This window comes from Paraburkholderia polaris (assembly GCF_012927345.1).
Taxonomy (GTDB): Bacteria; Pseudomonadota; Gammaproteobacteria; order Burkholderiales; family Burkholderiaceae; genus Paraburkholderia; species Paraburkholderia polaris.
The window spans coordinates 1-115343 of record NZ_JABBGJ010000028.1; the positions used below are offsets into that span (position 1 = coordinate 1).

General features: G+C 61.8%; 89 protein-coding genes and 3 pseudogenes (1 of these 92 running past the window's edge). 35 read left to right on the forward strand and 57 right to left on the reverse strand.

Annotation, left to right across the window (positions count from 1 at the left end; all coding sequences use genetic code 11):
• The 4 genes from HHL24_RS24685 to acnA all read left to right on the forward strand — a co-directional run.
• Positions 1–684, forward strand: a 684-nt coding sequence (locus HHL24_RS24685; protein ID WP_329606731.1) for a citrate/2-methylcitrate synthase, incomplete at its 5' end; no start/stop codon positions are given.
• Positions 685–788: 104 nt separating this feature from the next.
• Complete coding sequence (locus HHL24_RS24690) at positions 789–1301, forward strand: hypothetical protein (RefSeq protein ID WP_169487980.1); 513 nt, start codon at positions 789–791, stop codon at positions 1299–1301.
• A gap of 26 nt (positions 1302–1327) precedes the next feature.
• Positions 1328–2779 (forward strand): bifunctional 2-methylcitrate dehydratase/aconitate hydratase, encoded by a 1452-nt coding sequence (locus tag HHL24_RS24695; protein ID WP_169487981.1) that lies wholly within the window; start codon positions 1328–1330, stop codon positions 2777–2779.
• A 40-nt stretch (positions 2780–2819) separates the two neighbouring features.
• On the forward strand, positions 2820–5537 hold the full coding sequence (gene acnA / locus HHL24_RS24700) for an aconitate hydratase AcnA (RefSeq protein WP_169487982.1): 2718 nt from the start codon (positions 2820–2822) through the stop codon (positions 5535–5537).
• A gap of 114 nt (positions 5538–5651) precedes the next feature.
• Here the strand turns inward: acnA and HHL24_RS24705 are convergent, their stop codons facing one another.
• The 4 genes from HHL24_RS24705 to HHL24_RS24720 form a co-directional block, all read right to left on the reverse strand.
• A complete protein-coding gene (locus HHL24_RS24705) occupies positions 5652–6902 on the reverse strand; it encodes a hypothetical protein (RefSeq protein ID WP_169487983.1) in 1251 nt (416 codons plus the stop codon).
• Positions 6899–8470 (reverse strand): sensor histidine kinase, encoded by a 1572-nt coding sequence (locus tag HHL24_RS24710; protein WP_230417555.1) that lies wholly within the window; start codon positions 8468–8470, stop codon positions 6899–6901. The genes HHL24_RS24705 and HHL24_RS24710 overlap by 4 nt, the downstream gene beginning before the upstream one ends.
• Positions 8471–8641: 171 nt before the next feature.
• Positions 8642–9277, reverse strand: a complete 636-nt coding sequence (locus tag HHL24_RS24715) for a response regulator transcription factor (RefSeq protein WP_169487984.1) — start codon at positions 9275–9277, stop codon at positions 8642–8644.
• Positions 9278–9519: 242 nt separating this feature from the next.
• Positions 9520–10581 carry an OmpA family protein gene (locus HHL24_RS24720; RefSeq protein WP_169487985.1) on the reverse strand — a complete coding sequence of 354 codons (1062 nt, stop codon included), beginning with the start codon at positions 10579–10581 and terminating at the stop codon, positions 9520–9522.
• A gap of 479 nt (positions 10582–11060) precedes the next feature.
• Here HHL24_RS24720 and HHL24_RS24725 point away from each other — a divergent pair, with 479 nt between their 5' ends.
• Complete coding sequence (locus HHL24_RS24725) at positions 11061–12608, forward strand: tetratricopeptide repeat protein (RefSeq protein WP_169487986.1); 1548 nt, start codon at positions 11061–11063, stop codon at positions 12606–12608.
• A gap of 148 nt (positions 12609–12756) precedes the next feature.
• Here HHL24_RS24725 and HHL24_RS24730 read toward each other — a convergent pair whose 3' ends face one another.
• From HHL24_RS24730 to HHL24_RS24745, 4 genes are all read right to left on the reverse strand, one after another.
• Positions 12757–13596, reverse strand: a complete 840-nt coding sequence (locus HHL24_RS24730) for an ABC transporter permease (protein WP_169487987.1) — start codon at positions 13594–13596, stop codon at positions 12757–12759.
• A gap of 24 nt (positions 13597–13620) precedes the next feature.
• Positions 13621–14889, reverse strand: a complete 1269-nt coding sequence (locus HHL24_RS24735) for an ABC transporter permease (RefSeq protein WP_206003005.1) — start codon at positions 14887–14889, stop codon at positions 13621–13623.
• Positions 14890–15157: 268 nt separating this feature from the next.
• Positions 15158–16207, reverse strand: a complete 1050-nt coding sequence (locus HHL24_RS24740) for an ABC transporter substrate-binding protein (protein WP_169487989.1) — start codon at positions 16205–16207, stop codon at positions 15158–15160.
• Between the two features lie 177 nt (positions 16208–16384).
• Positions 16385–17482: an ABC transporter ATP-binding protein gene (locus tag HHL24_RS24745; RefSeq protein WP_169487990.1), complete on the reverse strand. Its 1098-nt coding sequence runs from the start codon at positions 17480–17482 to the stop codon at positions 16385–16387.
• A 129-nt stretch (positions 17483–17611) separates the two neighbouring features.
• Here HHL24_RS24745 and pdxR point away from each other — a divergent pair, with 129 nt between their 5' ends.
• Positions 17612–19165 (forward strand): MocR-like pyridoxine biosynthesis transcription factor PdxR, encoded by a 1554-nt coding sequence (gene pdxR, locus HHL24_RS24750; RefSeq protein ID WP_169487991.1) that lies wholly within the window; start codon positions 17612–17614, stop codon positions 19163–19165.
• 122 nt (positions 19166–19287) lie between these two features.
• Here pdxR and HHL24_RS24755 read toward each other — a convergent pair whose 3' ends face one another.
• A complete protein-coding gene (locus tag HHL24_RS24755; RefSeq protein ID WP_169487992.1) occupies positions 19288–23109 on the reverse strand; it encodes a DUF748 domain-containing protein in 3822 nt (1273 codons plus the stop codon).
• 329 nt (positions 23110–23438) lie between these two features.
• Positions 23439–24860, reverse strand: a complete 1422-nt coding sequence (locus HHL24_RS24760; RefSeq protein ID WP_169487993.1) for a DUF1254 domain-containing protein — start codon at positions 24858–24860, stop codon at positions 23439–23441.
• A gap of 295 nt (positions 24861–25155) precedes the next feature.
• Here HHL24_RS24760 and HHL24_RS24765 point away from each other — a divergent pair, with 295 nt between their 5' ends.
• The 3 genes from HHL24_RS24765 (at position 25156) to HHL24_RS24775 (ending at position 30884) form a co-directional block, all read left to right on the forward strand.
• Entirely contained in the window at positions 25156–25851 is a 696-nt protein-coding gene (locus HHL24_RS24765) for an FMN-binding negative transcriptional regulator (RefSeq protein WP_169487994.1), read from the forward strand.
• Between the two features lie 131 nt (positions 25852–25982).
• Complete coding sequence (locus tag HHL24_RS24770) at positions 25983–28697, forward strand: heavy metal translocating P-type ATPase (RefSeq protein WP_169487995.1); 2715 nt, start codon at positions 25983–25985, stop codon at positions 28695–28697.
• 213 nt (positions 28698–28910) lie between these two features.
• Positions 28911–30884 (forward strand): methyl-accepting chemotaxis protein, encoded by a 1974-nt coding sequence (locus HHL24_RS24775; RefSeq protein ID WP_169487996.1) that lies wholly within the window; start codon positions 28911–28913, stop codon positions 30882–30884.
• A gap of 5 nt (positions 30885–30889) precedes the next feature.
• Here the strand turns inward: HHL24_RS24775 and HHL24_RS24780 are convergent, their stop codons facing one another.
• The gene (locus HHL24_RS24780; RefSeq protein WP_169487997.1) at positions 30890–31543 is read right to left on the reverse strand and encodes a glutathione S-transferase family protein; all 654 of its coding nucleotides are present in this window, start codon (positions 31541–31543) and stop codon (positions 30890–30892) included.
• 219 nt (positions 31544–31762) lie between these two features.
• Between HHL24_RS24780 and HHL24_RS24785 the strand changes: the two genes are divergently transcribed.
• Positions 31763–33208, forward strand: coding sequence for a polyhydroxyalkanoate depolymerase (locus HHL24_RS24785; protein ID WP_169487998.1), 1446 nt, complete (start codon positions 31763–31765; stop codon positions 33206–33208).
• Between the two features lie 175 nt (positions 33209–33383).
• On the opposite strand, the gene HHL24_RS24790 is transcribed toward HHL24_RS24785, so the two are convergent.
• Both HHL24_RS24790 and HHL24_RS24795 read right to left on the reverse strand, forming a co-directional pair.
• Positions 33384–33818, reverse strand: coding sequence for a cupin domain-containing protein (locus HHL24_RS24790; protein ID WP_169487999.1), 435 nt, complete (start codon positions 33816–33818; stop codon positions 33384–33386).
• A 105-nt stretch (positions 33819–33923) separates the two neighbouring features.
• The gene (locus HHL24_RS24795) at positions 33924–34535 is read right to left on the reverse strand and encodes a flavin reductase family protein (RefSeq protein ID WP_169488000.1); all 612 of its coding nucleotides are present in this window, start codon (positions 34533–34535) and stop codon (positions 33924–33926) included.
• Positions 34536–34797: 262 nt separating this feature from the next.
• On the opposite strand from HHL24_RS24795, the gene HHL24_RS24800 reads away from it, so the two are divergent.
• Both HHL24_RS24800 and HHL24_RS24805 read left to right on the forward strand, forming a co-directional pair.
• Positions 34798–35193, forward strand: a complete 396-nt coding sequence (locus HHL24_RS24800) for a helix-turn-helix transcriptional regulator (protein WP_169488001.1) — start codon at positions 34798–34800, stop codon at positions 35191–35193.
• 2 nt (positions 35194–35195) lie between these two features.
• Positions 35196–36548, forward strand: a complete 1353-nt coding sequence (locus HHL24_RS24805) for a type II toxin-antitoxin system HipA family toxin (RefSeq protein ID WP_169488002.1) — start codon at positions 35196–35198, stop codon at positions 36546–36548.
• A 29-nt stretch (positions 36549–36577) separates the two neighbouring features.
• On the opposite strand, the pseudogene HHL24_RS24810 reads toward HHL24_RS24805, so the two are convergent.
• The 5 genes and pseudogenes from HHL24_RS24810 to HHL24_RS24830 all read right to left on the reverse strand — a co-directional run.
• A pseudogene (locus tag HHL24_RS24810) lies at positions 36578–36688 on the reverse strand (3-hydroxyacyl-CoA dehydrogenase family protein); the annotation flags it as partial.
• A gap of 191 nt (positions 36689–36879) precedes the next feature.
• Complete coding sequence (locus tag HHL24_RS24815; RefSeq protein WP_169488003.1) at positions 36880–37185, reverse strand: hypothetical protein; 306 nt, start codon at positions 37183–37185, stop codon at positions 36880–36882.
• A gap of 436 nt (positions 37186–37621) precedes the next feature.
• Positions 37622–37780 (reverse strand): hypothetical protein, encoded by a 159-nt coding sequence (locus HHL24_RS24820; RefSeq protein WP_169488004.1) that lies wholly within the window; start codon positions 37778–37780, stop codon positions 37622–37624.
• Between the two features lie 236 nt (positions 37781–38016).
• The gene (locus tag HHL24_RS24825) at positions 38017–39390 is read right to left on the reverse strand and encodes a hypothetical protein (protein WP_169488005.1); all 1374 of its coding nucleotides are present in this window, start codon (positions 39388–39390) and stop codon (positions 38017–38019) included.
• A 132-nt stretch (positions 39391–39522) separates the two neighbouring features.
• Positions 39523–40209 (reverse strand): MgtC/SapB family protein, encoded by a 687-nt coding sequence (locus HHL24_RS24830; protein WP_169488006.1) that lies wholly within the window; start codon positions 40207–40209, stop codon positions 39523–39525.
• 265 nt (positions 40210–40474) lie between these two features.
• On the opposite strand from HHL24_RS24830, the gene HHL24_RS24835 reads away from it, so the two are divergent.
• Positions 40475–41584: an AGE family epimerase/isomerase gene (locus tag HHL24_RS24835; protein ID WP_169488083.1), complete on the forward strand. Its 1110-nt coding sequence runs from the start codon at positions 40475–40477 to the stop codon at positions 41582–41584.
• 53 nt (positions 41585–41637) lie between these two features.
• Here the strand turns inward: HHL24_RS24835 and HHL24_RS24840 are convergent, their stop codons facing one another.
• On the reverse strand, positions 41638–41913 hold the full coding sequence (locus HHL24_RS24840; protein ID WP_169488007.1) for a hypothetical protein: 276 nt from the start codon (positions 41911–41913) through the stop codon (positions 41638–41640).
• A gap of 217 nt (positions 41914–42130) precedes the next feature.
• On the opposite strand from HHL24_RS24840, the gene HHL24_RS24845 reads away from it, so the two are divergent.
• The gene (locus HHL24_RS24845; protein ID WP_007178724.1) at positions 42131–42334 is read left to right on the forward strand and encodes a cold-shock protein; all 204 of its coding nucleotides are present in this window, start codon (positions 42131–42133) and stop codon (positions 42332–42334) included.
• A 123-nt stretch (positions 42335–42457) separates the two neighbouring features.
• On the opposite strand, the gene HHL24_RS24850 is transcribed toward HHL24_RS24845, so the two are convergent.
• Complete coding sequence (locus tag HHL24_RS24850; protein WP_169488008.1) at positions 42458–44080, reverse strand: methyl-accepting chemotaxis protein; 1623 nt, start codon at positions 44078–44080, stop codon at positions 42458–42460.
• 270 nt (positions 44081–44350) lie between these two features.
• On the opposite strand from HHL24_RS24850, the gene HHL24_RS24855 reads away from it, so the two are divergent.
• Together HHL24_RS24855 and HHL24_RS44125 are read left to right on the forward strand one after the other, a co-directional pair.
• Positions 44351–44785 (forward strand): PaaI family thioesterase, encoded by a 435-nt coding sequence (locus HHL24_RS24855; protein WP_169488009.1) that lies wholly within the window; start codon positions 44351–44353, stop codon positions 44783–44785.
• A gap of 41 nt (positions 44786–44826) precedes the next feature.
• Positions 44827–44947: pseudogene (locus tag HHL24_RS44125) on the forward strand (ArsR/SmtB family transcription factor); the annotation flags it as partial.
• A gap of 104 nt (positions 44948–45051) precedes the next feature.
• On the opposite strand, the gene HHL24_RS24865 reads toward HHL24_RS44125, so the two are convergent.
• The 9 genes from HHL24_RS24865 to HHL24_RS24905 all read right to left on the reverse strand — a co-directional run bounded on the left by HHL24_RS24865 (position 45052) and on the right by HHL24_RS24905 (position 54093).
• Positions 45052–45900 carry an ureidoglycolate lyase gene (locus HHL24_RS24865; protein WP_169488010.1) on the reverse strand — a complete coding sequence of 283 codons (849 nt, stop codon included), beginning with the start codon at positions 45898–45900 and terminating at the stop codon, positions 45052–45054.
• Between the two features lie 59 nt (positions 45901–45959).
• Positions 45960–46703: an SDR family oxidoreductase gene (locus tag HHL24_RS24870; RefSeq protein ID WP_169488011.1), complete on the reverse strand. Its 744-nt coding sequence runs from the start codon at positions 46701–46703 to the stop codon at positions 45960–45962.
• Positions 46704–46745: 42 nt separating this feature from the next.
• Entirely contained in the window at positions 46746–47576 is an 831-nt protein-coding gene (locus HHL24_RS24875; protein WP_169488012.1) for an amidohydrolase family protein, read from the reverse strand.
• A gap of 7 nt (positions 47577–47583) precedes the next feature.
• Entirely contained in the window at positions 47584–48624 is a 1041-nt protein-coding gene (locus tag HHL24_RS24880; RefSeq protein ID WP_169488013.1) for an aldo/keto reductase, read from the reverse strand.
• A 128-nt stretch (positions 48625–48752) separates the two neighbouring features.
• Positions 48753–50066 (reverse strand): UxaA family hydrolase, encoded by a 1314-nt coding sequence (locus HHL24_RS24885; RefSeq protein WP_169488014.1) that lies wholly within the window; start codon positions 50064–50066, stop codon positions 48753–48755.
• Positions 50067–50108: 42 nt separating this feature from the next.
• Complete coding sequence (locus HHL24_RS24890) at positions 50109–50432, reverse strand: UxaA family hydrolase (protein ID WP_169488084.1); 324 nt, start codon at positions 50430–50432, stop codon at positions 50109–50111.
• A gap of 46 nt (positions 50433–50478) precedes the next feature.
• Positions 50479–51537, reverse strand: coding sequence for an ABC transporter permease (locus tag HHL24_RS24895; protein ID WP_169488015.1), 1059 nt, complete (start codon positions 51535–51537; stop codon positions 50479–50481).
• On the reverse strand, positions 51527–53047 hold the full coding sequence (locus HHL24_RS24900; protein WP_169488016.1) for a sugar ABC transporter ATP-binding protein: 1521 nt from the start codon (positions 53045–53047) through the stop codon (positions 51527–51529). Before HHL24_RS24900 ends, HHL24_RS24895 begins: the two co-directional genes overlap by 11 nt.
• Complete coding sequence (locus HHL24_RS24905) at positions 53044–54093, reverse strand: sugar ABC transporter substrate-binding protein (protein WP_169488017.1); 1050 nt, start codon at positions 54091–54093, stop codon at positions 53044–53046. Before HHL24_RS24905 ends, HHL24_RS24900 begins: the two co-directional genes overlap by 4 nt.
• A gap of 373 nt (positions 54094–54466) precedes the next feature.
• Between HHL24_RS24905 and HHL24_RS24910 the strand changes: the two genes are divergently transcribed.
• The 3 genes from HHL24_RS24910 (at position 54467) to HHL24_RS24920 (ending at position 57119) form a co-directional block, all read left to right on the forward strand.
• The gene (locus HHL24_RS24910) at positions 54467–55258 is read left to right on the forward strand and encodes an IclR family transcriptional regulator (protein ID WP_169488018.1); all 792 of its coding nucleotides are present in this window, start codon (positions 54467–54469) and stop codon (positions 55256–55258) included.
• Between the two features lie 133 nt (positions 55259–55391).
• Positions 55392–56429, forward strand: a complete 1038-nt coding sequence (locus HHL24_RS24915; RefSeq protein ID WP_169488019.1) for an STAS-like domain-containing protein — start codon at positions 55392–55394, stop codon at positions 56427–56429.
• Positions 56430–56573: 144 nt separating this feature from the next.
• Positions 56574–57119, forward strand: coding sequence for a hypothetical protein (locus HHL24_RS24920; RefSeq protein ID WP_169488020.1), 546 nt, complete (start codon positions 56574–56576; stop codon positions 57117–57119).
• Between the two features lie 2 nt (positions 57120–57121).
• Here HHL24_RS24920 and HHL24_RS24925 read toward each other — a convergent pair whose 3' ends face one another.
• The gene (locus tag HHL24_RS24925) at positions 57122–59473 is read right to left on the reverse strand and encodes a bifunctional acetate--CoA ligase family protein/GNAT family N-acetyltransferase (RefSeq protein ID WP_169488021.1); all 2352 of its coding nucleotides are present in this window, start codon (positions 59471–59473) and stop codon (positions 57122–57124) included.
• A gap of 353 nt (positions 59474–59826) precedes the next feature.
• Here HHL24_RS24925 and HHL24_RS24930 point away from each other — a divergent pair, with 353 nt between their 5' ends.
• The 3 genes from HHL24_RS24930 (at position 59827) to HHL24_RS24940 (ending at position 63092) form a co-directional block, all read left to right on the forward strand.
• Positions 59827–60696: a LysR family transcriptional regulator gene (locus HHL24_RS24930; RefSeq protein WP_169488022.1), complete on the forward strand. Its 870-nt coding sequence runs from the start codon at positions 59827–59829 to the stop codon at positions 60694–60696.
• A gap of 428 nt (positions 60697–61124) precedes the next feature.
• Positions 61125–61601, forward strand: coding sequence for a hypothetical protein (locus HHL24_RS24935; protein WP_230417556.1), 477 nt, complete (start codon positions 61125–61127; stop codon positions 61599–61601).
• Positions 61602–62018: 417 nt separating this feature from the next.
• On the forward strand, positions 62019–63092 hold the full coding sequence (locus HHL24_RS24940) for a fimbrial protein (protein WP_169488023.1): 1074 nt from the start codon (positions 62019–62021) through the stop codon (positions 63090–63092).
• Positions 63093–63288: 196 nt separating this feature from the next.
• Here HHL24_RS24940 and HHL24_RS24945 read toward each other — a convergent pair whose 3' ends face one another.
• From HHL24_RS24945 to HHL24_RS25005, 13 genes are all read right to left on the reverse strand, one after another.
• A complete protein-coding gene (locus HHL24_RS24945; protein WP_169488024.1) occupies positions 63289–64890 on the reverse strand; it encodes a peptide chain release factor 3 in 1602 nt (533 codons plus the stop codon).
• A gap of 321 nt (positions 64891–65211) precedes the next feature.
• On the reverse strand, positions 65212–66267 hold the full coding sequence (locus HHL24_RS45110) for a fimbrial protein (protein ID WP_407947523.1): 1056 nt from the start codon (positions 66265–66267) through the stop codon (positions 65212–65214).
• Positions 66268–66296: 29 nt separating this feature from the next.
• Positions 66297–69077, reverse strand: coding sequence for a fimbria/pilus outer membrane usher protein (locus HHL24_RS24955; RefSeq protein ID WP_169488026.1), 2781 nt, complete (start codon positions 69075–69077; stop codon positions 66297–66299).
• A gap of 133 nt (positions 69078–69210) precedes the next feature.
• Positions 69211–69954 (reverse strand): fimbria/pilus periplasmic chaperone, encoded by a 744-nt coding sequence (locus tag HHL24_RS24960; RefSeq protein ID WP_169488027.1) that lies wholly within the window; start codon positions 69952–69954, stop codon positions 69211–69213.
• Positions 69955–70030: 76 nt separating this feature from the next.
• Positions 70031–70597, reverse strand: coding sequence for a fimbrial protein (locus HHL24_RS24965; RefSeq protein WP_169488028.1), 567 nt, complete (start codon positions 70595–70597; stop codon positions 70031–70033).
• A 372-nt stretch (positions 70598–70969) separates the two neighbouring features.
• A complete protein-coding gene (locus tag HHL24_RS24970; RefSeq protein ID WP_169488029.1) occupies positions 70970–72358 on the reverse strand; it encodes an MFS transporter in 1389 nt (462 codons plus the stop codon).
• A gap of 138 nt (positions 72359–72496) precedes the next feature.
• Complete coding sequence (locus HHL24_RS24975) at positions 72497–73936, reverse strand: NAD-dependent succinate-semialdehyde dehydrogenase (RefSeq protein ID WP_169488030.1); 1440 nt, start codon at positions 73934–73936, stop codon at positions 72497–72499.
• Positions 73933–74970, reverse strand: coding sequence for an aldo/keto reductase (locus HHL24_RS24980; RefSeq protein WP_169488031.1), 1038 nt, complete (start codon positions 74968–74970; stop codon positions 73933–73935). The genes HHL24_RS24975 and HHL24_RS24980 overlap by 4 nt, the downstream gene beginning before the upstream one ends.
• An 82-nt stretch (positions 74971–75052) precedes the next feature.
• On the reverse strand, positions 75053–75577 hold the full coding sequence (gene fae / locus HHL24_RS24985; RefSeq protein ID WP_169488032.1) for a formaldehyde-activating enzyme: 525 nt from the start codon (positions 75575–75577) through the stop codon (positions 75053–75055).
• A 690-nt stretch (positions 75578–76267) separates the two neighbouring features.
• Positions 76268–76558 (reverse strand): H-NS histone family protein, encoded by a 291-nt coding sequence (locus HHL24_RS24990; RefSeq protein ID WP_169488033.1) that lies wholly within the window; start codon positions 76556–76558, stop codon positions 76268–76270.
• A gap of 432 nt (positions 76559–76990) precedes the next feature.
• Positions 76991–77194, reverse strand: a complete 204-nt coding sequence (locus HHL24_RS24995; protein ID WP_169488034.1) for a hypothetical protein — start codon at positions 77192–77194, stop codon at positions 76991–76993.
• A 505-nt stretch (positions 77195–77699) separates the two neighbouring features.
• Complete coding sequence (locus HHL24_RS25000; RefSeq protein WP_169488035.1) at positions 77700–77960, reverse strand: hypothetical protein; 261 nt, start codon at positions 77958–77960, stop codon at positions 77700–77702.
• An 87-nt stretch (positions 77961–78047) separates the two neighbouring features.
• Positions 78048–79550, reverse strand: coding sequence for a sigma-54 interaction domain-containing protein (locus HHL24_RS25005; RefSeq protein WP_169488036.1), 1503 nt, complete (start codon positions 79548–79550; stop codon positions 78048–78050).
• Between the two features lie 313 nt (positions 79551–79863).
• On the opposite strand from HHL24_RS25005, the gene HHL24_RS25010 reads away from it, so the two are divergent.
• Positions 79864–81264, forward strand: coding sequence for a GntP family permease (locus tag HHL24_RS25010; protein WP_169488037.1), 1401 nt, complete (start codon positions 79864–79866; stop codon positions 81262–81264).
• A 228-nt stretch (positions 81265–81492) separates the two neighbouring features.
• Positions 81493–82443 (forward strand): alpha/beta hydrolase family protein, encoded by a 951-nt coding sequence (locus tag HHL24_RS25015; RefSeq protein ID WP_169488038.1) that lies wholly within the window; start codon positions 81493–81495, stop codon positions 82441–82443.
• A gap of 33 nt (positions 82444–82476) precedes the next feature.
• Here the strand turns inward: HHL24_RS25015 and HHL24_RS25020 are convergent, their stop codons facing one another.
• On the reverse strand, positions 82477–86034 hold the full coding sequence (locus HHL24_RS25020; protein ID WP_169488039.1) for an ATP-binding protein: 3558 nt from the start codon (positions 86032–86034) through the stop codon (positions 82477–82479).
• Positions 86035–86331: 297 nt separating this feature from the next.
• On the opposite strand from HHL24_RS25020, the pseudogene HHL24_RS45115 reads away from it, so the two are divergent.
• From HHL24_RS45115 to HHL24_RS25045, 5 genes and pseudogenes are all read left to right on the forward strand, one after another.
• Positions 86332–86508, forward strand: a pseudogene (locus tag HHL24_RS45115) (PAS domain S-box protein); the annotation flags it as partial.
• Positions 86509–87089: 581 nt separating this feature from the next.
• Entirely contained in the window at positions 87090–87341 is a 252-nt protein-coding gene (locus tag HHL24_RS25030; protein WP_007178686.1) for a hypothetical protein, read from the forward strand.
• A gap of 340 nt (positions 87342–87681) precedes the next feature.
• The gene (locus HHL24_RS25035) at positions 87682–88674 is read left to right on the forward strand and encodes a DedA family protein/thiosulfate sulfurtransferase GlpE (protein WP_169488040.1); all 993 of its coding nucleotides are present in this window, start codon (positions 87682–87684) and stop codon (positions 88672–88674) included.
• Between the two features lie 93 nt (positions 88675–88767).
• Entirely contained in the window at positions 88768–90480 is a 1713-nt protein-coding gene (locus tag HHL24_RS25040) for an FAD-dependent oxidoreductase (protein WP_169488041.1), read from the forward strand.
• Between the two features lie 346 nt (positions 90481–90826).
• A complete protein-coding gene (locus HHL24_RS25045) occupies positions 90827–92050 on the forward strand; it encodes a winged helix-turn-helix domain-containing protein (RefSeq protein ID WP_169488042.1) in 1224 nt (407 codons plus the stop codon).
• Positions 92051–92072: 22 nt separating this feature from the next.
• Here the strand turns inward: HHL24_RS25045 and HHL24_RS25050 are convergent, their stop codons facing one another.
• The 3 genes from HHL24_RS25050 to HHL24_RS25060 all read right to left on the reverse strand — a co-directional run bounded on the left by HHL24_RS25050 (position 92073) and on the right by HHL24_RS25060 (position 94007).
• Positions 92073–92672: a LysE family translocator gene (locus HHL24_RS25050; protein WP_169488043.1), complete on the reverse strand. Its 600-nt coding sequence runs from the start codon at positions 92670–92672 to the stop codon at positions 92073–92075.
• Between the two features lie 116 nt (positions 92673–92788).
• Complete coding sequence (locus HHL24_RS25055) at positions 92789–93046, reverse strand: hypothetical protein (protein ID WP_169488044.1); 258 nt, start codon at positions 93044–93046, stop codon at positions 92789–92791.
• Between the two features lie 274 nt (positions 93047–93320).
• The gene (locus tag HHL24_RS25060) at positions 93321–94007 is read right to left on the reverse strand and encodes a helix-turn-helix transcriptional regulator (RefSeq protein WP_206003003.1); all 687 of its coding nucleotides are present in this window, start codon (positions 94005–94007) and stop codon (positions 93321–93323) included.
• Positions 94008–94072: 65 nt separating this feature from the next.
• Here HHL24_RS25060 and HHL24_RS25065 point away from each other — a divergent pair, with 65 nt between their 5' ends.
• Entirely contained in the window at positions 94073–95500 is a 1428-nt protein-coding gene (locus HHL24_RS25065) for an MFS transporter (RefSeq protein WP_230417558.1), read from the forward strand.
• Entirely contained in the window at positions 95497–96489 is a 993-nt protein-coding gene (locus HHL24_RS25070) for a LysR family transcriptional regulator (protein ID WP_169488046.1), read from the forward strand. Before HHL24_RS25065 ends, HHL24_RS25070 begins: the two co-directional genes overlap by 4 nt.
• 468 nt (positions 96490–96957) lie before the next feature.
• Here HHL24_RS25070 and scpB read toward each other — a convergent pair whose 3' ends face one another.
• The 3 genes from scpB to HHL24_RS25085 form a co-directional block, all read right to left on the reverse strand.
• A complete protein-coding gene (gene scpB / locus HHL24_RS25075; RefSeq protein ID WP_169488047.1) occupies positions 96958–97758 on the reverse strand; it encodes a methylmalonyl-CoA decarboxylase in 801 nt (266 codons plus the stop codon).
• 130 nt (positions 97759–97888) lie between these two features.
• Positions 97889–99148, reverse strand: a complete 1260-nt coding sequence (locus HHL24_RS25080) for a CaiB/BaiF CoA transferase family protein (RefSeq protein WP_169488048.1) — start codon at positions 99146–99148, stop codon at positions 97889–97891.
• Positions 99149–99317: 169 nt separating this feature from the next.
• Positions 99318–100646, reverse strand: coding sequence for an MFS transporter (locus HHL24_RS25085; protein ID WP_169488049.1), 1329 nt, complete (start codon positions 100644–100646; stop codon positions 99318–99320).
• Between the two features lie 284 nt (positions 100647–100930).
• Between HHL24_RS25085 and HHL24_RS25090 the strand changes: the two genes are divergently transcribed.
• Positions 100931–101848, forward strand: a complete 918-nt coding sequence (locus HHL24_RS25090) for a LysR substrate-binding domain-containing protein (RefSeq protein ID WP_169488050.1) — start codon at positions 100931–100933, stop codon at positions 101846–101848.
• On the opposite strand, the gene HHL24_RS25095 is transcribed toward HHL24_RS25090, so the two are convergent.
• Entirely contained in the window at positions 101845–102744 is a 900-nt protein-coding gene (locus HHL24_RS25095) for a DMT family transporter (RefSeq protein WP_169488051.1), read from the reverse strand. The genes HHL24_RS25090 and HHL24_RS25095 overlap by 4 nt on opposite strands.
• Before the next feature lie 160 nt (positions 102745–102904).
• Here HHL24_RS25095 and HHL24_RS25100 point away from each other — a divergent pair, with 160 nt between their 5' ends.
• Positions 102905–103828 (forward strand): AraC family transcriptional regulator, encoded by a 924-nt coding sequence (locus tag HHL24_RS25100; RefSeq protein ID WP_169488052.1) that lies wholly within the window; start codon positions 102905–102907, stop codon positions 103826–103828.
• 102 nt (positions 103829–103930) lie between these two features.
• Here the strand turns inward: HHL24_RS25100 and HHL24_RS25105 are convergent, their stop codons facing one another.
• The 4 genes from HHL24_RS25105 to HHL24_RS25120 form a co-directional block, all read right to left on the reverse strand.
• The gene (locus HHL24_RS25105) at positions 103931–106951 is read right to left on the reverse strand and encodes an FAD-binding and (Fe-S)-binding domain-containing protein (protein WP_169488053.1); all 3021 of its coding nucleotides are present in this window, start codon (positions 106949–106951) and stop codon (positions 103931–103933) included.
• 24 nt (positions 106952–106975) lie between these two features.
• Positions 106976–107725 (reverse strand): 2-keto-4-pentenoate hydratase, encoded by a 750-nt coding sequence (locus HHL24_RS25110; protein WP_169488054.1) that lies wholly within the window; start codon positions 107723–107725, stop codon positions 106976–106978.
• A gap of 37 nt (positions 107726–107762) precedes the next feature.
• Positions 107763–109049, reverse strand: a complete 1287-nt coding sequence (locus tag HHL24_RS25115; RefSeq protein WP_169488055.1) for an MFS transporter — start codon at positions 109047–109049, stop codon at positions 107763–107765.
• A gap of 183 nt (positions 109050–109232) precedes the next feature.
• A complete protein-coding gene (locus HHL24_RS25120; protein ID WP_169488056.1) occupies positions 109233–110453 on the reverse strand; it encodes a pyridoxal-phosphate-dependent aminotransferase family protein in 1221 nt (406 codons plus the stop codon).
• Between the two features lie 162 nt (positions 110454–110615).
• On the opposite strand from HHL24_RS25120, the gene HHL24_RS25125 reads away from it, so the two are divergent.
• Positions 110616–111341, forward strand: a complete 726-nt coding sequence (locus tag HHL24_RS25125) for a GntR family transcriptional regulator (protein WP_169488057.1) — start codon at positions 110616–110618, stop codon at positions 111339–111341.
• A gap of 465 nt (positions 111342–111806) precedes the next feature.
• Here the strand turns inward: HHL24_RS25125 and HHL24_RS25130 are convergent, their stop codons facing one another.
• Complete coding sequence (locus HHL24_RS25130) at positions 111807–112526, reverse strand: glycosyltransferase family 2 protein (protein ID WP_169488058.1); 720 nt, start codon at positions 112524–112526, stop codon at positions 111807–111809.
• Between the two features lie 331 nt (positions 112527–112857).
• Positions 112858–113133: a hypothetical protein gene (locus tag HHL24_RS25135; protein ID WP_169488059.1), complete on the reverse strand. Its 276-nt coding sequence runs from the start codon at positions 113131–113133 to the stop codon at positions 112858–112860.
• 646 nt (positions 113134–113779) lie between these two features.
• On the opposite strand from HHL24_RS25135, the gene HHL24_RS25140 reads away from it, so the two are divergent.
• Positions 113780–115343: the 5' portion of a Na+/H+ antiporter gene (locus HHL24_RS25140; RefSeq protein ID WP_169488060.1), read on the forward strand. 23 nt of this gene lie beyond the right edge of the window; only the first 1564 of its 1587 coding nucleotides appear in the window; it begins with the start codon at positions 113780–113782; its stop codon lies off the right edge, out of view.

Sequence of the window (115343 nt, forward strand, 5' to 3'; positions counted from 1 at the left end):
GAAACCGACGACGATTCGATCGGCGGCCACTTCCTGCACCTGCTGCACGGCGTGGAGCCGTCGAAAGCATGGGTCGACGCGATGCACGTGTCGCTCAACCTGTACGCCGAGCATGAATTCAACGCCTCGACGTTCACCGGCCGCGTGATCGCGGGCACGGGCTCGGACATCTACTCGGCGATTACCGGCGCGATCGGCGCGCTGCGCGGCCCGAAGCACGGCGGTGCGAACGAAGTCGCGTTCGAAATCCAGTCGCGCTATCAGACGCCTGACGAAGCCGAAGCCGATATCCGCAAGCGCGTCGAAAACAAGGAAGTGGTGATCGGATTCGGTCACCCGGTGTACACGATCTCCGACCCGCGCAACAAGGTCATCAAGGAAATCGCAAAGAAGCTCTCGAAGGAAGCGGGCAACCTGAAGCTGTTCAACATCGCCGAGCGACTTGAAACAGTGATGGCAGATGTGAAAAAGATGTTTCCAAATCTCGACTGGTTCAGCGCGGTGTCGTATCACATGATGGGCGTGCCGACGGCAATGTTCACGCCGCTGTTCGTGATCGCCCGCACGGCAGGCTGGAGTGCGCACATTATCGAGCAGCGGATCGACAACAAGATCATCCGCCCGAGCGCGAATTACACCGGACCCGAGAATTTGAAGTACGTGCCGCTAAATAGGAGAAAATAGCGGTCGCTGTGCGCTTTCGAAGCGCGTGCGGTTCAACCCTCGCGGTTGCCAGGACCGGTAGCCCGCGGACTGTTTAACTGAAACTAGATAGAAAGGTTTTCTCCATGAAAAAGCTGATGATCGCCGCCGTGATTGGCGCCCTGTCCACGACGATGCTGACCGTCGCGACTGACGCCGCCGCGCAAACGGCGACCACCACGACCACCACGAAGCCGGCCGCCAAGGCTGTGCCGAAGCGCCCGCAACCGAAACGCCTGATCAAGCGCAAGGCCAATCCGGCCAAGGAAGCGAAGGTTGATCCGGTGCCGGACGGCGCGGAAAAGTGGTCGTGCAACGAAGGCCTCTCGTTTGACCTGAAGGGCGACATGAAGCGTGACCAGATCGTCACGGTTCACTGGGCGAACAAAAACTACAATCTGCCGCGCGAATCGACCACCACGGGCGCAGACCGTTTCCACGACGCAGCATCGGGTATGGACCTGGTCGTGATCCCGACGAAGGCGATGTTGTTCTCGGATAAGGACAGCTCGCGTCTGGCCGACGAGTGCAAGACGGCAGCCATGGTGCAAGGCGCACCGGCTCCGACGCAATCGAACGCAATCAACAAGACCAACTAATCAGTTACATCAGGAAAAGCTCCCCGATGTCCGCTCCGATTTCCAACGTGCGACCCGATCCGGACTCAGTTCTGGTCGATATCGTCGATTACGTACTGGATTTCCCGATCGACAGCACGCTCGCGCTGGATACCGCGCGTAACTGCCTGATCGATACGCTCGGTTGCGGACTCGAGGCGCTGACCTACCCGGCCTGCACCAAGCTGATGGGACCGATCGTGCCCGGCACGATCGTCCCCAACGGCGCGAAGGTGCCGGGCACGTCGTTCCAGTTGGACCCGGTTCAGGCCGCCTTCAACATCGGCGCGATGATCCGCTGGCTGGACTTCAACGACACCTGGCTTGCCGCTGAGTGGGGTCATCCGTCGGATAACCTCGGCGGGATTCTGGCGACGGCCGACTGGCTCTCGCGCAGCGCCATTGCAGCAGGCAAAGCGCCGCTGACGATGAAAGACGTTTTGATCGGCATGATCAAGGCGCACGAAATTCAAGGCTGTATCGCGCTTGAGAACTCGTTCAACAAAGTCGGGCTCGATCATGTGTTACTGGTGAAGCTGGCTTCCACCGCTGTGGTCGGCCAGTTGATCGGTTTGACGCGCGATGAGTTGATCAACGCGGTATCGCAGGCGTTTGTCGATGGGCATGCGCTGCGCACCTACCGTCATGCACCGAATACCGGCTCGCGCAAGTCGTGGGCGGCTGGCGATGCAACGTCGCGCGCCGTGCGTCTCGCGCTGATCGCGAAGACCGGCGAGATGGGCTATCCGTCGGTGCTGACCGCGAAGACGTGGGGCTTTTACGATGTGCTGTTCAAGGGCAACGCGTTCAGATTCCAGCGTCCGTACGGCTCGTATGTGATGGAAAACGTGCTGTTCAAGATTTCGTTTCCGGCCGAATTCCACGCGCAGACGGCAGTGGAAGCAGCGATGACGCTGCACGCGCAACTTAAAAGCACAGGCAAGCGCGTCGAGGACATCCGGAAGATCACGATCCGCACCCACGAAGCCGCGATCCGCATCATCGACAAGAAAGGCCCCCTGAACAACCCGGCCGACCGCGATCACTGTATCCAGTACATGATCGCCGTGCCGCTGATCCACGGCCGCCTGACGGCTGCGGATTATGAAGATTCGATCGCGCAGGACGCGCGTATCGATGCGCTGCGCGCCAGGATGGAATGTGTCGAAGATGCGCAGTTCACGAAGGATTACCACGATCCGGAGAAGCGTTCGATCGCCAATGCACTGACGATCGAATTCAACGACGGGGCGACGTTCGACGAAGTCGTAGTCGAATACCCGATCGGTCATAAGCGTCGTCGCGAAGACGGAATTCCGTTGCTGGTCGAGAAGTTCAAGACCAACCTCGCCCGCCGCTTTCCGGTCAAGCAACAACTGGCGATTCTCGACGTGTCGCTGGATCAGACAAGGCTCGAAGCCATGCCGGTCAATGAATACGTCGATTTGTACGTCATCTAGTTAAGTACAGTAGTTCCGCGATCAAACCAAGGAAAACACCATGGCCCACAACCTCCGCAAAACGCTCAAGGAATTCGACAGCGGTTCCGGCAAAGGCAAGTTCTACTCCCTGCCGCAACTCGGCAAGGCACTGAACATCAAGATCGACCGCCTGCCGGTTTCGATCCGTATCGTGCTGGAATCGGTGCTGCGTAACTACGACGGCAAGAAGATCGCCGAAGAACACATCACGCAACTCGCGAACTGGAAGCCGACTGCAGCACGCGTCGACGAAATCCCGTTCGTGGTGTCGCGCGTCGTGCTGCAAGACTTTACCGGCGTGCCGCTGCTCGCCGACATTGCTGCCATGCGCGGTGTTGCGAAACACATGGGCAAGGATCCGAAGTCGATCGAACCGCTGGTCCCGGTCGATCTGGTGGTCGATCACTCGGTGCAGATCGATCACTTCCGCGAAAAGAACGCGCTCGATCTGAACATGAAACTGGAATTCCAGCGCAACAACGAGCGCTACCAGTTCATGAAGTGGGGCATGCAGGCATTCGACACGTTCAAGGTCGTGCCGCCGGGCGTCGGTATCGTTCACCAGGTGAACCTGGAATACCTCGCACGTGGCGTGCACAAGAAGGCCGAAGGCGCGGACACCGTGTACTACCCGGATTCGCTGGTCGGCACCGACAGCCACACCACGATGATCAACGGTATCGGCGTGGTGGGCTGGGGCGTGGGCGGTATCGAAGCTGAAGCCGGCATGCTCGGCCAGCCGGTGTACTTCCTGACGCCGGACGTGGTTGGCGTCGAACTGAAGGGCAAGCTGCGCGAAGGCCTGACGGCGACCGACCTGGTCCTGACCGTGACCGAACTGCTGCGTAAGGAAAAGGTTGTCGGCAAGTTCGTCGAGTTCTTCGGCGAAGGCACGAAGTCGCTGTCGCTGCCGGATCGCGCGACGATCGGCAACATGGCGCCGGAATACGGCGCAACGATGGGCTTCTTCCCGGTCGACGAAAAAACCATCGACTACTTCAAGGGCACGGGCCGCACCGACGCAGAAATCTCCGCCTTCGAAAACTACTTCAAGGCGCAGGGTCTGTTCGGTATTCCGAAGGCTGGCCAGATCGACTACACCAAGGTCGTTACGCTGGACCTTGGCACGGTGACGCCGTCGCTGGCAGGTCCGAAGCGCCCGCAAGACCGTATCGAAATCGGTCACGTGAAGTCGACCTTCAGCGACCTGTTCTCGAAGCCGGTGGCAGAAAACGGCTTTGCGAAGAAGGCCGAAGATCTCGAAGCGCAATACACGACGACCAACGGCGTCGACGTGAAGAACGGCGACATCCTGATCGCTGCGATCACGTCGTGCACGAACACGTCGAACCCGAGCGTGCTGCTGGCTGCTGGCTTGCTGGCGAAGAAGGCTGTGGAAGCTGGCCTGACGGTCGCGCCGCACATCAAGACCTCGCTGGCGCCGGGATCGCGCATCGTCACGGAATACCTGACGAAGACCGACTTGATGAAGTACCTCGACAAGCTCGGTTTCACGCTGGCCGCTTACGGTTGCACGACCTGTATCGGTAACGCGGGCGATCTGACGCCGGAACTGAACGAAGCGATCACGAAGAACGACATCGTCGCGGCAGCGGTGTTGTCGGGCAACCGTAACTTCGAAGCGCGTATTCACCCGAACATCCGCGCCAACTTCCTGGCCTCGCCGCCGCTGGTTGTCGCTTACGCGATCGCCGGCAACATCACGCGCGACCTGATGACCGAACCGGTCGGCAAGGGCAACGGCGGCAAGGACATCTACCTGGGCGACATTTGGCCGACCAGCGAAGAAGTCAACGAACTGCTCAAGTTCGCGCTGGACGCAGACGCGTTCCGCAAGAACTACGCGCACCTGACCAAGAAGGGCGACCTGTGGAGCAAGATCGAGGGCGAAGAAGGTCAAGTCTACGACTGGCCGAAGTCGACCTACATCGCAGAGCCGCCGTTCTTCGGCAAGGACTTCTCGATGACGCCGGCGGACAGCATCCCGGCTGTCAAGAACGCGCGCGCACTGGGCATCTTCGGTGACTCGGTCACGACCGACCACATCAGCCCGGCTGGCTCGATCAAGGAAGACTCGCCGGCAGGCAAGTGGCTGAAGGCAAACGGCGTGCAGAAGGCCGACTTCAACAGCTACGGCTCGCGCCGCGGCAACCACGACGTGATGATGCGCGGCACGTTCGCGAACGTCCGGATCAAGAACCTGATGATCCCGGCGAAGGCAGACGGCTCGCGCGTTGAAGGCGGCCTGACGATTCATCAGCCGAGCGGCGAACAAGAGTCGATCTATGACGCAGCGATGAAGTACATCGACGCGGGTACGCCGACTGTCGTGTTTGCAGGTGAAGAGTACGGCACGGGCTCATCGCGTGACTGGGCTGCGAAGGGTACGCAACTGCTGGGCGTGAAGGCTGTGGTCGCACGCAGCTTCGAGCGGATTCACCGTTCGAACCTGGTCGGCATGGGCGTGTTGCCGCTGCAGTTCAAGGGCTCGGATAGCGTGCAATCGCTCGGTATTACCGGCGAAGAAACGTTTGACGTCGAAGGCCTCGGCAACGACTTCAAGCCGCAACAGGAAGTGACGCTGGTGATTCGCGGCAAGGACGGTAAAGAGAAGCGCGTGCAGGTTCTGCTGCGTATCGATACGCCGATCGAAGTCGATTACTACAAGCACGGCGGGATTCTGCCGTTCGTGTTGCGTTCGCTGCTGGCTGCTTAAGGTATTCGCTTACGCATGCAGTAACTGCGAGCTGTTTTGCAGGGGCTGCGTCCTGTGGAGGACGCAGCCGACTTTGGAAGCCCGGCTTTTGGCCGGGCTTTTTTTTATGGCTTTTTACTTCTGACCACGGCCTGCCTGGAAGGCGTCCGGGTTGTCGGTGATCCGGCGTTGGGTCATGCGGGCATTCCAGTCGGTGTCACCTGGCACCGGCACGGTGGCGCGCGTCGTGACGTGCGCGCGCTGCTGGGCGGCCCAGTTGAGCAACGCTGCCTGGTCGATCGCGTCGTTTTCGGCCGACGGACGTGCGGTCCATTCAGGCTGCTTCGACACGGAAGGCTGCGTGGCCGGGCGAACCGTGCGGCTCAATGCGAGCCGCTCGTCGACGTGCGCCTCGGTCATACGTGCGACGGCGACTTTGCGGTCCGCCTTTGCTGGGCGGCTCGTCGTGCCTTCGCGGGTAGACGCTCGCGCGGTCGGCTGCTGCATGGTGTGTTGCGACAGTTGCGTGCGCTCGCTTTGACGCCCGACCTTCGGAGTGGTGTCGTCGTTCTTTGATTGGCTCGCCGACGCCACTGTGGGCACTGCATAGCTTGGCTTGGAAGGCGCAAGCGCGACAACTGCCGCTGTATGGCTTGCCTCCGAACGCGCAGGCGCGACCTCTGCCGCTGCCTCCGAACGCGCGGGCGCGACCTCTGCCGCGGCGTAACTCGTCGCAGAGCTTGCAGGCGCCGTCACTGCCGCAACGGAGCTCGGCGCGGATGCCGTCGACACCGCGCTCGCGACCGACGGCGCGTTCTGCGCAACCGTCTGCGCGTCCTCAACCGCCAACTGCGCCACCTTGGCCGGCTCTTGCGGATGATCGACGGGTGCGCTGCTCACCGCTGGCACAACCTGCCGCGTCACGGCCAGCGTTGTCGCCTTCTCTGCGTCCCGTGTCGTACACGTTGCCAGCAACCAGGCCAGCGCAATGCTGCAACCCAGGAAGATTGTCGCCCCGATTACGTAATCCGAGCGCGACGAGCGCGGACGGGCCTTACCCATCTCAAGGTAGCGCTTCGCTTCAGCCATCTCCGCATCGAAACGATGGGCATCCGAGCGTTGCGGCGGCGCCTTGTAGAACAGGACGTGCCTCACGCCCGGAGGAAACGGGCTCTGACGCGCCGGCTGCTCCTTGCGTTGCACCGCGTCCTGGATCGCCTGTTGCGCTACGGTTTGTGCTGCGGGTTGGGGTTCAGGTTGCGCTGCATTTTGTGCTGCAACCCGGGCAGCACGTCGTCGCGAGCCAAAAGGCGGCGGCAAGCCGTCAAATGGCCGCGGCTTCGGGAACGCCAGATCGCCTTCGATCAAGGCCTGCGGTCGGTTCATCGTATGGTGCTCCGGTGTGGGTCGACCGCTGTATCGAGTTGCGCGACCAAGGTCTTGGCGCGCTCCATGAGCGCGTCGATTGCGCCCGCCTCGTGTTCCAGCGGGGTCGTGCTGGCGCGCTGCAGCGCTTCCATTAGACTGCGCGCACCGACAAGACCTACGGCTCCGCTCAATCTGTGCAGCACGCTGCTCAATCCTTCGCTGTCGCGCTCGTGACTTAATCCGCTCAGGCGCTTCAGGTCGTCGTCCATCGAATGGCGCCAGCCGCCCAGAAACGTGTGGAGATCGATACCCTCTTCAGACAGCGCGTCGAGATAGCGGCGCTCGAAGGGTTCAGATGGGGTACTCGCGGCAGCTTCCTGCGACTGCGCGACAAGGGCAAATAAGGGTGCCTGCGCATGACGAGCCTGTTCTGCGGACGGCCGCCATTGATCAACAGTAAACGGCGCACTGAAGCTCGCGCGGGTGCCGGAGTCTGAACTGCTTGCGATGGAAAGCTCACCTTGCATACGCTGCGCGAGAATCTGGCAGAGCGGCAAGCAAGCATCGGCATCGCCAAGCCGCTCTCCCGCGGACGCTTCATCAGCGCTCGGCCCGAAAAGTCGCAGTTGTTCGGCATGCGCGGCTTTTTCGCCGGCATCCGTCACGCTGATAACAATCCGCTGTGAGCCGGAATTCGATGGCTCCGCCCGCACGACGAGGGCAATCTCTCCATGCGTGCTGGACTGGACCGTGCGGTTTAGCAGATGGAAGAAGATCTGACCGAGCCGGGCACTGTCGGCGAGAATCCGCTCGGCGACCGTTTGATCGATGCTCGAGCTCAGGCGCAAGCCTCGCTGAGTCGCGGACGGAGACAATAGCGCAATGACACCATCGACGAGTTCGCGCAGATTCGTCGCGCTTTCGTCGAGAACGAAGGCGCGCGAGGCCAGTGGCGAAACATCCAGCAGGTCGTGGAGCGTTTGACCCCATGTGTGCACCGCGGATTGGATCACCGGAATCTGCGCGCGTTGAGCCGACGGCGTGGCCGCCGTTTCGACCGATTCAAGCAGACCCGCCACGGCGGTCAACGGAGCTTCCGCATAGAGGCGCATCGCACCGAGTAACCAGAGCCGTTCCTGCTTCGCGGCAGCGCTCGCCTCAGCGGATGCTGCGACGCGTGCGGCCTGCTCCCGCGCTTCGGCGGCATCGCACCGGCGCGTCCATTCATTCTCAGCGTGGTGCAGTTTCTCAGCCGCGCGCCTCAGCGCAGCGCGAGATAGGCACGCGCCGGCCAGCGCAACGACTGCCGGGGCTGCCAGCGCCAACAGCCACGTTTGCCGCTCAATCGCGGCATCACGTGCGCCTGTCGCCGGTTGGCCTAGTGCATTGCGGCTATCACCGGAAGCAAGTGCGAAAGACGCACTAGCAGCGGCGTTCTCGCGCGAATGAAGACCGCGGGCCGCCTGCCCGAGTTGTCCCACTGCGTCGCGTGCGGCCAGCACTGCGGCCGCACGCGAATCGTCAACGTGCAGCGCGCGCGGTGCGCCGTCGACTAACGGCGCCGCGTTGGCGCGTATCGAGAGCATGCACAACAGTGCAAACGCAAAGAGGCAACCCAACACCGTCGCGAAACGGATCGAAGTCAACCCAGCGTTGTAAGAGAAACTGTGAGAAAAATTGTAAGTGGAGCGCGGCGCTCGACGACGCGCGCCCGCTGAAGAACCAAGCAGGCTCATTTTATTCATAGCCCGCACCACTCAGTCGATCAGCCTGTGCAACGTTGCAAACTCAATCAGCGCGGCCAACGACGACAGCCCAAGCTTTTCCTGGATGCGGCTCTTGTACGTGCTCACCGTCTTGTCGCTGATGAACAGCGCGTCGCCGATCGCCTTGTTCGACATGCCTTTCGAGAGCATCTGCAAAATCACGAGTTCCTTGTCGGACAAGAGCGTGAGTCTGTCTTCTTCATTTGCCGCGTCGCCGGAAGGCGCGATACCGGCTCCGCTAGCTGTCACGGGAAACACCGTATAGCCGGCCAGTACCGCCTCGACACCGCGCATGATTTCCTTCATCTCCTGCGACTTGGCGACAAAGCCGTGCACACCCGAGCGCATCGCCCGCGGCGCGAAGGTAGCCGGATCTTGGCCCGACAGCACCAGCACGCGCATCGACGGATGTGCCAGCTTGAGACGCGGAATGACATCGAGCCCGCTGATGCGCGGAATGTCGAGATCGAGGATTGCAAGTTTCGGTGTGTGTTGCCGGGCCATTTCGACAGCGGTTTGTCCGTTGTCGGCCTCGATGACTTCTTCAACACCTAGCAGTTGCATAAGCTGCATTTTGATGACCAGCCGAAATGCGGGGTGATCGTCGATAACCAGAATGGTAGACATTTATAGTATTCTCATGAAAATATTCCCTTGCCACGCTGACGCTCACCACTGGTAAGCCATAAAAGCCGCATCTGACGAGAAGAATGCGCGCAACGTCCCGCCTCACGGCGTAAGACTGCAGGGGATTAGGTTTAGGGGCTCGTTACAGAGCCGTGGCGCGACGCGAGCTAGTCGAGATGTCGACCGGCTGCACGACGTCGGCGTTCGTTCATGCCGATGGTCATTCTTGATACGCCCGTAAGCTAAGAAGCCCCGACCACGAATTCGATCTCGACGCGCCGGTTCGGCGCAAGGCATCGCACCAGTTCATCGCGCTTCGTTTGCTGACAGGTAACCAGCTGATTCGCGCTGCCTTGACCCTGTGCGGTTATTGGCAAGGTTACGCCGTGATTGCTTAGATACTGCCGGACCGTCTGCGCGCGCTGCAAAGAAAGACCCTGGTTATAAGCATCGCTGCCGAGGCGGTCGGCGTAGCCGGTGATCTTCAACTCGCGTATCGCGGGGACGTTCTTAAGACCCGTCACCACGTCGTCGAGATGTTGCTTGCCAGCCGGCAGAATCGCCGCCTCGTTGCCGCCGTTGAAACGGAACAGGGAGTCGGCCCTCAGCGTTATCTTTTTCGGTGCCTGCGCCGCAGGTTCCGGTGCAGATGTGGGCTTCGCTTGCGAGCATTGCAACGCCGTTTCCGCTGATTTCCGAAGGTTGTTTTGGACCTCCGGCAAGCGCTTTTCGGCGTTGGAGAAACTCCGCGTCCATGCGTCATGTCCAGCTTGCATGAGTTCGACTTCGGCACATGCCAAGGGCTGTTGCGCGGGCGGGCATTGAGCGGTGGCGGGATCAGATTTGATGGTATTGACGATCTTCCACAGATCAGGGCGCACCGTCGATACAGTTCGCAAGGCCGGATTGGCCGCGGATAACGGCGTGCCATTTTCGAGGGCCATCGTAATCATTGCAGTCTGACCGATTGCTTCTTCGACGAAGCCCCAGTGGTCGTTAGCCTGCCAAGCCTGTTGGCCAGCGTCTAACCAGCATTGCGCTTTCGCGTGGAAATAGCTGTCTTTGTCGCCGGGCAATTGGTCGAGCCGCTGTTGCAACGATGCCAGCGCGGTGCGGCTGCTGACGATCGGCGCGTAGGTGTCGATCCATTGCCCGTTGACCGCGCCTGCGGCCTCGTCCTGTGAGGCGCCGACGCCGGTTTTCAGCACGGTGGCATCTTCGATGCCGAGCCGCTCACGTGCGGTGTGATCCGCGCAACCTGACAAGGCCAACGCGAATGCGAGGATCGTTAGCTGGAGTTTCATTGAATTTTCTGCGTCGAACGCATCTTCTTTAAGATGGTTCTGAGTATGAAGAGACGCAGATAGGGGGGGAATGGGAAGATTCTTAGAATGACGTCAGAAAGTTGAGACTTTTGGGAAAGTCGCGTCAAACGCGGGAAGTGCTCAGTATTGGAAAAGAATTGGGACATTTGCGTGAGCCGCGATGTCGCCACAATGCAAGGCTCGGCGCTATAGATCAATACGGTGCCGGCGTGCTGCTCGGCTTATGAGCTCAGTGAAATTTCCCCGAAATGTCCGTCTTCACGCGTCACGCGTTTCAGAACGGTCCTACAGACCAGCCTCTCCACGGCACGCACAATCAACGTCTGATAGAACTTGCATGCCCTGGCGTGCTCGGCACCCAGTAGAGCGTCTATCTCCATACAAGTCCAAAGTGCCGGTTCGATTTCACCGTTCACGGCCGCCGGACCGACCGCTCAACGGACACCTGCTCCTCATCCATGTCAATCCTTTCCCCCGTGCCATCTGACGAAATTGCGACCTGGTACGACGAGGCCTTCGAAGCCCGTCGCGCGGGCAATCTCGACACGGCGCAGTCACTCCTTGATCGAATCCTTACCCAAGCCCCAAAACACGCCGGGGCTCTGTACTCGCACGGAGTGTTGGCCCTTGAGTCGAATCAGCTCGAATCAGCACAACGCTGGATCGAGCGCGCAATCGAGGTTCAACCCAGTCCGGTTTTCTATAACACCCTCTACATCGTTCAAATCAGACTGGGGGCGTTCGCCAGCGCCGAACAAACTGTCCAGCGGGGCCTCACACTCCGGCCCGACTCGCCTATGCTCCACTTCAACTTGGGGGTAACACTGGAACGACAGGGACGTCTCGAAGACGCAGCCATCTGCTATCGCAGGGTTCTTGAATTCGAGCCGGATAACCCGAGAGCGCACGCTAGCCTAGGCGACCTCGCCATGGCTCTTGATGTATTGGACGACGCGGAGCGGCACCTCAAGCGCGCCGTGGCCCTCACGCCCACCGATCTCCCGACTCGCGCTGCTCTTGCTGGTACCTTGCTCACTGCGGGCCGCTATGAGGAAGCTTGGCCTTATTACGAAGACCGCTGGGTCACGGGCGTGACTGCCGACGGGCGCCCTCACGCGGTGCGCCCGCAAGTGCCGCTGCCGCAGTGGAATGGCGAAACTTCGGACACGACAAAACGTACGCACAAGGGGCGCGTCCAGACAGCGCGGCTGCTGGTCATTCCCGAGCAAGGCTACGGGGACAGCCTGCAGTTTGTGCGCTACCTCCCAATGGCACTCACGCGCTTTTCAAAGGTAGGCTACGTCTGCCCGCCGCCCTTGCGGCGCCTGTACGGACAGTCATTGTGCTCGCGCTGGCCTGGCCTCGTGCTGCTCTACCGGGAACAGGTCCGCGAACGTGACTGGGACTGCCACAGCCCTTTGATGTCGTTGCCACGGGCATTCGGCACCCGACTGGATAGCATTCCGGCTACCGTCCCCTACCTTTATGCCGATGCCGGGCGCGCCGCCAGATGGCACACGAGACTGGCCGCATTGCCGGGCTCCGATCTGCCGCGGGTAGGCATTGTGTGGGCGGGCGGCCATTCAGGCTTGGCAGTGGATCGCGAGCGCAGCCTGACGTCCACGCAAATTGCACCGCTGCTCGCCTTGACACACGTACGCTGGATCAGCCTGCAAAAGACTGATGACCCGGCAAAGCTCGCCGACCCAGCAAGCAAAGCACGTCTAAAAGACTGGACGGATGAAATCACGGACTTTGCGGATACCGCCGCGCTGATCGAGAACCTCGACCTAGTGATCTCTGTCGACACGTCGGTTGCGCACCTCGCCGCAGCGATGGGCAAGCCGGTCTGGCTGCTCAACCGTTTCGCAGGTTGCTGGCGCTGGTTGCGCGATCGGGATGACAGTCCCTGGTATCCCAGCGTGCGTCTCTTCACCCAGTCGCAGCGAGGCAACTGGGATGATGTGCTGGCACGGGTAGCCGCAGAGCTAAAGCAGCGCTTCTAGACCCACGAAAGGCATCGCGGCGGACAAATCGTGCGCTGGCCGCCGCCGCGAAGCGCCCCACGCACCGTCTCATCACATCCCTGTGTCGTTCATCCAGCGCGACCGTCAGACGCTAAATCACGACAACCACAACGCATCCGCCTGACACTCAGGCCTTTACCGCCCGCGCCGCATTCCTTCCCCGCAACCACTCAAGCGCCAGCAACAAGCAAGTCGAAAACACAATCAAAATTGTCGCCAGCGCCGCAATCGTCGGGCTGATGTTCTCGCGGATGCCCGTAAACATTTGCCGCGGCAGCGTCGTCTGATCCGCGCCTGCGAGAAACAGCGTCACCACCACCTCATCGAACGAAGTCGCAAACGCGAATAGCGCACCCGAAATCACACCCGGTGCAATCACCGGCAACGTGATACGGAAAAACGTCGTCACCGGATTCGCGCCCAGCGACAAACTGGCGCGCACAAGGTTGTAATTGAAGCCCTGCAGCGTCGCCGCCACCGTCGTCACGACAAATGGCACACCAAGCGACGCATGCGCCAGAATCAGCCCGATATAAGTATTCGCCAGCCCCAGCGGCGCAAAGAACAGATACATGCCGACGCCGACCACCACCACCGGCACGATCATCGGCGAAATCAGGATCGCCATCAGCAGCGCCTTGCCGCGAAAGTTCGCTTTGGTCAGCCCGATTGCAGCAAGCGTGCCGAGAACAGTTGCAACCACAGTCGCCGACGGCGCCACGATAAAGCTATTCTTCGCCGCCATGCGCCATTCATCGGATGCAATCAGATTTTGGTACCAGCGCAGCGACCAGCCCGGAATCGGATACACGAGAAACGTGCTCGACGAAAACGACAGCGGCACAATCGCCAGCACCGGCAAAATCAGATATAGCAGCGTCAGCACGGCAAGCGCGCGCAGCGCGAAATACCACACGCGTTCGACCAAAGACGTGTGCGGCGCAAACAAGGGCTTGGCAAGTTTCATCGTGAGTAAGCTCCGTTTAGCTAATCAGCCAAGGCTCAGTGACGAACGCGTAAAGCGCCCGTAGATGACATACAGCACGAGCGTCGCGGCGAGCAGCAAACCGCCGAGCGCACACGCCATGCCCCAGTTGATCGTCACGTTGGTGAAGTACGCGACGTAGTAGCTGACCATCTGGTCGCCCGGTCCTCCGAGCAATGCCGGCGTGATGTAGTAGCCGATCGCCAGAATGAACACGAGCAACGCACCCGCGCCGATGCCCGGATAAGTTTGCGGCACATACACGCGCCAGAATGCGGCGAATGGATGGCTGCCCAGCGAAATCGCGGCACGCTGGTAAGTCGGCGGGATCGACTTCATCACGCTATACAGCGGCAGGATCATGAACGGCAGCAAAATGTGCGTCATCGAGATGTACACGCCGGTGCGGTTGAATAGCAGCGACAGCGGGTCATGCAGCAGCCCGCTTGCAATCAGCGCTTTGTTCACCAGCCCTTCGCTTTGCAGAATCACGATCCACGCGGCGACGCGCACGAGGATCGACGTCCAGAACGGAATCAACACAAGAATCATCACCAGATTCGCGCGACGGTCGGACAGCGTCGAGATCCAGTATGCGAGCGGGTAGCCGAGCAGCAGCGCGAAAAACGTCACGGCTGCGCCGATCACGAACGTGCGCTTGAACACGGCGAGATAAATCTGTTGATCAGGATCCGTCGGGATAACTTGGCCGAACGCGTCCTGCTTGTGGTCCAACGAAGCCAGTAGATAGAACGGCGAATACGCCCCTGAATTCTTTGCAATCGCTTGCCAGTAGGCGATGTCGTTCCAGCGCTCGTCGAGTTCGACGAATTTCGCGTGAACCTGGGCAGGCGTGAGATTCAACGGCTTGCTGTTGTCGTCGACGAACGGCATCGCGTGTGCCGATTTCGCTACCAGAGAGCGATAGCCGGGAATTTCGACATTCAAGCGGCGCGCCAGCGCACCCATGCCATCGCTATCGGCGACCGCGGCGAGGTCAACAGCCAATGCGGTATACGCTGCGTCAGGAGGCAGCGTCTTGCGATCCCAACCGCTCAACGCGTTCAGCGTATGCGGCAAAGCGTTGACCACTTCCGGATTCTGCGCGGCGCGCGTCAACAGCGCACCGATCGGTACAACGAAAATCAGCAACAGAAAAATGGCGAGCGGCGCAATCAGCAGCAGCGCCATCGCGCGCTTCTTCGCTTCCGCGGCCTTCAGTTCGCGTTTGAGCCGAACACTCGACTCAGGCGTCGAATCGTCGGCGATCGTCATCGTAGTCACACCTGTCTCCTGTGTCGACGGGAGTTAGCGCTTTAGCGCTTACTCCCGTCCCATGCAAAGCGAGTCGACGGGAGTTAGCGCTTTAGCGCTTACTCCTGTCCCATGCAAGGCGAGTCGACGGGAGTTAGCGCTTTAGCGCTTACTCCTGTCCCATGCATCCAGACGAGCCCGCACATCATTCAGATATGCGCGCGTTGTATCGCATCAGTCCGGCACGGCTTCACTAACAAAGAAGCCGCACCGCCTCATACAAGCTTGATTACTTCGAAGCCCACGACGAAAAACGCTGCTCCAATTCATCGCCATGATCGGTCCAGAACGCAAGGTTCTGCAGCACTGCGTTCTTGCCATTAGCCGGCGAGTTCGGCAGATTGGCGAGCGTCTTTGGATCGAGCGCCTTGATGGCCGCCACGTTCACCGGACCGTAAGCGATGTTGTGCGCGTAGTCCTGTTGCGGCTTCGACGAAAGCGAATACGCGATGTACTTCTCGGCCAGCGCCTTGTTCGGCGTGCCCTTCGGAATCGCCCAATAGTCGAGGTCGTAAATGCTGCCGTTCCACACCACCTTGAGGTTCTTGCCTTCCTTCTGCGCGGCGTCGATGCGGCCGTTGTACGCAGTCGACATCACCACGTCACCCGCGACGAGGAATTGCGGCGGCTGTGCGCCCGCTTCCCACCACTGGATATTCGGCTTCAGTTCGTCGAGCTTCTTGAATGCGCGGTCCTGGCCCTCCTTGGTGGCGAGCACCTTGTAGACATCCTTCGGCGGCACGCCATCGGCCATCAGCGCGAATTCGAGGTTGTAGCGCGCGCCCTTGCGCATCGCACGCTTGCCCGGGAATTTCTTCACGTCCCAGAAATCGGCCCAACCCGTCGGGGCGGTTTTCAGCTTGTCGGCGTTATAAGCGAGCGCCGTCGACCACACGAAGAAGCCCACGCCACAGGTTTGCGGCGCTTCCGGAATGAGATCCGACTTCTTGCCGATCTTCGACCAGTCGAGCTTCTCGTACAGCCCTTCATCACAGCCACGGCCGATGTCGCCGGATTCGACTTCCACCACGTCCCAGTTCACATGCTTCGCTTCGACCATCGCCTTCACTTTGGCCTGCTCACCGTTGTATTCGACGGCGGTTACCTTGTTGCTGGTTTGCGTTTCGAACGGCTGGTTGAATGCGACCTTTTGCGCGTCGCCATTCGCGCCGCCGAAGTTGACGACCGTCAGTTCAGCTGCATTGACTTGCGCGGCGCCCAGCGCGAGCGCCACAGCACCGACAGCGATGGCGCAGCGCGATTTCCCGATCTTGCTCATGGTGTGTTGCTCTCCTTTGGTGGTGTGTTTTTCAGCTCAGTACGACGTGGTTTTTTTGTGCTGCTTGATGGCCCTGCTTGATGCTTTCTACATGCGTCGATCAGCTTGCTTCGATAGACCCGGCTCCGATCTGACTGCGCCAGGTGAAGGCCCCATGAACGCGCGACGCAGACGTGTTCAAGCTCCTGCAAATACCCGCAGATGCTCAGGCGCGAACTCCAGCGCAACCGGCGCACCAGGCGCGAAGGTTTCGAGTGCATCGGTGCCGAGCGGCACTTTCACGAAGCACTCGTCCTGTTCTGGCAGACCACAGCGCATCCGCACGTGGTCACCGAAATAGATCAGCCCGCGCGCTTCGCCGCTTAGCGCGTTGGCGCCAGGCCGTGATACGCCGTTCGCAAGCTTCATGCGTTCGGGCCGGATACACGCAACCGCCGGCGTGCCCGCCCGCGCGCCACCGATATTGCGTCCCGTGAGCCGCGTACCGTCAATCAAATGAAACTCGCAGTACTCGCCGTCGACGTTTGCGATCGTGCCGCGCAGCTTGTTGCTGTCGCCGATGAAGTTCGCGACGAACTCGTTGCAAGGCGATTCGTAAAGACGGTCGACGGTATCGAGTTGCTGCACGATGCCTTTGTCGAACACGGCGACGCGGTCGGACATAGTCAGCGCTTCGCCCTGATCGTGCGTGACGTACACGAACGTCACACCGAGCTTCTCGTGCAATGATTTAAGTTCGTACTGCATGTGTTCGCGCAACTGCTTGTCGAGTGCGCCGAGCGGCTCGTCCATCAGCACGAGCTTCGGCTCGAACACCAGCGCCCGCGCCAGCGCAATACGTTGCTGCTGGCCGCCGGAAAGCTGCGCCGGATAACGCTTCGCGAAGCTTTCCATGCGCACCATCTTCAGCGCGTTATGGGTGCGATGCGCGCGTTCCTCGGCCGAGAGTTTGCGCACCGTAAGCGGATACGCGACGTTCTGCTCGACCGTCAAATGCGGAAACAGCGCGTAGTTCTGAAACACCATGCCGATGTTGCGCTTATGCGGCGGCACGGTATTAAGCAACGTGCCGTCGAGCCAGATCTCGCCGCCGGTGGGAAATTCGAAGCCCGCCAGCATCATCAGACACGTGGTTTTCCCTGATCCGGACGGTCCAAGCAGCGTCAGGAATTCGCCCTGATAGATATCCAGATCGAGTTGTTTGACGACCAGCGTTTCGCCGTCGTACGTCTTGCGCACACCTCGAAAGCTGACGATCACGTCATCGGTTTTCATACCTTCGTCTCCTCTGCGGTCCGGCTGGCTCCCTCTGCAAAACAGCGGGATTGTGTCAATTGCGTGGCTCACTATAGTCCCTTACGGTTCTACAATATGGAACCATTTCATTATTCCGGATAGAACCACTTGGACACCGTGATCTTGTCGGATTGGCTCGCCGCGCGGCTTGACCGCACGGCCGCCGAACCGGTCTACAGGCAGACGTTGCGGCTGATGCAGCAGGCCATCCTGACCGGCCAGTTGCCGCCCGGCACCAAGCTGCCCAGTTCGCGCACGCTCGCCGAAGACCTCGGCATCGCGCGCAATACGGTGCTGCACGTCTACGATCAGTTGACCGCCGAAGGCTATGTGATCTCGACCACCGGTAGCGGCACCTATGTCGCCGACACGCGGCCGGATACTGCGGCGGTGAATACGCGCGAGAAGCCGGCGGTGGCGAGCGTCGATGCGGACAGTGCTAATCAAGCCGCCGCGACCGCAAAGCCGCCAAAACGCGATCTAGGCGACCTCTCCACGCGCGGACGCAGGCTCATCGATCAGGCCGGCGTCTCCGCCAAACAGTGGGGTGCGTTCATGCCGGGCGTACCCGACGTCGCCGAATTTCCGGCGCGCACGTGGAGCCGTTTGCAGGCAAGGTTGTGGAAGGAAGCCAATCCGGATCTGCTGACCTATGCGCCGGGCGGCGGCTATAGGCCGTTAAGGCGCGCGTTGTCCGATTACCTGCGCGTCGCGCGCTCGGTGAATTGCACGCCCGATCAGATCATCATCACGACGGGCATTCATCAATCGATTGATCTGGCGGTGCGTCTATTGACCGACGTCGGCGATCGCGCGTGGGTGGAAGAGCCGTGCTATTGGGGCGCGCGCAGCGTGCTGCAATCGTCGGGGATCACGCTGGTGCCGGTGCCGGTTGATGCCGAAGGTCTCAACCCACGCGAACAAGATTTGCAACAACCGCCGCGCCTCGCGCTCGTTACTCCGTCGCATCAATATCCGCTCGGCATGGTGATGAGTCTTGCGCGCCGCCGCACGCTGCTCGAGTATGCGCGCCAGCACAACGTCTGGATCATCGAGGACGACTACGACAGCGAGTTCCGCTACGGCAGCCGTCCGCTAGCATCGCTGCAAGGGCTCGACGACGCCGGCCAGGTGATCTACGTCGGCAGCTTGGGGAAGATGCTGTTTCCAGGTTTGCGGATCGGCTACATGATCGCGCCGGAGCATCTGGTGGATACGTTCCGCACGGGCGTGGCCGAGCTGTATCGCGAGGGGCAGCTAATGCAGCAGGCGGTGATGACCGACTTCATCATGGACGGCCATCTCACGTCGCATGTTCGCCGTATGCGTGCGCTATACGGCGAACGCAGGCAGATTCTGATCGACGCGATTACCGCGCGTTTCGGCAACGAACTCCCGGTGATGGGCGACGAGGCCGGTTTGCATCTGGTGCTCGGCCTGCCCGATCATGCGAACGATCGCGCGGTCACGGCAGCCGCTTACGATGCCGGCGTGATCGTGCGGCCGCTCGCTGCCTACTACAGCAGCGAGACGCCCGCGCGACGCGGGCTGCTGCTGGGCTACGCGTGCGTGGCAAACGAGAAGATCGGCCCGGCGTTCGACACCCTCGCGCGAGTGATCGAGCAGACGGCGTTGAAGAAAAAGCCTACGCGCGCCGCTTAACTGCACGCCGCCGCGCTGCGACACGCGCAGCGGTGTACGTCCACAACGCGATACGTCACATCGCGTCACGAAGGCGAGACGGCGATTACGAACCGGCTCGCGTTGCAACACAACACAACGCATCACTTCAAGCCGAAGTCCACCCGCGTCGTCGCACCTTTGTCCTTGATGCCGTCTGCGTTCAGCTTCGGCGCGACGATAAACACGCGGCTGCTGTCGATCTTGCCTTCGAAATACTGCTGCACGGCTTGCGCCCGTTGCTGCGCGAGATCACGCAAGCTGGCGTCGTTGATCGGAGCGTTGGCGGCCATCGCGCTCTTCATCTCGTCGTCCGGGAGGCTCTTGGTCAAGCCGACAAAATTGCGCGGCTTCTTGAAGTCGGCGGACTTATAGGCCTTGGCCAAGTACTTGTCGTACTCCTTGGGATCCACGGTGACGGTCGACAAATCGACGCTCTCGCCATTGCCCACCACGTCCTTGATCTTCTGCTGCTTCACCTGGCGTTCAACGTACTGCGTGCGCAAACCGGGTTCGTCGACAGCCGGATCGACGCGGCCGATCAGGTCGATACGGATCGAACTCTTGTCGGCCAGCGCTTTCACGATGGTGTCGAGCTTCTTGTCCGCAGCGTCGGAAAGTTTCGCCGACCCTGGCTCGAATTCGACATAGCCCAACTCCTCACCATTGCCGCCGAACGCATTGGCGATCAGCGAGAACGGCGCGGTCACGGCCTTCTGCAACAGATTGAGCACCGCATGCCAGATCAGGCCGCCGACGCTGAATTCCGGATTCGACAATGAACCAGACACCGGCAGATTCACGTCGATTTCACCACGCGAATTTTTCAGCAATGAGATCGCGAGACGCACCGGCAGCTTGGTCGCCGTATCGTTCTCGACGTGATCGCCGAACGTGAGTTGATCGATGAAAATATGATTGTTCGCGTTCAACTGATCGTTATCGAGCTTGTAGTGCAGATCGACGTTCAGCTTGCCCTTAGTGATCGGATAGCCGGCGTATTTGGCCGAATACGGCGTGAGATTGGTGAGCTCGATATCGTGTGCGCTCGCCGTCAAATCGAGTGCCGGCTTTGCGATCAGCGGATTGACCGTGCCGCGAATCGACAGCGGACCGTTGGCTGCCAGTTTTGCAGCGATGTCCACGGGCGCGGGCGTAGTCGATTGCGTGCCGAACGCGCCAACCGTGCCTTGAATGGCGACAAGGTTCGCTGTGAAGTTTGGCTTGATGAAGTTGTCGGTATACGTCACACGGCCCTGTTGCAGCACCAATTGGCCGAAGTGCAGTTTGACGGGGCTCTGCGGCGGCGTTGCGGCGGTGACCGTGGCCGGGGTTGCCGACGACGCCGGTACCGGCGCGGAAGCCACCTCGGGTGCCGACGCCGCTTGCGGCGTCAGCGGCACGGGTTCGTGGCCGCTCTTGTCGCGTGTCAGCGATTGCGCGGCGCCGCTTTCATGCGCAACCACGTCCTTGAGATTCAGCTTGCCTTGCGCGTCGAGCAGCACGCGCCCATAGAACTTCGTGAACGTGACGCGGCCCGCGTCGACCACCGTGCCGTGTTCGTCGTAGTCCGCCTTCAGGTTGGTCAGCGCGAGCGAACCCCAACCCGCGAACGGGTCAGACGTCGCCTTGTCGAGCATCCGTACGTCGACCAGCGCCACGTCGCCGCGATACGTCGCTTTGAGCGCCTTTGCCTGACTCAGCGCGAGATCGCCGTTCGCGTTGAGCAACGCGCTCGCGATCAGCGCATTCAGCTTGTTGCCGAAGTACGGTTCGAAGGCCGCCGCATCCAGGCGGTTCGCGTTCACCTTGACGGCCACCTTGAGTGGTGTCGCCGTGACATCGCCTTTTATGCCGAGCGTGCCTTTTTTATTGAGCGTTGCTTGCAGATCGATCGGCAGCGGTTTACTCAGATCATCGCTGATCTGCTGCACCTTCAGTTGCAGCGGCGTCACGCTCAGCTTCACCGGACGCGGCGTGGTGTTGTCAGTGAAATTGGCGGTCGCGTCTTTCAGATTGAGCTCGCCGATCTTGTAGTGCCATGCGGGCCCTTCCGCCTCCGCCTTCTTCGCCGCGTGAATAACCGTGCGCTTCTGCTCGGCCTGATGCGGACCGGCGAGCGCGGCAAGGTCGATGCTGCCGTCTTTCAGTCGCTGCGCATTCACCACCAGACCTGTCGTGTCGACGCCGGTGATATCGGCGGTGCGTCCAGCTACGTCCACCTGCTTGACCGTCACCGTGCCTTGCGCGAGCGAAACCACCGGCGCGTTGCTGCCGCGCGCCGCGAGTTTGAGCGATTGCAGATCGAGTTGCGTGTCGGTGACCATCACTGCGGCCGGCGACTTCGACCAATTCGCGCCGACGTTCGCGTTGGCGGACAGCGCGCCGTCCACCACTTGCGCGGCCGTCGCGGTGTCGAGATAAGGTTGCAGCAACGGCAACTTCAACGACTTTAGATCGAGCTTCGCACTGGCCGTCTTCGCGACGAGGCCGAACGCACCCGCCGCGCCGAGTGAACCTCCCGCATCCTTGAAGTCGGTGTTCAGCGTGTAGTGTGCAGGCGCGGTGGCCAGCGTCGAGAAATCGGTCAGCGTGACGGCCAGTTTTTGCAGGCCGAGGTCGACCGGTCGCGAGGCGGCTTCATCGTGAACGTTCACGGTGCCGTCGTTGAGCACGAAACGCTTGATCGACAGGTCCAGAGGCTGTGCGGTCTTGTCGGCGGCGGCTGCGCCGGATGCTTCGACTGGCGCGCTCGCAGCGTTCTTAGCCGTCGTGGAAGCAGACGCGGCCGCCGCGGATGCCGGCGCAGATGCAGACGCACCCGCCGGTGCAGAAGTTGCAGCAGCCTCCGCAGCAGGCGCAGGCGCGAACATCCGCTCGACACTCAACACGCCTTCTTTATCACGTGCAAGATTGGCGCTTGGTGCGTCGATGCGGATATCGTCGAAGTGATACAGGCTCTTCAACGGCTCGAGCGTCGCGGCAGCCACATGCACCGCGCGCGCGGCGAAGAACGGCGCCTTGCTCTGATCGCGCACGTCTACATCGTTCAAATCGACCGTGCCCGCCACGCGCAACGAAGGCGCGTCGTTGGACATCACGAAGTTGAGCTTGAGATCGGTGGACAGCTTGCCGCTCTGCACAATCACCGGCAGCTTGGTCGGCACGTAGGACATCAAACGCGGCACATCGAGCCCGTCGAAGCGCAGCGACACTTCCGATTCGCGCGACGCTGCAAACGGCTTGGTTTTGCCGTCGATAGCGAGCGGACTGCCGTCGATACGCGCACGCAGCAACGGCTCAACGAAGATATCCGTTTTCGAAGGCAGCGTGGCGATGAACGGAATGCCGAGCTTCCATTGGTCGATCACGTGCGTTGCGCCGAGTAGCTTGTCGTCGAATGTGATCTGGCCGTTTTCGAGGCGAATGTTCGACACCGAGAATAGCGTCGGCTTGCTATTGGGCGTGGCCGGCCGCTTTGAGAACTTCTCGATCAGGTCGGTGAAATTGAAGCGCTGCGCATCATAGCGAACGATATGAAACTGCGGCGAATCGAGTTGCACTTCGTCGATGATCGGCGCGGCACGAAACAGCGAACTCCATGACGGCTGCACGATGAGCCGCGCAATATCGACGAAGTCGCCCGCGCCGCCACGCTCGCCGATATGCACGCGATCGGCTTCGAGTTTCAGCGTGTATGGATTGAGCGCAATGCGGCCGATCGTGGCAGGCCGGTCGAGTTGCTTGCTCAGTTGCTGCTCGGCAATGTGGCGAATCAACGGCGGCGCCGCGAAAAAGCCCAGCAGACCGAACAATACGAGGAAGATCAGCAGACCCGTGATGACACGCCGGGTGCGGCGTGACTGCGCGACATCGCGCACGGTCTGCATGGAAGAGGCGATTGATGCTTTATTGAGGCTTGCCATGCTCGATCTTGGGTAATGCGGCGGCAAGCCCGCCGCGAAACGAAAATCCCGCAAGCGGCAGTATAAGTGGTGAATCTTACGCGGCATAGAAATGTAAGCCGAGGCTTACACATTGTTGCACGCTACAGCGCCGCATGTCCGCCGGCACGAAGCGGCGGACATGCGCGGATTTATGCGTCACTCATGCATTGCTGTCACAGCAGTGACGCATATCGCCCATGCATTTCATTGAAGCATTTCACTGTCGCACTTCAACGAAGCATTTCATCGGCGAACTTCATCACCGCACTTCACTGAAGCATTTCATCGGCGAACTTCATTGCCGCAATTCACTGACGCACGACGGCCGGCGGTTGCCAACTGCCGTCAGTAGCTTGCGGCTTCGGCGCGTACAGACGCAGCACCAGTTGCAGATCGGCGCGCGGCGCCGGCAGCCAGTTGCCGCCCTTGCTGCGCGCCGACGACACCGTCACGTCGAGCGAACCGTCGCGATTGCGGCGTGCGCCATTGCGATCGCCAACCGCCAGACGCGCCGGCGCACTTTCCCCTAACGCACCGTCCTTCGTGTAGGCGGTGATCGACCAGAAGCCGCGCACCGGCGGCAACTGGTTCGGCGCGAAGTGGATCACGTAGCGGTTCGCGCCGTTGAGCGCATGACCGTCACTGTCCTGAGTGATGACCGCGCGCACTTCATCGTCCTTCGTGCCGATGCCCGGCTGGGTCGCTGCGGCGTAAGCGCGCATCGCGTAGTCGGGACCGTAGTTGCCCACGCCGTCGCCGAACCAGCTCCAGCCATTGCCGCTCAGCAGATTGGACGGCGGCGTGACGACGCGGTCGTGGCCGTCGGCAAGACCCGCGGCAATCGCCTCGGGCGCGCTCGGCAGCTTCACCGGATCGCCAGGCGTCACGCCGAAGTCGGAAAGGATTTTCAGCGCATGCGGATCGGCCGGTGTCGGCGGGTTGTCCGGCAACGCCTGCGCGAGCCGGCTGAAGAAGCCGTTCGCGTCGAGCGCGGCAACCTGCGCGGCGGGCGTACCGGAAGCGGTCGCGGCGGCGGCATCGGCGGCATTGCTGCGCGGCGGCGTAATCGACGCCGAGCGCGTATCGCCCGCGTAGACGCTCAGCGGCGCGACACGGATGGCGCGCTGCAGCTTGCGCACCGCCGTCAGGTCGCGCGTGCCGTTCGACTGGATGCGCACACTCACCCATGCGTTGCGGGTCGGCACGTCGACGCGCGTCACGCCCTTGGGCAGATTGCCCTGCCAGCCCGAGCCGACGAAGGCAATCGTTTGCGCTTTGATGCCTGCGGCGCGGGTGCCGAACTGTGAGCTGGTCGACCACACCACGTTGGTCCACATGTCGAGTACGCGGGCGTCGACATAGCGGCCGTGCGAGTCGGGCAGTGACACGATCACCGGCTCGCTGCCGACGTCCAGCCAGCCGGTCGAATCGAGCGTGTCGAGACTTGGCTGCAGCGGATTGGCGGCGCCGATTGGCGGCAGGGCCTGCGCGTGGCGCAGCGTATTGACTGGCGCCTGGCCCGGATTAGTGCCGACCGCCGCGTCGCGCGCGACGCCCATCAGCACCAGCGGATAGCCGAATACATACGAATCGGCGACTTCATCCTTGACCCAGCCAGTAGTTTTTTGCGTCGTGGGCGGAGTCGACGCGCAACCGGCCAGAAATGCGAGGCCTGCGAGCGATGCGCAGGTCCAGTGAAACGAAAACAGTTCTTGGCGATTTTTTATCATTCGTTCAGGTGGCAGAACGTGCGGTCCTAAGGGAGACGTCGGTGCGCAGCGAACCCTGTTTGCGTGGCCTCCCTAAGCCGAGCGCAGCCAGTCCGCAGCTTGCGATGCCGACAACATCGGGTTGTATCGTATCCTTGCTCACCAGGCAAGCGCAAAGGCAGCAATAGCGCTTTGTAATGAGCGCGCGGACACCATTTGCAGTACGGTTAACGATTTTTGTCACTCGCACGCCAGTTCCTGTCTTGCTGGCCGCACTTCCCGACCACTCGCCGCCCTTTTGTATCCGGAGCGTTTTATGTATATGCCCGCCCATTTTGAAGAGAACCGTCCAGAGGTTCTCCATCGCCTGATCGCCGAGCAGCCGTTTGGCGCGCTGATTACTAATGGCCCGAATGGACTCGATGCGAATCATTTGCCATTTGAATTCGACGCGCAGTTAGCCCCCGGAGGAGGTGACGCGAAGCTCACTTCCACAGGAAGCGACACGGCTGCCGAAACCCACGGCATCCTCCGCGCCCACGTCGCTCGGGCCAACCCTGTCTGGCAGGAAGTCGCCGCCAACCCGGAAGCCCTTGTCATTTTCCAGGGTCCGGCCGCCTATATCTCGCCGACCTGGTATCCGAGCAAGCACGAGACGCATCGTCAGGTGCCGACTTACAACTATATGGTGGTGCACGCGCACGGCCGGATCGTCGTGCGCGACGACGAGGCGTTCGTGCGTGGCCTCGTCGCGCGACTCACCCGCAAGATGGAAGCGGGTGAAGCGGTGCCCTGGAAGATGGGCGACGCGCCGGCCGACTATATCGCCCAGATGCTGGGGGCGATCGTCGGTCTCGAGATCGAGGTCACGCGACTGGTCGGCAAATGGAAGCTCGGCCAGAACAAGGAAGCCGCCGACCGGCGCGGTGCGGCCGACACCCTGCTGGCGCGCACCAGCGACGAACAGAAGGCCGTTGGCCAGGCGATGCTGGACGCGCCGCCGGCATTCTGAGCTGTTCTGCTTATCAACCGTAGCGCGACGCAGCTGCAGCGCGCCACAAAAACATCCTTGACCTTCCCATCATGGGAAGGTCAATACTCGGTTCATGATGCGGCCCAATGCCGCGAAGAGCCTTGCCTGCCATGACCGAACTTGCTCCACCGCTGCGTCCCGCGGACGCTACGCCCTCCAGAACCACCGAACTCGACATCGGCGGGATGACCTGCGCCTCGTGCGCCATGCGCGTCGAGAAAGCCCTGGCCAAAGTGCCGGGGGTCACGCGCGCGTCGGTGAATCTCGCCACTGAAAAAGCCAGCATCGACAGCAACGCTGCCGTCGACCCCGAAACGCTCGCCAGCGCCGTGCGCAAAGCGGGCTACGAAGCCACGCCGTCGGCGCGCCCGGACGTCGCGCCAGCGCGCACTTCGCACGCCACTGAACTGGCGATCGGCGGAATGACCTGCGCCTCGTGCGCAATGCGCGTGGAGAAGGCACTCGCGAAGGTGCCGGGCGTCGCGGGCGTGTCGGTGAATCTGGCGACCGAAACGGCGTCCGTCAATTTAGGCAACGCGGCCTCAGACTCGAGTACCGACGCCGATGCGCTGATCGCAGCGGTCAAGAAAGCGGGTTACGAGGCGACGCTGATAGCACCGCCAGACTCACCGACGACTGCAGCCGATACCGCCGCCCTCGCCGCCGCCGCCGACAGCAAACGCAACCAGACCCGCCGCGAGCTGGCGGCCGTGCTCGCCTCCGCCGTGCTGACGCTGCCGCTCGTCCTGCCGATGGTCGGCGAATGGTTCGGCGTGCACGCGATGCTTTCCCCTTGGCTGCAATTCGCCCTCGCCTCGATCGTGCAGTTCGTGTTCGGCGCGCGCTTCTATCGCGCGGCCTACCGTGCGGTGCGGGCCGGCGCCGGGAACATGGACTTGCTGGTTGCGCTCGGCACGTCGGCGGCTTATGGGATCAGCGTCTATGAACTGGCGACCCATCCGGGCGACATGACGCATCTGTACTTCGAAGCGTCGGCGGTAGTGATTACGCTGGTGCGCTTCGGCAAATGGCTCGAAGCGCGCGCCAAGCGCCAGACCACGGATGCGATCCGCGCGCTCAACGCGCTGCGCCCCGACCGTGCGCGAATCCGCGTCGGAGCGGACGAGCGCGAAGTTCCGCTCGCGCAAGTGCGGGTCGGCACGGTAGTGATCGTGCGTCCCGGCGAACGCGTGCCAGTCGACGGCGCGGTGCTCGAAGGCCGCACCCACATCGACGAATCGCTGATTACCGGCGAAAGCTTGCCGGTGCCGAAGCAGGCAGCCGATCCGGTTACCGCCGGTTCGATCAACGGCGAAGGCGCGATTGCGGTGACGACCACCGCGATCGGCGCGGAAACGACGCTCGCGCGAATCATCCGCCTCGTGGAAAGCGCGCAGGCTGAGAAGGCACCGATCCAGCGTTTGGTCGATCGGGTCAGCGAGATCTTCGTGCCGGCGATTCTGGCGATTGCGGCGCTGACGCTGGTGGGCTGGCTGATTGCTGGCGCGGGAGGTGAAGCCGCGATTCTGAATGCGGTCGCCGTGCTGGTGATCGCCTGCCCATGCGCGCTCGGACTGGCGACGCCCGCAGCCATCATGGCCGGCACCGGCGTCGCCGCGCGGCGTGGCGTGCTGATCAAGGACGCCGAGGCGTTGGAAACCGCGCATCGCGTGAATGTTGTTGCGTTCGATAAAACCGGCACGCTGACCGTCGGGCAACCTTCGGTGACGGCGTTCGAGGCGATCGGCGGTATTGGGCGCGACGAGGCATTGGCGCTGGCTGCGGCCGTGCAACGGCATAGCGATCATCCGTTGGCGCGGGCAGTGGTGAAGGCGTATGAAGCGGCACAGGCGGGCAATTTGCGAGACGACACCGCGGTTGAGGGCTCGTCGGCGACCGGCGGGGTTGGGGCGGTGGTCGATAGCGCGTTGGGCGGTACCGCGCTGGCTGAAAGCACGTTGGGTGGTAGCGCGCTGGCTGGTAGCACGCTGAGCGCTTCAGCGCCCGTTGCGATAACGAAGGGCGCAACGGAGCCACCAGTTGCGACACTCACGGCAAGCGCCGCACGCGCAGTGCCCGGCCGCGGCGTGGAGGCCGACATCGATGGCCACACCTTGGCGCTGGGCAGCACGCGCTGGCTCAACGAACTTGGCATCCAGCTGTCGCCGCAACTCACCGAGCGCGCAAAACAACTCGAAGCTGCCGGCAACACTGTCTCCTGGCTGATACAACGCGCGCCGCAAGCGCCCACCGCGCTCGCACTGATCGCTTTCGGCGACACCGTCAAACCGACTGCCCGCGCGGCCATCGAACGGCTCGCACAAATGGGCATCAAAAGCGTGCTCGTCACCGGCGACAACCACGGCAGCGCGGCGAGCGTCGCCCTGGCGCTCGGCATCGAGGAATTCCACGCTGAAGTGCTGCCGGACGACAAAGCCCGCGTGATCCGCGATCTGAAGATCCGCAGCGCCGGCATCGTCGCGATGGTGGGCGACGGCATCAACGACGCCCCCGCCCTCGCGGCCGCCGACATCGGCATCGCGATGGCGACCGGCACCGACGTCGCGATGCAGGCGGCCGGCATCACGCTGATGCGCGGCGACCCGGCGCTGGTGGCCGACGCCATCGACATTTCGCGCAGGACCTGGCGCAAGATCCAGCAGAACCTGTTCTGGGCCTTCGTCTACAACCTGATCGGCATTCCGCTTGCCGCCTTCGGCTTGCTGAACCCGATGCTGGCCGGTGCGGCGATGGCGTTTTCAAGCGTGAGCGTCGTCACCAATGCGCTTCTGCTGCGGACCTGGCGCGGCGCGTCGGCGCGGTGAGGCGTTCACACATTAATTCGTTGATGCGTTGACGCCTTGACGCCTTGACGCCTTGACGCCTTGATGCCTTGACGGGCTATATACGCCCATATATTACGAAAAGCTTTCGAACAGACTAAAGAAATGGGCAAATCGGCCGTAATCCTGACATAGGTGTAAACCATGCATCCGCATGGCTTGCGCGCCACATGTCTTTCCTTACTCCGAACGCCCATGGAATTTCTCTCTTTGCGCCGCGCCAGCGTTGGCGCCCGGCTTGCCGCGCTGTCGTGCGTACTGGTGGCGTTGATTTTCGCCGCCTTCACGTGGGCGCTCACGCGTACCGCCGGCAAGCAGGTCAGTGATCAGGTGCTCGAGCGCATCGCCGATAAGGACCGCTCGATTGCCGCCATGATCACGCTGTTCGACAAGGCGCTGTCGGCCGAGGTCGATCGCTCGATGTCGCTGTTCGCGAGCTTCCTGCCCACGGGCTACACACTCGACGAGACCCAGAAAGTCGACATCAACGGCGTCGCCACCCCCACCATCAAAGCCGGCGACAAAGTCCTGAACATGGACTTCACGATTCCCGACCAGTTTCTCGAGCGCAGCGGCGCGGTGGCTACCGTGTTCGCGCGCAGCGGCGACGATTTCGTCCGCGTGACGACTTCGCTGAAAAAACAGGACGGCTCGCGCGCGATCGGCACGCTGCTCGACCGCAAGGCGCCCGCGTACGCATCGATCCTCGCCAACAAATCCTATACGGGACTTGCCGCGCTCTTCGGCAAACGCTTGATTACCCAATATCGGCCGATCACCGACGCGAGCGGCCGCGTGATTGGCGCGCTGTTCGTGGGCGTGAACGTGGACCAGGAGATCCAGTCGGTCGAAGACGGCATCAGCAAACTGAAAATCGGCGACAGCGGCTACTACTTCGTGGTCAACGCCTCGAAAGGCGCGGATCGCGGCAAGCTGATCGTGCATCCGGCCGCCGCCGGCCAGAACGCGGACAACGCGAACGCGCCGTATCAGCAAATGCTCGATATGAAAGAGGGCCAGCTCGAATTCAGTTCCGCCGACGCGACGCTCGGCGAGCGCAACGCGCGCGACAAATTCGTCTCGTTCGTCACCGTGCCGGAATGGCAATGGTTGGTGGGCGGCGTCGCGCCGCGCGACGAGGTGATGGCGGACGTCATCACAACGCGTGATGAATTCCTGCTGATCGGTTTCGCACTGGTCGGCGCATTCGCTATCGTGTTCCTGATCGCTGTGCGCCGTCTCGTGAGCCGTCCGCTCGATGAAGCCGCGAAGGCGTCCGAGCGCTTCGCCTCGGGCGATCTAAGCGTGCGCGTGGCGAACGGCGCGAATGCGCGCGGCGACGAAATCGGCCGCCTGATGCAATCGATCGACGGCATCGGCGAAGGCCTCGCGCGCATCGTGTCGCAAGTGCGCAATGCATCGACGGATATGTCGGAAGGCACTGAAAAGATCGCCACCGGCAGCGGCAACATCGCTGCACGCATTGCCACGCAGGCGAGCAGCCTCGAAGAAACGGCGGCCAGCATGGAACAGATCACGTCAACGGTGCAGCAGAACGCCGACCATGCCGCACAGGCCAACACGCTCGTGACGAATGCCGCGGATGCCGCGCTCGAAGGCGGCCGTGCGGTCGAACGCGTGGTCTCGACGATGGGCGAGATCAGCCGCTCGTCGCAGAAGATTGCTGAGATCACCAGCGTGATCGAAGGCATCGCGTTCCAGACCAATATCCTCGCGCTGAACGCTGCCGTCGAAGCAGCGCGCGCCGGTGAACACGGCAAGGGCTTTGCGGTGGTGGCATCGGAAGTGCGTGCGCTCGCGCAGCGCAGCGCGGCTTCGGTGAAGGAAATCGAAGGTCTGATCGCCGCCTCCACGGCGACCGTTCAGAGCGGTTTCCGGATCGCTGAAGAGGCCAGCTCGACAATGCAGGGCATCGTTCTCAAGGTCGGCCAGGTACGCGCGATCATGGCGGAGATCAGCGTTGCGTCACGCGAGCAATCCGGCGGCATCGAGCAGGTCAATCTTGCTGTCACGCAGATTGGTGAGGCGACCCAGCAGAATGCGACGATCGTCGGCGAGGCAGAACTCGCGGCGGCCGAGTTGCGCGATCAGGCTGCGCGGCTTGCGCAGGTGGTGAGTGTGTTCAAGCTGGGAGCTGGGCGGGATTAAGGCGTTCAAAACTCCACGTCCAGTTCGTCGATTTCCTCCACTTCCTGCTGCGCGTCCGCGATCCACTGCTGCATTTCAGGCAGTGCCATGATGCGCTGCCCGTAGTCGACAATCTCCGGATCCAGCTTCACATCGTAGGTAACGAAACGCGTCACCACCGGCGCGTACATCGCATCCGCCGCACTGCGTTCGCCAAACAGAAACGGCCCGCCGTACTGCTGCAAGCACTCGCTCCAGATCGTCACGATACGATCGATATCCGATTGCGCCCGGGCCCACACCTTGAAGCCCGGAAAATGCGCTTTGAGGTTCATCGGCAATGCCGAGCGTAGCGAACCAAAACCCGAATGCATCTCACCGCAAATCGAGCGGCAATGCGCTCGCGCGCGGGTATCTTTCGGCAGCAGCGCTGCTTCCGGTTTCACCTCGTTCAGATATTCGGCAATCGCCAGGGTGTCCCAGATCTTGATGTCGTCGTGAAAGAGACACGGCACCAGAATTGACGGCGACAGTAGCAGCAATTCGGCGCGCGCGGCGGGATCGTCGATCGACATCACGATCTCTTCGAAAGGCAGGCCACTGAACTTCGTCAGCAGCCAGCCGCGCAACGACCACGAAGAATAGTTCTTGCTGCTGATGGTGAGCGTAGTATTGGCCATACGTTTCTCCTCCGGATGGGGCGTTCCGCCGACGCCTGACGATGCGCATGCACGTTGCCGTGCGCGGGCGCACCAAAGCGCGGCAATTTCGGCCCGCTGGCATGACTCGCGCAAATGCTATGCCAACGTGCAGGGACGGCCGCGTCAGTGCGACTGCATGATTGGCACATGACTTGCCTCTATTCGGGCTCCTTCCTTTATTGCATTCGTGCGAAGGTTATGAACCTGTTCGCATATCCCACATACCAGGCTTTCGCCGACTTGATGCTGCCAATGCGGCACGGCGCAGCGCTGGTGAATCATTCGCTCGACGCGTGGCCCGCGTTTGGCGACACGTCGCATGGACGCTCGGTACGCGCGGCCTGCGAGTTGTTGACGCTCGCGGGACTCACACCCGTCAGACCACCATTCGACATCGATAGCGTGGTGACGGAAGGCAAATCCGTACGGATCGTCGAGGAAGTGACAGCCCACACGCCGTTCTGTTCGCTGTTGCATTTCCGTAAGGATGCCGCCCTTTCGCATCCGCAGCCGCGCGTGCTGGTGATCGCGCCCATGTCCGGCCACTTCGCGACGCTGCTGCGCGGCACCGTGTTGACGATGCTGGCCGAGCACGACGTCTACATCACCGATTGGCACAACCCGCGCGACGTGCCGCTGAGCCAAGGCCGTTTCGGCTTCAACGAATTCGTGCAGCACGTGATCGACTTCACCGAAACCATCGGACCGGGTGCGCATCTGCTGGCGGTGTGTCAGCCGACGGTCGCCGCATTGGCCGCGGTGGCGCTAATGGCCGCCGATGACAACCCCGCGCAACCCGCCAGCATGACGCTGATGGCGGGCCCGCTCGACACGCGCATCAACCCGACGCGCGTCAACGAACTGGCCAAGAGCAAGCCGATCGAGTGGTTCGAGCAGAACCTGATCAGCGCGGTGCCGTTCGGTTTTGCGGGCGCGCAGCGTCGCGTGTATCCGGGCTTCGTGCAGCTGACCGCGTTTATGTCGATGAACCTCGGCCGCCATCTCGACTCGTTCGAGACCATGTATTACGAACGTGCCAAAGGCGATCCGGCGAAGGCCGACACGATCCACACTTTCTATGAAGAATACTTCGCGACGATGGATCTGACAGCCGATTTCTATCTGGAGACCGTCGATACGGTTTTTCAGCGGCATGCGCTGCCGTTGCATGAGCTCGAAGTGGAGGGGCGGCTTGTGGAACCTTCGAAGATCCGCCGCACTGCGCTGCTGACCGTGGAGGGCGAAAAGGACGATATCTGCGCGGTTGGTCAGACGCTCGCCGCGCAGGACATGTGCGACAAATTGCGGCCGTATCTGAAGACGCATCATGTGCAAACCGGTGTGGGGCACTATGGCGTGTTCAATGGACATCGGTGGGAGCGGCAGATTTATCCGCGCGTGCGGGCCGTGATCTACGACAACGAACCGCGGGCGGTGCTGGTGAGTTCGCGGGCGCGCACGATTCAGCCGATGTCGGTGGCCGCGGCTTCTGAGGTGATTGCAGCAGCGCCGGCCGCGTCGGCGGTGGGTGATGTCGAAATCGATACCGGCGTGATTACTGCTGCGGCGGATGGAGCCAGCGCCGCCGCCAAGCCGCAGCAGGGGTCACCGGCGCCACGCCGACGGCCACCGGCGACGCAGTGATCTGTTCGTTCAGATGACCGCATCGTGCAAACGATGCGGTCGTTTCTTCAGGTAGCCAAATGTGCGGAAGTCGTGGCGGCTTCTTCGGGCGATCACTGCATCAACGACTCGGCCGCTCTCGGTGCAAGCCGTCACCGGCCTCGTTATGCGAGCGCAGCGGCCCAGCTTCAGCTACTCAAGCCGCGACGCTTTTCCACGGCTGCACGGCAGGCACTTCGCACGGACCTTCGACTTCAATCGACTTGAAATCGGCCGGCGACACGATTTCGATGTACTCCATATCTTCTGAGTAATCGAATAGATAATGGACGATGCCGGGCGCCTGATGCACGCAATCGCCGGCGGCGACGAGCGTCTCCCTGTCGCCGTACATGAAGCGTGCCCAGCCCTTCAGCATGATCACAATGTGGAAATCGGCCTCATGGCGGTGCCAACCGGTGCCTTGCTCTGGTGCGTGATTCGCCTTGACGAGTTGCGCCAGCACCTTGCCGCCGGTTGCCTGCGCGATGCCTAAATCGCGGTAGAGAAAAAAGTCGCGTAGGCCCTGATCCACGTAGGACGTGTCTTGCGGACGGACATGGCTGAACTGCGTGGCGAATTCGGTGGACATGATCGCGCTCCTCTTGAGTGAGCCGGCAGTTGAAAACGACGCGTTGGAGCGTCGTTTGCAAGCATCAAGCGGGCCAGTTTGCGCGGGGTTTTGCGATGCGAACTATTACGCGGTCGGGCGGAACATCTGGAACATCTCGCCGATTTCCGCGTAGTCGGCACGATAGCCGGCGCGCATGATCGGCTGCGCTGCATGGGTGTCGAACAGGCCGTCTTTCAGATAGGCCTCGTTGATATGGACGCCGACCACTTGCCCAAGCGACAGGTAGTTGTCCATCGGCTTGCCGTCGAGGGTGTGCAAACGCACCACTTGCAGCAGCTTGCATTCGAGCGCGGCCGGCGATTCGGCGACGTGCGGCACGGCGACGTTGCGGCCGGCCGCGGGCGTAAGGCCGGCGAGTTCGAATTCGTCGACGTGCGGCGGGACGGGTGCGGAGGAACGGTTCATCTGCTCGGCGAGCGGCTTGCCGGCAAGATTCCAGACGAACTCGCCAGTCGCTTCGATGTTGGCGATGCTGTCTTTACGGCCTTCGCTGCAGAAGCCGATGATCGGCGGGAAGCTGGCGAAGGCGCCGAAGAAGCTGTAGGGCGCGAGGTTCAGCGTGCCGTCGGTGGCGCGTGAGGAAATCCAGCCGATCAGGCGCGGGGCGACGATGGCCTTGAACGGGTCATGCGGGAGGCCGTGACCGGCAGCGGGGTCGTAGAAGTAGTGGGACATGGGTTCGCGTTGGGGGTTTGCGGGTGAGGCGGGAGAGTATTTATACCGCAGACTTGCTGGGGCTGCTGGGGGGGGGTTGAAGAGGTGCGGCTATTGGCCCTTCCGAGGGTTGCAGCTGATCGATTGGCTGCGCGATTCACACTTAACAGGTTTTGGACTGTTAATTAAAATTACAGCCTAAAACTTGTATATTCAATTTACAGCTTAATACCTGTATTTTTGTGCTACAGTCCAGAGACTGTACGGGCCTGAAGAAAATCCAATGGATTACGCTATCAAGACGCTAAGTCAGCTCCGCCCCATACTGCTGGGCTTCCGCAAGTCCGCAGGGCTCACACAAGCTGCGGTGGCCGAACTGTTAGGAATCACCCAGCAAAGCTACGCGCAACTGGAAGCCAATCCGGCATCGGCGAGCGTAGAGCGGCTCTTTAAGGTCATGCGTTTGCTGAACGTGGAGCTGCGCATGAGTCAGACGTCATCCGCGCCTGGCAGTGAACCGGCGCAGACCGACGCGCCAAGGCGTCAACGGCCAGTCCCCGCCGCGAAGAAAGCAAAACCTTCGTCTGCGGCCAACCGCACAGGCCCGCCCCAGAAGGCGCCGAGTTCGAAGCAGCCCGTTGGTGGGATCACGACCAAAAAGAAAAGGGAAAACTGGTAATCATGGCGCGCCGCTCTCAGACGCAACGACTCGACATCTGGATGAACGGCCTGCCCGTCGGCTACTGGGAAAAAGCACGGGAAGGGGACCGCCTGAGTTATCGCGACGAGTGGATCGAAGATGAACAGGGGCGCCCGCTTTCCCTGTCGATGCCGTTCACACCCGGCAATCTGCCGTACCGCGGCGACGTGGTCAGCGCTTTCTTCGACAATCTACTTCCCGATAGCGACGCCATTCGCCGGCGGTTGGCTCAACGGCATCGCACAGGCAGCACGCATGCTTTTGACCTGCTGGTAGCGCTTGGTCGTGACTGCGTTGGTGCGATCCAACTCCTCCCGCCTGACGAGCAACCCACCGATCTTTACGACATCTCTGGGACGCCGTTATCCGATCCGCAGGTTGCTCAGTTGCTGCGTAACGCAACCGCAGCAGCGCCGCTCGGCCAATACGATAGCGGTGCGGATCTGAGATTATCGATTGCTGGCGCCCAGGAGAAAACTGCGCTGCTGCGTCTTGATGAACAGTGGATCTATCCGGCCGGCAGCACGCCGACCACGCATATCTTCAAGCTCCCGCTCGGCCTCGTGGGGAACATGCAAGCGGACATGAGGACATCGATTGAAAACGAATGGCTGTGCTCGAAAATCGTATCGGCGTATGGACTGCCCGCGGCGAATTGCGAGGTTGCAACGTTCGAGGACCAGAAAGCGCTCGTGGTCGAGCGTTTCGATCGTAGGCTGTCGAGTGACGCGAGCTGGATCGTGCGCCTTCCGCAGGAAGACATGTGCCAGGCCACTGGAAGGCCCTCACATCTGAAGTACCAAGCCGACGGTGGGCCGGGCATCGCCGAGATCATGGACGTATTGCTCGGCTCGGAAAAAGCGGATCACGATCGGCGGCAGTTCTTCAAGACCCAACTCGTGTTCTGGCTACTGGCAGCAACGGATGGGCATGCGAAAAACTTCAGCATTTTTCATTTACCTGGCGGGTTGTACCGGTCGACGCCACTTTACGACGTGCTCTCCGCACATCCGATCATTGGCCCGGGACGGAATCAGATTGCGCGTCAGAAAGCGAAGATGGCGATGGCCGTTCGCGGCAGTGCGAATCACTATCTGATCGACAAGATTCAACGTCGGCACTGGATTGAGCAGGCTCGGCGGGTTGGGTTGGGAAGCGAGACGGCGCAGGGCATCATTGCCGAAGTAGTTGACGCGACGGATCAAGTGATCAACGAGGTGAGCGGTCTGGTGCCTTCAGGATTTCCAAAGGGACTGGCGGAATCGATCCTGGGTGGAGTTGGGAGGCAGCGGAATAAGCTAGCAGCGACGCCGAGTCGGTCGTCAGCCGCGTAGCAAGGAAAAGTGCCTCCCGCATAGCTCCATTAACCGCGACCCATTACCTGCTTGCGGCCTTCCTTGATTCGCGCCAGATAGGCGTCGTCCCATTCATAGAAACCAGCGCCGCTGCGCAAGCCGACGCGTCCCGCGTTGACGCCCATCAACCCCTTGCCCACTACGCCTATGACTGCCCTGTCCACGCCGCTCGCCTGCTGCCGTCGATGAAAGCTTTCGGGCATAGCGCAGCGCGCCGTTTCCGAGCCCCAACATGACAAAGCCGGTCTTCCGTGAGGAAGGACCGGCTTTTGGACTTCACGCCGCGGCATGCGGTGCCGTCATGCGCGCATTAATAGTGCGGCGGCGGCGGGCGATGGTCGTCGCCGTGATGGTGCGGATCATAGTCGTGCGGGTGATGACGCATCCAGTCGTCATGGGCCCAGTAGCGATGGCCGTCGTAGTAACGATCGCCATGCCAGCCGATGTTGATCGACACGCCCACCGGCATCATGTGCGGCTGACCGTAAGCCGCCGGTCCCGGACCATTCTCCACAACCACCCGTTCCTGGGCGAAAGCACTGCCGGCTGCGAGCAACGCGCCGCCCGCCAGCAAGGTTGCAATAATCGAACGCGGTGTTTTGTTAAAGGTTTTCATAGTGACCTCCCATACAAAGTTTTTGTATCAAGCCAGCGCCCGTGTTCGGTCAACATCGAACCGCGATTTTGAGTTCGGACCAGACGCCGTACGCTTGAAACCAACTTTAGCGGTGGAAACTGCATGAAGACGTGAGCACTTGTAAGCACACGTTTCATAGAAAGGGACGGATGGAGAGCAGCCTTTTGGGTGTCCGCCGCCCGTCTACAGCGCATGCGCGGCGAATCAACGCGATGGCACGACGGCACCTTGTCAGGCGTCGTTACATTCATTTCGGCCAGGAAATATTCGGAAAGACTGGGAATTGGGCGGTAACCGCCCAAAAAACAAAAGCCACGGCACGCGTTTCGCGGGCGGTGGCTTCAATGACGCGAGGCGCACTCGACGTGCGCGCCCACGCGCGGTGGTCCGCGCTCAGGCCGTACAACTTTGCTTTTTAGTCGCTCAGCTTGACGCCGAACAACGTTGATTGCGCTTTGCGCATGCGCTCTGCTTCGCGGCTACGCGCTGCATACGAGTAGTCCGAATCCAGCGGCAGATGGGGCGACGCAAAGAGGTCGCTGACCTTTTGGAACAGTGCAAAAATGAAGCTCATGGCGACTCCCGGTTAGTTACTGCATTTGCTAGGGTTTTCCCTTAAGAAGCATTATAGGGTTTTCCCTAGTCAAAAGCTAGTGCAATGCAGCAATTTCTCGGGTGGTGTGTTGCCACAGGGTTTTTATCCATGATGCGTTGCACCATGACAACGTCCCCGTTTTTTTATATTTCAGGACGACACGCCTGCGAAGCAAACCGCCGCGCCAGCTTTCGCCAGCGCGGCGGCACCGACACTCAGTGCGAGTTGGCTGCTTTCGGCTTGTGCGCGTGCTGTGCGCGCGCGCCGCGTTTGCCATGAGCGGGCGTGGCCGCGGCCGGCTGGGGCGCCGCGGTTGCGGCTGCGTCAGAAGCGGCAGTGGCCGCCGCCGCGTTGGCCATCGCTATGTGGGTGTCGAGCAAGCTGGCCATGGCAGCCTGCTGGTTCTGCATCATCTGTTCGATGCGGTGCTGCTGGGCGGTGGTTTCACGCGTCAAGCGCATTAGAAGCACCGTCTGCGTGATACCGATCGCAACCGTCATCAGCAACGCGCCAACGACGATCGACAGCATCCATTTCATGCGGCGCGAATGGTCGGTGGCGGCGAGGCGTTGATCGGCGATCACGCCATATAGGGCGTCGACGGTATCGGCGAAGGCCGTCGCACGCGCGCGGTCGAGTTCAGGCGCGGCACGCAGCGCTGCCGCGGCAGCTTCGGCGCGCTGAGCTTCCCGAAAGGAGGGCGCCGCGAAAGAGGCGCTCGCATGCGCGGATGTGGGCGCAGATGCGGATGCTGGCGCGGATGCGGCCGCAGTTGCAGACGCATTGGCGGCCGGCTTCGGCTCGGCAACCGCCGCGCCGGAATCGGACCCGGACCCGGACGAAAACGACGCGCGCTCCGCTCCCACATTCGCGGCTTCGGCGCCGGCTGCTTCTCGCGAAGCCGTCGTCGCCTTGGCAAAGGTCGCCGCGAAGCGCTGCGGCGGCATAGGCGGCCTGGCACCGCCCGAAGTCGGTGCCGCCGCTGTATCTGTCGTCGCGGCACCCGGCTCGGCCGCCTGGCGCAGCGCGGTCACGCTGCGCGCCACGGTCGCCGCCGCCATCGCCGGCGTGAGCGGCGCGACCGCGTCGCGTGCCGAAGCCGCCGGCTTCTCTTCGGCCGGCACCTCTGCTGGCGCCTTCGCATCCCCGAAAGCCAGCTCGCCAACAGGCGATGCCGTCGCCTCCACGGCCTCCGTCTCCAGCCCGCTCAATTGCGCATTCACCGGCGCGGGATCATCGGACTTCGTGGCGCGAGGCGCGCGACGCGCCGCCCTTGCCTCCAGCGACACGCCGTCGGCATCGATCGCGCCAACCGCTGCCAGCACGACATCGGGTAATTCGAAGCCATGCAGCGTGCCTTGCCGGACGTCGATGTTCATCGCTTCCAGCGTGGCGCGGGTGGGATCGTCAGGGAACAGATCGAGCGTGCTGTCGTCGCGTGAGGCATCGCTCAGTTGCGCGAGACGTTGTGCCGAGCGCGCGGCGCGCGCCAGCTTGTTTTCGGTTTCGGTCGAGACGGTGGCCTGACGCCGCTTCTTCGAAGCGGCGCGCTGAGGCCGGGACTGCGTGGATGCTGCGGAATCTGCCATAGAGAAAAAAGCGGTCGTCGCCGGAAAGCGGGCGCCGAGCACCGCTCGTCAATGCCATTGGAATTTTTCGAGACCGCATTGTCGCATGGCCGCCCGCCCCTGCCGAAGCCATTCGCCGACGATTTTCCGCTTTTAAGAAGACGTCGGGTCCTGCCGGAACTGCTTGACGCCGTGCAGTTGACGCAAGCGCGCGCAAATCGCCTCATATTCAGTATTCGACACGCGGTGCAGCGTGATCACCACTTCATCGCACTCCGGCGCGTCGTCGCTTTGCTGCATCACGAACTGCTTGACGCGCGGGCTCGCGGCGCCGAGTTCGTCGTGCAGCGAATGAAATGTCATGGTGCCGCGCTCGACGATCATCGTCAGCTGGCGCCGTTGCTTCACCGTGATGAAGCGGCGCTCGAGCGGCTTGATCCCGGCGAGGATGATCAGAATGATGATGGTCGCCGCGATCGACGCCGTATACAGCCCGCCGCCGACCGCCAGCCCGATAGCGGCGACCGACCAGAGGCTCGCCGCCGTCGTCAGCCCGCGCACGATCTCGCCGCGCAGCAGGATCGAGCCCGCGCCGAGAAAGCCGATGCCCGAGACCACCTGAGCGGCCATCCGCGAGGGATCGAGCACGACGTGTTCGCCACCCAGCACTTCGGCGAAACCATACGCCGACACGATCATGATGAGCGTCGAACCGACGCAGACCAGCATGTGCGTGCGCAACCCTGCGGCCCATGAAAGCCGTTCGCGCTCGAAGCCGATCACGCTGCCGAGCGCAGCGGCCAGCACCAGACGGGAAATGAGTTCGAGGTTCCCCAACATTGTTTTCCTCCTTATCTGAAATTATTTGAAGCGTATTCCGCACCTGTGGCGGAGTGCCAGCGGCCGCCGTTTGCTTTATGCTTGGCCGCACGCCGCCGCGCGGGTTGCTGGGACGGTCGAAATGCTGCTGTCGAACCGTCCTATTGGAGGCCGATCAGCATCCACGATCCACGATCGCCAGCACCGCACAATCGCCGCCGGCCGCGCTGCGGCGAGAGCCAAAATCCGCAGGCGCTTCGAATGACCGCGTTTGACCAACCGAACTATGCAGAGCATGACCCCTTCCGCCGCTTCGACGATCACTCTCGCCACCACCCTGCGTGATCACTTCACGCGTGTGGTGTTGCCGCTGTGGCGCGGGCCCGGTTTCAACACCGCGCTGAAACTGCCGTACGAAGCGGTCAGCGCCGAGGGTCCCGAGCCGTTGCCGGCAGAACGCTACCGGGCGATGGCGTGCGCGCGACAATTGTTCGTGTTCTCGCAAGCCGGCGATGCGGCCCATGCCCAGGTGCTGTTCGATTCGCTGATGCACACCTTTCAGGACACGCGCCACGGCGGATGGTTCTATAGCGTGGATGCGCAGGGCGCTCCGCTCGACACCACCAAAGACCTGTACACGCATGCATTCGTGGTGTTCGCCTGTGCGGAATACGGCGGCCGTTCCGGCAACCGCGACGCGCTGGAAGTCGTGCATCGCACGTCGGCATTGATTCAGTCGCACTTCGCGGCGGAAGATGATCTGTTCAACGCCGCGCTCACCGCGGACTTCGCCCGCGTGACCGGCACGCCGATCCAGAATCCCCTGATGCACCTGACCGAAGCCTGGCTGGCCGCCCGCAACGCGACGCGCGACAACGCCTTCGACGCCGCGTTGCGCCGTCTTGCCGGCGCCGTCGCACATCACTTCGTGCATGCACCGACCGGCTGCATCGCCGAATTGCCGATTTGCGCGGACGACAACCGTCTGGAACCGGGGCACCAGTTCGAATGGTTCTGGCTGGTCAAGCAGGCGGGCGCGTTGTTCGAAGCCTCTGGTCTCGACGAATCGCTGATGCGCGCGTTCAGCTTCGCGCAGCAATATGGCGTGGACCCGCAAACGGGCGGCGTGTGCGCCTCGCTCGACGCAACCGGTCGAATCAAGGACGCCACCCAGCGGATCTGGGCCCAGACGGAGTATCTGCGCGCACTGGCGAGGCATGACGACGCCGCTGCGCTCGCCGCGCTGCCGCGGCAAATCGAGCTTTTCCGGCAACGCTTCCTGCGTCCACAAGGCTGGTTTGAATGCAAAACGGCCGCCGGTGACGTGGCGCGCGCCGACATGCCGTCGACCACTCCCTATCACCTCGCGACCGCCTATGACGCGTTGCCGGGCTAAGCGCCGGCCGTCGTCTCCGGGACGTCGGCGTTAATAGCCGACTGACCGGTCAATCAATATTCTTCGCGTTGCCAAGGTCCCCAATCGGCGTCGGCAGTTTTAAATCGCGTGTAGGTCGCGCTTTGTCCGGTGGGGGTATCCGACGTGTCGCCGTGCGGCTTTTTATCGGTGGTGTGAAGGGCGAAAGCCTGGTGGTCTTCGGTATCGACCGTGATACGGCCGACCGGGTCCGGGGCGCTTTCTTGAGGTGCTTTCGACTCCAATATCGCGAGATAGGGGGTCAAACGACTCCAAAACGAGGTGAGTTCTTCCTGCAGATAATGTGTCAATGTTTTTCCTGGAAGAGTAATACAAGCAGTTTACCCTACCGGCTGGAGACCCCTGAAAAATGCTTTCCGGCCGCAAAAGGGTCCAATCACGGGAATACCCGAATACTTGTTGATTGGCGTCCATCATAAAGACGTGATACAACTCGTACTTCGCGCTCGATCTCGTGTTGAGAAATAGCGGTCGCGAATGCAACACACAACATTTACTGGATTAAAAATGGCAACAGGTACTGTGAAGTGGTTTAACGATGCAAAGGGCTTTGGCTTCATCACCCCGGACGACGGCGGCGAAGACCTGTTTGCACACTTTTCGGAAGTTCAAGGCAGCGGCTTCAAGTCCCTGCAGGAAAACCAAAAAGTGACGTTCGAAGTCAAGCAAGGCCCGAAGGGCAAGCAAGCTGCGAACATCCAGCCGGCCTAAGTACCAACAGGTACTTTGAGGCACGCTTAGGCGCTTGCGTCTGATGCAAAATGGCCCGCTTCGGCGGGCCATTTTCTTTTGCAGATGCACTCTTTTGGGGTGCCTGTGCGGTGTCTGTGCGGTTTAAATTGCCCGCATCGCCGACTGCCCAAACCCCGCCATTTGCCCTCGCGTGTCGTCCATTTGTTGCATCCGCAACACAGTTTCCGAAATTTCGAACACGGAAACGGCCTCCTTCAATTGCTGCGTCTGTTGATGCAGTGAGGCTGCCGCTGCGGCAGCTTCTTCGACCAGCGCCGCGTTCTGCTGCGTCATCTCGTCCATCTGCACCACCGCCTGGTTGACCTGCTCGATGCCCGTGCTCTGCTCGAGCGACGATGCGCTGATTTCCGCCATCATCTGCGTGACCCGCGAAATCGATGCGGAAACGTTGCTCATGGCTTCGCCGGCATGCTCGACCAGCGCCGAACCGCCCTGAATCTCGGCAACCGACTCACTGATCAGCGTCTTGATTTCCTTCGCCGACTGGGCGCTGCGCTGGGCGAGACCGCGCACCTCGCCCGCCACCACGGCGAAGCCACGGCCCTGCTCGCCCGCGCGGGCCGCTTCGACGGCCGCGTTCAGCGCGAGGATATTGGTCTGGAACGCGATGCCGTCGATCACCGAAATGATCTCGGCGATCTTGTCCGAGCTTTGCGCGATGCCGCGCATCTTGTCGACCACCTCGTTGACCACTTCGCTGCCACGCGAGGTCGCCTCGAGCGCGGTTTCGGCGAGCGCATTGGCCTCGCGGGCGTGATCGGCGTTCTGGCGCACCGTGGCGGTCAATTCCTCCATGCTCGACGCGGTTTCTTCGAGCGATGCCGCCTGGTTTTCCGTGCGCGCCGACAAATCGGCGTTGCCGGTGGCAATTTCGTCCGCGCCGAGGTGGATCGAGTCAGCGGATTCGCGCACGGTTTGCACGGTGCGCGCCACGCTGGCCTGCATTTTCGCGAGGCCCGAGAACAGGCGGCCGATTTCATTGGTGCCGCGCGAGGCAATCGGCTGGTCGAGACGCCCTTGCGCGATGCGGTCGAAGTGACGGCCGGCTTCCTCGAGCGGGGCCACCACGCCCTTGCGGAGCGCCGCGTACACACCGAACGTGCCCACCACCAGCACCAGCAGGATCGCGACGCTGACGCCCCGGAACAGTGTCATGCGGGCATCGATCGAATCGAGCGACGCACGGCTCGCGGCGTCGCCGAATTGCACGAAGTTGTGCGACTCGGCGAGGTAGGCGTCCTGGAAGCCTTGGGTCGGCTGGTCGAGGAAAGCCTGGATATTGTTCGCGTCGAGAAACTGCACCAGTTTCGAGAGTGCGTCATGCAGCTTTTTATAGCGCTCGGCGAGCGCGGCAGCGCGGGTGCTGTTTTCGTCGCTGGTCTTCTGCGCGCTCATGAAGGTGCCAAACGACTGATCGGCGGCCGTCAACTGTTCGCGGGCGTGCTGCACGATATCGGTTGGTTCAGTGCCGCCGCGCACCATGCGCGTACCCGCGCGCGACAGGTTGATGCGGGCATCCATCAGGCGCTGGGTCGTTTCATTGACCGCGTCCACCTGCTTTAACGCGATATTCGATAGATCGCCCACGTCGTCATGGGTGCGCGTGAGCGACCAGAACCCCAAACCCACCGTGACAAGCTGGAAAACGCAGAACGCGGCCAGGACACACAACAGGCCGGATGCGACCTTGATCTTGCTGAACATCGTGAACACCTAAAGCAAAGAATGACGGGAGCTACGTCAGGGTTAACGGCATAACCGAACTTTGCTTGAGATCAATTTCGCTAAAGATCGCCTTACGGCCCCTTTTCATCGGCCAACTCCGCTATTCGCGTTATTTTTCGCAACAATGCCACACAGATATTTTGGATTCACCTTGACGCGGTGCGTCAGCGCTTCCTAGAGTGGGTAGGGACTGCACAACGCACGCCGGTGCAGATGCCACTGCGGGCCACGCCCGAAGGAATCATCACGATGACCGACATCCTCGACCGGGCGCGCGGCGCACTGCATGCCCAGCCGTTCAGCATGCTGCTAGGCGCCGAGCTGATGCACACGGGCACCAACGAGCTGACGCTATGCCTGCCGATCCGCGACGAGTTGCGGCAACAGCATGGCTTCGTGCATGGCGGCGTCATCAGTTATCTCGCCGACAATGCGCTGACGTTCGCCGGTGCGCTGTCGCTCGGGCCGAAGGTCGTGACCGGCGAGTACAAGATCAACTATCTGCGGCCAGTGGTGAACGGCACGCTGATCGCACGGGCGAAAGTCGTCTACGCGGGCCGGTATCAGGCGACCTGTCAGTGCAATGTGTATGTGATGGACGGTGACCGCGAGAAGCTCGTCGCTGTTGCACAAGGCACGATCAATCGAATCAGCGAGAACGGCGAGCACGAACCGGTGAGTTGAACGCGCACCATCACCAGGCACGAGGCAATCGTGTCGCGGTAAAGCGGAAGCGGATCCTCGCCGACGCGGGCCTCGTGCGCGCAACGGATCGGCGAATTCAGCTACTACAAGCGGGGCGACGCCGAATTGCAGAAGCTCGGCCGCGACCTCGCCAACCTCTGAACCTCGGACCCAAGACAGCGCGCCCATGAAAAAGCCGTTTCTGCATCACACGCAGAAACGGCTTTTTTCACTTCAACAACACGTGTCAGCTAAGCGAGCGCAACTCACTCTGCCGCGTAAGTCTTCTGCGTCTGCTCGCCGAGACCTTCGATACCGAGACGGATCGTCTGGCCCGGCTTCAGGAACACCGGATTCGGCTTCACGCCCATGCCGACGCCCGGCGGCGTACCGGTCGAAATCACGTCACCTGGTTGCAGGCTCATGCACTGCGACACATACGACACCAGCTTCGCGACGCCGAACACCATCGTCTTCGTGCTGCCGTTCTGATAGCGATGGCCGTCCACTTCGAGCCACAAGCTCAGGTTCTGCGGATCGGCCACTTCGTCGCGCGTCACGACCCACGGGCCGATCGGACCGAACGTATCGAAGCCCTTGCCCTTGTCCCACGTGCCGCCGCGTTCGATCTGCCATTCGCGTTCCGACACGTCGTTGATCACGCAGTAACCGGCGACGTAATCGAGCGCGTTGGCTTCGTCGATATATTTCGCCGGCTTGCCGATCACCACGCCGAGTTCGACCTCCCAATCCGTCTTCTTCGAGCCGCGCGGAATTTCGACGTCGTCGTTCGGGCCGCAGATCGCGCTCGTCCACTTGTTGAAAATCACCGGTTCCGACGGTACCGGCAGATTCGATTCAGCCGCGTGGTCCGCGTAGTTCAGCCCGATGCAGATGAACTTGCCGATCTTGCCGACGCACGGCCCAATGCGCGGATTGCCTTCCACGACCGGCAGCGAGGCCGGATCGATCGCGCGCAGTTTGGCGAGGCTTTCGTCGCTCAGCGCTGCGCCGTCGATATCGCCAACCACTTTCGACAGATCGCGAATCTTGCCTTGCGCGTCGAGCAAGCCCGGTTTTTCCTGGCCTTTCGGGCCGTAACGAAGCAGTTTCATCTTGCACTTCCCTTTACGTTCAGTGGTATTCGGTTCGTGTTTCAGCGTTTATCTGTGTGTCAGTTCGACCAGCCGCCGTCGATCACATGTGCGTGACCGGTGGTAAACGACGATTCGTCAGACGCGAGATACAGCGCCAACGCAGCGATCTCTTCCGGCTTGCCGATGCGGCCCATCGGCTGGCGCGCGACAAAGGCAGCCTGCACGGCCTCGAGCGTCGCACCTTGCGACTTGGCCTGCTCGACGATCCGCTGTTCGAGCGAGGGCGATGCCACCGTGCCCGGGCAAATCGCGTTACAGCGTACACCACGCGTAATGAAGTCTGCAGCAACGGACTTGGTCAGCCCGATCACCGCAGCTTTCGACGCGCTGTACGCAAAGCGGTTCGGCACGCCCTTCACGCTCGACGCCGCCGACGACATATTGATGATCGACCCGCCGCCCTTCTCCAGCATGGCGGGCAAAAACGCGCGGATCATGCGGTACATCGCTTTCGCGTTCAGATCGAAGGCGAAGTCCCAATCTTCTTCGCTGCATTCGAGGATGTCACCGGCGTGCACAAAGCCCGCGCAGTTGAACAGCACGTCGATCGCGCCGAGTTCGGCGGCCAGCGCCTTGATCGCCGCGCCGTCGCGCACGTCGAGTTTGCGCGCTTCGACCGGTTTGCCGGCAAGTCCGTCGATGCGGATATCGGTGGCGATCACGCGGGCGCCTTCGCGCGCGAACAATTCCGCGGTGGCGAGACCGATGCCTTGTCCTGCCGCGGTGATCAGGGCCGTCTTGCCGGCCAGTCTTTGTGTCATCTACGACTCCAGTTGATTGGGCTTTCGCTTGTATTCGTTACATCAAAGTCGATAAAACGCAGCGGCGTTGCCGCCGAAAACCGCCTCACGCTCGGCGTCGCTCAAGGACGCGAGCAAGGTGTTCGCCACCGAGTGCCAGAGCAGATAGTCGCCGTTCAGATCGAGCACGGGCCAGTCGCTGCCCCACATCAACCGTGCCGGACCGAACGACTTCAGCAGATGCTCGACGTACGGATGAAGCGTTGTTTCAGTCCAGCCAGGCGACGCCTCCGTGACGAGTCCCGACAGCTTGCAGTGCACTTGCGGTAAGTTTGCGAGCCGCGTGATCGCATCGGCCCAGGTTGACCAACCCGCGCGACCGTAACGGATCGGCGGCTTCGCGCCGTGATCGACAACAATGCGCAGCGCGGGAAACCGCGCGGCGAACGTTTCGATATGCTCGACGTGCCGCGCGTAAATCAAGGCGTCGAACGCGAGGTCGTGCGCGATCAGCGCTTCGATCGCGGGCGCGAGATCAGGGTTGGCAATCCACGTATCGTCCGGTAGATCCTGCAGCATCGGCCGCACGCCTTTGAATTTCGGCTCACGCGCGAGCGCTTCGATCACAACCGGCGCGGTGGGCAACAGCAACGGCACCCAGCCGACGACACCGGCGATCGACGGCTCATGCCGCGCGACGTCCAGCAAATAACGTGTTTCGTCGATCGTCGCCGCCGCCTGCACCACCACCGTCCGCTCGATGCCCGCTCGTTCACGCAGCGGCTTGAGATCGGCGGGACCGAACGGCCGGTACAGGATTTTCAGTTCCGGCGTGAGCCACTCGTAGTCGCCGCGAGCGGGGTCCCAATAGTGCTGGTGGGCGTCGATAGGCATCGTCAAATCAATCCTCTGGCACGGGCGCGCGGCTGTCGAGCAAGCCCTTGTCACGCAACGCGAACCACAAGTCCGCGGGGATCGGCTGCTCGAACGACGCCGCGTTCTCACGTAATTCGTCGGCACTGCGCGCGCCGGTCAACACGGTCGCGACCGCCGGATGCGCATACGGAAACTGCAAAGCCGCGGCAGCAAGCGGCACGCCATGCACCCGGCACACCGCTTCAAGCCGCGCGACGCGCTCGATGACTTCACGCGGCGCATCGCCATAGTTGAATTTCAGATCGCCTTCGACGCCGCGCGCCAGAATGCCCGAATTGAACGCGCCACCTAACAGGATGCTGACGCCGCGTTGTTCACATGCTGGGAGCAGGTCGTCGAGTGTGGTCTGTTCGAGCAGCGTATAACGGCCCGCGAGCAACGCGCAATCGATATCGAATTCAGCCATCGCGTCGAGTATGACCGCGCCTTCATTGACGCCGAGCCCAACTGCCTTAACCGCGCCCGAGGACCGCAGATCATCGAGCGCACGAAAGCCGCCGCCCTCGGTAAGTTGTTTCCAGTAGTAGGGGTTCTTGTCGCCATGCGTGACAACGCCAATATCGTGCACCAGCAGAATGTCGATATCGACGATGCCGAGGCGCTGCTGGCTGTCTTCGAACGAACGCAGAATACCGTCGTGTGTGTAGTCGTAGATCGCCTGGAACGGCAGCGGGTCTTGCCAGCCTTCGCTGCCATCGTAGGGCGTGGTGCGCGGTACGAAACGGCGCCCGACTTTGGTGGACAGTACGTATTCACTGCGCGGATAGCCGCGCAACGCATCGCCCAGACGGTGCTCGGCTTTCGTGTGACCGTAATGCGGCGCGGTATCGAAGTAGCGCACGCCGGCGCCCCATGCGGCTGCGATGGTCGCGTGCGCTTCTTCTTCGGACAGATCGCGATAGAGGCCGCCCAAGGGCGCGGTACCGAGCCCCAATCCGGTTACCTGCAATGCACGGCGGCCGATGCCGCGCCGCTGTTCGATCTTCGAGCCGACCTTTGCCGTCATGGACCACGTCTCCTATTTGATAGTGTTTTAGCACGTGCCGACGATGTTTGCGCGACGCGCCTGGCGCGCTGATGGCCGTCGAATCGATTACGGCTCGCGCCTGGGGGCCTACTGATCGCTTAGACCCCTCAGTGCGGCTCGATCGCGACAACCCGATGCGGCGGTGCAGCGTTCGACGGCAAACAAGCCGGACCCACCGGCTCGAAAGTCTTGTACGTCAGGATGAATTCCTGATGACCGAGCGTTTCCGATTTTGACGCCGCACCGAGCGACACCGCCACCGTTTGCTCGAACACTTCGCGGCCGACTTCGTCGAGCGTGCCGCGGCCTTCGAGAATGCGGCCTGCATCGACGTCCATATCGCCGGCGAGATTGCGGTACGTCGCGGGATTCGCGCACACCTTGATGACTGGCGAAATCGCCGAGCCGACCACCGATCCGCGTCCGGTCGTGAACAGAATCACGTGCGCGCCGCAGGCGATCAGTTCGCCGATTTCCGCGTTGTCGCTGATATTCGGAAAGCCGAAGCGGGGTTCGCCGTCTGGTACGACGTCGAGGAGATAGAGGCCACCCGTCGGCGGAACATCACCGGGTTTGACTATGCCGACAATCGGCGATGCGCCGCTTTTCGCATACGCGCCCAGAGATTTCTCTTCCTGCGTGGTGAGGCCGCCATCCGCATTGCCGACAGCAAAACTGCCGTGCCCAAGGATTGAGTAATAACGCGCCGCCTTCGCTACACACGCAACAATTTCATCTCCGAGTTCCGGCCTCGCGGCGCGCGTTTTCATATGGAATTCGCAGCCCACCAGCTCGCCGGTTTCCTCGAAGATGCAAGTTGCACCCGCGTCGATCAGATGATCGAACGCGCGGCCCACCGCGGGATTCGCCGTGATGCCACTGGTGCCGTCCGAGCCGCCGCAAATCGTGCCGATCACCAACTCGCTCAGCGCCATCGGCACTTTCTGCTGCGCGGCAAGTTGCTTGCGTGCGTCACGAATCCAGTCGACGCCGTATTGAATCGTGCTGCGTGTGCCGCCTTTTTCCTGGATCGTCAGGACTTCGACGGGACGGCCACTCGCGCGCACGACGTCGACGAGGTAGTGCTTGTTCATGCTCTCGCACCCGAGCGACACGAACAGCACCGCGCCTACATTCGGATGCGTGGTGAGCCGTTCAAGCATCTTTTCGGCATACCCATTCGGATAGCAACCGGGAAAGCCGATCAGATGCACCGGCGGCTCGCGCTCGGCTAAAGGATCGTCGAACGCATCGAGCGGTTCGCGAAACTGCGTGACGATCTCGCGCGCGACATGATGCGCACACTCGACCAGATACGCTACCGCGACCACATTGCGAATGCCCTTGCGGCCGTCGCTGCGCAGATAGCCTTGCAGCGTGGGCCGCTGCAAGGCGGCGGATGCTACGGAAGTGTCAGTCATGGTCATTCCAGCGCGGCGCGAAGCCACGTCATTGTGCTCACATCAGTGATGGACGAACTCGTGGCCCGCGTCATGCGTATAAGTGGGCAGGTAATCGCTTTCGAGGTTATGCGTGTGCAGATGCGCACCGCGCACCACCGCCTCGGTCACGTGACCGATCACCGCGCCGTAACGCAGCACCTTGTCGTTTTTCGCGAGTGCATGGCGCGCGACCTTATGGCCGAGGTTGATGGTTTTGGTGAGCGTCACGCGCTCGCCTTCGATCTCGACTTGCGTGCCCGCATCGAGACGCGCCGCCGCGATCAGGCAGTTATCCGTCGGACTAAGCAGGATCAGGCGTGAGTCGGTTTGCGATGTTTGCGGCATTTGCAACGGGCGGCTAGTCAAGTAAGTTCTCCGTGATGCATGCGCATCAGTTCTGGCCTTCGCCGCTGGCGAGCCGTGCCACCATCAGCGAGCCGAGGATGATTGCGCCGTAGATCGCCTGAATCCAGAACGACGGCACCTGGGCCAGCGTCAACAGGTTCTGTACGACGCCCAGCAGCAGCACGCCGGTGAGCGCGCCGAGCATCGTGCCCTTGCCGCCGTCGAGCGAAATGCCGCCGATTACCGCCGCCGCGAACACCGTGAAAATCATGCCATTACCCTGATTCGCATTGATCGCGCCGACATAGCCGGTCACGATCAATCCGCCCACCGAGGCCAGCATGCTGCCGAGCACGAATACGCCCCACGTGATGCGCTCCACGCGAATCCCCGCCGCACGTGCTGCTTCCGGATTGCCGCCAATCGCGTATAACGCACGGCCCAATCGGTGATAGCGCAGCACGAACGCAGCGATCGCGAATGCAGCCGCCGCGAGCCACACGGACAACGGCAAACCGAACACGATGGTGGTGGCGAGCGAGAAGAACGACGGCGGCATATCGAACAGCGTGCCGCCTTTGGTCGCGCCGACCAGCATGCCGCGCAACACGATCAGCATCGCCAGCGTGACGATGAACGCGTTCAGCCGCAGACGCACCACCAGGAAACCATTGACGAAGCCGATCACCGCGCCGACCACGAGAATCGCCAGCAGGCCCGTCGCCGCCGGCCATTCCATTCCGAAGCCCGCGGACGCCGCCGGCATCACCAGCATCGCACCGATAGCCGGCGCGATGCCCACCGTCGATTCCAAAGACAAATCGAACTTGCCGGTCAACACGATCAGCGATTCAGCAAGCACCACCAACGCCAACGCCGCGGACGCACCCAGCACGCTGATCAGATTCGCCTTCGTCAGAAAGCTCGGGCTGACAAACGCGCCGATCACGATGAGCAGGGCCAGCGCCGGCAGCAGCGCCAGTTCGCGCAGCCGGGCGAGTTCGTTGCGAGCACGTTTGCCGCGCGTCGCCCGTGCAGCGGGCTGCGGCTGGGCCGCCTGAGTTTGCGCGGTGCCGAATGCAGGGCTGGGCACACTATTCTTCATGGAGACTGACTCCTTCAACGGACGCGATCAGGTCGTGGTCCTGCCAACCCGCGGGAAATTCGGCCGCGACACGGCCACGGAACATGACCAGAACACGGTCACAGGTGCGCAGATCGTCGAGTTCGCCGGATACGACCAACACGGCTTTACCGTCTTCGCGCACGCGATCCACGACTGCCAGCAACGCTTCTTTCGATTTCACATCGACGCCTGCTGTGGGGTCGATCAACACGAGCACGTTGGGATCGGTGGCGAGCGCGCGCGCCATCACGACCTTCTGCTGATTGCCGCCCGATAGCCCTGACACGACATGCTCGGGGCCTTGCGCGACGATGCCGAGCGCGTCGATCATCTTCTGACCGAAGGCATTTTTCTTCGCCGGTGTCGCGATGCCGAATTTGCCGAGCAGACGCGCGATGGTCATCGAGGCGTTTTCGGCAACCGATTGCGTCAGCACCAGGCCTTCGTGATGGCGATCCTTCGGCACGCAGCCGATGCCGTGCGCCAATGCTGCGGGCACGTCGCCTGGTGGCAGCGTTGCGCCGTCGACGTTGATCGAGCCGCGTTTAGCTGCACGGAGACCGGCAATCGCTTCGGCTACGCTCGTGCGGCCGCTGCTCGTCGCGCCAGTCAGCCCCACGACTTCGCCACGCTTCACCGTGAACGACACGCCTTCGTAATCGGAACCCGCCAGATCTTTGACTTCCAGCGCAATGGCTGTGTCCGCAGGCAACGCAGCGCGCGCCGCCGCATCGGCGACGGCAAGGCCGCCACGCTCACCTGTCATCGCTTCGATCAGTTGCTCTCGCGGCAACGCGGAAACCGGCGCGCTGACGATATGCCGCGCGTCGCGCAGCACCGTCACGGCCTGGCAAATCTCATAGACCTCTTGCAGATGATGCGAGATGAACAGGAACGTCACGCCTTCGCGCTGCAACTCGCTGATGCGGCGGAACAACCGCTTGATCTCGTCACCGTCGAGCTGCGCGGTCGGTTCATCGAGGATGATGAAACGCGCGCCGTACGACAGCGCCCGCGCAATCTCCACGAGTTGCCGCGCTTCCACGGACAGATCGCCAGCGCGCGCATCTTCGCGCACGTCGATCTTCCAGTGATCGAGCAACTCACGCGCGTCGCGGCGCATCGCGTGCCAATCGATCACGCCACCGCGAGACGGCTGCCGATTGATGAACAGATTCTCCGCGACGCTCAAATCGCGGATGATCGTCGAATGCTGATAAACGCAGGCCACACGCTCGCGCCACGCATCGCGATCCGCGATCGACGGCGCGGCCGCGCCACTGAAACGCACCTCGCCGGTATCGGGTTTGCGCAGGCCGGTGAGGATCGACACCAGCGTCGATTTGCCCGCACCGTTGCGCCCGACGAGCGCATGCGACTCACCGGGCATCACGCGGATACTGACGTCTTTCAGCGCGGGCGTGGAGCCGAAGCGTTTGGTGATCTCAAACGCTTCGACAACCGGCACGGAGGGCGTCGGCTCGCTCATTTAACGGTATTGCCCCACAACGCTTTGTCGTCGACATTCGCCTTCGTGACGAGCGGCGCGGGCAATTGATCTTCGAGCACGCCCGGCGACAACTGGACGATGGTGCTGCCGTGATCAGTCGGACCCGGCTTGAAGGTCTGCCCGGCCAGCGCGGCCTTGATGTAGAAGAGACCGTATTTCGCGTAGGAATCGGCGGGCTGCGAGATGGTCGCGTCGATATCACCGCGGCGGATTGCCTCGAACTCCTGAGGAATGCCGTCGTTACTGACGATCACGACATGCTTTGCATCGCCGGCCGGAAACAGCATCTGCTTGCGGCGCAGGGTTTGCAGCGTGGGCGATAGATAGACGCCACCCGCCTGCATATAGATTGCCTTCACGTCAGGATTCGCGGTGAGCAGACTGTCGAGCGCGGTGGCGGCGACGTCACCCTTCCAGGCGGCAGGAATTTCCAGCAGCGACAAACCCGGAAAGCCCTTCAGGCATGAGCGAAACGCCTCGGACCGGTCGCGCCCATTCACCGAAGCGAGGTCGCCCATGATCTGCACGACCTTGCCCGACTTCACATGCTCGCCGATGTACTTGCACGCTTTCTCGCCGTAGGCGCGATTGTCGGCGCGCACCACCATCGCCACCTTGCCTTGCGTCGGTGCGACGTCGACAGCGACCACCGGCACGTTCTTCGCGGCGGCTGCATCGAGCGCCCGACTGATCGCCGCCGAATCCAACGGACCGACCACGATGCCCTTCGCACCGAGGTTCAGCAGGTTGTTCATGTCGGTGATCTGCTGGACCGGATCGCCGTTCGAATTGACCGGGGCGAGGATATCGATGCCCATATCCTTCGCGTACTTGGGCAGATAGTTGTTGTACGACTGCCAGAAAGGCGACGTGAGGAGCGGCAGACCGAGGCCGACCTTGCCGGCGTCAGCGGCTTGTGCCGAACCACTAACGGCGAGGCCGGCGACGCAAGCTGCCGCCGCAACGGCAAATAGCGAACTCTGGAACAAACGGCGAGCCGCGTGCGGCCCTTTTGCGAACGACATGGTGTTGTCTCCTGTGTCGGTCCGGAGTTAACGCTTCAGCTGTCGACCAGAGTTCGCGCTTTAGCGCGCTACTCGGGTCGCATGCAAAGCTCTTACTCCGGCCCCATGCACCGCTATGCGTTGTTGAACTGCGTGAACCCGCCATGTTGGATGGCGGGCACTTCGTCCTGCGCTTTCTTATCGTATTGGTGATTGGTGCACATTCATTCACCAATGAACGTATTATTCATATACGAACTTTATGAAGTCAAGGAATGTGCGCTGCACCATGCGTCAGTGTTTCCCCTGGACCCGCGCCATCTCGCACCAGATTCACCACGCACTTACACTCATGCGCCAGATAATGAGAACAACACTTGGAACCTCGCCCACGATGGACGCAGACGACAAAGACGACGACCGTTACCGCGCCCCCGCACTGGACAAGGGCCTCGACATCCTCGAACTGCTCGCCGAGCAGAAAGAGGGGCTGACGCGCGCCGAAATCACCAAGCTGCTGGGACGCAATGCGAGCGAGATGTACCGGATGCTGGAGCGGCTGGTCGCGCGGCAATACGTGGTGCGCTCGGCGGCGGGCGACCGTTATTCGCTGAGTCTGAAGTTGTATGCGCTCGCGCATCGTCATCCGCCGATGAACCGGCTGATCTCCGAGGCGCTGCCGCTGATGCAGCGCTTTGCCGATGCTGCCGAACAATCGTGTCACCTTGTGGTGTACGACCGCGGCAATCTGCTAGTGATCGCACAGGTGGATGGACCGGGCACATGGGGGATGTCGGTGCGGCTTGGCTCACGGGTGGGCCTGATCGATACGGGTTCGGGCCGCGTCATGCTCGCGTTTCAAAGCAACGAGCAGCGCGAACAGATGCTCGCCGAACACACCAAGGTGAAGGGCGAAGTCACGATCGATCGCGATGCGCTGGAACAGGCCTGCACGCGGATTCGCGCGGCGGGTTTTTCGCAGAAGGACAGCCAGCAGACGTTCGGTGTCACGGACCTTACGTTTCCGATCCAGGGGCCGTCAGGCCAGGCGATCGCGGTGCTCACTTGCCCGTACTTGAAACGTATCGATGAATACGTCGCGCCGACCTTGGAAGCGGCAACGGCGCTCTTGCGCGAGACGGTGCAGGCGTTGTCGATGTTTCGGGAACCGAGCCCCTCAGTCTGACGCCCTTCGGGTAACGGGAAAATAGGCACTCCAGTGCATGACCGTAAAGCCCCCATGCAGGGTCCGCGCGCCCACATGCAGCTATGTCAACATGACATATAATATGTTGACATAGACTCCATCAAAGGTTGACATGGACGCCGTCGAACATCTTAAAAAATTGTCGCCAGACATCAGCCGCACGCTTTGGGCGCATCAAGGAACGGCGGCTCCGCTCGGGCCGATTTTCCAGAAAAACCGGGGGATTTCCCGACAGGCGGCAAACACGCTTTTAACGCGGCTAGTGGCGAGTGGCCTGCTAGGCGAAGGCGAAGGCCAACGTCCCAAAACGTACGTTCAGCCCGTGATAGCGGCCCTTACCCGCGAATATCCGCTCGCCGGTATCGAAGAGCATGTCGTGTGGGCGCAGGATTTTCGGCCGGGTTTCACCGAATTCATGAGCGAAGCGGCCCTGAAGATCTGGGACTACGGTTTTACGGAGATGCTCAACAATGCGATCGAGCACTCGCAGGGGACCAGGGTTGTGGTGCACGCACAAGTCAAAGCCAGCGGCACGATTTGCACTATTGCCGACGATGGCGACGGCATCTTCAAGCGGATCACACGTCTTTGCGAACTTGCAGACGAGCGGCAAGCGATTCTCGAATTGGCGAAAGGAAAGCTGACGACCGATCCTGAACGCCACACTGGGGAGGGGGTGTTCTTCTCGTCGCGCGCGTTCGACATATTTCAGATTTCTTCTGGCGGCTTGTTGTTCGATCACAAGGACGGAGAAGAAGACTTTCTCTTCGAGCGCGATCTCACGCATGGCGGCACCGTCGTCCTGATGGGTCATGGCAACCATACTGAGCGCGTGCTGACAGAAGTGTTTGACGAGTACGCCGAGCCGGACGAATACACCTTCAGTAAAACGGTCGTGCCGGTTCGGTTGGCAAGAATGGGAGCCGAGAGTCTGGTGTCCCGTTCACAAGCTCAACGGCTTCTCGCACGAGTGGACAGGTTCAAGGTGGTGTTGTTTGACTTCAAGGATGTCGATACGGTTGGCCAAGCCTTTGCGGACGAAATATTCCGCGTGTACGCCAATGCGCATCCGGAAGTGGAATTGGTTCCGGTACGGGCCAGCACTCAGGTGCAACAGATGGTGACACGCGCGACCGCCGGGCGCATCTGATTGTCGCCATCGTTAGCTCGGGAATGATCGCGGCCTGGTTGACAATTGACGATCGCGCGTCGCCCCGCGCACATGGTTTAGAATGGCGACCCTCTCAAAAATCACGCCGCATGGGCCCCCTCATGCGCGCTCAACGATCAAGCAATGGCGAAACTTCTGACCGATTCCGAATTCCTGCGTTTTTCCGAACTCCAGCAGAAGCAGTCGAGCTTCACGATCACGCCTGAAGAAGCCGACGAACTGCGCGACATCGTCGCTCATGCGCAAAAGCGCCGCGACGACCGCGCTGCGGCGATGCAAAGCATCGAGACCTTCATCCAGCAATTCGACATCAGCCCGGACGAGCTGTTTTCGGCCGAGCAGATCGGCGACGCCGCGCGCACCTTCGGCCTGATTCCGGCCGCGAAGAAAGAACGCGTGTTGCCGCCGCAGTTCACGTTCAACGGCAAGCCGTATCAATGGACGGCGCGTCCGCTGCCGGACGACATCCGCGTGCCGCTGTTCGACGCTTTCAAGGCAGGTGAATCGGTGAAGTCGTTCATCGCGACGCTGAAGGACGCGAACCGTTGCGCGGCAACCATTGCGCGTCTGGAACGTGAGACGGGCGCTGTCTACGCTGAGGCGTTGCTGGAAGAGCTGGCCGTGACCCGCACGCAGGTGGATGAAGCTGCGGCGAAGCTGCCGGCCTGAGCTTAAGTTTCATCCAGCGCCATTCTGAAACCCACCACGCCCGGATCTTCCGTCGGCGTGATGGTGAAGCCGCAAGATCTGGCCAGCGCAATCATGGGCGTGTTTTCGCGCAACGCCTCGCCGACCAGCCAATGGATGCCGCGCGCCCGCGCGTACTTGATGATCCGGTCCATCAGCAATTGCCCAAGGCGCCGGCCTTTCTGGTCCGAGCGCACTGCGGCAGCGAACTCTGCTGTCTCGTTGTCCGGATCGGCCACCGCGCGCACCACACCGAGGGTGCGCGTAAAACCTTCCTCGCTCGTTACCGTCGCGATCAGCGCCATTTCGCGGTCGTAGTCGATCTGCGTCATCCGCGCGAGTTGCGAGTGATCGAAACTGCCGACCGCACCGAAAAACCGCAGGCGTAGATCTTCGGGCGTCATCGCCTCGACGAAATCGTGATGCGCGGCTTCGTCTTCCGGACGGATCGGCCGGATTGTCACACGCAGCCCCTGCCAGTCGATCGTCTCTTCAAAGCGGCGCGGATACGGCACGATTGCGAGCCGGCTACGCGTCGATGCGATGTTCAGGGTCGGCTCGACGACCACGACATGGTCGCTGAACACGCGCAGCGTCAATGTGAGGCCGACGAGCTCCTTGACGTCACAGACTGCCTGCGACAAGGCCGTCAATGCGGCCAGCGCCCGCTCCGGCTCGATCAGCCTCGCGTAGCGCGAGCGCGTGACGATATCGCGCGCCAACATCGGATTGAGCGGCGGCAGGCCGTAGACACGTAGTGGATCGGACACACCATCCACCGACGGCGCGGTGAAGCGAAAAACGGGGCCAAAGTTGTCGTCGTCGTGAAGCTCGACGGCGATGTCGACAACGGGTTTTTGAGACGCTTGCGGTTCGACACGCAGCCCGAAGCGCTCCAGAAACCGCGCCGCCGCCTCCCCAGTTAGTTGGTGCTCACCTGCGGCAATGGCGGCCCGCGCCTGGGCCTGGGCAGCGTCGATCGCTTCGGGAATCTGCGCCGGCAAGCCCTCCGGGGTCTGCATCAGCAGTTCGCGGCCCATCCGGTAGTCGACCAGCCGGGCAAAGGCGCGCGCGAGCCGCTGCGGCGTTGTATGAACCGGGATGCCCTGCGCGTGCAGGGCGTCGCGCGTGGCCGCATTCAACCCGCCGAAGAAACACGCTAGCAGACCGCGATACGCGAAGCGCTGATTCGCGATCAGCGCCTGCGCGACCTCGTCGACCGGCGCGCCATGCGTCGATGCGTGGACCACGAAGGCTGTGCCGCTGCTGCGATGCTCGGCGAGTATTTTGAGCGCGGTGCCGAAGTGCTCGGGACGGGCGTCGTCGCCGAGTCTTAGCGGGTTGCCGGCCATCGCGTGCGGCAGCGCTTCGGTGAGCGCCGCGTCGGCTTCTGCGGGCCATGCCGCCAGCGTGTCGCCGGCCGCGGCGAAGGCGTCGCAGGCGAGCGTGGCGAGGCCGCTGTCACTGGTGATCAGCGTCGCCGTCGCGCCCGCCGCCACGCGGCCCACGCCGAGCGTTTCGATTTCATCGAGCAGATCGTCGAGCGCATCGACGCGGACCATGCCCGCGCGACGGAACGCGGCGGTGTAGAGCCCATCGGCGGGGTCGGCGCGGCCCGAGCGCAACGCCAGCACCGGCTTGTTGCGCGCCGCCGCACGCGCCGCCGACATGAACTTGCGAGCGGCGCGTACCGTATCCAGTTCGAGCAGGATGGCGCGCGTGCCGGGATCGCTCGCCAGGTAGTCGAGCACGTCGCCGGCATCGACGTCGGCCTCGCCACCCAGTGCCACCGCGTGCGAAAACCCAAGCCCACGCGCGTGCGCCCAACCGAGCACGGCATTGGTCAGCGCATTCGACTGCGAGACCCACGCGACGCCACCCGCCTTCACCGTGCACGACGGCGCGCCGAAATGCGCATGCAGCGCCGGCGTCACCACGCCGAGACTGCCCGGCCCAACTATGCGCAACAGATGCGGCCGCGCCGCCGACAGCGCGTGCCGCAGCGCCAGGCGGTCCTCATCGCAGCGCACCTCGCCGACGATGATCGCCGCGCGCGTGCCCAAACCGCCGAGTTTATGAATGATGCCAGGCCACGTATCGGGCGGCGTGCAGATCAGCGCGACGGAGGGTGCTTCCGGCAGATCTCCGGCATCGCCGATCACCGCGCGGCCGCCGAGCGTGTCGTATTTCGGATTGACCGGCCACACAGGGCCTTCGAACCCCCCTTCCAGCACGCGCGCCCACACCATCGCACCCGTGCTTCCTGGCCGCTCGGAAGCGCCGATCACGGCGACGGATTTGGGTCGGAACAAGGCGTCGAGATTGCGAACGGTCACGGGCGCTCCGTAGATTGGGAGTGCGCGCCGGCAGCGAGGCGCGCGTCCTCGTCAGGATAGGCGAAGTCGCAGGCTTGCGCGGCGCTTCTGCGTAAGCCGCCTGGCGCGCATGATTTTCCGCTTAAACCAGGCCAGCGCGCATCGGAATTTTTTTAGCGCACTCAAGCAAAATATTGAGCCGAAATGCGACAATCCAGAAGCTGCCACACGCCACCTTAGCCTTGCAATTTGCGGGCTGATTGATGGCTTGCAAAGCGCGTCGGAGACAACGCGCGGCGCGAACACATATTTCGCTGCGCCGGCGTGGCACTAGCCGGCCCGCAGCGGTTGAACAAAGAGACAGAAGGTGATTTATGCGGCGCTTGCCATCGCTGATCGCGTTGCGCTTCTTCGAAGAAACCGCCCGTCATATGAGCTTCAATCGCGCCGCCACCGCGCTGTGCGTGACGCAGGGCGCCGTGAGCCGGCAGATCAAGCTGCTTGAGGAGTCGCTTGGCGAGAAACTGTTCGAGCGCGATCACAAGGGTATCCGTTTGACGCAGGCGGGTCTGCAATTCCTGCCTTGCCTTTCCGAGGCCTTCGACACGATCGAACGCGGCTTCCGGCAGATCACCGCAGCCAAAGGCCGGCGTCGCCTCGTGCTCGCCGTACCGCCCACTTTCGCGACGCAATGGTTCTCGCCGCGGCTCGGTTCGCTGGCGGACGAGTTGCCCGACGTCGAACTGTCTGTCCGCACATCGCCCACCGAAGACTGTCACTGCAATATCCGCTTCGGTCGCGACGCGCTGCCAGGTGCGCATTCCGAATTGCTGATGATCGAGCGCCATGTACTCGTCGGCACACCAAGTCTGCTCGGCGAATCGCTCGACATGCTGCTCGAACACATGCCCGCGCTGCATGTGCTGCATAACGACACCCGGCTCGACCTGTGGCCGAACTGGCTGACGAGCGCGCGGCTGCCCGCGCGCTATGCGGAAAACGGCATCGAGTTCTCGACGCTCGAACAAGCGATCCGCGCCGCGCGTAAGGGCGCGGGGCTGGCGGTGGTCGATCGGAACATGATCGTCGAGGAACTGGCGGACGGCAGTCTGGCGCAGTTCTCGGATATCGAAGTGACCGGCCCCTTCGGTTACTGGCTCGACGTGGCGCAACGCCACGCAGCGCTTGAGCATGTGCAAGCGTTTGCCGGATGGATGCGGGAAGAGGTTTTGAAGATGGAGTGAGGCGGACGGCGTACTGCAATGATTCCGCGGGCGTAGAACCGCCACCGCAGCGGTGGCAGGACTAGCCGACCGATTACGGAAAAACATGCAGCTCAACTTTGCCTGGGTCACCTTATCCAAATGGCCAAAATTAACCACTTCGTCTGAACAATAGACAAGCGTCACGCTGCCCTGATTTATAATCATCAAGCCATCGGGAAACACCCGGTGGTCAGGTTTGGAAGCCTGCGATACAAACCGCACACCCGCTCAGGCGGGTCGTGCGTCTACCGCTGCACGTCTATATTTCAATGGGCGGGTCGTGGTGGGGGAGCCGCGAGGCTCGCCGGTTTGTTTGTGTCCCGGTCTTCCAATCCCGCTTCGTGCCCGCTCACCCCCTTCCCAAGACGAGTGTCGGGCGATCCATGAAGTATCAGGGAGGTCGCACCATGAGCAAATCCACAAAACAATCTCAACCCGGTTCACGTCCGCCAGTCGACGCGCTCCAGTACGAAAAGCTTGCGCTGTCCGCCTTCCATCTTTGCGACCGGCAGTTGAGCCATCTCAATACGCTGATCACACTTGCGTCCTCAATGTGTAGGAATCCTGCCGTCATGAGCGACGAAAGACGACGTCAACAGGCCATGCTCGAATTGCTTGTCGACACGGCTGAGCAATATCAGCAGGAGCTCGAGTGTGACCGTGAGTTGTACCAGGTCATCGCGCTCGATGCGAAGGGCGTCCCCCAAAGCCGCATCACCGCGAACCGTGCCGCACGCCTTCTTGAAGAAGCATCAAACATCGCTGGGCAAGCTTCGCCTACGGCAAAGACTGAAGAGTGCAAACAGGCTTCCGCTGGAAGCACGAGAGACGTAGATGCAGATGCAGGTGAAGACGCGCAGCAAACAGTGGAGGTGCGACACTGATCCATCAGAGGCCGTCACTGCTCTGCATAAACCTCAATTCGAGCAGATAGGATAGGACAGCGCCAACTGCACCAAACCTCCGCGCGAAAAACAGGCCCCGTGACTCGTCGGCGGGGCCTTTTCACATGATCGTCAGCCTTGACGTGCAGGCGCGCCGACATATTCGGATTCTTTCGCGGCATCAGTAGGGATATTCCTACGTAATTAAGAATGCTCCGATTCTTTCTGAGATGCCGTTCAGCGAACATTTTATTTGTGCCATCGCGCGTTAGCGCCCATCCGGGCGCTCGTCATCTTTCTGCTATTCGTTTCACCCGCAATTCTGATTGCGCGTGGCGACACAGGAAATCATTACGCCACGGTGGCTTACATCTAAAAGCTCGCCGTTTCGCGCGACGCCACAACAGGGAAATAATCATGAATGGATTATTCAATTTTTTCCGCGCGAAGGCGCGTCGCGGGACCGCCGAGGTCACCGCACTTCACAGGCCGGTGACGCGCGTGCTGGCGATCGTCGCGTGCGCCCTCGGAATGTGTGCGGCAATTCCAGCCAACGCAGCCTGTGTGTTCTCTGCCGGGTCCTTCAAGACAGGCAGCGTGGACATGGGCAGCATAACAGTGCCCCCGAACGTGCCGGTCGGGACCGTCCTTGCGACCAAGCAGGTATCGTCCAGCAGCATTTTGGGTCAGGAAAGTTTCACGTGTGGAAACAACCTAGTCACGACTGTTTCCTTCGCCATGTCGGGTTCCGCTACGTCGAACATTTACCCGACAAACATCCCCGGTATCGGCATTCGCATTTACGCCTGGTCCAGCCAGACCTACTACACGTCACCGACGACGCCGACACTGACGCCAAATTCGTGGACTTTTAGCTATTCGCAGGCCAGCGGCGCCTACGGAATGGGTTATCAACAATTTCGATTCGACCTCGTTGCTACCGGGCCGGTCAGCAACAGTGGGACCGACATGCTGTCCTACAACGTCGCACCGTGGATATCGGTCGCGGCCAATGACGGTTCTGGTCAGATGGCCATCGCGAACCTCGCGTTGACGGCAACGGTGACTACGCCGACCTGCAGTGTGGTCAATTCCCGGATTCCAGTGTTCCTGCCGACAATTTTGGTAGATAACTTTAATACTGGATCAACCGGCACGAGCGGATTTAGCCTGGACCTGAACTGCACGGCAGGCGTGAAAGTCGGCGTGACGCTTACCGACGCAACGAATCCGTCCAACACCTCGACTACGCTGAGCCTGTCACCCGACTCGACCGCGACGGGAGTCGGTCTGCAGATCCTGAAGGAATCAACACCGATCGCCTATGGCGCCGACTCCCCGGCGGCTGACAACCTCAATCAATGGTCGGCGGGTACCTCCGTGGGCGGAGCGATGAGCATTCCACTTACCGCACAGTACGTGCGAACAACAGGCGCGTTGAACGCCGGCACGGTTAAAGGGTTGGCCACCTTCACGATGTCCTATCAATAGGCTTTGCAAGCCAATCGAGCATAACCAACGCGGCACAATGGAACGGCGTTCCTTCCATCGTGCCGCCTTTTGCTAGTTTTAGCCGAACGCCCCAAACAAAGCCGCAAAGCAAAAGGCCCGGTGTCACCACTGGGCCTTTTGCCTGATCGTTACCTCGAAATACTAGCCGGACCGCACAGCTGTCGCATTTGTGCGCCTACATCGACTTCTTGAACGGCGCACCCGAATGCTCACGCAATTCGTTAAAGACGATCTTCGGCCACGCCTTCTGCGCGACTTCGATTTCCGACACGTGCGAGGCCAGATACGTCGGCGCATCCGATGCATCGAGCGCAATCCGCGCCGCGTACGAATCGGTGAAACGGCGCAACTCAGCCGCATCGTCACACGTCACCCAGCGCGACATCCGATAGCGCGCCGGCGCCATTCGCACGTCGACCTTGTATTCCGTCGACAACCGATGCGACACGACTTCAAACTGCAGCTGGCCGACCGCGCCAAGAATCATCAAGCCGCCGACTTCCGGGCGGAACACCTGAATCGCGCCTTCCTCACCCAGTTGCTTCAGCGCTTCGCCGAGCTGCTTGGCGCGCATCGGATCGACCACTTCCACCGTCTGGAAAATTTCCGGCGCGAAGAACGGCAAGCCGACGAACTGCAACTGTTCGCCTTCGGTCAGCGTATCGCCGAGACTCAGCGTGCCGTGATTCGGGATACCGATGATGTCGCCCGGATACGCCTCGCTCACCGTCTCGCGACGCTGCGACAGGAACGTCACCACGTTATTCGCGCGGAACGTCTTGTTCGTGCGCGTCACCTTCACGGCCATGCCGCGTTCGAAATGCCCCGAACACACGCGAATGAACGCCACGCGGTCGCGGTGCGCCAGATCCATGTTCGCCTGCACCTTGAACACGACGCCGGTGAACTTAGGCTCGTCCGGCATCACCGGACGTTGCACGGTCATGCGCATCGACGGCGGCGGTGCCAGATCGACCAGCGCGTCGAGAATTTCCTTCACGCCGAAGTTGTTGATCGCCGAGCCGAACAGCACCGGCGATTGCTGACCGGCGAGGAACAGCTCGCGATCGAAATCAGGCGACGCGCCGGTGATCAGATCGATCTCTTCTTTCGCCTTGACCCAGGCATGGCCGAAGCGGCGTTCACCTTCTTCGTCGCCGAGAGCATGCAGCGTTTCGACCGCGCCGCCCGCCTTATCCTGCCCGGCGCGGAACAAGCGCACCTGGTCGCGCTGGATGTCGTAGACGCCCTGGAAATCCTTGCCCATACCGATAGGCCACGTGAACGGCACGGCGGCCACGCCAAGGTGCTGTTCGATCTCGTCGAGCAACTCGAGCGGCTCGCGCACTTCGCGGTCGAGCTTGTTGATGAAGGTGACGATCGGCGTCTTGCGGCTACGGCAGACTTCGAGCAGCTTCAGCGTTTGCGCTTCGACGCCGTTCGCGCCGTCGATCACCATCACGGCGGCATCGACCGCGGTCAGCACACGGTAGGTATCTTCGGAGAAGTCTTCGTGGCCCGGGGTGTCCAGCAGGTTGATGACGGCGTCGCCGTACTCGAACTGCATGACCGAGCTGGCGACGGAAATGCCGCGCTGCTTTTCGATCTCCATCCAGTCGGACGTCGCGTAGCGATTGCTCTTGCGGCCCTTCACGGTGCCGGCGATCTGGATCGCGCCCGAGAATAGCAGCAGCTTTTCAGTAAGCGTGGTCTTGCCCGCATCCGGGTGGGAAATGACCGCGAACGTGCGGCGGCGTTTAAGTTCGGAGACTGACATCGGGTCGGGCGGTCACGGATAGGGGTTCGGGCGGTCTTCAGCGGCTTGTGGCCGCTGGGCTGCCACGTCTGGCGCGGCGGCGTCGAGCTGCGGGAGTTGGGTCTGGAACCCGCGTCACAATGGCAACTCAGCCGCGTCGGAACCAGGTCACGAACGAGCGTTCGACAATCCGGGAATCGCCAGCGCAGAACAGCGCAAGGTGCGAATGATACACGTCATGGGGACGGCCGTATGCAAATGGGGGTTGAAGGGACGGATGCGCCGCTTGGGTGGCGGCTGCCGCCCAAGCGCTTATGGAAGACCGCAACTGCCCATGGAGGGCTATTGATATGACATAGTGAAAGTGGCCGCGCCTTTCACCGTACCGGGAGTCAGAGCGCCCGTCGTTCGTACGTACTGGACGGTAAGCGGAATATTCATCGGACCGCCTGCCGCCGTACCTGCCGACCATTGATTGGTAGTCCCTGCAACTGCGGAGTCGGGGCCGTAGGCAATCGGTGTCGATCCGTTAAGGATCTGTAGACCGATGCCCGCTGCGGTCGAGTCTGGCGTCAGGCCAAGGGTGGTCGACGTGTTGGATACATTTGATGCGTCGGTCAGCGTCGCATAGACTTTGGTACCCGCTGCGCAGTCGAGGCTGAGGTTGAACGGGGTCGATCCAGTCGATCGCGTGGCTAGATTGCTCGCAAAAGCTGTAGGCAACGTCACAGAAACGGAAGACGTAGTCACGCTGCAACTGCGCGAAGTTATCGTCGCCGTTACCGCGAGATCTGCCACTGAAAACGGGCTTGCGCTTCCATCCGTCGGTTGAATGGTCAACCAAGGGCTGACGTTATAAGACAGGGCGTTACCACCGCTCAAATCGATCGGACCTGTTTTCACAAGCTGGATTGAAAAAATTTGGTTATTGAACGCGAAGCCATAACCAGCCATAGAGATTGTATAGCTCCACGAAATAGGCATATATGTTTGAGGCATACCGTAGCCTCCCGACGTGGCTCTGATACGAATCCCAATGCCTGGAATATTGGTCTCATATAGTCCGGACGACCCCGTGCCCGACATCATGAAAGACAGCGTGGTGGGAACGCTCGACCCGCACCAGAACTCCTGCGTGCCAAAGAGACGGTTGCCGAATGATGCGAGTACGGTCCCGACCGGGGCGTTGGTCGACACGCTAACGTTTCCGAAAGATTGATTGGCAGTTGAGAAGCCTCCACTCTTGAACGAGCAGGCTGCGTTAGCTGGGATCGTCGCACACATGCCCAGTACGCACGCCAGGATTGTCAGGATATGCCTAGTCCAGGTACTACCCGCGGAGTCGCTAAGCGCACAGAGGCGCGCATTCACGCGAAAAATCTTGAATAGGATTTTCATAGTCGAATCACCTGGTTGTTCTAGTTATTTCAATGGATTTGCGCCGCAACGTCTCGCTGCGTTTGGCTACCCACAGCAGCGCCCGTCTGAACCGGTTCACTCCCACCCACGCAATGCCCTTCCACCAACAAATAAGCGGCTCCCGCCTTACCCGTTGATTTCGGCAACACATAATCAATCCGGCACTCTTCCGACGCCGCTGAACCCCACTTCACAAACAGCGAGCCTTTATCTTCCAGGCCGCGCGCAAAAATCCGGCTGTCCTGAGCGACGACACCAACGGTCTTGCCGTTTCCATCAACCACATCCGCGCCAAACGGCAGCGCCTTGTCGCCGAGTTGCGGCGCGCGAATCAGCGCGGCACGTCCGCTCACCGTCTTGTACTTGATCATCACCACAGAACCGAGACGCGGCACCGCCTGCTCCGAAGTCGATTCGAATTCGACGTCGGTCGAGGTGCCCTTCGGGTCGATGTCGACGACATTCATGCCGTACGGCGTTAGGTAAGGCACCACCGCATAACCGCGGCTATTGAGCTTGACGCCCGGCGCGCTGCTCACGCTTGCGCCCGCCGCGCCCGGTGCCTCGACGATGCCGAACGTATCGCCGACGGTTTGCGAGAACGTCACGCCGCCCGGATGCGCAACGACCGTCCCGCTGATACCGGCCGACACCTGGCTCGAACCCGAGCCCGCGCTTGCCGACGCCGTCATCTGCGCATACGGCGCACGCCATGCACCGCTCACGCCTGTGTTGGCGGAGCTGCTGCCGCTGGCGCTGCCATACGTGCCGTACGCGTTGTACGAGTACTGGTTGGCGTCGCCAAGCGAGCCGCTCACGTTGGCCTGCAGGTTGGTGCTGCCGCCCGAGCTGGACAGGTTCGTCGACATCAACGGCGCATGCTGGCTGTGGCCAAGCGGCATCGTCGTGCTGAGCATGAACTGGTTGGACATCGAACCGTCAGCGTTGCGAGTACGTCCCGCAGTGATGCTGTAAGTGCCGTACTTGAAACTGTTCGTGTAGCCGGCCTGATAGAACATGTCGCTGCCGTCGTGATTCCAGTACTGCTGCGCCGATGCGCTCAGGAACACGGTCCCGTGATCCTTGAAATTCTGGTTGACCGAGAGCTGGAAGCGGTTGCGCTGGCGATAAACCGAGTTCGTATCACCGCCGTGCATCGCAAGATCGCGCACCGAGGCTGCATCCGTCAGATTCATGAAGCCCGCAGTCGAATAGCGGTAGGCCGCCACCGAAATGTTGGTACCCGTCGGGTCGATGAACTTGCTGTAGCCAATGCGCAAGCTCGTGCCGCGCATCGTGCTCTGGTTCGGCACCTGCGTCTGTGCAGCGGTCACGTCAGCCGAGAACGCGCCGAACTTCGTGTTGAGCGCCGCGCCCACGTCAGCCGCTACGTAGCCGTTCGCAGCCACGCCGCCGCCATAGGCCGTCACCAGATTCGTGAGGCCGCGTTGCAACGTGAACTGCGCAAAGTTCGGCTTCGTTTCGAGCGCGTCGTTGCGCAATTGCCCGGCGGTCACCGAGAAGCGCGTCGTGCCCGGCCGAAGCGATTGTGCAACCGAGGCGTAAGGCACGGTAAAGGTCTTCGTGCGGCCATCGGCTTCGGTCACCGTCACGTCGAGGTTGCCGCCGTAGCCGGTCGCATACAGGTCGTTGATTTCGAACGGACCCGGTGACACGCTGGTTTCGTAAATCACCTGGTTGTTCTGACGGATCGTCACACGCGCATTCGATTCCGCCGTACCACGCACCACCGGCGCGTAGCCACGCAGCGATTCCGGCAACATGCGGTCGTCGGTGGCGATCTGCGCGCCGCGGAACTGCACGCTGTCGAACACGTCGCCCGTCGTGTAGCCGTCGCCCAACGTCACTTGCGACTTCAGCGCTGCAACGTCGTGCTGTACGTACGTCGCAATGTTGTCGAAATGCGTGCCCTGGCCGGTCTGCTGCGATACCGACGATTGATGGCGGAAATGCCACGCGCCGATGTTCACGCCGGCATCCAGACCCAGATAGCTTTGCGTCGACTGCGTGCCCGAACCTGCGGTGTGATAGGTATTGGCGTTGTAACTCACGAAGCCCGCGTTCACGCCGTTTTGCCACATGTCCGGCGGCACGTAGCCGCGCGCGGCGTTGCGCATGTATTTCTGCGGCACGCTCAGCGTGAGCTTCTGTTCGGAGAAATCGAAGTCGACGGTCGCGTCCGGCACCGCTGCGGCAAGGTCAAGGCATTCGTCGGCGTTGGCGGCGTTGGTGGCGTTGGCGACTTCACCGGATTGCTTGCTGGCGGTCGCATCAGCGCTTGCGCCGGCGGCGGCGTGGGTATCTTTGGCCGCGGCTTCAGCTGCATAGGCAGACGCATGCTCCGGCAGCTTCGCACCGGTAGCCGCGCCAACCTTGGCGAAATCAACACCGAGTGTTTCCAGCATCTGACGACTAAAGCACGCACGCGCGCTTTGTCCGTCGCGCGTCGCCACGAAGCGCACGTCCTGGCGCGCCACACGAACATCGTTGACCCAGAGGTCGACAGAATACAAACCCGGCTGCACCATGTTGCCGCGCGCGAAACGCGAAACGTCCACGGTTTGCTTCGGATCGGTACGCAGAAACGTCGTGTCGAATTGGACAGCTGCACCGGCGTCGCTGGATTCTGCTGCATTCACGCTCGCCGACTGGACGCCGCCCAGCACCGCGAAAGCCGACATGACCACTGCGGCTACGGGGCTCAGGCCGAACGAACCAGCGAATTCGCTGGTGCGAGCATGCGACTGATGACGAGGTGAGTGCTTCATGATCTAACTCAATTCCAATATTCGCGACAGGCGTGAGTCGTCCTTATGCGTTGCCTGTGCAACGCACGCCGTGGTCGAGAAGGGGTTTAACGATGGGCGGAAGGCGGCCGCCCGGCCGGCAAGCTGCTGCGGTCTATTGACCGAGCGTCGCGTCGCCGTTAATGGCGCCGCCGTAGTCGCTGATTGCGGTGTAGTGAACCTTTGCACCTGCCGGTACGGCATTCATCTTTGCGACCGGCAAGACTACCGATGCACGCGGCGCAACCATGCCGCCCTGTTCGTTCTTGAAAGTGTGACCACCGCTTTCGACATCCACTTCGCTAAACGACACGTAGTACGGCGTCGGATTCGATACGCTCACCGCCTGGCCCTTGCCATCCGGTGATGCGGCAATCTTCCAGTTCAACTGCGTCGGTGCATCTTCTGGCTTGCCAGGCAATTTGGCCGGACGCACAAAAACCTTGATGCGGGTGCGGTAGGCCATTTGCAGCGAGTTGACGTCGGGCGCGCCGTTTGCCTTCGGCGGAATATCCAGCACGTTGAGCCAGTAGACCGATTCGCGATCCTGCGGCAGCGCTTCGCCGCTATACATCACACGCAGGGTCTGTGCTTTCGCCGGGTCCATGCGGAAAATCGGCGGCGTAATCACAAACGGCACCTTGACTTCGCCGGGTTTTGCATCCGGATTGCCGTCGTCCATCCATACCTGCACGAGCGACGGGGTGTGGCTGTCGTTATCGAGCTTGACCGTGACTTCGCGCTGCTCGAGCGGATACACCACTCGCGTACCGCCGATCGTCACGCTTGCTTGTGCGCTGCCTGCAAGCAGCGCACAAGCAAAACCGATTCCCATCGTCATTTTTCCGAGCAACTTCATCACATCACCTTTGAAAATAATCTTGAAATAAGGCCGCAAAAAAGGCGTTCGCCTGAGCGAACGCCTCGGCTATCGCTTACTGATACTGCATCGTGTATTGAACGTTCGTGCTCACGTTGCCGGCCGTAGCCTTGCCCGTTGCGTAGTACTGCGCGAAATACTTCAGGTTCGCGCTGCCGGTGGTGATCGTCGCGCCGTTGCCAGCGATATCGTTGTTCAAACCGGTCACGATGTTGATCGGTTGCATCGATGCGTTCAGCAGACGGACTTCAACGTTCGTGGCCGGGGTCGTACTAGCCAGGTTCGTCAAATAGCCGTTTGCCTGGTCGACCGTCGAGCCGTTTTCGAAGGTGGCAACTGCCTTGGTTGCGCCGCCCGAGCAGCCGGTCAGTGCCATCGTGATACCGGTCGGGCTCGACGTACCGGCAACTGCGCCTGCCGCCGAGAGCGTGCCGGCCGAAACCGTCGGCAGCGTGACTGCCACATCGGCAGCCGTACCCGATGCCTTGCCGTTGATCGAGCAGGTGGTGTTCGACAGCGTGCCGGTGATGCTGATCGTGCCGTCCGCCGCGTGGGCGCCGAACGATGCAAGACCCAACAGACTGCCGGTTGCGATTGCGATTGCGGGGAGAATTGATTTCATGTTTTGCTGCTCCAGTGAGTTAAGAAAATTATTGAATCAACAGCGAATCGATATTGGATGAGACCCGCCATTTGGTCCTGGGCGCTCCAATGTTCTCGGTATCTGCTTCGAACTATTGGCCTCTCGTTCAGGCACAAACCAATGTTAGGGCTTCGAGATTCCTAAGTACCTAGGACGATTCTTATTTGAATAAGACTTTCCCTACGTGAAATAAGAATGCTTCTGACGGTTGTGCTTTTGTCGTCTGTAGGCGATTAAGACTTTTCCTAAAACTCGAAGAAGAAAGGTCCAATCCAGATCTGGCGCCACAAATGGAAAACCCGCCGCATCGTTACCGATGCGGCGGGTTTTTTTTGCAGCTCTCTGCGCGGGCTACGCGCCGCTGGCTTCGTCCAACGTCAAGTGCTTCGTCTCAGGCGCCCAGGCGATCGATACCACCATGCCGATCAACAAAACGGCTGCGAGCACCATCATCGTCGCGTGAAAACCTAGATGGAGGATCCCGAGCGGCAGCAGAAACGTACCGACAGCCGAGCCGAGACGGCTGCACGCGATCGCAAGTCCGACGCCGCACGCGCGCACTTCTGTCGGAAAGCATTCCGGCGGAAACACGCCGACCAGATTCGAAAAAGCGGACATGGTCAGCGTGAAGATCGCGAACGCGACGATCATCGCGAGCGTTGCAGACTCCGGCAGCAAGCTCAATGCGATCAGCGACAAGCACGTCACCGCGAACGAACCGATCAGAAACATGCGGCGCGATAACTTGATCGTGAGCCAGATGCCAATCAGCGCGCCCAGCACCAGGAAGCCGTTCAACAGGAAATCCGCACCCGAACCGTCGTTCAGATGAATCGCCTTAAGAATGGTCGGCAGGAACGTGTAGATCGCGAAGTACGGAATCACGAGGCAGACGAAAAATGCACAGTTGAAGACTGTTCTGCGGATCAGGTCCTTTCTGAAAAGCCGTGCAAAGCCCGTATGTCCGTGAGCCGCGTGGTCATCGTCGCCACCATCGAGTGTCACGTTAGGACCGAAGTGCTTGAGTACGATCGCCTTGGCTTCGGCGACACGTCCCTTGCCGTGCAGCCAACGCGGCGATTCCGGCGTGCCCATGCGCAAGATCAACACGATCAACGCCGGAACGCCCGCCGACGCAAGCAGCCAACGCCACGCATCTGGCGAAGCGTCCGCGTATTGCATACCGAGCACGTTAGCCACCACATAACCAACGGTCCACACCACGCTAAACGAACCTAGCAACGTCCCACGATGTTTGCGCGGAGAAAATTCAGCAAGAATTGCGTGTCCGACCGCAAAGTCCCCGCCCATGCCGAAGCCGATCAACACACGCAGCAAACACAACTCTGACGGCGACGACACGTAAAACTGCGCGAAAGCCGCCGCTGTAATGATGAGGAAGCTCAGTAGAAAGATCTTCTGCCGTCCCAGTCGATCGGACAGCCAGCCAAACACGAGGCTGCCGACAAAGATGCCCATCAACGCGGAACTGCCGATCATGCCCATCCAGAAAGCGTCGAGCGGCATCTGGCGATTTAACGAGGCCAGCGCATAGCCGATCGTGCCGAGTGCAAACCCTTCAGTAAAGTGGGCGCCGAATGTCAGTCCGGCGATCTTGACGTGGAACGCGTTCAGCGGAACGTCGTCGAGAGAAATGGGGCCGTGCGCTGCTGCGGCAACCGCAGGCGGCATAGTGGGGGCAAGGCCGAGAGTGGCGGCCTGGGTATCCTGATTGCTCACGCTGTCTCCTTCGTTGTGTGGGCAGCGCTTGCGTAGCCGGCTGGGTGACCGGCTCAGATACGCAGCGCTGCTTCGTGCGCCTCGCTTCGCTTTGCGCATGAAACGCGAGGCGCACGCATGAACGTTCAATACAAGACGCTAGCGTCCGAGGCCGCCCATCATCATGTACTTCAGTTCGGTGTATTCATCGAGCCCGTACTTCGAGCCTTCGCGGCCGAGGCCCGATTGTTTGACACCGCCGAACGGCGCGACTTCAGTCGACAAAATGCCTTCGTTGATGCCGACCATGCCGCTCTCCAGTGCTTCCGCGACGCGCCATGCGCGGGCGAGGTCGCGCGTGTAGAAATACGCGGAGAGGCCGAATGGCGTGTCGTTGGCGGCGGCAATCGCTTCGTCTTCAGTCTTGAAGCGGAAGCATGCAGCCACCGGGCCGAAGGTCTCTTCCTCCGCTATCAACATCGACTTCGAGGCATCGACCAGTACGGTCGGCTCATAGAACGTGCCGCCGAGTGCGTGCGGTTTGCCGCCGGTGAGGATCTTCGCGCCTTTTTGCAACGCATCGGCCACGTGCGCCTCGACCTTCTTCAACGCCGCATGATTGATCAGCGGACCTTGCTCGACTTCGCCCTGCAGCGCATTACCGACGCGCATTTGACGCACGGCTTTGGTCAGCGCCAGGGTGAACGCGTCGTAGATACCCTCCTGCACGTAGAAGCGGTTCACGCACACACAGGTCTGCCCGGTGTTGCGGAACTTCGAGGCCATCGCCCCTTGCACGGCGGCGTCGATATCGGCGTCGTCGAAGACGATGAACGGCGCGTTGCCGCCAAGTTCCAGCGACAGCTTCTTCAGCGTATCCGCCGACTGCTTCGCGAGCAGCTTTCCCACGCGCGTCGATCCGGTGAATGAGAGCTTGCGCACCACATCCGATTCCGTCAGCGCGCCGCCGATCGCTACTGCGTCACCAGAGACGATGTTGAACACGCCCGATGGAATGCCAGCATTCTCCGCCAGCACAGCCAGCGCAAAAGCCGACAACGGCGTCTCTTCCGACGGCTTGAGCACCATCGTGCAACCTGCCGCGAGCGCCGGGCCGGCCTTGCGCGTGATCATCGCGAGCGGAAAGTTCCACGGCGTGATCGCCGCGACCACGCCGACCGGTTCGCGCGTGACGATGATCTTCGCGTTCAGGTTGGGGCTCGGGATCACGTCGCCATACGCGCGCTTGGCTTCCTCGGCAAACCATTCGAAGAAGCTCGCCGCGTAGCCGACCTCGCCGCGCGCTTCCGCCAACGGCTTGCCTTGTTCGAGGGTCAGCAGCTCGGCAAGCGCGTCGCGATTCTCCAGCATCAACTCGCCCCAGCGCTTCACGCGTGCGCCGCGCTCCTTTGCGGTCAACCTACGCCATGCCGGAAGGGCCCGCTCGGCGGCGGCAATGGCTTGCGTCGTTTCCGCTGCGCCGCCTTTGGCAACTTGAGCGATGACCTCGCCCGTCGCGGGATTCAGCACGGGATACGTGCTCGCGCTTTCGTACCACTCGCCACCAATGTAATGTCCGGTTCGGAGAAACTCGCTCATGCCGCCTTCTCCAGATTCTCGACGAACGTGCCTTGCGCAAGCCGCGCTTCGCGGGCGATGCGCTTACCGGCGGTGTAGTCGTTGATCAGATCGCACGGTGTGTAATTGCGTTCGAGTTCGAAGAGCTCGTCCGCACTGAGTTTCGTGCTGAGTGCCGCCAACGCGCTATCGAATTGCGCGGGCGTGTCCGCGCCGACCAGCATGCTCGCGACGCCGCCGTGATTGAGCACCCACGCTTGCGCGATCTGCGCCGCCGACACGCCACGCCGCGCCGCCACGCGCGCCACTGACGCAGCAATCTCGCGCGACGCCGTATCGCCGTACATTTGCGAGGTGAAGAAATCGGTCTGGTTGCGCGTCGACTGCGGATCGCAGGTCAGCAACCCGCGAGCTAACGGACTGAACACCGAGACGCCGACCCCCTGATCCTGGCAATACGGAATCATCTCGCGCTCCTCCTCGCGGTAAGCAAGGTTCAGTTGCAACTGCATGTTGATCGGCTTGTGCCACCCGTTGCGCTCGCAGACCTGCATGATCTTGGCGAACTGCCATGTGTACATCGTCGATACACCGATATAGCGAGCTTTGCCTGCGCGCACGATATCGTTGAGCGCGCCCATGGTTTCTTCGACCGGCGTATTCACGTCGAAAAAATGCAGCATGTAGATATCGACGTAATCCATACCAAGGCGCGTAAGCGACGCGTCGATGCCATCCATGATGTGCTTGCGCGAATGACCGCCGGCGTTCTGGTACGAGCCCATGTCGTAGCCGACCTTGGTCGTCACGACGATTTCCTCGCGGCGCGCGATGCGCTTCAGAATGCGGCCCACCACCACTTCACCCACACCCGTCGAATAGAAATCGGCAAGGTCGATGAAATTAACGCCTGCTTCCAGCGCGTGACGCACAATCGGCTTGCTCTGCGCTTCGTCGAAGATCCACGGTTTCCATTGCGGCGTGCCCATGTTCATCGTGCCGAGGCACAAACGCGAAACCTTCAGACCCGATTGGCCGAGGCGAATGTATTCCATAGTGCGTGTCTCCTTCCTGATCGCATCCAGTTACGTATGCGGCTGCGTCGGCCCCATGGCGCGCGAACCGCGTTACGGGTGATTAACGTTGTTTCGGGGTGTAGAACGGATTCGATACGTCGCGCGCGGCGGCGAACACTTCATTGCGATGCGGCAGGCCCTTCATCGCTGCGAGGATCGCGTTCTTGCACGCCAGGTAGTTGTTCTCGAAGACGGCGTCGAGATCGTCGGTGCCCGGGTTGACCCAGTTCGCCGACACCACCACCCAATCGTTTTCCGCTTCCGGCGGCAACGTGCCGTTCTCGAGCGACTCGGCCACCGCCTTGGCGATGCCAGCCTGCGAGGCGCCCCACGTTGCGTTGCCGTGGAAGTCGCTGCCGATCTGCGCCTTGTTCACGTACAGCGTCAACGGCTTGGTCGGCACGCCCGGCCTCGCGATCACGACGAACGGCGCGTGGCCCGCGGAGGGCGTCGCCAATGCGGTGGCGAAGGCCTGACCCGCGGGCCCATTGCGCGGGCCGACCAGTACATTGATGTGCGCGAGGTTGACGCCGGGGCCTTCGAATCCTTCGCCGATGAAGAGTTGTTTGTCCGTCGATACGCTCATGGTCTTTCCGTCGAGGGTGAGTGGATGACCGATTGTGCTGTCCGGTCTTCGCGACCATGTATCGATGAGTTTTGATGCGGGGTATGAGGCGAACTCATCTCCGGGTTTGCCCCCGGGCGCATGAAGCGCGCATATGAGGCGGTGCCTCAGGTGGCGTATGAGAGGCGCATTGGGTTGCGTATGAGGTGACGCATTTAGTGCGCGTACCACGTCGCGCACACGCGCACACTCAAAGGTGAGAGTTTTCGGGACCCGCGATTTCGAACCTCGAAGCGAGGCGAAAGGTGAACACAGCGGCGGCCGCTCACGCACCAGCGGTGCGAAGTTCGGCAACGGGGGAAGGTCGGCGGAAAAGACAGCGCGAGAACCGAACGACACTCTACGCGATGCTTCGCATAGCCTGGGAACGCCCGCCAGCAAAGGCTGGCGCGGGTTTCGAGCAAAGGGGTGCAGCCAGGAGGGACAGCAGAGGCAATCGCACCGCAAGGTGCGTCATCCGACAAAACCAGGCTCACCGAAACAACAAACCTTAGCGCCGGGCGCCTCGCGAAACCCAAGGCGCGCGTTGCAAGCTCACACGAAAGGTGAGCGTTTTCGGGACCCTCTCAGCGGTGCGAGAAAAACCCGACGCACCTTCACTTCAGAAAAATTCGGCACGTTGCGAGCGCAAGCGCCATGTAGGAAAGGACTTCAGCCTTCGATCAGAAAGCGCTCGCGATTCTTGCCCGCGAGCCAGCCAGGCGAGCGGCCACGACCGCTCCACGTCTCGCCGGTTTTCGGGTTGCGGTACTTGGCTACCGAAACCGTTTTGCGTCCCGTCGCACGCTTGCTCGTAAAACCCAGCTCCTCCGCGGTCAGGTCGTATTCAGCGATCTTCTGCTTGATCTCGGCGATCGCCTGCGCGATTTCCTTTTCGCGCGCCGCCGCGACTTCCTTGTGAAGCTTTTCGAGCTGGGCAGTCAACTGTTTGTACGAGGGCATGGCGGGTACTCCGATCGATTTGACGAACTGCAATGCGGACGCTCCGGAGGAAGTCCCCTTGGGGGGCACACTATCAGACGAATAAAGTGCCGGATAGAGCCGCGCGGGGAGCTCGCGCAGGGCCGGTTCGCGGAAGGCGGGCCGCGCAAAGGGCCACGCCGGCGGAGGATGGCCACGCAGGACGGCCCGAGAGCAACCGGCGATCAACGCTACCTGCTCAACGGCAGCAGCCAACGCACTCAATCGTCAATTGCATCGTACACGCGGCGCTCCACATAACCTTGCATGGCGTTCGTGAGCGCCGTCAGCCGGGTGGCTGAAAGTCCTGCAGGTTGCATGCTCCTCCTGATTCCTTAGGTGTTACGTTCCCTTATTTTTGAAGAAAACGTTACCCGATCAGACGGTACACGTCACCCTCCATCCCGCGGACGGTCACGCTTTCTTGCGCTCCTCCAATGCCGATAGGGCTGCATCAAGCCGTTTGACGCGGCTGGCCTGCGCCGGCACCAATGCCGCCTCGGACACCAAGGCGATTCGGTTGCGCCAGTAGGACAGTGGGATACGGTCTTCAGCGGAAAGATGCGAGATTACATGCTCAAGATGTTCGATATCTTTTTCGAGTTGATGGTGATTCATTTTGTCCCCGGACTTACTCATTGAACTCGTTTAAAAAGCATAAAACGTGCCGCAATTACGCCATCCACCTCACTCAAACGGAAAAACTTTCTTAAGCCGTTAATCTGGCCCGCCGTAACCCGGCAAAATCTGCGTATATGTTTATCTTCGAGTCGGCCAGATAACCATACTGCGAAGAATCTTCGCGTTCCGTTAGGTGCCGCACCGACTCGGCTTAGTGGAGAAACCGGGGCGCTTTGTTGTCGGCGCAAACGGTATGAGTAATAGTCCGGGAGCAGCGCGATAAATATTCAATGCGCATCATAACCGTTTAAGCAATGCGCATTAGAGGCAGATATTTATGACGGTCATATGTGTATTGCGTGACGCCAGATCACCGTATGACCGGATTTGGCCCGTTCAAAAAGCTTTGCGCTAAGAGGGACGCGCCCACCGTCATGCCGGGTAGCGGGATAAAGGAAGGAAATTAACGATCCCGTTATGCCAGCCATTGGCTGGCATAACGTCATTTCGCGCGGCAGGCGTAAATCAGACTGAGCGTGCCGTTGTCGCTGGACTGGCGCACGACGTCGAAAGCGCCGCCGCAAGCCGCGTTTGCCTGCTGCGAGCAGGAGTCGGAGCCTGCCGGACACTGAACCAGCGTAGTCGGGCGACCGTCCGATAGAAACAGCGGTGCGCTGCTGCTGCAGCCGCTCAGCATGGCGATTGCGGGAAGCGCCAGTGCGGCACAGGCCCGGAGCGCGAAAGAGGAGAGACTGCGTTTCATTTGAAACCCCGATCACATCTTGTTTTTCGATCCCGCGATTGTGCCACGCGGCAATTGCGCTGCGTCACTCGTCATCGCCGGACTTTGTCACACCTCGATGCCGTATGCCGCGATCTTCTTATAGAGCGTCGCGCGGCCCATGCCGATCTGCATGGCCGTCTCGATCACGCGACCGCCGTTGGCGCGCAAGGCATCGCCCAGATAGCGCTTTTCGAACGCGGCCATGGCGTCGCTCCACGAGGTCGCTTCGGATGCCCCTGAAGCCGCGTCTGAGGCCGCCCCTGAAGCCGCGTCTGTGACCGCGTCTGAAGTGTGCGCTTCCGAGACCATGGATACGTGCGGACGATGTCCGCCGTGTGCCGGACCGATGAACGGCGCCAGCGCACGCGCATCGATTCGCTCGCTGTCCGAGAGCATCACCGCCCGCTCCAGCGTGTTGCGCAGCTCGCGCACATTGCCGGGCCACCAATACGAACACAGCAGCCGCAAGGCATCGCCCTGCAATTCGAAGTGACTGGCGCCGCGCGCTTGCGCCGAGAGGTCCTCGAGCATGGCGTAGGCAAGCGCTTCGATATCGGACGAACGCTCGCGAAGTGCCGGCGCCTGGATCGTCAACACGTTCAGCCGATAGAACAGGTCCGCGCGGAAACGCCCCGCCGCGACCAGCGCCGGCAAATCGGCCGAGGTCGCAGCGATGATCCGCACGTCCGCGCGCACGATCCGGTTCGAGCCAAGCGGCTCGAACTCCTTGTCCTGCAGCACGCGCAACAGCTTGCCCTGCAAAGGCAGCGGCATGTCGCCGATCTCGTCGAGAAACAGCGTGCCGCCGTTCGCGAGTTCGAACTTGCCGACACGTCCCTTCCGGTCGGCGCCGGTATAGGCGCCGGGCGCGGCGCCGAAGAATTCGACCTCGAGCAAAGTGTCCGGAATCGCCGCGACGTTGACGGTCACGAGCGGCTGATTCGCCCGCGCCGACCCGCCGTGAATGGCATGCGCCAGCAGTTCCTTGCCCGTGCCGGTTTCTCCGAGCAACAGCACCGGTGACTCAAGTTGCGCGGCGCGGCGCGCCTGGCGCTTCACTTCGAGACTGGCCGCGCTCGTGCCGACGAAACTGCCGAACGTGTACTTCGCCCGCCTTGCCTGCGCGAGCGATTGACGCGTTGCGATCAACTCCTCCTGCACGCGTGAATAGTGGGAAAAAAGCGGCGTCAGCGCCTTCAGTTCATCGAACAACGCGAAACCCACCGCGCCGACCGTTTCGCCCGCATCGTCTTTCAACGGCAGCCGCGTCACGACAAGCGGCTCGCGGTCCGTTTCGAGGATGTCGAGCAGAATCGGTTTGCCGGTGTTGACGACCTCGCGCATCAGGCTGTTCGGAATCACCTCCTCGCAATCCCGGCCAATCGCCTGCTCCGGGTCCGAAAAACCGAAGCGCGCTGCATAGCGCTTGTTGATCCAGACGACGCGCGCTTCGGCGTCGACGATGAACGTGCCTTCGCTGAAGTTTTCGAACGTACGGAAAAGCGAATCCATCGCCCGGCGAAGTACGTCGCCGTAGGTGGCAGGAAGGCCCGCCCAGTCGTTCATCATGGTGTCGCTGTCTCCGGCTATCGTTTTATTTATGCATGTCTCATTTCGTAGACAAGCTTATCTCATCGACGAGATCGCCAGCAAGCGCATCACATAAGGGTTTGGCCTCGATTCAGCTATGTCCAGATGATTTTGCGTCCCGTTTTTGAGACGTTTGGGTACAATCGGCCGCATCACGTTTCGAAATTCGGCCTGTGAAATCAACGGTCAGGCCGCTACAACGCGCGTGGCATGGAACCTGCATTTGTCGACGCCGTGCCGTCGCATCAATCGAGATGGCGTACACGTAGAACAACCAAGCTTTGGAGACTCAATGTCCTTTGTCATCGTCCTCGCCGCGCTGGCGTTTCTGATGTTTGCCGCGTATCGCGGCTACAGCGTCATTCTATTCGCGCCGATCGCCGCCCTCGGCGCAGTGCTGCTGACCGATCCGGGCGCCGTCGCGCCGGTGTTCTCCGGGATCTTCATGGAGAAAATGGTCGGCTTCGTGAAGCTTTACTTCCCCGTTTTTCTGCTGGGCGCGGTGTTCGGTAAGGTCATCGAACTCTCCGGTTTCTCGGAGTCGATCGTGGCCGCGGCTATCCGCTACATTGGCCGCTCACGCGCCAATGCGGTGATCGTCGCGGTGTGCGCATTGCTCACCTATGGCGGCGTATCGCTGTTCGTGGTGGTGTTTGCCGTGTATCCGTTCGCCGCCGAGTTGTACCGCCAGAGCAATATTCCGAAACGCCTGATGCCTGGCGCGATCGCGCTCGGCGCGTTCTCGTTCACGATGGATTCGCTGCCGGGCACGCCGCAGATCCAGAACATCATCCCGACCACCTTCTTCAAGACGACGTCCTGGGCCGCACCCACGCTCGGCGTGATCGGCTCGCTGTTCATCATCGTGGTCGGCCTCACGTATCTGGAATGGCGCCGCCGCGCGGCGATGGCCACCGGCGAAGGCTACGGCACGGATCTCGTCAACGAGCCGGAGCGCGTCGAATCGAAGCAACTGCCGCATCCGCTGCTGGCGGTTGCGCCGCTGGTGCTGGTCGGCGTGGCGAACTTTCTGCTGACCCGCTGGATTCCGAACTGGTACGGCGCGTCGTACACCATCGCACCGGACATCCTGCCGGGCATCCATGCGCCGGTCACGACGACGATCAAAAGCGTCGTCGCGATCTGGGCCGTTGAAGGTGCACTGCTGCTCGGTATCGTGATGGTCGTGGTAACGGCGTTTGGCCGCGTGCGCGAGCGCTTCGCGGTCGGCACCAAGGCGGCGGTGGCGGGCGCGCTGCTGGCTTCGTTGAATACGGCGTCGGAGTATGGCTTCGGCGGCGTGATCGCGGCTTTGCCGGGCTTCCTGGTGGTCAGCGATGCGCTGAAGAGCATTCCAAACCCGCTCGTCAATGCCGCGGTTTCGGTGAGCTCGCTTGCGGGTATCACGGGTTCGGCATCGGGCGGTATGAGCATCGCGCTCGCGGCCATGTCCGACACCTTCATCAAGGGCGCGGAAGCGGCGCATATTCCGATGGAAGTGCTGCACCGGGTCGTCGCAATGGCGAGCGGCGGGATGGACACGCTGCCGCATAACGGCGCGGTGATCACGCTGCTGGCGGTGACGGGTTTGACGCACCGTCAGTCGTACCGCGATATCTTTGCCGTGACGGTGATCAAGACTATGGCGGTTTTCTTTGTGATCGCGGTTTATTACATGACCGGGCTGGTTTAAATTTGTCGCTCTGACAGACTGCTGATTCAAAGCCGGGCGCGCCGACACATCGGCGCGCCCAGCACATTCAAGCGCGACGCTTGCGCATCTCTTACCATTCCATTTCAATTTCACACTCGACTGCAGTGTGCTTGACCCCGGCGCATTCCGATGTTTTGATCTGGGCGCGTGACTATAGACGCGTGAAATAAAACACGTGAAATAGCGACCCAAACCCGGGGCATACAAATGATCAAGAAGGTCACGGCGCGCGGGCTTTTCGCCCTCGTCGCGCTCGTTGGTTACGCGGCGTCGGCGGGCGCGGATGAACGCGATCCGATTGCCGCCGATCTGCATGAAACCGTCGTTCAGGTCCCGATGACCGAGCACGGCTTGTTCGGCGAGCACACGCGCGATATTGTCGCCACCACCTATATGCCCGACGGCGCGGGTCCGTTTCCGCTGATCGTCCTGAGCCATGGCAATCCGCCGAACGCCCGCGATCGCTTCAAGGTCGGCCGCTACCGCAAGCTCGCGCAAATTCGCGAGTTTGTTCAGCTGGGCTTTGCGGTCATCGTTCCGATTCGACGCGGGTATGGCGCAACCGGTGGCTCGTTTGCGGAAAACACCGGTTCGTGTCAGAACCCGGACTTCGAAAGTGCCGGACGGGAAGCCGCTCAAGACGTGCTCGCCACCATTGCGTTTGCGGACACGCTGCCGCAAGTCGACCGCAACAACGTGATACTCGTTGGTCAGTCCGCCGGAGGGTTCGCTTCTCTAGCCGCGGCGAGTTATGCGCCCAAGGGGCTCGTTGCGGTGATCAACTTCTCCGGCGGCCGCGGCGGGGACCCAAGCCAGCATCCCGGCCAGCCCTGCTCACCGGAGCGGATGGCCGCGACCATGGCGCACTTCGCCGCGACCACACCGGTGCCCGTGCTGTGGCACTACGTCGAAAACGATCAGTATTTCGCGCCGGAGGTCGTCAAGACCTGGTTCAGTGCATTCCAGGCGGCAGGGGGGCATGGCGAACTCGTTGTCGAGCCACCGTTCGGCCGGGACGGCCACGGCATGTTCGCGGTGGACCGCGCGATTCCGATCTGGCTGCCGCATTTCGAGCAATTCGTCGCGCCGATTGTCCCACTGAAGCAAAGCGCTCCTGTGCCTTCCACGAATGCGGACGGTGCGGCCTCGTCGCCGTAGGCGCGACGCAGGCAGCGGTTGCCGCTGCACACGTCAATGCATCGACGCTTCATCCAGCCCGAAGCGATCGCATACCGCCTCATGCAGCGAGATTGCGCGTTCGTCCATTTCGGTCGTCCAACTTTCGCTGTTCTCGCATAGCCGCTGCAACTCGCGGCATTGCTGCGCGAACTGCCGCTCCTGCACCACGAGGAACGCGCCGCCGGCGCTATGCGCCCAACCGCGCAGCGCTTCCCGGTCTTCCTGCTCGACAATCGCCAGCAGCCTTGGCAGATCGTTCTGCAAGTGCTCTTTCAGCATGGCCGTGTAACGCGTCTTGTCGTCCGCGCTGAGCGTGTTGGCCGGATCAGCGGTAGCACCTGCCGGAGCCGAGGTTTCCGGAGCCACCGGCGCTGTTGCTGCCGCTACTGTTGATGGCGATGCCGATGCCGATGCCGAAGCCAGCGACCCCGCCGACGTCGCCGCGAGCAACGCCGCCTCCAACTCACCCAGCGACGCCGGCTTCGCGACATAGCCGGTAAAGCCGCGCTCGCGCCAGCCTTCCTGCTGCTGATTGTCGGTGACCGCGCTAAAGGCCAGCACCGGCAGGTCCGCGTCCGCTTTGCGCAACGCGGCGAGCAATCCGTAACCGTCCATGACCGGCATGTGGATATCGGTCAGCACGACCTCGAAGTGTCCCTGTTCGAATGCCGCCAGCGCCTGCCGCCCGTCGCCGGCGATCGTCGGCAGGCAGCCGAGCGCATCGAGCTGCTCCACGATCAGCGTCTGGATCAGCGGATTGTCTTCGGCGACCAGAACCGTCAGACCTTGCAACGCCGGATTCGCAGCCGGCGGCAGCGCCACGGCGGACTCGCCGGCGAGCGCCCCCGCACCGTCGGCAGCCACCCCGCCCTCGGCTGCCAGTTCGACTGCGGACAGGATCGCCGTGCGGCTGAATTCGGTGGCTTCGAGCACGCCATCGCCGCGCGCTGCGGGACGATGCGGCCCGGTGCGCGTGATCCACGCGGCGCCGACCGGCTGGACAGCGCGCAACCCGGCAATGGCGTCGAGACTGTACTCACCGGTGATCAGCATCGCCTGCGGCCGGTTCACGCGTAACCAGGCCTGCGCGCTACGCGTCGACATCACGGTGTGTGCCGACCAGCCCGCGCGCTGCAGCCAGCCGTCGAGCAGTTGTCCTGACTCACGCTCCTGACACAACACCAGCACGCTTCCACGGCGCGCCGGTTCGACGAACGGAACACGCAATTCATCAGGCGGCACCCCAAGCGGTATCGAAGCGCTGAACGCACTGCCCACCCCGAGCACGCTCTCGACGGAGATATGCCCACCCATCAACTCGCACAGCCGCGCGCAAATCGACAAACCCAAGCCGGTACCGCCGTAGCGGCTCGAGGTGCTGGCCTCGCCCTGCTCGAACGGATTGAAAATGCGCGCCACCAGCGCCTGATCCATGCCGATGCCCGAATCACAGACCCGGCAGATCAAAATCGGACGCCCTTGCAGATCGTCCTTCACTTCCGCATTCAACGTGATCTTGCCGCACGACGTGAATTTGAACGCATTGCTCAGCAGGTTGTTGACGATCTGCGCGATACGCGTGCGATCGCCACGCAGCACCTGGTCGAGTGTCGGCGACAAATGCGAATAGAAGCGGATCGCGCGATCCGCCGTCATCGGCGCATAGGAAAGCGCGATATTTTCGAAGTCGTCGATCGGCCGGAACGATTCGGTCATGAGCCTCATCTCGCCGGCGTCGATCTTCGAAAAGTCGAGAATGTCATTGACGATGCGGCGTAGCGCGTCGGCCGCCACACCCAGCGTGGCTAGCCGTTGCGTATGTGCTTCGAGCCCGGGCGTGCGCGCGAATAGTTCGAGGTTGCCAAGCAGCGCATTCAACGGCGTACGAATTTCGTGGCTCATCGAGGCGAAGAAATTCGAACGCGCCCGCATCATGATCTCGGAACTCTGCTGCGCGAGCCGCAGTTGCTGTTCGAGCGCATGCTGCGCGGTCACGTCGAGAATCGCGCAGAACAGCACGTCCTCGTCGGCGTAACGCGCGGCGGCGTAGGTGAACTGCAGGAACTGCGCGGGCGCCGCTTCGCCTTCGTCTGGCAGCGGTTGCGTTGCCGATTGCATGACGGGTTGCGATAAATGCGGCTGCGACGGAAAGGGTCGTGCGGGCGCGACAAAAGCGGCGACCTTCGCAAACGCCATTACCGACGGCTTGTCCGGCGCCTGCGCCGAGAACTCGCCGACGATGTGCGGCGGCAAGCGGTTGCTACCCGGTTCGATATGCAGCAATTCGCCGGCCAGCGCGTTGGCGGTGAGGATTGAAAAATCGCTTTGCCGAACGATGCATAAACCGATCGGCGTCGCGCTGACGAGAATGTGATTGATGGTTTCGCTTTCCAGCGCGCGCGTCGTTTCGGCGAACGTCTTCTGCAACAGACGCAGTCCCCATAGACGCGCGGTTAGCGCGATGGCGCCTAGTACGAGCAGCGCAAGGCCGGCGAGCATCGCCAGCTGCCAGCGTAGTGCGCCGACTAACGCCCGCCACGGCAGATAACCCACCAGCGAGCCGAAGTCCGACATGAGCGGCTCGACCAGCACGGCGCCATCGCGCGTGTAGCGATACCCGTCAGCGGGCATGTTTGTGACGGTGTTCCGCAGCATTTGCAACGTGCCCGCGTCGACCGGCGGCGACGACACGATCACGCGACGGTCTGGCTTCATGAGCAGCAACGTTCCCTCGGCCGCCGGCCGGGTGAAATAGTCGGGCAGCGTGCTGACAGGGATGCTAGTTGTGATGAGCGTGACTGGCGTGTCGCCGGAATAGTAGGCGCTCACGGCGGTGATCACCGGTACGCCTTGCAGCGGTTCGCGAGAGGGGCCGAGCCAGATACGCTCGCCTTTACCTGGCACGCGCTTGCCGGTTTGAGCCTGCAATTGGCTCTCGATTGCGTCGCGCAGCGTGCCGATCGTTGCCGGTTGCAGCAACAGCGCATCGGTGCCGGATGCGGCGCCCGGTGCGTCGACTGGGGGAAGCATGACCGCGTAGTCTTCGTTCAGTCCGATCAGCATCGCGCGTTGGCGCAGCGCGAAGGCCTGCTCGGTTGCCAGCGTCGACACCCCGGTCTGGTACAGACGCCAGAGTTTCGTTTTCAGCTGCGGCCCCCACGCAGCCCGAGTCGCGTCGCCGACCAGCAGATCGATATGCGCGCCGCCCCTCTCCGCAAGGCTGCGTGCCGCACCCGTTTTCTGGACCGATTCCTCCATGCCCTCGGGCAGCGGCAGCTTGCCTTCGAATGCGTCGTAGTAAGCGAGTGTCAGCTCCGCACGCCGCAAAAACGCCTGCTCGCGATGCAGCAACGCTGTGATATCGGCGGCATTCCGCGTGGCGAACGCGCGCCGGTAGTCCAGTTGCTTGGACGCGGCGAGGACCGCCAGCAGAAGCGTGAATATCACCACGATCAGCATCAACGATCCGATCGTCGCAAGGTACAAGCGCCGTTGATGCTTCGCGCTTTGCGCGAGCGAAGCGAACGCGTGGGCCAGTGACTCCTGAGTACGGTCGAGGATCTTCTGCATCGGCTCGCTTGAGTAGCGGATTCGCGCAGGCAGACCGCTGCGGGTGTCGGGGCGACGAAATGCGTCTGCAGGCCTTGTCCGGCGCAGTGTAACGCTTTTGAAGGCGCGGCGAAACGCATCCGGCACCGTTTTCCACGGCCATTCGGCGCGCATGAAACAACCCTGTATTAACGGCTCAGCGCGTCATAAACCTGAGTGGTTTACCAGGAAACCCTAAATCCTGCGGGGTTAATGCCGTTATTGCTTGCATAGATGTAAGGACCGTGCGGACACGCGTCCGCACCTGCAAGGAAAGCCATGCGCAACAACCAGCCTGTCACCGGGCACGAGTACGAATTCCCTTCTTCACAGATGCTTGTTTCCGCGACCGACCTGACCGGCCGCATCCAGTATTGCAACCCGGCCTTCATCGCCGTCTCGGGCTACACACGCGAAGAGCTGATCGGCCAGCCCAGCCGCTGCGGCAGGTACCCTCGCTTAATGCAGCGCCGGCTCCGGCGCATAACGCAGCGCCCGAATTCAGGCGCGACGCTGCGCACGAAATTGCGCACGAAGTCGAGCAGGAAGAATTGACATTGATCTGATAGATCGGCGTTACTACTACCTCGACAGCCCAGAATTGACGCATCACGATGCAAACGTCAGCGCCCAAATAGTTGCAAGGGCAGCCTGACCCGAGTAACAACGGCGTTTAGCAGCCCGTCCCTTCAAGGACGGGCTATTTTTTTGCCGCCCGGCGCTCTCATTGCGCCCGCCCCTAGCCGAAGCGCGCGTCAGCACCGTGACAGCCGGGGAGAAGGGATGCACCGCCACGGGGCACGAAAAATGCAGCCGTCGTTATGGGGAGTCGCGTTAAACTGGTTGTCACAGCCGGGCGTCACGGCTCGCGCTGGCCGGCGCGTCTCGCCAGCTATTGGCCAATACAGCGCAGCGCGGCGCCCGGCAAGCAGACAGGTGGACGGGCAGATTCCCCAGGGTGTGAATGCGGCGCGACAGACGGCGCGCCAGCCTGCCCGTACAATGGTTCGATCAACAACGGAACAAGGACAACTTCGATGCGCACTACCGGGTCCTCCGGGTCAATGGCCCTGCTCACCGAATACGACGACGCAACGGCGCGCGAACTCCGCTCGCTGCGCCTCGAATCGACAGAAGACGGCAAAGGCATTCTTCTGATCGAGGTCGATGAGCGCAAGCCAGGCATTCACCGCGAAGTGCGCTACGAAATCACGCCTGCCGAACTGATTGCGGCGATTCGCGCGCATGGCGCGGAGTTGCCGGGCGAACAGCACAATCATCGTCAGTAAAAGCTGCGGCGCACGGCATCGCGCTCACGCGCGAATGCCTTACGCCGTCGCTGTATCGCCAGCTTGGATTCTCGTAATGCAGAACGTTCTACGGATGACCGTAAGAGGTTATTCGACCGCTCGCTTGTCGCGTAAGCTTGTATCCGTTTCGCTTTGTTTCATTCGCGCTTCTAATCCGCGCCTTTAATTCATCCGGCACACCGCAGCCGCGCTTTTAACACTCGAATAACGGGCCGCTTTTCCGGGCGTTTGCACGTCTTGAAAATGCGTCCATAATCCTTACATTCTCCGTTGCTTTCCCTACCTGCGCCGCGCTCGAAAGGGCCGCGGATGTAAGCCGATGCTACATGATCTCGTCGAGCAATATGGACCGGCGCTCGTCTTCGTCAACGTGCTGGCCGCCTCGCTCGGGCTGCCGGTGCCGGCGATGCCGTCGCTCGTGCTGTTTGGGGCGATGGCGGCCATGCATCCCGGCTCGGTGGGCACGCAACTGATGCCGGTCCTTGTGTTGTCGATCTTCGCCACGCTGATCGGCGACAGCGCCTGGTATCTCGCCGGCCGTATGTACGGCGGCAACACGCTCAAAACGATCTGCCGTCTTTCCCTGTCACGCGACACCTGTGTAAAAAAGACCGAACGCTTTTTCGGCCGCTGGGGCGTGCGCGTGCTGGCAGTCGCGAAGTTCGTGCCGGGCTTGTCGATCGTGTCGATTCCGATGGCCGGCGCGATGGGCACGCGCTACCGCACGTTTCTCACTTACGACAGCATCGGCGCCGCCTTGTGGTCGGGTACCGGCTTGATCATCGGTGCGCTGTTCGCCCGGCAGATCGACATACTGTTCGCCATGGCCGGACGCCTCGGCCGCACGGCCGCGATGGTGGCCGTCGCGTTGTTGCTGCTGTATGCGGCCTATCGCTGGATTCGCCGGCGCCAGCTGATTTCCAAGCTCGCGACCCAGCGAATGGAAATCGAGGAGCTGGCGGCGCTGGTCGCGGCCGGCAAAACGCCAGTATTGTTCGATATCCGCTCGCAGGAAAAGCGCGCGCTCGACCCGTTCGTGATTCCGGGCTCGCAATTCGCTGACGAGCGGCAGCTCGACGAAATCGTCGCGACGTACCCGCACGATCAGAAGGTAGTGATTTACTGTTCGTGCCCAAATGAAATATCCGCGGCATGGATGGCCAAACAGATGAACGAAGCCGGCTTCGCCGACGTGCTGCCGTTACGCGGCGGCATGGAAGCCTGGCGCGACTCGGGCAAAGCGGTGGACGCGCTGCCCGGCATGCCGCCGCCCGACGTGGCGGTCGACGATATCGCGCCCAAGGCCGTGTAGCGCAGCAGCGCATTCACATCGGCGCCCTCGCGCGCCCGCGCCGCTTCGCCCCCCGTGTCGATCAATCAGGACGAACACAGAAGGAGCGGTTCAATGCTGTCGACTCAAGAAGCAGAAGGGCAACAAGCCGTCGTCGCCGACGCGCCGTTTTCGTCGCTGGCGACGCGCATGCATCAGATGTTCCCCGAACTCACGTGCGCAGAAATCGATCGTCTGCGCCGGTTCGGCGAAGTGGGCCACTGGGAAGCCGGTGAGCTGCTGTTCGAGACCGGCCACACTGGTCCAGGCATGTTCGTGCTGTTGAATGGGCGCGTGAAAATTTATCAGCGCGACGGCATCGGGCGCGAAGTCGTGATTGCAGAACATGGCGCCGGGCATTTTCTCGCCGAAGTCGGTCAGTTGTCCGGACGGCCCGCGCTGGTCAACGGCCTGGCCGTTGACCAGGTCGACGCCTTGCTGATTCCGCCGGACAAGCTGCGCGCGCTGATCGTCGCCGAGGCCGAACTGGGCGAGCGCATCATGCGCGCGCTGATTCTGCGCCGCGTGTCGCTGATCGAAAAGGGCGCGGGTGGCCCGATCCTGATCGGCAACAGCGGCGACGCGCGGCTCGTGATGTTGCAAGGCTTCCTGTCGCGCAACGGTCATCCTCACTCGGTCATCGACGAACGCGACGAAGACGCGCTGCGTCTGATCGAGCAATTCGCCGCGCAGAAAGAAGACATGCCGCTGGTGATCTGCCCGGACGGCTCGGTGCTGCGTCATCCGAGCATGCCGGAACTCGCCACCTGCCTCGGCTTGCTGCCCGATCTCGACGATTCGCATGTGTACGACGTCGCGATCGTCGGCGCGGGACCGGCCGGCCTCGCCACTGCCGTGTACGCGGCGTCCGAAGGACTCTCGGTCATCGTGCTCGACAGCCGCGCGCCGGGCGGCCAGGCGGGCGCCAGTTCACGGATCGAAAACTATCTCGGCTTTCCCACCGGCATCTCCGGTCAGGCACTGGCGGGCCGCGCGTTCGTGCAGGCGCAGAAATTCGGCGCGCACGTCGCGATTCCGGTCCATGTGAAGGCGCTGAATTGCGCGGAGTCGCCGTATCGGCTGGAACTCAAGTGCGGCGGCCAGATCACCTCCCGCGCGATTGTGATCGCGAGCGGCGCGGTCTATCGGCGCCCGGCGCTCGAAGGGCTCGACCGCTTCGATGGGCGTGGCGTCTACTATTGGGCGTCGCCGGTCGAGGCGAAGCTGTGCAAGCGCCAGGAAATCGTGCTCGTGGGCGGCGGCAATTCGGCGGGCCAGGCGATCGTCTATCTGGCGACGCACGCGGCCAAGGTCCATGTGCTGATCCGCCGAAGCGGCTTTGAAGCCACCATGTCGCGCTATCTGATCGACCGGATCCGCTCGCTGCCGAATGTGTTCGTGCATCCGAATTCGGAAGTTGGCCGGCTCGAGGCGGACGAAATCGGGCTGGCGTCCGTCTCGTTGAAGAAGCCGTTGCCGGATGGCACCGCAAGCTTCGATACACGGCATCTGTTCCTTTTCACCGGCGCGGATCCGAATACCGACTGGCTGCGCACCTGCGGCGTGGAGCTGGACGACAAGGGCTTCGTGCTGACCGGCACCGGCGTGGACGGCGCATCCGTGTGCGATCTCGCTACGACTGTCGAGGGCGTGTATGCGATCGGCGACGCGCGCGCCGGGTCGACGAAACGCGTCGCGGCGGCGGTTGGAGAAGGCGCGGCGGTGGTCGCGCAAATCCATCAGATGCTGGCGGTGTCGGCGGGAGAAGCGGTGGCTTTGGGCGCGTGAGCGCCTCGTTCGAATACGCCGCCGGCATAACAACGCCCGGACGCCCTTCACGCCGCCCGGCCGCCGGGTATCGCGAGCGCCCCCTGACCATGGCCGCCACCGCGGCTGGGATAAGCACCAAAGGCGCGCCTGGTGATGTCCGTTCGGCTGAGTTGCTGAGGTGCTGAGCCATTGTCAGTGCGTCCGCTTCGGCTTCCACGGTGCCGGCTCCGGTCATCCTCCATGCCGATTCGTCTGCCGTATTCGCGCTACAGTAGCGGCTGCTGATCCAGGCTGGACCTCGCGTCCGCTCCCATCGCAGTCAATTAACCCAGACTCGTGACCCAAGCCCGTGACCGACGCCCGCGTGAAGACGCTTCCGCTATCCGCCGCGCGCACCCTGCATCTGGCCGCGCAAGGTTTGTTGACGCCGCCACGCCGCAAAGCCGTTAAAGCCGACGTGCTCGACGCCATCCGCCGCATGGCGCAATTGCAGATCGACACGATCCACGTCGTCGCGCGCAGTCCGTATCTCGTGCTATTCAGCCGGCTCGGCGCGTATCCGCAGCAATGGCTCGACGAGCATCTCGCCGAAGGCAAGCTATTCGAATACTGGTCGCATGAAGCCTGTTTCGTCCCGACCGAAGACTACGGCCTGCTGCGCCACCGCATGCTCGACCCGAGCGGCATGGGCTGGAAATACGCCGCCGAGTGGCACAAGAAGCATCGCAAAGACATCGACAAACTGCTCGCGCATATCCGTGCGACGGGCTCCGTGCGTTCAGCGGACTTCGCCCGCGAAGCGGGCAAGGGCAACGGCTGGTGGGACTGGAAGCCGGAGAAGCGCCACCTTGAAGTGCTGTTCGCAATCGGGCAACTGATGGTGGCCGAGCGGCGCAATTTTCATCGTGTCTACGATCTGACCGAGCGCGTGTTACCGGACTGGGACGACGCGCGCGACCTGCCGCCGCGAGAAACCGTCACCGAGGAAACGTTGCGCCGGACCTGCCGCGCGCTCGGCGTCGTGCGCGCCGATTGGGTCGCCGATTACTACCGGCTGCCGCGCCGTCCCTATCGCGACGAACTGCGAGCGCTCGCCGATCAGGGCGAGCTGATCCCGGTGCAAGTGGAAGGCTGGAAGCAGGACACCTTCGTCCATTGTGAATTCGCGCCGATGATCGACGACGCAGCGACCGGCAAGCTCGCTTCGACCGTCACCACGGTACTGTCGCCATTCGATCCGGTGGTGTGGGACCGCAAGCGCGCCGCCGCGCTCTTCGACTTCGACTATGCGATCGAATGCTATACACCGGCTGCCAAGCGCAAATACGGCTACTTCGTGTTGCCGCTTTTGAGCCGGGGGCGCCTGGTGGGTCGCGTGGACGCGAAAGCGCATCGGACCAACGGTGTATTCGAACTGAAATCGCTGCACATCGAACCCGGCGTGCGACTCAGCGCGCGGCTTGCAGGCGATCTGCGCCGCGCTCTGCAGCGCTGTGCGGACTGGCACGGCACACCGCAACTGGAAATCGCGTCCGCGCCGCCGGAATGGCTTGAGGCGTTGAACGTAGACAGCAGGATGGAAGCTTAACCGCGCGGCACAAGACGCGGTCTTAATGCAGCGCCGCCCACGCGAGCGACAAGGAAAACACGCCCAGCACAATCGACGCGCCGCGCTGCATCTTCACCGGATTCAGCCAGGTGAGTTTGCCGCTGCCAAGCGCCGCGCCGAACGCGATCCACGCAAGCGCGATCGGCACCAGCAGGCAAGCGAATATCAGCATCGCCATGGCATATGCGGGAACAAGCGCGAACGCAACGGCGGGAAAGATTGTGCCGGCGAACAACAAGCCTTTCGGGTTGAGCAGCGTCGCCACGAATAGCGTTCGCAGGCCGCTCGCCCGCTGCGTCGAATCGGGCAAGGCCACCGCCGCACGCCACATATCGACGGCGAGATACGCGATGTACACGCCAGCCGCCACGCGTAGCAGCGACGGCAACCACGGCAACGCGTGCGCGGCTTGCGCGAGAAAATGTCCCCACACTGAAATCGACACGAGATAGCCGGCCAGTTCGGCGGCGATCAGCGGCAACGAACGCCTCACGCCCTGGCGCAAACCGGCCGCCGCAAGCAGCGTATTGGTCGGACCCGGCGTAATCAGTACGACGATAATGCCGACAGCCAGCAACGCGATAGCAGACCAGGAAAGCATAAAAAAGGCGCAATGTTAGAAGCAATGCGCCTTTTTATCACAGAGAACCGCGCTGCCGACATGCGGCAGCGATTGCGATGCGAACCACGCCGCCCGCAGGCGGCGCACCACTGTCTTCAGTGGTCGAGCCTCGCTCGCAATTCGCGAGCTGCTTCCAGCAGCCCCTCATAACCCGAACGCGCGTGTTCCGGCAGATCGGGATCGCCGACGAATGCGCCGAGCGTTTCGATCAGGCTATACAGAATGCCCTTTGCGGCACCCGAAGCAATGCTGCCGGACGATACCTGCTGATCCACGTGACTGAGCGCTGCATCCAGGTGTTCCAGGTCGGGCCGGTCGCCTGCGGGCGGCTTAGGCGTTATGTCTTGCGTCATGATTAAACTTCTCTCCTATGTCGATCCGGAGTTAGCGCTTTAGCGCTTACTCCGGACCCATGCATCAGCGGTCGATCCGGAGTTGGCGCTTTAGCTGTCGACCAGAGTTAGCGCTTTAGCGCTTACTTTGGTCCCATGCAAAGCACTTACTCCGGTCCCATGCATCCGTGAACAAAGCCATCCTTTCACGTTGTTATATACCGAACGTGCGCTGCCGTCTATTCGTGATCGGACCCAGCGCGATCCACGCGAGCGGTTCTTCGTCGCATGCGCGTTATTTGCCTTTAAGCCTCACGCGATAGGCACATCGCCGCGCGCCTGCAAGCACATGCTCCTCGCGCTCAATCGAACCTTCATCACCGACGATCTCCGCGAACAGTTGCAACTCCGTGCGGCAAAAACCCTGGCAGGTGCGCGCCGCCGCGCAAATCGGACAGTGGTTCTCGAGCAGCATCCAGTCGCGCCCGTCTTTGCGCAACTCGGCCATATAGCCTTCGGCGCTGCGAAGCTCGGCGAGCCTGGTGAGCCGCGCCTTGAGACCCTTGATCGGCTTGAGCACCGCGAGATAGTTCGCGCGCGTTTCTATTGCACGCTGATCGATCAATTTGTCGAGCCCCTCTTCGCCGAAGAGCTGGCGAATCGAGCCGAGCAATTGCACGGTCAATTGCGGATGCGTGTCCGGAAAGCGTGCATTGCCCGCTTCCGTCAAACCCCAGCTTTGACTCGGCCGCCCCGGGCCCGCCTGTGACACCTGGTGCCCTTCGATCAGGCCGCCTGTCAGCAGCTTCTGGATCTGCTGACGCGCGGCTTCGACCGTGATGCCGAGTTCGCCCGCGATCGACGCCGTCGACGAAGGCCCCTGCGTCTTCAACAGATTCAGGATGCGATCCACCGGCGCAGCAGTCGACACGGCTTGCGCGAACGCCGGTGAATTTTCCAAGCTTTCATTTGCATATCTCATCGGAGCACATTATTATCCAAGCCAATACTTGCATAATAAGCCAGCCTTGCATGGCTGTCCATGACATGAAAAATATGCAATCGGATGTGCCGGCCTGGAGCGATCTGCTCAGCGGCAGTAACGGCTGGCGGGCGTTGGGCCTTGCGGGCGGCGTCGCGCTGCATGCCACCAACGTGTATGTGGCGACGACAATTCTGCCGTCGGTCGTGCATGACATCGGCGGCCTCGAACTGTATGCGTGGAATACCACGCTGTTCGTGGTCGCGTCGATTCTCGGCTCGGTGTTGTCGGTGCGCCTGCTCGCGGTGCTCGGCGCGCGCTCCGCGTACTTCAGCGCGCTGGCGGTGTTCGCGCTGGGCACCGTGGTGTGCGCGACTGCACCGTCGATGCCATGGATGCTCGCCGGCCGCACGCTGCAAGGTCTCGGCGGCGGCATTCTGCTCGCCCTCAGTTACGCGCTGATTCGCGTGGTGTTCGAAGAACGCCTGTGGCCGCGCGCGATGGGGCTGGTGTCGGGCATGTGGGGCGTTGCGACGTTATGCGGGCCGGCGGTCGGTGGCATCTTCGCGCAACTCGGCGATTGGCGGCTGGCGTTCTGGGTGTTGCTGCCGGTCGTACTGCTGCTCGCCGTGATCGTGCATCGCGAGGTCGACGACAAACGCGCCCACGGTGAAGCGGCTCAGCCGATTCCGTTGCTCAAGGTCAGTTTGCTCGGCGCTTCAGTCCTGGTGATTTCGCTCGCCGCATTAACCGAAGACATGCGCTGGAACGCACTCGGTGTCATCGCCGGCCTCGGTTTCGTGTGGCTGCTCGCCAGACTCGAACGCAGTCGCACCACTACGCGCCTGCTGCCGAGCGGCTCGTTCTCGATTCGCACGCGGATCGGCAGCATCTACGCCTGTATGAGCCTGCTCGGCATTGGCGTGACCAGTGAAATTTTTGTGCCGTATTTCTTGCAGACGATCCACGGACGTTCGCCGCTGGCCGCCGGTTATCTGACCGCATTAATGGCGGCCGGCTGGTCGGTCGGCTCGATGTTCAGCGCCGGCCGCTCCGCCACCGCCGCGCGACGCTTGAGCAGCGCCGGTCCGGTAGTCGCGGCGCTTGGACTCGCCACGCTCGCATGGCTGATGCCGGTGGCAGGTTTGTTTGACGGCTTGCCCGGCACGGTCGCATTGTGCATGGCGCTCACGAGTGTCGGGCTGGGTGTCGGGATCGGCTGGCCGCATCTGCTCACTCGTGTGTTTACCGCCGCGCAGCCGGGCGAGGAGAACCTCGCGTCACTCTCGATCACCACCATTCAACTGTTCGCGATGGCGTTCGGCTCGGCGCTCGCGGGCCTCGTCGCGAACGGCGCCGGTCTTACGACGCTCGCCCCGCTGCCCGGCGCGCAACACACCGCGCTGTGGCTGTTTGCGACGTTCGCTGTCGCCCCCCTGCTCGCAGCCGGGCTGACCCGCCACAACCCGCGCCTTACCGGAGAAGCATCGTGATAGACCGAGTCCAAGCCATGCGGATCTTCGTGCGAATCGTCGATGCCAGCAGCTTCACGCGCGCCGCCGAGTCGCTCGAGATTCCGCGCGCCACCGCGTCGACCACCGTGCAGGCGCTCGAGTCCCTGCTCGGCGTGCAATTGCTGGTGCGCACGACGCGCAAGGTCACGCTGACCGCGGAAGGCGCCGCCTACTACGAACGCTGTGCGCAGATTCTCGCCGCAATCGAAGAAGTCGAATCGGGCCTGTTCAACCGTCCGGAGAATCTGCGCGGCCGCTTGCGCATCGCCATGCCGGGCATGATCGCCGCGTCGATCGTGGTGCCCGCCCTGGCCTCGTTCCGTGCGCTGCATCCGCATGTCGAGCTGGCGCTCGGCGTGAGTCAGCGCACGCTCGATCCGGTCGGCGAAAGCGTCGATTGCAGCATCGAGCTTGGCGAGTTGCCCGATTCCCGGCTGCTCGCGCGCCGCCTCGGGTTGCTCGAACGCGTCACCTGCGCGAGCCCCGCATATCTCACGCGGTTCGGCGAACCGCGTCACCTGGACGATCTCTCGAATCACGTCGCGGTGAACTGGCTGTCGACGCAAACTGGCCGGCGCGTGGACTTCGACTTCAGCGTGGCGGCGCGGGCGAGCAAGGTGAAAGTGGACAGCTTTATTCAGGTTAACGAAGAACACACGTATCTCGCGTGCGGGCTCGAAGGGCTGGGGCTGATTCAACCTGGGCGCGCCGCCGCCGCGCCGTATCTTGCATCCGGACAGCTGATCGAGGTCCTGCCGAAGTGCAAGCCGACGCCGGTTGCCCTCTCGGTCACGTATGTGAAAAGCCGGCAGATTTCGCCGCGCGTGCGTGCCTTTGTCGACTGGCTCGTCGAGGTGTTCGACAACGCGCCGGGAATGGTTAAGCCAGCGCCGTCGCTGGCCGATCCGCCGGCCTGGCCGGTGCTCGATGCGCAGCGGCTACTCGATTCTTTCTCGCCGTCTCTCTGATGCGCACCGGTTCGCATTGACGTAGATGGAGCGGGCCGCGAGGCGTGCTCGTCTGACGCTCGCGCTGGTGGCGAGCGGCATGTTCATGGCCGTGCTCGACACCACCATCGTCAACGTCGCCCTGCCCGCGATGCGGGTTAGCCTGGGCGCGTCCGCGGGCGGTCATCTGCATGCGCTAGTGACACGGGTGTCATTCTTCCGGCGGCGCTGCGCGCGCCGAAGCGTACTTCTTAAAACCGTCCGATAGCTTTTTTGGCGCATGCGGTCTGTCCGGCGCAGCACTCGCAGTTGCGCGCTTCGCGCTTTTCTCGCTCCCGGAAAAGCTCACCGGTGGTGTCTTTTGTTCATTTTTTGCTCCCGGAAAGACTCACCTTTAACGCTGTCGGTGCAGGCGCGATCGTTCAGGACATCACCATTCGTTGAACCCCTCTCCTCAAGCATCCTCACGGGCTCCGGCACACGCCTCGTTCACTCGCCTTTAAACGCCGGTGGCCGCCTCTCTGAAAACGCCGCCAGTCCCTCGCTGAAATCCTCGCTCTCGCACGCCTGCCTGCGCAGTTCAGCAATCTGTTCCATCGCCTGCACAGGCATCGGCTGCAAGTCTTCAAGTATCCGTAGTTGTTCCTTCACGGCCTGGATCGCCAAGGGGGCTTTGCCTGCGATTCCGCGCGCCAGTTCCAGAGCCGTCGCTTCAAGCTTGTCGCTGTCGACCAGGCGGTTGATCACGCCGAAACGCTCCGCACGCGCTGCATCGAGCGGCTGTGCGCTGAAGAACATCTCCTTCAATACGTGAATCGGCACATTGTTGAAAAAACGCAGCAGACCGCTCGTCGTATAAGGCAAACCAATGTTCGCCGGGGTCATCGCGAAGCGCGCGCTGCCGTCCGCAACAACGAGGTCGCAACTCATCGCCAGATCGACCGCGCCGCCCCACGCGGAGCCAGACACCATCGCGATCACCACGCCCGGGTAAGCACGCACGCGACGCAACACCTGCTCCAACGGCTTGCCGTAGGCAATCGGGTCACGGTCATGCACCAACTCTCCAAGGTCATGGCCCGCGCTCCAAACGTCCTGCCCGACGCCGCTGCCAAGTATCACGACCGGTATACGCCGTGCAGCAAGCTCGCAAAGGTGGAAGTCGAGCGCTTGCAACAATTCCGCGCTGAGGGCGTTCCTGCGCGTAGGATGACTGAACGTCAAGCGTGCGATCCGTTCATCCACGATATCGACCGTTACCGTAAACAGCGATGTGTTCGGTGTGTTCATTGTGTGACCTCTGCAGCGTGTTCCAAAGTTTGCGGCGTATTTATCGCGCGCCTCCCGCAGCCTTGTTCCAAGACTTGCGTCGGGCTCATCGCGCGGCTCCCACAGCATGCTCCAAGCTTTTTCGACCCGCTCACTGCGTAACTCCAGCCGCGCGTTCCAAGACCGTCTCCGGCGGCAGATACTCGCCCTGTTGATGCACCGCTTTGGCAGCAAGCAGCGCTTCTATCGAGACCTCATCGAAACCCGCCTCGCGCAACACATCGACAGTATGTTCGCCAAGGCCCGGCGGCGCATGCCGGCTAATGTGACGCGAAGAATCGCCCGTCACTGCTGAACTCGACGCCGGCGTCACCACCTGGCGCAGCGCGCCAAGCGTCGGATGCTCAACCGTTTCGACCAAGCGGCAATGCTGCACCTGCGGATCGGCGAACACTTCGTCTAACGTATTGATCGGGCCGGCGGGCAGTCCCACGCCAATGAACAACTCTGTCCACTCCCGTTTGCTGCGCGTCTTCAAGCGCGCTTCCAACGCAGCCTTCAATTCATCACGATGCGCAACGCGGGCTTCGTTGGTCGCGAAGCGCGGATCGTCCGGCAACGCCGGCAAATCGAGCAATTGGCACAAGCGCAGCCACATGTCCGACGTGATCGGCGCGATGTTGAGCGGGCCGTCGGCGGTTTCGAACACGCCATAAGGGGCGATCACCGAGTGTGCGTTGCCCGTACGGCACGGAATATCGCCAAGACTCAGGTAGCGCTGTCCATGCACGCTCAGCAGCCCCACCAGACTCGCCAGCAACGACGTGCTCACATGCTGGCCACGCCCGGTTCGCTCGCGCTCCAATAACGCGGACAGTATCGCCATCGCGAGCCACATGCCCGAACTCAGATCGCCGATCGCGGTTCCGGTGCGCGTGGGGTCGCCATCGGCGAAACCGGTCAAGCTCATCAAACCGGAATAACCCTGCGCGATCTGGTCGAAGCCCGGCCAGCCGCTCATCGGACCATCGGCGCCGAACGCGTTGATGCTGCCCATCACCAGCCGCGGATTGCGCGCGCTGAGGACGTCGTAGCCGAGCCCCATGCTGTCGATGGTGCCGGGCTTGAAGTTCTCGATCACCACATCGGCATCGTCGATCAGCCGGTGGATCGCGGCCAGTCCTTCCGGGTTGCGAAAGTCGATGCACACACCGCGCTTGTTGCGGTTGCAGGATAGATAGTAGGTACTCACGCCCCGGTCGAACGGCCCCCAGGTGCGGCTCATGTCGCCGCCCGGGCCCGGCTCGACCTTGATGACGTCCGCGCCGAGATCGGCCAGCACCATCGAGCAGAACGGCCCCGACAGCGCACGGCTCAGTTCGACGACTTTGATTCCTTGTAACGCTTGCATTCAGTTCTCCAGCGAATTGATGACGGTTGCGGATAGCCCGAGCGATGCGCGTGCGCTATGCCCGCAACGTCTGAGGATCGGTACGGATAGCGTGAGCGATGCGCCTGCGCTACGCCCGAAGCGTCCGAGGACCAGTGCGGATAGCCCGAGCGATACGCTCGACGCGGCGCTATTCCGGCAGCGTCTGATGACGGGTCTCGACAGCAAACGGCAAAATCAGCAGGCCAATCACAAAGGCCACCGCGGTCCACGCAATCGGCAAGCCGAGCGAACCCTGCCAATGAATCGCGGCAGCCAGCAGGAAGTTCACACCGGCGCCAAGCAGGCGACCCACCGACGCATTGAAGGCAAACGCGGTGGCGCGGATCCGCGTCGGGTATTGCTCAGGCAGCCACAGCGAAAAGATCGCGAAATTGCCGCCGAAGAAGCCGAGGAACAGCAGCGACACCATGAACAGGTTGAGTCCGTTCGGCAGATAGAAGACCCAGCCGAAAGCGAACACGATCGACACCGCCATACCAGCGAAATACACCCCGAGCGCCGCTCGGCGCCCCAGCCGTTCCGCCAGCCACGGCGCGACGAGACAGCCGAGGATCGTCCCGACCGACAGCACCGCCGCTCCGATCGACGCAAGGTGCACAGCGCCGACGCGGTCGATGCCGGCGCGCGTCGCCAGTGTCACGACCGCGCTCGCTTCGTAGACCGAACCCGCCCACAATCCGATGATCGCGACACCCACCAGGCTCGCACTCGTCAACGTGCGACGCCGATAAGCCGGCGCGAATATCTCAAGCAACGGCCGGCGTTTAGACACCACTGCGGCGTTGTTCTGACCGACGCCATGCGCAGCCTTACGCCACTGACCCGGCTCCTTCACCTTGAGCACCGTGAAAATCGCGACCAACGCCGGGGCGAGACCGCACAGGAACATCGCGCGCCAACCGTACGTTGCGCCGACCGTATAGTTCAGCAAGGCGGCAAGAAAGAATCCGACGTAGTAACCGGTTTGCAGATAGCCCGCACCCATCTTGCGGCGATCTTCCGGCCAGCTCTCGGCGACATAGGTCCCCGCCAGCGCCCATTCGCCACCCACACCGATGCCGGCAATCAGCCGGAACGCGGCCAGCTCCCATACGTTGTGCGCGAACGCCGCTGCACCGGTGAATACCGAGTAAATGAGGATGCTGGCGGCCAGCGTCTTGACCCGCCCAAAGCGGTCGGCAAGTGGCCCCCAGATGAACGACAGCCCCCAGCCGATCAGAAACAGCGCGAACAGGATCGAGCCATACATGCCGAGATTGCCGGGCGTCGCGGCAATACCGGAGTTGGGCAGCAACTCGGTGAGCGCCGGAATCAGCACCAGCGCGTAGATCACGGAATCCACGCCGTCCAGCACCCATCCCGAGTAAACCGCCCAGAAGCCGCCGATCTGCTCGCGGGTGAGGGGCGTGCGCCGGGGCTTGAGCCCGGGCGTCGATACAGCGATCGCTTTGGACATCCTTGTCTCCTGTGTCGACCAGAGTTCGCGCTTTAGCGCGATTACTCTGGTCCCATGCAACGCGGTCGACCAGAGTTGACGCTTTAGCGCGATTACTCTGCTCCCATGCAACATGGTTGCTGCCGGCAGCCGCCGGCCGTTTTGAAGCGGTGCCGAACAGCTCAGGCGGGGCACGCTTCGGTTTTTTGTGGTTTGAGTATAAGAACGCGCTCGATAATCGAAAAATATGATATTTCTCTAGCTCGATCGGATTTCGTTATGGGAAGAAGGAGCGAGCGACCCACATGGACCTGCGGCAACTGCGGTATTTCGTCAAAGTGGTGGAGTGCGGCAACGTCACCCGCGCGAGCGAGGCGCTGCACATCGCGCAGCCCGCGATCAGCCAGCAGATGCGCAATCTGGAGCGCGATCTGGGGATGCAATTGCTGGAGCGCAGCGTGCAGGGCGTGGCGCCCACCGCAGCCGGGCAAACGCTTTACCGGCACGCGATCGAGTTGCTACGGCAGGCCGACAGCACGCGTGAACTGCTACGGCAGGACGCCGAGCTTCCGCAGGGCAGAGTGTCGGTCGCCATGCCGTCGAGCACGGCGCGGATGGTGGCGATCCCGCTTGCACGCACGATCCGCGACCGTTACCCCGGCATCGCGCTGGAATTGGTTGAAGCACCGAGCGCGGAGCTCGGCAGTCTGATCGGTAGCGGACGGGTGGAACTGGCCGTCGTGGTGGACGCGGTCGAAACGCGCGGGGTCGCCGCGCAAAGGCTACTCACCGAGGCGCTCTATCTGATTGCGTGGCCAGAGTTTCAGATGCCGCGCGAGCCGGTGTCGATCACCGAACTCGCGCGCATGCCGTTGATCCTGCCGAGCGCGCCGAATACGATTCGCAGCCGCGTCGAGTGGGCCCTGCGCGAAGCCGGGCTGCCGTGCGAAATTCTGTTCGAGGCCAGTTCCACCGCATTGTTGTTCGCGGCGGTGATGGCAAAGTTAGGCGTGACGATCCTGCCGTGGACGGCTGCGCACGTCGAACTCGATGAACACAAGCTCAAGCTTGCCAAGGTCGATCACCCACTGTTCTCGCGCGACCTGTCGCTGTGCTGGCACGACACGGCGTTACTGAGCAATGCCGTGCAGAAGGTCAAGGCGACGATACTCGAACTGTTCGACAGCCTTGGCAAGCGGCCGGAGTGGGCGGCGGCGGATTAAGACGCCCGCACCCGCCGCACGAAGAGTCGCCGCGTGAGATTGAACGCCACCAGATTGCCCGCCACCACCAGCAGGAGCCCGACCACCGCCAACGCGGACCATTGGTAGCCCTCGAATACCGTCGACACCGCGAGCGCCACAATCGGAAACAGCACGGTGCAGTACGCGGCCCGCTCCGGCCCGATGCGCCCGACCAGCATCAGGTACGCGGTAAAACCGATCACCGAACCGAACACGGCCAGATAAGCGAGCGCGCCAAGATAACGCGCATCTGGCTCGATAGAGAAAGAAAAGCCGGCCAGCGCGCTGCCCACCGTCAGGATGCTGGCGCCGATCAGCATCGCCCAGCTGTTGGTGGCAAACGGGTGCAAGCCCATCGATTGCATCCGGCTCGACAGCAGATTGCCGGCCGAAAAACACAAGGTGCCAAGGAAAGCGATAGCGAGTCCCAACCACACCGTGTGGTCGCCCAGGTGCCCTGCCATCTGCTGGACGAACAGGCACACGATGCCGACGAGTCCCAACGCCGCGCCGGCAATTGCCGACGGTTGCAAAGGACGGCCCATGAAAAGCCGGCCGTTGATCGAATTCAGCAGCGGCGCGGTGGAAAACACCACCGCGACAAGGCCACTCGGCACCACCTGTTCGGCATAGTAAAAACACAGAAAGTTGAGGCAGAAGAGCGCCAGGCCTTGCGCGGCCAGGAAGCGCCATGCGGCGCGCGGCGGCCAGATCGGCCGGCGCATGATGCGCAGCAGCGCGAACAGGACCAGCGCCGCGATCCAGAAACGCCACGCAATCGACACCGGCGGCGGCACCGCACCCAATTGCCATTTGATCGCGATCCACGTGGTGCCCCAGATGAGCACGGTGACGGCATAGAGCGAAAGATTCATGACGAAGCCTGCAGCAGCAAAAAGCGGAAACCCCACTATGCTGCAGCGCCGGCGGACGCACTTGTCCAGGATTGCGCACTTTTTCGGATGCCTGCGCGGCCGGCGATCGCTCGCCCTATACTGACGCTAACCCTGTCATCGAATGCATCCCGCTCGTTCCGTGAACGCCAGACCGCCCGTCCCCGTGATCGAATCCACCGAAACGCCGTTCGGCCTTCAGTCGGTCTGTCACACGCTGCAGAGCGCCAACGCGAATCTCGAACGCTTCGCGTGGCTGGGCGATCGGCTCGCCATCGCCCTCTGGACCCGCGACACTGAGGAAGCCGAGACTGTCTACGATCGGCCCGGTCATCACACGCTGTCGTGCTATCTGGATGGCGGCTATCGCACGGAGCGTCAGAAGATGCCCGGGCGCTACGGCGCGCCGTCGCGGCTCTGTGCGCTGCCCGGCGAGCACGAATCGCGCTGGTGGGTGCGCGGCCACATGCATTTCATGCATCTTTACTTCCTGCCGGAACACTTCACGCAGCGCGCCGTGCAGGAACTCGATCGCGAGCCGCGCGAACTGACGCTTGCCGATCGCACCTATTTCGAAGACGCCCGCATCGCGAGCCTGTGTCAATCGCTCGCCAATGAAGACTGGCAGGACCCCGATGGCCTGCTGCGGACCAATGAAGCGGCGCATCAGGTGTTGAGTCTGTTGCTGCGCGCACAAGGCGTGCGCCGCACGGATGCGTCGCTCAAGGGCGGTCTGTCGGTCGCGACCCGGCGGCGTTTGCGCGACTACATCGAGAACCATCTCGCGCAAACGCTCACACTCGGCGAGCTTGCCGGTGTGGCGGCGCTGTCGGAGTTTCATCTGGCGCGCATGTTCCGCACATCGTTCGGACTACCGCCTGCTGCCTGGATCGCGCAGCAACGGCTCGAACGCGCACGCACGCTGCTGCGCACCACGAGACTGCCGCTCGCACAAGTTGCCGAACAATGCGGTTATGCGAACGCCAGTCATTTCAGCCATCGTTTCCGTGAAAGGGTCGGCGTGGCGCCGACGGCGTATCGGCAGGTGGTGGGCGCAGCATACTGAACCAGGCTGCCTCGGGCTGAGCGGGCCGCCCTGCCGTCGCCCTGGCCCCTTAACCTGGCTGTCCGCTTTCGGCTTACCGGCGCTGACCTAAGCTGACCGCGCTCACTGCAAAGCCATCGCCAGCACGCGCGCCACATGGATTGCGTCGACGCCCGCCCCATCATGAATCTGATGCCGGCAACTCGTGCCGTCCGCGACCATCACCGTGTTGCCGTCGATCTTGCGCACCGCGGGCAGCAGCGAGAGTTCCGCCATCGCCTGCGATGTGGCGTAATGCTCGGCTTCGTAGCCAAAGCTGCCCGCCATCCCGCAGCACGACGATTCCACCGTCGACACCTTGAGATCAGGAATCCACTTCAGCACGGTTTGCACGGGCGTGAACGCGTCGAAGGCCTTTTGATGGCAGTGGCCATGAACGAGCGCCTGCTCCTTGGCCAACGGCTTCAACGCAAGCTGCAAGCGCCCGGCCTTTTCCTCACGCACCAGAAACTCTTCGAACAAAAACGCCTGTTTCGAAAGCCGTTGCGCTTCTTCGCCGAAACCGTAGTGCAGAAACTCGTCGCGCAAGGACAGCAAACACGACGGCTCCAACCCGACGATCGGTACGCCACGCTCCACAAACGGTTTGAACAGATCGAGCATGCGCCGCGCTTCCTGCTTAGCTTCATCGACCAAACCGGCCGCGAGGAAGGTGCGGCCGCAACACACCGGCCGCTCGCCTCGGCGCGTATTGAAGTGCACCGTGTAACCGGCAGCCTCCAACACCAGTTGCGCCGCGCGCGCGTTTTCAGGCTCCATGTTGTTGTTGAATGTGTCGACGAACAACAAGACTTCTTTCAGCGCACCGCCTTGAGGCGGTTTGGCCGCCGACGCACTCGCCAAAAACGATTTCTTGAAACGCGGCAGCGTCCGTTCCGGCGCGAAACCCACCGAACGCTTGAACCACGCCGACAACACCGGCACGTTGTCGGCCAACGCCATCAATCCCGGCACGCGGCTCGCCGTTGCGGCATAGCGCGGCATGAAGGCCACGAGTCTATCGCGCAAACGCAAGCCGTGACGTTTGACGCGCGCCGCCCGCGCCTCGATCTTGAACTTCGCCATGTCGACGCCCGTCGGGCAATCGCGCTTGCAGCCCTTGCACGAGACGCACAGATCGAGCGTGTCCTTGACGTCGTCGCTCGCGAGACCTGCTTCGCCCAGTTGCCCGGAGATGGCCAGACGCAACGTGTTCGCACGTCCGCGCGTCACATGCTGCTCATCCTTCGTCACGCGATAACTCGGGCACATGGTGCCTGCATCGAACTTGCGGCAATGGCCGTTGTTGTTGCACATCTCGACGGCCTTCGCGAGACCGCCCGAGAGATCGTTGCCGCTGCCCGGCAGCGTCTCCTGCCCCGTCAGCGGATCGCGTTCGACGTTCCATGCGGACCAGTCGAGCGCCGTCTCGATCCGATGCGCCTGGTAGCCCGGCGCAAAGCGGAAATTACGCGTGTCGTCCATCTTCGGCGGACGCACGATCTTGTCAGGATTGAAGCGGTTGTCCGGATCGAACAGCGCCTTGATCTCGGTGAACGCCTGATTCAGACGCGGCCCGTATTGCCACGCGACCCATTCGCCGCGGCACAAGCCGTCGCCGTGTTCGCCGGAATACGCGCCCTTGTATTCACGCACTAGCGCTGCCGCTTCTTCGGCGATAGCGCGCATCTTCACCGCGCCGTCGCGCCGCATATCGAGAATCGGTCGCACGTGCAGCGTACCGACACTCGCATGCGCATACCAGGTGCCTTCAGTGCCGTTGCGATGGAAGACTTCGGTCAAACGGCTCGTGTATTCCGCCAGATGTTCGAGCGGCACCGCGCAATCTTCGATGAAGGAGACCGGCTTGCCGTCGCCCTTCATGCTCATCATGATGTTCAGCCCAGCTTTGCGGACTTCCCACAGCGCTTTTTGTTCGTTCGCGTCAGGCATCTCGACGACCGAATCGGGCAAACCCAGATCCGCCATCAGCTCGGCGAGTTGTTTGAGCGACGCAAGTTGCTGGCCACGGTCCTCGCCTGCGAATTCCACCAGCAGGATCGCTTGCGGCTCGCCGACCAGCGCCTTCTCAATCACCGGACGGAAGGCGGGATTGCTCATCGCCAGATCGATCATGGTGCGATCGACCAGTTCCACGGCCACCGGCTTCAGCTTGACGATGTGCTGCGTGAGATCCATCGACTGCCAGAAGGTCGGGAAGTTGACCACGCCAAGCGTTTTATGGGCGGGCAGCGGCGCGAGCTTCAACGTCAATTGCCGGCTGAACGCAAGCGTGCCTTCCGAACCGACCAGCAGATGCGCGAGATTCGCGATGCCGTCGTCGGTGTAGGCGCGCGGGTTCTGGCAATCGAACATGTCGATGTTGTAGCCCGCTACACGACGCAAGACTTTCGGCACGCGCGCCACGATTTCATCGCGCTCGCGTTGGGCAATCTGCTTCACACCTTCGACGATCTGCTGCAAGCGCGCGCCTTGCGGCGCCTCGCGTAATGAGGCGAAACGCGCTTCGCTGCCGTCGGCGAGGATGGCGTCGATCGCATCGACGTTGTGCACCATATTGCCGTATTCGATCGAGCGCGAGCCGCACGAGTTGTTGCCCGCCATTCCGCCGATCGTGCACTGCGCCGCCGTCGAGACATCGACCGGAAACCACAGGCCATGCGGCTTCAGCCATGCGTTCAGATGGTCCAGTACGACGCCTGGTTCGACCGTCACCGTGCGCGCTTCGGCATCGAAGGCGACGATGTTGTTCAGCCATTTGCTGGTGTCTATGACTAGCGCTTCGCCGACCGTTTGGCCGCATTGGCTGGTACCCGCGCCGCGCGCCAGCAGCGGCACTTTCTCGCTACGCGCAATGTCCAGCGCGATGCGCAGATCGTCCTGATCGCGCGGCACCACCACGCCGATCGGCGTGATCTGATAGATCGACGCATCGGTCGCGTAACGGCCACGGCTCGCTGCATCGAACAACACGTCGCCGCGCAATGACTTGCGCAGATGCTGCGCGAGCGGAGTCGTCAAGCGCGCGGCGGACGGTACCAAATGGATCGGCTTGACGAGTAAAGCGGAAGTGGGGTTCGTCATATCGTCGGCCTATAGGAAAGCGGGCTAGTACAGCGTCAGGCTAATCGGCGCGAGCCCTTCAATGAGCCCGCTTGCCGTTCCCGCGCTCTGCGGAAAGAACATGCCGGTGTACGAACCGGCGGTGACGACCATCTCCGGCGTGACCGCGATACCGCGCGACGTGGCGTGATTGACGAGCCATGTCAGCAGGCGCCGCGGATCGCCGGCCGGATTGGCGGGCGTCGCCTCGACCACGTCACGCCCTTCAAAAGTGAAGCGGGCCAATGGCGCCACAAACGGAAAGTCCTCGCGATACGGCGTGAACTCGCCGACGATCAGCGCGCCGTGGTTCTGCAAATCCGCGAGTTGGGCGAGCTTGTCGACGTTGGGCCAGCCGTCGTAACGGCTCGCCACGATCTCGATGGTCGCGCCGATCGAGCCGATGCCTGCGTGCACGTCGGCTTCGCTATAAGGGGTTGTGGAAGGCTCGAAGCGGCGGCCGAAGCGGAATGCGATTTCCAGTTCGAGACCCAGCGGCGCAAAGGCTTCGCGCGGCAACCGTGCACCGTCGGCGTGCAGGTCGCTCGCAGGCAACGGTGCGCCCTGGATCGGGCCGCTGTCGGATTTCGCGCCGATCTTCCAACCGCCGATCGGCGCATCCAGTATGCGAAAAATGTCGTGCTGGATCGCGTAGGCCGCGGCGCCGTCCGCGGGCGTTTGCTCCAGCGGCAACGCATCAAGCGTCAGGTGATTGCGGCGCGCGTCGGCGAGACGTTGGCTCAGTGGTGTTGTCATTGCTTTAGAGGCGAAGAGGGGGAATGGTGCAGTCTGCTTATGCACTCACGCCCTTGGTGGCGTGGGCTTTGTCGACCGCGTTGAACTCGAATTTGGTTTCCGGCTGCATGCGGAACGCGAGCACCACGCCGATCGCCATCAACAGAATGCTGCCGACGAACGGCAACTCCCAGCTGCCGAAGTAGTCGATCAGAAACCCGCCGGCCACCGGCGAAATGATCGCGGCCAAGGCCGAGCCGGTGTTCATCATGCCGCTCGCGGTGCCTGAGTATTCCGGCGCGATGTCCATCGGAATCGCCCACATCGGGCCGATCGTCATTTCAGCAAAGAAGAAGCCTGAGGCGAGACACGCCATCGACAGATACAGGCTGTGTGTGAACATCAGCGGAATGAGCGAGAGCAGACAGAACAGCATGCACACCGACACCATCCAGCTCCGGGCACGCCTCAGGCTGCGGGTACGCGCGAAGATCCAGTCGGTCACGATGCCGCCGAGCGTGTCGCCGAGTACGCCAGCAAAGAACACGACCGAGGCGAAGATTGCCGACTTTTGCAGTTGCAGGTGATAGCTGTGCAGGAAGTACTGCGGAATCCAGCTAAGGAACAGCCACAAGGTCCAGCCGTAGCAGAAGTACACGATCGTGACCGGCCACATGCGGCGAAACAGTTTTCCCCACGGCACGCTGGCCGCTTTCGGCTTCGGCGCGGGCAGGACTTCAAGTTCCTCGGTCGTAATACGCGGATGATCTTTCGGATGTTCGGTGAACGTGAACGCCCAGACAGCGACCCACACCAAGCTGAACACGCCGCAGATATAGAACGATTCGCGCCAGCCCCAGGTCGCCATCACCAGCACGATCAAACCGGGGGCAATGGCATTGCCGATACGCGATGCTGCATGTGTAATGCCCTGCGCAAAGCCGCGTTTTTCTTTCGCGACCCAGCGCGCCATCGCGGAGGTAGCCGCAGGAAACGTGGCACCTTCGCCGAAGCCGAGCAGCACGCGAGCGGCCAGCAACGAAGCCAGGCCACCGGCGAGGCCGGTCAGCAAAGTCGCCACGCCCCAGATAGCGCCGCAGAAAATCAACGTGCGCTTTGCGCCGAAACGATCGCTGACCCAGCCCCCGATGATCTGAAAAATCAGATACGGATAAGCGAAAGCGGAGAACACCAGGCCCACTTCCATATGGGAGAGGTCGAACTCCTTGCCGAATCCGGCGGCCGCGGTGCTGACGTTGACGCGGTCCAGGTAAGTGATGAAGTACATGATGCTTAGCATCACTAGAACGATACTGGTCGCACTGGTCACACGAAACCGCTTCATCGTCTCTCTCCATTGCAGTCTATCGACGGCGCGCCTGGAATGGCGCGCTGCCTCGTCGCCCGTCAGCGGGCTGCGCTGCGGGAACATCGCATGTTGTTCGTGGGCCGCGTTCTATGCGCGGCTCCGTGAGGGAAGTGCTTTCCGCCTTCCCGTGCTGCGAGATGCGCGATTGCGCTTAGGTGCTTAAGCCGCTGCTTTCAGCCCTGCGGCTTGCTTCGGCTGGCTCAACCACTCCATAGCGGCTGGCAGACCGCTTTCCTTGAGCGGCACGCCCGCGAGCCGCAGGCCCATTTCGCAACCGGCCAGCGTCGCCAGCAGCGTCAGGTCGTTGCAGTCGCCAAGATGGCCGATGCGGAACATGCGGCCTTTCATCTTGCCGAGGCCCGTGCCGAGCGACATGTCGAAGCGTTCGTAGATGACCTTGCGCACCGCGTCGGCATCGATGCCCTCGGGCATCATCACGCCGGTCAGCACCGGGCTATACACAGCGGGATCCGCACACTGGATCTCCAGACCCCACGCGCGAACCGCACGGCGGGTGGCTTCGGCGAGACGCTCGTGGCGGGCAAACACGTTGTCCAGCCCTTCGCCGAGAATCATCTCCAGCGCCTCATTGAGCCCGTACAGCAGGTTCGTGTTCGGCGTGTACGGCCAGTAGCCGCTCTTGTTCATCTCGACGATGTCGGTCCAGTCCCAGAAGCTGCGCGGCAATTTGGCCTGCTTGCTGGCAGCGAATGCCTTCGGCGAGATCGCGTTGAAGCTGATACCCGGCGGCAGCATCAGACCCTTTTGCGAGCCCGACACGGTGACGTCGACGCCCCATTCGTCATGGCGATAGTCAGCGCAGGCCAGGCCCGAGATCGTGTCGACCAGCAGCAGTGCCGGGTGGCCGGCGGCGTCGATCGCGCGGCGCACGGCGGCGATATCCGAGGTGACGCCCGTCGAGGTTTCGTTATGGACGACGCACACCGCCTTGATCGCGTGCTGCGTGTCGGCACGCAGGCGCTCTTCGATCATTTTCGGCTGAACCCCGCGCCGCCAGCCTTCGATGCCAGGCAGGCCGAGGAACTCCGGCTTCAGCCCGAGGCTTTCCGCCATCTTTTTCCACAGCGTCGCGAAGTGACCGGTTTCGAACATCAGCACGTTGTCGCCGGGGCTCAGCGTGTTTGACAGCGCCGCTTCCCACGCGCCGGTGCCTGAGGCCGGATAGATGACCACCGGTTGCTGCGTCTTGAAGATTTTCTTGATGCCTTCGAGCACCTTCAGACCGAGTTCGCCGAACTCGGGGCCGCGGTGATCGATGGTCGGGTAGCTCATCGCCCGGAGAATGCGATCGGGCACCGGGCTCGGACCCGGGATCTGCAGGAAGTGACGGCCAGCGGGGTGAAAGTCTAACTTGAGCATTTGGCTCCTCCGATTGAATTTTGCATGCAAAAAACTATATCAGATGATCCGCAAGTACCCCAAGGCAAAATTTGCGTGCTGACACCGGTGTTTACCCGTGCTATTAACTAATCTGTATGCTTCCGCTAAAATCAGACCTAACACGATGTTGAGGGCTTTTGTATGCAAAATTCGGATTTCGACGCGGGTGTGGCCGCTTCCCCGCTGATGCCGAGGGTCGAGCGTCAGCGCTTGCACGACACGGTGGTGGAGCACATTCGCCGGTTTATCGTCGAGGGGGTGCTCGAGCCGGGCAAGAAACTGAACGAGCGCGAGTTATGCGAGACGCTTGGGATTTCGCGCACGCCGTTGCGGGAGGCGCTGAAGGTGTTGGCTGCCGAAGGGCTGATCGAGATTTCGCCGAACCGGGGCGCGTCGGTGTCGAAGATGTCGGAAGCGGAGTTACGCGAGACTTTTGAATTGATGAGTGGTCTTGAAGCTTTTTCCGGCGAACTGGCAGCTGAGCGGATGACAGCGGCGGAGCTTGCCGAGATCAAGGCGTTGCATTACGCGATGCTGGCTTGCCGGACGCAGAACGATCTGGCTGGGTACTACAGCCGCAACCAGGCGATTCACGACAAGATCAATGAGGCGGCGAGGAATTCAGCACTGCGGCAGACTTATGTCGCTGTTAATCGACGCCTGCAGGCGTTGCGGTTCCGGTCGAATTTTCAGACCCCCAAGTGGGACAGCGCGATTCATGATCACGATGAGATGTTGAAGGCGCTCGAGGCGCGGGACGGGAAGAAGTTGAGCGCGATTCTGCGGCAGCATTTGCTGGATAAGCGGGATGCGGTTTTGCAGGTGCAATCGCGGGAAGAGGTGGCGGCTTCGGTGTTGAAGGTTTAAGCGGTCTGTTGGCTTGGGCGGTGGTGTGGGGTGCGCGGCTTGCGGCATTGGCTTCCTTTTGGTTTGCAGCGTCGTAGGCACAATGAACGCCGCCACCGCGGGCAGAAAAACTTGTCCCCATAAAATGTTGGCAAGCCTGTGGACAACCTTCGCACATCCCAGCCAAGTCGTTGAAGCAACAGAAATATCCAGTGGCGGTTGATGCGTAAGCATCACTCACCATCCCGTTGCCGGCCACGCACAAAACTAGAATAGCGAAGCCGCGGCCCCAGGCGCGACACCCCACCCCCTAGTTGTCCACATAATTTGTGATCAAGGCTGTGGACAACACGCCCACAACGATGCCAAGCCATTGATGCAAATACGTTCTGCCAAGTCGATGCATCTTGTGCCGTTTTGACGAGGCGAAGCGGACAGACGCGATGCGCACGCTGCCACCATGAATTGGGGTGTACACCACCGCTGTTACCAATTAGGGACTCCGCCCGTCGCCTTGAATTGCGCGTAACTGATCATCTGAAAATGCTGGCCGCCGGTCAATTTCAAGATCATCTTTGAGTCGTCGGGCGGAATCTCTCCGAACATCTCGTAGTGAAATGCGAGCGTGCTCACGTAGTTGACGGTTGGTGCTGTTGAGTGGAACCGCGTGTACCCACCGGTTTGCGCGGCGTTCCAAAATACCCTGTCGCCGCTGATGCTTTCGCGCGCGTCCTTGAATAGCCACGCCGCGCACGCGGGAAAGACGGGGCGTTTAAGGAAATAACAGTTGGTGTCGTTGAAATCGACGCCGTTGGACTCTTTACAGATTCCGAGCATACGGCCGTCGGCAGAGAAAATATTTCGCGCCGCCGTGACCACCTGCGCACCCGTTTCCTCGACGATCATGCGCATCGTTTCGACATGGTTTGGCTCGTACCAGTTATCGGCGTCAAGAAAACAGATCGCATCAAATCCATTGGCGGCCGCGCAAGCGGCACCTACACCGCGAGGTGTATCTCCGTAGTCGGCGTGATTGGGAATTTTGATGTGGACCACCCCCGTCCAGCTATCAACTTCGGAGTCAGGAAATCCATCGGCGACCATAAAGTGGGTCACGTCACCTAGCTGCGCAAGGACGCTTTCGTGACATCTTCGTAAGACGTGACGCGGCTCTTTGTAGTAGGCGCTAATGACGGCGACTCGCATGAAGATTCTTTGCGGGACTGGTGGAACGGCGGATTATATCTATTGGCAACTCGCTCAAGGCTATCTCAATTACCGGTCGTCCGAGGCGCCATCAGGCATTCACGCAACTACGGTCATCAGGTACGCGAGCGCCAAAAAATTGATGCGCACTAGTCTGCCCCTGTTCTTGAACCGACAAGCAATTTAATCATGCGCCAGCAGGGGCGATGCCAAAGCGGCACCCCCGCTGCAACAAAGTCCCACAAACTCGTTGTCCGTCACCGCAACTGCTAGAACACACCGTTGCAATGATCGAACGTCGTTCGGTCATTGCGCAGAACTCGCTCACCAATTACTCTTCTGACGGTCGATCGATTGGATGCTGCGTAAAGGTCATGTATTGCTTGATCTCCGGCTGGCCCAGCGCAATCAGATTAAGTACGCCACCACCAAACCGACGCACGAATTCGTCGTCAAGCCTGAAATTGAATTCGTCCAGCAGGACCGGCACTTCGAGTTCTCCAGCCACAACTGGGGCCACCCTAGCCCGTGAAGCAGATTGCACAATCAACCATTGACGATCTTCGTCGTAAGTTATTACCACAGAACATGGCGGAAATTTAGTCATCAACGCCCTCTGCAAGTTTGATAATCAGCAAACGCCTGCTCCATAAGCAGCATGAATGCGGCAAGCACGTGTGCTGCCATGCCTGCTGGGCTCCCATTGTGTCCCTTGTTTTTCATAGTCATCCTTATTGGTTGTACTTGTATGAAGCCCAAGTACCCTATAAGGAGCACTTCATCCTCTCTATCCGACAATTCCTAAAATTACGACTTCCTTGGCATCTCACCAGAGACTTTCGACGCCACTCAGGACAATGCGTGAGACTTCATGGAAGATCACGTAGGCCATCTACACGCAGCGACGACAGCAACAGGAAAAGGCGGACGCGGACAAACCGTCGCGGCTCGTCCGGTCCCGAGACATTCCTGCGCGGAAGTAGATAGAAGCTGAGAAGCCGCGTCGGGCCGACAAGGAAGCAAGGGACACCGCATCGCATGAAAACCGAGCTGTGCGTTAGCGGCCTGGCGTTCGAGCGACGGTCGCAAAGTTATCCCCAGTTTTTGTTCGCAAGGCTGTGGACAACTTGCGCACAGGCCCGCCAAGTGCTTGATGCCGCACGCGTATCTCCCATCGGCTCAGCCGCAGGCAGAAGCCTCGCCATGTGATAAAAAGAAACTCCCCACGCTTTGCCACTCGTCGAGGCCCCCGCATGTCCACCGTCATGGCCTTCAAACTCGTCCTGCTGTCGCTCGTCGCGATGATCGGTCTTCAGCTACTCGCCAAGCGGCTGCGGCTCCCACCGGCCGCAGCGCTTCTGGTCGGCGGGGCTGCGATGGCCTTCGTGCCGGGCCTGCCGCCCGTCAATCTCGATCCCGAACTAGTCCTGGTCGTGTTCCTGCCGCCGCTCCTTATGGACGGTGCGTATTTCTCCGTGTGGGACGAATTCAAGCGCAATCTCGGCGGCATCCTGCTGCTCGCGATCGGCGCCGTTGCCTTTACGACCCTCGCGGTCGGCCTGGTTGTGCATTGGGCCGTGCCGACGCTGCCGTGGGGCGCATGCTTCGCGCTGGGGGCAATCGTTTCGCCCCCCGACGCCGTCGCCGCAAAAGCCGTGCTGGAACGCGTCGCGCTGCCGCGCCGGTTGATGGTGTTGCTCGAAGGCGAAAGCCTGCTCAACGACGCCGCTGGCATCGTCCTCTTCCGCTTCGCCGTCGCGGCCGCGCTGACCGGCACGTTCAGCGCGCAACATGCCATCGGGCGCTTTGCTGTGCTCGGGTTGGGCGGCATCGCAGTGGGCATCGCGATCGGCTTCGTGGTCGTCAAACTGCTGCGCTATCTCGACGACGCCTACCTCATCATCACCGCATCCGTACTCTCCGCGTGGATCAGCTACATCGCCGGCGACATGCTGGACGTCTCCGGCGTCATTGCGACCGTCAGTTGCGGGATGGTGCTCGGCTGGCATCAGCATGAAGTCTTCTCAGCCGCGGTGCGCATGCGCGGCACGGCTTTCTGGCAGGTCCTGATCTTCCTGATGGAAGCCCTGGTGTTCATTCTGATCGGGCTGTCGCTGCGCGGCGTGATCGTGCGGCTGGGCGGTGTCGGCGACACGCTGACCGCGCTTGCACCTGCCGTCGGCGCAGTGATCGCAGCCGTCGTGCTATCGCGCTTCGTGTGGGTGTTCGCCGTCGAATCGTTGAAAGGACTACTGTGCAGGCTGATGCAGCGCGCGGATGGGACGCCCGACTGGCGCTCGGCCACCGTCACGAGCTGGGCGGGTATGCGCGGCGTGGTCACACTTGCCATCGCGCTGTCCCTGCCTGAAACGATGCCCGGGCGCGATCTGATTCTGGTCGCTTCTTTCGCGGTCATTCTGGTGACGGTGCTGGGTCAAGGCACGACGATCGGACCGCTGATCAAATGGGTCAATCCTGACCAAGCGTCCGAGCGAAATGCCCTGCATCTGACCGAGCCGCAGGCGTGGGCGCGGCTCGAGGCGGCTCAGCTTGCGGCAATCCAACCGCTGGTGCATGACGCACAAGGACAAGTGATCCATCCAAGACTGCTGGAGCAGTACAGCTATCGCGCGCGCATGACCGAGGCCTATCAAAGCGAAGCCGCCTATCCTTCCGATGTCCGTGCGGCGCATTATGACGTGGTGCTGGCCGCCATCTCCGCAGGACGCACGGAACTATTGCGCATGCACCGAACGGGTTTGATTCATGACGAACTACTGACCATTCTCGAACACGATCTGGATTTGCAGGAAATCG

Bases quoted from the DNA above. Each gene is read 5' to 3' on its own strand.
- HHL24_RS24690 (WP_169487980.1), top strand. From the start codon at position 789: ATGAAAAAGCTGATGATCGCCGCCGTGATTGGCGCCCTGTCCACGACG.
- HHL24_RS24695 (WP_169487981.1), top strand. From the start codon at position 1,328: ATGTCCGCTCCGATTTCCAACGTGCGACCCGATCCGGACTCAGTTCTG.
- acnA (WP_169487982.1), top strand. From the start codon at position 2,820: ATGGCCCACAACCTCCGCAAAACGCTCAAGGAATTCGACAGCGGTTCC.
- HHL24_RS24705 (WP_169487983.1), bottom strand. From the start codon at position 6,902: ATGAACCGACCGCAGGCCTTGATCGAAGGCGATCTGGCGTTCCCGAAG.
- HHL24_RS24710 (WP_230417555.1), bottom strand. From the start codon at position 8,470: ATGCTCTCGATACGCGCCAACGCGGCGCCGTTAGTCGACGGCGCACCG.
- HHL24_RS24715 (WP_169487984.1), bottom strand. From the start codon at position 9,277: ATGTCTACCATTCTGGTTATCGACGATCACCCCGCATTTCGGCTGGTC.
- HHL24_RS24720 (WP_169487985.1), bottom strand. From the start codon at position 10,581: ATGAAACTCCAGCTAACGATCCTCGCATTCGCGTTGGCCTTGTCAGGT.
- HHL24_RS24725 (WP_169487986.1), top strand. From the start codon at position 11,061: ATGTCAATCCTTTCCCCCGTGCCATCTGACGAAATTGCGACCTGGTAC.
- HHL24_RS24730 (WP_169487987.1), bottom strand. From the start codon at position 13,596: ATGAAACTTGCCAAGCCCTTGTTTGCGCCGCACACGTCTTTGGTCGAA.
- HHL24_RS24735 (WP_206003005.1), bottom strand. From the start codon at position 14,889: ATGACGATCGCCGACGATTCGACGCCTGAGTCGAGTGTTCGGCTCAAA.
- HHL24_RS24740 (WP_169487989.1), bottom strand. From the start codon at position 16,207: ATGAGCAAGATCGGGAAATCGCGCTGCGCCATCGCTGTCGGTGCTGTG.
- HHL24_RS24745 (WP_169487990.1), bottom strand. From the start codon at position 17,482: ATGAAAACCGATGACGTGATCGTCAGCTTTCGAGGTGTGCGCAAGACG.
- HHL24_RS24755 (WP_169487992.1), bottom strand. From the start codon at position 23,109: ATGGCAAGCCTCAATAAAGCATCAATCGCCTCTTCCATGCAGACCGTG.
- HHL24_RS24760 (WP_169487993.1), bottom strand. From the start codon at position 24,860: ATGATAAAAAATCGCCAAGAACTGTTTTCGTTTCACTGGACCTGCGCA.
- HHL24_RS24765 (WP_169487994.1), top strand. From the start codon at position 25,156: ATGTATATGCCCGCCCATTTTGAAGAGAACCGTCCAGAGGTTCTCCAT.
- HHL24_RS24770 (WP_169487995.1), top strand. From the start codon at position 25,983: ATGACCGAACTTGCTCCACCGCTGCGTCCCGCGGACGCTACGCCCTCC.
- HHL24_RS24775 (WP_169487996.1), top strand. From the start codon at position 28,911: ATGGAATTTCTCTCTTTGCGCCGCGCCAGCGTTGGCGCCCGGCTTGCC.
- HHL24_RS24780 (WP_169487997.1), bottom strand. From the start codon at position 31,543: ATGGCCAATACTACGCTCACCATCAGCAGCAAGAACTATTCTTCGTGG.
- HHL24_RS24785 (WP_169487998.1), top strand. From the start codon at position 31,763: ATGAACCTGTTCGCATATCCCACATACCAGGCTTTCGCCGACTTGATG.
- HHL24_RS24790 (WP_169487999.1), bottom strand. From the start codon at position 33,818: ATGTCCACCGAATTCGCCACGCAGTTCAGCCATGTCCGTCCGCAAGAC.
- HHL24_RS24795 (WP_169488000.1), bottom strand. From the start codon at position 34,535: ATGTCCCACTACTTCTACGACCCCGCTGCCGGTCACGGCCTCCCGCAT.
- HHL24_RS24800 (WP_169488001.1), top strand. From the start codon at position 34,798: ATGGATTACGCTATCAAGACGCTAAGTCAGCTCCGCCCCATACTGCTG.
- HHL24_RS24805 (WP_169488002.1), top strand. From the start codon at position 35,196: ATGGCGCGCCGCTCTCAGACGCAACGACTCGACATCTGGATGAACGGC.
- HHL24_RS24815 (WP_169488003.1), bottom strand. From the start codon at position 37,185: ATGAAAACCTTTAACAAAACACCGCGTTCGATTATTGCAACCTTGCTG.
- HHL24_RS24820 (WP_169488004.1), bottom strand. From the start codon at position 37,780: ATGAGCTTCATTTTTGCACTGTTCCAAAAGGTCAGCGACCTCTTTGCG.
- HHL24_RS24825 (WP_169488005.1), bottom strand. From the start codon at position 39,390: ATGGCAGATTCCGCAGCATCCACGCAGTCCCGGCCTCAGCGCGCCGCT.
- HHL24_RS24830 (WP_169488006.1), bottom strand. From the start codon at position 40,209: ATGTTGGGGAACCTCGAACTCATTTCCCGTCTGGTGCTGGCCGCTGCG.
- HHL24_RS24835 (WP_169488083.1), top strand. From the start codon at position 40,475: ATGCAGAGCATGACCCCTTCCGCCGCTTCGACGATCACTCTCGCCACC.
- HHL24_RS24845 (WP_007178724.1), top strand. From the start codon at position 42,131: ATGGCAACAGGTACTGTGAAGTGGTTTAACGATGCAAAGGGCTTTGGC.
- HHL24_RS24850 (WP_169488008.1), bottom strand. From the start codon at position 44,080: ATGTTCAGCAAGATCAAGGTCGCATCCGGCCTGTTGTGTGTCCTGGCC.
- HHL24_RS24855 (WP_169488009.1), top strand. From the start codon at position 44,351: ATGACCGACATCCTCGACCGGGCGCGCGGCGCACTGCATGCCCAGCCG.
- HHL24_RS24865 (WP_169488010.1), bottom strand. From the start codon at position 45,900: ATGAAACTGCTTCGTTACGGCCCGAAAGGCCAGGAAAAACCGGGCTTG.
- HHL24_RS24870 (WP_169488011.1), bottom strand. From the start codon at position 46,703: ATGACACAAAGACTGGCCGGCAAGACGGCCCTGATCACCGCGGCAGGA.
- HHL24_RS24875 (WP_169488012.1), bottom strand. From the start codon at position 47,576: ATGCCTATCGACGCCCACCAGCACTATTGGGACCCCGCTCGCGGCGAC.
- HHL24_RS24880 (WP_169488013.1), bottom strand. From the start codon at position 48,624: ATGACGGCAAAGGTCGGCTCGAAGATCGAACAGCGGCGCGGCATCGGC.
- HHL24_RS24885 (WP_169488014.1), bottom strand. From the start codon at position 50,066: ATGACTGACACTTCCGTAGCATCCGCCGCCTTGCAGCGGCCCACGCTG.
- HHL24_RS24890 (WP_169488084.1), bottom strand. From the start codon at position 50,432: ATGCCGCAAACATCGCAAACCGACTCACGCCTGATCCTGCTTAGTCCG.
- HHL24_RS24895 (WP_169488015.1), bottom strand. From the start codon at position 51,537: ATGAAGAATAGTGTGCCCAGCCCTGCATTCGGCACCGCGCAAACTCAG.
- HHL24_RS24900 (WP_169488016.1), bottom strand. From the start codon at position 53,047: ATGAGCGAGCCGACGCCCTCCGTGCCGGTTGTCGAAGCGTTTGAGATC.
- HHL24_RS24905 (WP_169488017.1), bottom strand. From the start codon at position 54,093: ATGTCGTTCGCAAAAGGGCCGCACGCGGCTCGCCGTTTGTTCCAGAGT.
- HHL24_RS24910 (WP_169488018.1), top strand. From the start codon at position 54,467: ATGGACGCAGACGACAAAGACGACGACCGTTACCGCGCCCCCGCACTG.
- HHL24_RS24915 (WP_169488019.1), top strand. From the start codon at position 55,392: ATGGACGCCGTCGAACATCTTAAAAAATTGTCGCCAGACATCAGCCGC.
- HHL24_RS24920 (WP_169488020.1), top strand. From the start codon at position 56,574: ATGGCGAAACTTCTGACCGATTCCGAATTCCTGCGTTTTTCCGAACTC.
- HHL24_RS24930 (WP_169488022.1), top strand. From the start codon at position 59,827: ATGCGGCGCTTGCCATCGCTGATCGCGTTGCGCTTCTTCGAAGAAACC.
- HHL24_RS24935 (WP_230417556.1), top strand. From the start codon at position 61,125: ATGAGCAAATCCACAAAACAATCTCAACCCGGTTCACGTCCGCCAGTC.
- HHL24_RS24940 (WP_169488023.1), top strand. From the start codon at position 62,019: ATGAATGGATTATTCAATTTTTTCCGCGCGAAGGCGCGTCGCGGGACC.
- HHL24_RS24945 (WP_169488024.1), bottom strand. From the start codon at position 64,890: ATGTCAGTCTCCGAACTTAAACGCCGCCGCACGTTCGCGGTCATTTCC.
- HHL24_RS45110 (WP_407947523.1), bottom strand. From the start codon at position 66,267: ATGAAAATCCTATTCAAGATTTTTCGCGTGAATGCGCGCCTCTGTGCG.
- HHL24_RS24955 (WP_169488026.1), bottom strand. From the start codon at position 69,077: ATGAAGCACTCACCTCGTCATCAGTCGCATGCTCGCACCAGCGAATTC.
- HHL24_RS24960 (WP_169488027.1), bottom strand. From the start codon at position 69,954: ATGAAGTTGCTCGGAAAAATGACGATGGGAATCGGTTTTGCTTGTGCG.
- HHL24_RS24965 (WP_169488028.1), bottom strand. From the start codon at position 70,597: ATGAAATCAATTCTCCCCGCAATCGCAATCGCAACCGGCAGTCTGTTG.
- HHL24_RS24975 (WP_169488030.1), bottom strand. From the start codon at position 73,936: ATGAGCGAGTTTCTCCGAACCGGACATTACATTGGTGGCGAGTGGTAC.
- HHL24_RS24980 (WP_169488031.1), bottom strand. From the start codon at position 74,970: ATGGAATACATTCGCCTCGGCCAATCGGGTCTGAAGGTTTCGCGTTTG.
- fae (WP_169488032.1), bottom strand. From the start codon at position 75,577: ATGAGCGTATCGACGGACAAACAACTCTTCATCGGCGAAGGATTCGAA.
- HHL24_RS24990 (WP_169488033.1), bottom strand. From the start codon at position 76,558: ATGCCCTCGTACAAACAGTTGACTGCCCAGCTCGAAAAGCTTCACAAG.
- HHL24_RS24995 (WP_169488034.1), bottom strand. From the start codon at position 77,194: ATGAATCACCATCAACTCGAAAAAGATATCGAACATCTTGAGCATGTA.
- HHL24_RS25000 (WP_169488035.1), bottom strand. From the start codon at position 77,960: ATGAAACGCAGTCTCTCCTCTTTCGCGCTCCGGGCCTGTGCCGCACTG.
- HHL24_RS25005 (WP_169488036.1), bottom strand. From the start codon at position 79,550: ATGATGAACGACTGGGCGGGCCTTCCTGCCACCTACGGCGACGTACTT.
- HHL24_RS25010 (WP_169488037.1), top strand. From the start codon at position 79,864: ATGTCCTTTGTCATCGTCCTCGCCGCGCTGGCGTTTCTGATGTTTGCC.
- HHL24_RS25015 (WP_169488038.1), top strand. From the start codon at position 81,493: ATGATCAAGAAGGTCACGGCGCGCGGGCTTTTCGCCCTCGTCGCGCTC.
- HHL24_RS25020 (WP_169488039.1), bottom strand. From the start codon at position 86,034: ATGCAGAAGATCCTCGACCGTACTCAGGAGTCACTGGCCCACGCGTTC.
- HHL24_RS25030 (WP_007178686.1), top strand. From the start codon at position 87,090: ATGCGCACTACCGGGTCCTCCGGGTCAATGGCCCTGCTCACCGAATAC.
- HHL24_RS25035 (WP_169488040.1), top strand. From the start codon at position 87,682: ATGCTACATGATCTCGTCGAGCAATATGGACCGGCGCTCGTCTTCGTC.
- HHL24_RS25040 (WP_169488041.1), top strand. From the start codon at position 88,768: ATGCTGTCGACTCAAGAAGCAGAAGGGCAACAAGCCGTCGTCGCCGAC.
- HHL24_RS25050 (WP_169488043.1), bottom strand. From the start codon at position 92,672: ATGCTTTCCTGGTCTGCTATCGCGTTGCTGGCTGTCGGCATTATCGTC.
- HHL24_RS25055 (WP_169488044.1), bottom strand. From the start codon at position 93,046: ATGACGCAAGACATAACGCCTAAGCCGCCCGCAGGCGACCGGCCCGAC.
- HHL24_RS25060 (WP_206003003.1), bottom strand. From the start codon at position 94,007: ATGAGATATGCAAATGAAAGCTTGGAAAATTCACCGGCGTTCGCGCAA.
- HHL24_RS25065 (WP_230417558.1), top strand. From the start codon at position 94,073: ATGAAAAATATGCAATCGGATGTGCCGGCCTGGAGCGATCTGCTCAGC.
- scpB (WP_169488047.1), bottom strand. From the start codon at position 97,758: ATGAACACACCGAACACATCGCTGTTTACGGTAACGGTCGATATCGTG.
- HHL24_RS25080 (WP_169488048.1), bottom strand. From the start codon at position 99,148: ATGCAAGCGTTACAAGGAATCAAAGTCGTCGAACTGAGCCGTGCGCTG.
- HHL24_RS25085 (WP_169488049.1), bottom strand. From the start codon at position 100,646: ATGTCCAAAGCGATCGCTGTATCGACGCCCGGGCTCAAGCCCCGGCGC.
- HHL24_RS25090 (WP_169488050.1), top strand. From the start codon at position 100,931: ATGGACCTGCGGCAACTGCGGTATTTCGTCAAAGTGGTGGAGTGCGGC.
- HHL24_RS25095 (WP_169488051.1), bottom strand. From the start codon at position 102,744: ATGAATCTTTCGCTCTATGCCGTCACCGTGCTCATCTGGGGCACCACG.
- HHL24_RS25105 (WP_169488053.1), bottom strand. From the start codon at position 106,951: ATGACGAACCCCACTTCCGCTTTACTCGTCAAGCCGATCCATTTGGTA.
- HHL24_RS25110 (WP_169488054.1), bottom strand. From the start codon at position 107,725: ATGACAACACCACTGAGCCAACGTCTCGCCGACGCGCGCCGCAATCAC.
- HHL24_RS25115 (WP_169488055.1), bottom strand. From the start codon at position 109,049: ATGAAGCGGTTTCGTGTGACCAGTGCGACCAGTATCGTTCTAGTGATG.
- HHL24_RS25120 (WP_169488056.1), bottom strand. From the start codon at position 110,453: ATGCTCAAGTTAGACTTTCACCCCGCTGGCCGTCACTTCCTGCAGATC.
- HHL24_RS25125 (WP_169488057.1), top strand. From the start codon at position 110,616: ATGCAAAATTCGGATTTCGACGCGGGTGTGGCCGCTTCCCCGCTGATG.
- HHL24_RS25130 (WP_169488058.1), bottom strand. From the start codon at position 112,526: ATGCGAGTCGCCGTCATTAGCGCCTACTACAAAGAGCCGCGTCACGTC.
- HHL24_RS25135 (WP_169488059.1), bottom strand. From the start codon at position 113,133: ATGACTAAATTTCCGCCATGTTCTGTGGTAATAACTTACGACGAAGAT.